Source organism: Candidatus Phytoplasma rubi (assembly GCF_026821955.1).
Lineage (GTDB): Bacteria > Bacillota_I > Bacilli_A > Acholeplasmatales > Acholeplasmataceae > Phytoplasma > Phytoplasma vitis.
In genome coordinates this window covers 576717-692059 of the sequence record NZ_CP114006.1, presented here as the reverse complement: position 1 = coordinate 692059, position 115343 = coordinate 576717, and the positions used below count along the sequence as shown (strand labels likewise).

At 23.2% G+C, this 115343-nt stretch carries 88 protein-coding genes, 17 tRNA genes, 3 rRNA genes and 2 pseudogenes (2 of these 110 cut by a window edge); 88 read left to right on the top strand and 22 right to left on the bottom strand.

What is annotated here, in order from left to right:
- The 6 genes in view from RS022_RS03800 to infC are tightly spaced (at most 55 nt apart) and all read right to left on the bottom strand, a layout consistent with a single transcriptional unit that may run on beyond the window.
- A protein-coding gene (locus tag RS022_RS03800; protein WP_268849831.1) for a zinc-binding metallopeptidase family protein crosses the window boundary here: on the bottom strand, positions 1-255 show its 5' portion. The gene continues 255 nt to the left of window position 1, outside the view; 255 of the gene's 510 nt are visible here — the first part of the coding sequence; it begins with the start codon at positions 253-255; its stop codon lies off the left edge, out of view.
- Positions 248-520, bottom strand: coding sequence for a zinc-binding metallopeptidase family protein (locus RS022_RS03795; protein ID WP_268849830.1), 273 nt, complete (start codon positions 518-520; stop codon positions 248-250). The genes RS022_RS03800 and RS022_RS03795 overlap by 8 nt, the downstream gene beginning before the upstream one ends.
- Positions 521-552: 32 nt before the next feature.
- On the bottom strand, positions 553-1170 hold the full coding sequence (locus RS022_RS03790) for a hypothetical protein (RefSeq protein ID WP_268849829.1): 618 nt from the start codon (positions 1168-1170) through the stop codon (positions 553-555).
- A gap of 27 nt (positions 1171-1197) precedes the next feature.
- Complete coding sequence (gene rplT / locus RS022_RS03780) at positions 1198-1785, bottom strand: 50S ribosomal protein L20 (protein ID WP_320412530.1); 588 nt, start codon at positions 1783-1785, stop codon at positions 1198-1200.
- Between the two features lie 34 nt (positions 1786-1819).
- Positions 1820-2008, bottom strand: coding sequence for a 50S ribosomal protein L35 (gene rpmI / locus RS022_RS03775; RefSeq protein WP_121463793.1), 189 nt, complete (start codon positions 2006-2008; stop codon positions 1820-1822).
- A 55-nt stretch (positions 2009-2063) separates the two neighbouring features.
- Positions 2064-2708, bottom strand: coding sequence for a translation initiation factor IF-3 (gene infC / locus RS022_RS03770; protein WP_268849828.1), 645 nt, complete (start codon positions 2706-2708; stop codon positions 2064-2066).
- Between the two features lie 516 nt (positions 2709-3224).
- On the opposite strand from infC, the gene RS022_RS03765 reads away from it, so the two are divergent.
- Together RS022_RS03765 and RS022_RS03760 are read left to right on the top strand one after the other, a co-directional pair.
- A complete protein-coding gene (locus tag RS022_RS03765; RefSeq protein ID WP_268849827.1) occupies positions 3225-3476 on the top strand; it encodes a hypothetical protein in 252 nt (83 codons plus the stop codon).
- A complete protein-coding gene (locus tag RS022_RS03760; RefSeq protein WP_268849826.1) occupies positions 3416-4186 on the top strand; it encodes an IS3 family transposase in 771 nt (256 codons plus the stop codon). Before RS022_RS03765 ends, RS022_RS03760 begins: the two co-directional genes overlap by 61 nt.
- A 102-nt stretch (positions 4187-4288) precedes the next feature.
- Here the strand turns inward: RS022_RS03760 and RS022_RS03755 are convergent, their stop codons facing one another.
- The 16 genes and pseudogenes from RS022_RS03755 to RS022_RS03680 form a co-directional block, all read right to left on the bottom strand.
- On the bottom strand, positions 4289-5170 hold the full coding sequence (locus RS022_RS03755; RefSeq protein ID WP_268849825.1) for a hypothetical protein: 882 nt from the start codon (positions 5168-5170) through the stop codon (positions 4289-4291).
- Between the two features lie 88 nt (positions 5171-5258).
- Positions 5259-6932: a hypothetical protein gene (locus tag RS022_RS03750; RefSeq protein WP_268849824.1), complete on the bottom strand. Its 1674-nt coding sequence runs from the start codon at positions 6930-6932 to the stop codon at positions 5259-5261.
- 109 nt (positions 6933-7041) lie between these two features.
- Positions 7042-8412, bottom strand: coding sequence for an AAA family ATPase (locus RS022_RS03745; RefSeq protein WP_268849823.1), 1371 nt, complete (start codon positions 8410-8412; stop codon positions 7042-7044).
- 99 nt (positions 8413-8511) lie between these two features.
- A complete protein-coding gene (locus RS022_RS03740) occupies positions 8512-9144 on the bottom strand; it encodes a hypothetical protein (protein WP_268849822.1) in 633 nt (210 codons plus the stop codon).
- A gap of 198 nt (positions 9145-9342) precedes the next feature.
- The gene (locus RS022_RS03735; RefSeq protein WP_268849821.1) at positions 9343-9909 is read right to left on the bottom strand and encodes a hypothetical protein; all 567 of its coding nucleotides are present in this window, start codon (positions 9907-9909) and stop codon (positions 9343-9345) included.
- A gap of 132 nt (positions 9910-10041) precedes the next feature.
- A complete protein-coding gene (locus RS022_RS03730; RefSeq protein ID WP_268849820.1) occupies positions 10042-10548 on the bottom strand; it encodes a hypothetical protein in 507 nt (168 codons plus the stop codon).
- 37 nt (positions 10549-10585) lie between these two features.
- Positions 10586-10756, bottom strand: a complete 171-nt coding sequence (locus RS022_RS03725) for a hypothetical protein (protein WP_268849819.1) — start codon at positions 10754-10756, stop codon at positions 10586-10588.
- Between the two features lie 465 nt (positions 10757-11221).
- Positions 11222-11720: pseudogene (locus tag RS022_RS03720) on the bottom strand (sigma-70 family RNA polymerase sigma factor); the annotation flags it as partial.
- A gap of 431 nt (positions 11721-12151) precedes the next feature.
- Positions 12152-12937, bottom strand: a complete 786-nt coding sequence (locus tag RS022_RS03715) for a hypothetical protein (RefSeq protein ID WP_268849818.1) — start codon at positions 12935-12937, stop codon at positions 12152-12154.
- 207 nt (positions 12938-13144) lie between these two features.
- A complete protein-coding gene (locus RS022_RS03710) occupies positions 13145-14422 on the bottom strand; it encodes a glucose-6-phosphate isomerase (protein WP_268849817.1) in 1278 nt (425 codons plus the stop codon).
- Between the two features lie 24 nt (positions 14423-14446).
- Positions 14447-15886, bottom strand: a complete 1440-nt coding sequence (locus RS022_RS03705) for an MATE family efflux transporter (protein ID WP_268849816.1) — start codon at positions 15884-15886, stop codon at positions 14447-14449.
- Positions 15887-16346: 460 nt separating this feature from the next.
- Positions 16347-18503, bottom strand: a complete 2157-nt coding sequence (priA, locus tag RS022_RS03700) for a replication restart helicase PriA (RefSeq protein WP_268849815.1) — start codon at positions 18501-18503, stop codon at positions 16347-16349.
- Positions 18504-18606: 103 nt separating this feature from the next.
- On the bottom strand, positions 18607-18954 hold the full coding sequence (gene rbfA / locus RS022_RS03695) for a 30S ribosome-binding factor RbfA (protein WP_268849814.1): 348 nt from the start codon (positions 18952-18954) through the stop codon (positions 18607-18609).
- A 2-nt stretch (positions 18955-18956) separates the two neighbouring features.
- Positions 18957-20765 (bottom strand): translation initiation factor IF-2, encoded by a 1809-nt coding sequence (gene infB, locus RS022_RS03690; protein ID WP_268849813.1) that lies wholly within the window; start codon positions 20763-20765, stop codon positions 18957-18959.
- Between the two features lie 126 nt (positions 20766-20891).
- Positions 20892-21950 carry a transcription termination factor NusA gene (gene nusA, locus RS022_RS03685; protein ID WP_268849812.1) on the bottom strand — a complete coding sequence of 353 codons (1059 nt, stop codon included), beginning with the start codon at positions 21948-21950 and terminating at the stop codon, positions 20892-20894.
- Positions 21951-22343: 393 nt separating this feature from the next.
- Entirely contained in the window at positions 22344-23042 is a 699-nt protein-coding gene (locus tag RS022_RS03680; RefSeq protein ID WP_268849811.1) for a hypothetical protein, read from the bottom strand.
- A gap of 532 nt (positions 23043-23574) precedes the next feature.
- Here RS022_RS03680 and RS022_RS03675 point away from each other — a divergent pair.
- The 86 genes and pseudogenes from RS022_RS03675 to rpsG form a co-directional block, all read left to right on the top strand.
- Positions 23575-28134: an exonuclease domain-containing protein gene (locus tag RS022_RS03675; RefSeq protein ID WP_268849810.1), complete on the top strand. Its 4560-nt coding sequence runs from the start codon at positions 23575-23577 to the stop codon at positions 28132-28134.
- A gap of 130 nt (positions 28135-28264) precedes the next feature.
- Positions 28265-29608 carry an FAD-dependent oxidoreductase gene (locus RS022_RS03670; protein ID WP_268849809.1) on the top strand — a complete coding sequence of 448 codons (1344 nt, stop codon included), beginning with the start codon at positions 28265-28267 and terminating at the stop codon, positions 29606-29608.
- A gap of 389 nt (positions 29609-29997) precedes the next feature.
- Positions 29998-32511 carry a preprotein translocase subunit SecA gene (secA, locus tag RS022_RS03665; protein WP_268850215.1) on the top strand — a complete coding sequence of 838 codons (2514 nt, stop codon included), beginning with the start codon at positions 29998-30000 and terminating at the stop codon, positions 32509-32511.
- Positions 32512-32543: 32 nt separating this feature from the next.
- The gene (gene prfB, locus RS022_RS03660) at positions 32544-33629 is read left to right on the top strand and encodes a peptide chain release factor 2 (protein WP_268849808.1); all 1086 of its coding nucleotides are present in this window, start codon (positions 32544-32546) and stop codon (positions 33627-33629) included.
- A 90-nt stretch (positions 33630-33719) separates the two neighbouring features.
- Positions 33720-34466, top strand: coding sequence for a YitT family protein (locus tag RS022_RS03655; RefSeq protein ID WP_268849807.1), 747 nt, complete (start codon positions 33720-33722; stop codon positions 34464-34466).
- 163 nt (positions 34467-34629) lie between these two features.
- Positions 34630-36393, top strand: coding sequence for a nitrilase-related carbon-nitrogen hydrolase (locus RS022_RS03650; RefSeq protein WP_268849806.1), 1764 nt, complete (start codon positions 34630-34632; stop codon positions 36391-36393).
- Positions 36394-36430: 37 nt separating this feature from the next.
- Positions 36431-37579, top strand: a complete 1149-nt coding sequence (gene mnmA, locus RS022_RS03645; RefSeq protein ID WP_268849805.1) for a tRNA 2-thiouridine(34) synthase MnmA — start codon at positions 36431-36433, stop codon at positions 37577-37579.
- A 61-nt stretch (positions 37580-37640) separates the two neighbouring features.
- On the top strand, positions 37641-39371 hold the full coding sequence (locus RS022_RS03640) for a RelA/SpoT family protein (RefSeq protein ID WP_268849804.1): 1731 nt from the start codon (positions 37641-37643) through the stop codon (positions 39369-39371).
- 109 nt (positions 39372-39480) lie between these two features.
- Complete coding sequence (gene hisS, locus RS022_RS03635) at positions 39481-40746, top strand: histidine--tRNA ligase (RefSeq protein ID WP_268849803.1); 1266 nt, start codon at positions 39481-39483, stop codon at positions 40744-40746.
- 1 nt (position 40747) lies between these two features.
- The gene (gene aspS / locus RS022_RS03630) at positions 40748-42493 is read left to right on the top strand and encodes an aspartate--tRNA ligase (RefSeq protein ID WP_268849802.1); all 1746 of its coding nucleotides are present in this window, start codon (positions 40748-40750) and stop codon (positions 42491-42493) included.
- Positions 42494-42535: 42 nt separating this feature from the next.
- Complete coding sequence (gene tilS / locus RS022_RS03625) at positions 42536-43804, top strand: tRNA lysidine(34) synthetase TilS (RefSeq protein ID WP_268849801.1); 1269 nt, start codon at positions 42536-42538, stop codon at positions 43802-43804.
- Between the two features lie 90 nt (positions 43805-43894).
- Positions 43895-44632, top strand: coding sequence for a hypothetical protein (locus RS022_RS03620; RefSeq protein ID WP_268849800.1), 738 nt, complete (start codon positions 43895-43897; stop codon positions 44630-44632).
- A gap of 33 nt (positions 44633-44665) precedes the next feature.
- Positions 44666-45517 (top strand): ribosome biogenesis GTPase YlqF, encoded by an 852-nt coding sequence (gene ylqF / locus RS022_RS03615; protein WP_268849799.1) that lies wholly within the window; start codon positions 44666-44668, stop codon positions 45515-45517.
- A 55-nt stretch (positions 45518-45572) separates the two neighbouring features.
- Positions 45573-45773, top strand: a complete 201-nt coding sequence (locus RS022_RS03610; protein ID WP_268849798.1) for a toprim domain-containing protein — start codon at positions 45573-45575, stop codon at positions 45771-45773.
- A 93-nt stretch (positions 45774-45866) separates the two neighbouring features.
- Positions 45867-46208 (top strand): DNA topoisomerase, encoded by a 342-nt coding sequence (locus RS022_RS03605; RefSeq protein WP_268849797.1) that lies wholly within the window; start codon positions 45867-45869, stop codon positions 46206-46208.
- Position 46209: 1 nt separating this feature from the next.
- Positions 46210-46554: a DNA topoisomerase gene (locus tag RS022_RS04275; RefSeq protein ID WP_420885776.1), complete on the top strand. Its 345-nt coding sequence runs from the start codon at positions 46210-46212 to the stop codon at positions 46552-46554.
- A gap of 224 nt (positions 46555-46778) precedes the next feature.
- A complete protein-coding gene (locus RS022_RS03595; RefSeq protein WP_268849796.1) occupies positions 46779-47054 on the top strand; it encodes a DNA topoisomerase in 276 nt (91 codons plus the stop codon).
- A 156-nt stretch (positions 47055-47210) separates the two neighbouring features.
- Positions 47211-47531, top strand: coding sequence for a topoisomerase DNA-binding C4 zinc finger domain-containing protein (locus RS022_RS03590; RefSeq protein ID WP_268849795.1), 321 nt, complete (start codon positions 47211-47213; stop codon positions 47529-47531).
- A 91-nt stretch (positions 47532-47622) separates the two neighbouring features.
- On the top strand, positions 47623-48579 hold the full coding sequence (ftsY, locus tag RS022_RS03585; RefSeq protein WP_268849794.1) for a signal recognition particle-docking protein FtsY: 957 nt from the start codon (positions 47623-47625) through the stop codon (positions 48577-48579).
- A gap of 44 nt (positions 48580-48623) precedes the next feature.
- The gene (gene ffh, locus RS022_RS03580) at positions 48624-49973 is read left to right on the top strand and encodes a signal recognition particle protein (RefSeq protein ID WP_268849793.1); all 1350 of its coding nucleotides are present in this window, start codon (positions 48624-48626) and stop codon (positions 49971-49973) included.
- A 47-nt stretch (positions 49974-50020) separates the two neighbouring features.
- Positions 50021-50872 (top strand): 5'-3' exonuclease, encoded by an 852-nt coding sequence (locus RS022_RS03575; protein ID WP_268849792.1) that lies wholly within the window; start codon positions 50021-50023, stop codon positions 50870-50872.
- A gap of 163 nt (positions 50873-51035) precedes the next feature.
- Positions 51036-52724 carry an AAA family ATPase gene (locus RS022_RS03570; RefSeq protein WP_268849791.1) on the top strand — a complete coding sequence of 563 codons (1689 nt, stop codon included), beginning with the start codon at positions 51036-51038 and terminating at the stop codon, positions 52722-52724.
- Positions 52725-52894: 170 nt separating this feature from the next.
- Positions 52895-53476, top strand: a complete 582-nt coding sequence (gene pduL, locus RS022_RS03565; RefSeq protein WP_268849790.1) for a phosphate propanoyltransferase — start codon at positions 52895-52897, stop codon at positions 53474-53476.
- Positions 53477-53635: 159 nt separating this feature from the next.
- On the top strand, positions 53636-54943 hold the full coding sequence (locus tag RS022_RS03560; protein ID WP_268849789.1) for an HD domain-containing protein: 1308 nt from the start codon (positions 53636-53638) through the stop codon (positions 54941-54943).
- The gene (rsmA, locus tag RS022_RS03555; RefSeq protein ID WP_268849788.1) at positions 54940-55758 is read left to right on the top strand and encodes a 16S rRNA (adenine(1518)-N(6)/adenine(1519)-N(6))-dimethyltransferase RsmA; all 819 of its coding nucleotides are present in this window, start codon (positions 54940-54942) and stop codon (positions 55756-55758) included. Before RS022_RS03560 ends, rsmA begins: the two co-directional genes overlap by 4 nt.
- A 155-nt stretch (positions 55759-55913) precedes the next feature.
- A pseudogene (gene spoVG / locus RS022_RS03550) lies at positions 55914-56174 on the top strand (septation regulator SpoVG); the annotation flags it as partial.
- A gap of 15 nt (positions 56175-56189) precedes the next feature.
- Entirely contained in the window at positions 56190-56495 is a 306-nt protein-coding gene (locus tag RS022_RS03545) for a SpoVG family protein (protein WP_420885775.1), read from the top strand.
- 132 nt (positions 56496-56627) lie between these two features.
- Entirely contained in the window at positions 56628-58607 is a 1980-nt protein-coding gene (locus RS022_RS03540; protein WP_268849787.1) for a heavy metal translocating P-type ATPase, read from the top strand.
- Between the two features lie 811 nt (positions 58608-59418).
- Entirely contained in the window at positions 59419-59766 is a 348-nt protein-coding gene (locus RS022_RS03535) for a hypothetical protein (RefSeq protein WP_268849786.1), read from the top strand.
- 424 nt (positions 59767-60190) lie between these two features.
- The gene (locus RS022_RS03530) at positions 60191-61570 is read left to right on the top strand and encodes a lipoprotein 17-related variable surface protein (protein WP_268849785.1); all 1380 of its coding nucleotides are present in this window, start codon (positions 60191-60193) and stop codon (positions 61568-61570) included.
- 611 nt (positions 61571-62181) lie between these two features.
- Positions 62182-62265 (top strand) — tRNA-Tyr (locus tag RS022_RS03525).
- A 123-nt stretch (positions 62266-62388) separates the two neighbouring features.
- Positions 62389-63924 (top strand): 16S ribosomal RNA (locus RS022_RS03520).
- A gap of 108 nt (positions 63925-64032) precedes the next feature.
- Positions 64033-64109 (top strand) — tRNA-Ile (locus RS022_RS03515).
- A 79-nt stretch (positions 64110-64188) separates the two neighbouring features.
- A 23S ribosomal RNA gene (locus RS022_RS03510) occupies positions 64189-67048 on the top strand.
- Positions 67049-67091: 43 nt separating this feature from the next.
- Positions 67092-67206: ribosomal RNA gene (gene rrf / locus RS022_RS03505) — 5S ribosomal RNA — on the top strand.
- Together the 16S, 23S and 5S rRNA genes with 13 tRNA genes alongside form the textbook arrangement of a ribosomal RNA operon.
- An 8-nt stretch (positions 67207-67214) precedes the next feature.
- Positions 67215-67290, top strand: a tRNA-Val gene (locus tag RS022_RS03500).
- Positions 67291-67305: 15 nt separating this feature from the next.
- Positions 67306-67381: transfer RNA gene (locus RS022_RS03495), tRNA-Thr, on the top strand.
- 10 nt (positions 67382-67391) lie between these two features.
- A tRNA-Lys gene (locus tag RS022_RS03490) sits at positions 67392-67467 on the top strand.
- Between the two features lie 39 nt (positions 67468-67506).
- Positions 67507-67592 (top strand) — tRNA-Leu (locus tag RS022_RS03485).
- An 8-nt stretch (positions 67593-67600) separates the two neighbouring features.
- Positions 67601-67676, top strand: a tRNA-Ala gene (locus RS022_RS03480).
- Positions 67677-67744: 68 nt separating this feature from the next.
- A tRNA-Met gene (locus RS022_RS03475) sits at positions 67745-67821 on the top strand.
- A 3-nt stretch (positions 67822-67824) separates the two neighbouring features.
- Positions 67825-67902, top strand: a tRNA-Ile gene (locus tag RS022_RS03470).
- 17 nt (positions 67903-67919) lie between these two features.
- A tRNA-Ser gene (locus RS022_RS03465) sits at positions 67920-68008 on the top strand.
- 50 nt (positions 68009-68058) lie between these two features.
- Positions 68059-68135: transfer RNA gene (locus RS022_RS03460), tRNA-Met, on the top strand.
- A gap of 16 nt (positions 68136-68151) precedes the next feature.
- A tRNA-Asp gene (locus RS022_RS03455) sits at positions 68152-68227 on the top strand.
- 7 nt (positions 68228-68234) lie between these two features.
- A tRNA-Phe gene (locus RS022_RS03450) sits at positions 68235-68310 on the top strand.
- A gap of 146 nt (positions 68311-68456) precedes the next feature.
- A complete protein-coding gene (locus RS022_RS03445) occupies positions 68457-69791 on the top strand; it encodes a hypothetical protein (protein WP_268849784.1) in 1335 nt (444 codons plus the stop codon).
- Between the two features lie 94 nt (positions 69792-69885).
- Positions 69886-70413, top strand: coding sequence for an inorganic diphosphatase (locus RS022_RS03440; RefSeq protein ID WP_268849783.1), 528 nt, complete (start codon positions 69886-69888; stop codon positions 70411-70413).
- A 109-nt stretch (positions 70414-70522) separates the two neighbouring features.
- On the top strand, positions 70523-70972 hold the full coding sequence (smpB, locus tag RS022_RS03435) for an SsrA-binding protein SmpB (protein WP_268849782.1): 450 nt from the start codon (positions 70523-70525) through the stop codon (positions 70970-70972).
- Positions 70973-71675: 703 nt separating this feature from the next.
- On the top strand, positions 71676-72968 hold the full coding sequence (gene eno, locus RS022_RS03430; protein ID WP_268849781.1) for a phosphopyruvate hydratase: 1293 nt from the start codon (positions 71676-71678) through the stop codon (positions 72966-72968).
- Positions 72969-73006: 38 nt separating this feature from the next.
- On the top strand, positions 73007-74533 hold the full coding sequence (gene gpmI, locus RS022_RS03425) for a 2,3-bisphosphoglycerate-independent phosphoglycerate mutase (protein ID WP_268849780.1): 1527 nt from the start codon (positions 73007-73009) through the stop codon (positions 74531-74533).
- Between the two features lie 260 nt (positions 74534-74793).
- Positions 74794-75765 carry an ATP-dependent 6-phosphofructokinase gene (locus RS022_RS03420; RefSeq protein ID WP_268849779.1) on the top strand — a complete coding sequence of 324 codons (972 nt, stop codon included), beginning with the start codon at positions 74794-74796 and terminating at the stop codon, positions 75763-75765.
- 69 nt (positions 75766-75834) lie between these two features.
- On the top strand, positions 75835-77043 hold the full coding sequence (locus tag RS022_RS03415) for a phosphoglycerate kinase (RefSeq protein WP_268849778.1): 1209 nt from the start codon (positions 75835-75837) through the stop codon (positions 77041-77043).
- A 22-nt stretch (positions 77044-77065) separates the two neighbouring features.
- Positions 77066-78073, top strand: coding sequence for a type I glyceraldehyde-3-phosphate dehydrogenase (gap, locus tag RS022_RS03410; protein WP_268849777.1), 1008 nt, complete (start codon positions 77066-77068; stop codon positions 78071-78073).
- Between the two features lie 87 nt (positions 78074-78160).
- Positions 78161-79027 (top strand): class II fructose-1,6-bisphosphate aldolase, encoded by an 867-nt coding sequence (gene fba / locus RS022_RS03405; protein WP_268849776.1) that lies wholly within the window; start codon positions 78161-78163, stop codon positions 79025-79027.
- A gap of 37 nt (positions 79028-79064) precedes the next feature.
- The gene (locus RS022_RS03400) at positions 79065-79859 is read left to right on the top strand and encodes an HAD-IIB family hydrolase (RefSeq protein WP_268849775.1); all 795 of its coding nucleotides are present in this window, start codon (positions 79065-79067) and stop codon (positions 79857-79859) included.
- Between the two features lie 368 nt (positions 79860-80227).
- The gene (locus tag RS022_RS03395; RefSeq protein WP_268849774.1) at positions 80228-83173 is read left to right on the top strand and encodes a BamA/TamA family outer membrane protein; all 2946 of its coding nucleotides are present in this window, start codon (positions 80228-80230) and stop codon (positions 83171-83173) included.
- Positions 83174-83994: 821 nt separating this feature from the next.
- Positions 83995-85908 (top strand): DNA topoisomerase (ATP-hydrolyzing) subunit B, encoded by a 1914-nt coding sequence (gene gyrB, locus RS022_RS03390; protein WP_268849773.1) that lies wholly within the window; start codon positions 83995-83997, stop codon positions 85906-85908.
- Between the two features lie 29 nt (positions 85909-85937).
- The gene (gene gyrA, locus RS022_RS03385) at positions 85938-88457 is read left to right on the top strand and encodes a DNA gyrase subunit A (protein WP_268849772.1); all 2520 of its coding nucleotides are present in this window, start codon (positions 85938-85940) and stop codon (positions 88455-88457) included.
- Positions 88458-88567: 110 nt separating this feature from the next.
- A complete protein-coding gene (tsaE, locus tag RS022_RS03380) occupies positions 88568-89077 on the top strand; it encodes a tRNA (adenosine(37)-N6)-threonylcarbamoyltransferase complex ATPase subunit type 1 TsaE (RefSeq protein ID WP_268849771.1) in 510 nt (169 codons plus the stop codon).
- Between the two features lie 39 nt (positions 89078-89116).
- Positions 89117-89680: a tRNA (adenosine(37)-N6)-threonylcarbamoyltransferase complex dimerization subunit type 1 TsaB gene (gene tsaB / locus RS022_RS03375; RefSeq protein WP_268849770.1), complete on the top strand. Its 564-nt coding sequence runs from the start codon at positions 89117-89119 to the stop codon at positions 89678-89680.
- A gap of 64 nt (positions 89681-89744) precedes the next feature.
- A complete protein-coding gene (gene tsaD / locus RS022_RS03370) occupies positions 89745-90740 on the top strand; it encodes a tRNA (adenosine(37)-N6)-threonylcarbamoyltransferase complex transferase subunit TsaD (protein ID WP_268849769.1) in 996 nt (331 codons plus the stop codon).
- Positions 90741-90805: 65 nt separating this feature from the next.
- Positions 90806-92419 carry a glutamine--tRNA ligase gene (glnS, locus tag RS022_RS03365; RefSeq protein WP_268849768.1) on the top strand — a complete coding sequence of 538 codons (1614 nt, stop codon included), beginning with the start codon at positions 90806-90808 and terminating at the stop codon, positions 92417-92419.
- A 21-nt stretch (positions 92420-92440) separates the two neighbouring features.
- Complete coding sequence (locus RS022_RS03360; protein ID WP_268849767.1) at positions 92441-93514, top strand: DUF2130 domain-containing protein; 1074 nt, start codon at positions 92441-92443, stop codon at positions 93512-93514.
- Positions 93515-94276: 762 nt separating this feature from the next.
- A complete protein-coding gene (locus RS022_RS03355) occupies positions 94277-94582 on the top strand; it encodes a hypothetical protein (RefSeq protein WP_268849766.1) in 306 nt (101 codons plus the stop codon).
- A gap of 600 nt (positions 94583-95182) precedes the next feature.
- Positions 95183-95258: transfer RNA gene (locus RS022_RS03350), tRNA-Glu, on the top strand.
- Positions 95259-95278: 20 nt separating this feature from the next.
- Positions 95279-95355 (top strand) — tRNA-Arg (locus RS022_RS03345).
- 33 nt (positions 95356-95388) lie between these two features.
- Positions 95389-95465, top strand: a tRNA-Pro gene (locus tag RS022_RS03340).
- A 13-nt stretch (positions 95466-95478) separates the two neighbouring features.
- A tRNA-Gly gene (locus RS022_RS03335) sits at positions 95479-95553 on the top strand.
- A gap of 317 nt (positions 95554-95870) precedes the next feature.
- Positions 95871-96341 carry a 50S ribosomal protein L13 gene (gene rplM, locus RS022_RS03330; RefSeq protein ID WP_268849765.1) on the top strand — a complete coding sequence of 157 codons (471 nt, stop codon included), beginning with the start codon at positions 95871-95873 and terminating at the stop codon, positions 96339-96341.
- 6 nt (positions 96342-96347) lie between these two features.
- Positions 96348-96740 (top strand): 30S ribosomal protein S9, encoded by a 393-nt coding sequence (gene rpsI / locus RS022_RS03325; protein ID WP_268849764.1) that lies wholly within the window; start codon positions 96348-96350, stop codon positions 96738-96740.
- A 129-nt stretch (positions 96741-96869) separates the two neighbouring features.
- A complete protein-coding gene (gltX, locus tag RS022_RS03320; protein ID WP_268849763.1) occupies positions 96870-98204 on the top strand; it encodes a glutamate--tRNA ligase in 1335 nt (444 codons plus the stop codon).
- A 28-nt stretch (positions 98205-98232) separates the two neighbouring features.
- A complete protein-coding gene (cysS, locus tag RS022_RS03315) occupies positions 98233-99549 on the top strand; it encodes a cysteine--tRNA ligase (RefSeq protein ID WP_268849762.1) in 1317 nt (438 codons plus the stop codon).
- Between the two features lie 66 nt (positions 99550-99615).
- Entirely contained in the window at positions 99616-101916 is a 2301-nt protein-coding gene (locus tag RS022_RS03310) for an HAD-IC family P-type ATPase (protein ID WP_268849761.1), read from the top strand.
- Between the two features lie 38 nt (positions 101917-101954).
- Complete coding sequence (gene rlmB / locus RS022_RS03305; protein ID WP_268849760.1) at positions 101955-102671, top strand: 23S rRNA (guanosine(2251)-2'-O)-methyltransferase RlmB; 717 nt, start codon at positions 101955-101957, stop codon at positions 102669-102671.
- 98 nt (positions 102672-102769) lie between these two features.
- Positions 102770-102910, top strand: coding sequence for a 50S ribosomal protein L33 (gene rpmG / locus RS022_RS03300; RefSeq protein WP_268849759.1), 141 nt, complete (start codon positions 102770-102772; stop codon positions 102908-102910).
- Positions 102911-102936: 26 nt separating this feature from the next.
- Positions 102937-103326 carry a hypothetical protein gene (locus RS022_RS03295; RefSeq protein ID WP_268849758.1) on the top strand — a complete coding sequence of 130 codons (390 nt, stop codon included), beginning with the start codon at positions 102937-102939 and terminating at the stop codon, positions 103324-103326.
- A 25-nt stretch (positions 103327-103351) separates the two neighbouring features.
- On the top strand, positions 103352-103966 hold the full coding sequence (gene nusG / locus RS022_RS03290; protein WP_268849757.1) for a transcription termination/antitermination protein NusG: 615 nt from the start codon (positions 103352-103354) through the stop codon (positions 103964-103966).
- 178 nt (positions 103967-104144) lie between these two features.
- The gene (rplK, locus tag RS022_RS03285; protein ID WP_268849756.1) at positions 104145-104570 is read left to right on the top strand and encodes a 50S ribosomal protein L11; all 426 of its coding nucleotides are present in this window, start codon (positions 104145-104147) and stop codon (positions 104568-104570) included.
- Positions 104571-104622: 52 nt separating this feature from the next.
- Complete coding sequence (rplA, locus tag RS022_RS03280) at positions 104623-105309, top strand: 50S ribosomal protein L1 (RefSeq protein ID WP_338140405.1); 687 nt, start codon at positions 104623-104625, stop codon at positions 105307-105309.
- An 88-nt stretch (positions 105310-105397) separates the two neighbouring features.
- Complete coding sequence (gene rplJ / locus RS022_RS03275; RefSeq protein WP_268849755.1) at positions 105398-105886, top strand: 50S ribosomal protein L10; 489 nt, start codon at positions 105398-105400, stop codon at positions 105884-105886.
- A gap of 47 nt (positions 105887-105933) precedes the next feature.
- Positions 105934-106317, top strand: a complete 384-nt coding sequence (rplL, locus tag RS022_RS03270) for a 50S ribosomal protein L7/L12 (RefSeq protein WP_268849754.1) — start codon at positions 105934-105936, stop codon at positions 106315-106317.
- Between the two features lie 149 nt (positions 106318-106466).
- Positions 106467-110198: a DNA-directed RNA polymerase subunit beta gene (gene rpoB, locus RS022_RS03265; RefSeq protein WP_268849753.1), complete on the top strand. Its 3732-nt coding sequence runs from the start codon at positions 106467-106469 to the stop codon at positions 110196-110198.
- Between the two features lie 16 nt (positions 110199-110214).
- Positions 110215-114288 (top strand): DNA-directed RNA polymerase subunit beta', encoded by a 4074-nt coding sequence (gene rpoC, locus RS022_RS03260; protein WP_268849752.1) that lies wholly within the window; start codon positions 110215-110217, stop codon positions 114286-114288.
- A gap of 151 nt (positions 114289-114439) precedes the next feature.
- Complete coding sequence (rpsL, locus tag RS022_RS03255; protein WP_268849751.1) at positions 114440-114859, top strand: 30S ribosomal protein S12; 420 nt, start codon at positions 114440-114442, stop codon at positions 114857-114859.
- A 45-nt stretch (positions 114860-114904) separates the two neighbouring features.
- Positions 114905-115343, top strand: the 5' portion of a protein-coding gene (rpsG, locus tag RS022_RS03250; protein WP_268849750.1) for a 30S ribosomal protein S7. 32 nt of this gene lie beyond the right edge of the window; the window shows 439 of its 471 coding nt (coding positions 1-439); its start codon is at positions 114905-114907; the stop codon falls past the right edge of the window.

The following is a 115343-nucleotide window of genomic DNA, read 5'->3' as shown; positions in this document are numbered from 1 at the left end:
AGCAACTATAAAATCTTCATTAGCTAAAACTTCGAAATTATCGCAAGGAGTAACCATATCTCCAATTTTAACACTTAAACGTTCTACTTCTTTTTTATTATAAACACCAAGATCTAAAAATAAATTTTTCATATCAGGATTTTTACATTTGTCTGTATAAGATAATACATGAGGAGGTCTTGCGCCAGTGATTGCTTTTACAACCCCTTTATCAGTGCTAATATCCCATTTTTGAGCTAACATAACACTAGTCAACCAAACCCCCTATAGGTTGAAATTTAACAAATCCTTCTTTAGTTATTTCAGTCACCATTAAACCGATTTCATCTACATGACCAGCTAACATAATTTTAGGTCCTTTAGTGCCTTTATAAGCAATTAAAGTTCCTAAATTATCATTTTCAATTTTGTCAACTATTACTTGAATATTTTCTTTAATATAATTGTTAACTTTTTTTTCTTGGCCAGATATACCATTTAACATAGTTAAATCTTTTAAGTTTTTTAATAAATCATACATTATAAACTGAATTTCCTTTTTAAAATTTTAAATTATTCTTCTGTTTCTATAATGTTTTTTTCTTTATTATTATTAAACATATTAATTTTTTTTGATGTTAAATATAAATAATATAAAAAAACTAATCCAAATAAAATAGCTAACATATTCATAATATAATTTGTTAAATCTACGGGTTGTCCCATAAGAAAAAAACTTGTACTTAATGTTGTTATATATACGATAAATTTTAAAGAAGCTAAGATATCTTTTTTATCACTTAATTTAAAACCAATATATAATTTAAGAATACTATGAATTATAAAAATATAATAAACTATAAAATTCAAATTTAAATATTTTGTAATAAAATTTTTATCTATAAGAAAATGAAACATAAGCCCGAAAGAAACTAAAATAAATATAAAAGTTTCAATCAAAAATAAAAACTTAACAAAACCTGTGTTTTTTTTGAAACTACGAAAAATTAATAAATAAGTTATACAACTAATTAAAATACCTAACAAAATATTATAAATATGAATGTCATGACCACTAATTGGAATTATAAATGTCTTATTTAACCAAAACGCAATAGCAATTATTAAAAAAAATACACTTTTGGCTAAATTCGAAAAAATTTCTTTTTTTTGAACTTCTTCTTTTATCATTCGTTATATTTATTCTCCTTAAAAATTTTATTTTTTATTAATTATATTTTCTAACATATGAATTAAATTTACTTTTTTTAATTTAGAAACATTTTGAATTTTGTATTTTTTTGCTAATGTTCTTAATTCAGGTAATAATTTACTATTCAAATCTAATTCTTTTTCTTGTTTTTCTTGATTTATATTTTTTTCATTTTCAGATTTAGTTTCTTTCAATTCTTCTTGTTTTTGCAATTCTATTTTTTTAATATTTTTTTTATTTTCTAAAACTTTTTTAGATAAATCAACATAATTCGAAAATATTTTAGGTTCATTATGAACCATATCAGCTAACATTTTACGATTGATTTCTATTTTAGATAATAAAAGTCCATGAATAAATTGAGAATAACGAATATCATTATTTAAACATCCTGCACTAATTCTTGTTATCCATAATTTTCTTAAATTTCTCTTTTTTTGTCTTCTGTCTCTATAAGCATATTGCAAAGAACGCATAACCTGTTCATGAGCTGTTTTATAAAGAATACTTTTGGAACCAAAATAACCTTTTGCTAATTTTAATATTTTTTTACGTCTTTTATGTCTTGCCGTAACGAAATTTACTTTAACCATCTTTATATTTGCCTTTTTAATTTAATTTAGAAAATTAAATAAGATATTTAATTCTTCTTACATCAGAAATATCTACTTTTGTAATACCTCTTAACTGTCTATTTTGTTTTGTTGTTTTTGAACCAGCTAAATGATTTTTATAAGCATATCTTCTTAAAAATTTACCAGTACCAGTAATTTTAATTCTTTTTTTTAAACCTTTGTGATTTTTTTTCTTTATCATAATCGCTTTTTGATACCCTTTTTATTCTATAATAAATATTATAATCAATAATTATTTATTTAATTTTTTTAGGTGATAAAAAAGTAAACATCTGATTAGAAACCATTTTCGGAACTATATCGCAACTGCCTACATCTTTTAAATTAGATATAATTTTATCAAAAATACTTTTACCTAAAAAATTACTTTGTGTTATCATTCTCCCTTTAAAACGCATAATAATCTTAACTTTGTCACCTTGTTTTAAAAAATTATAAGCTTTTTTGATTTTAATATTTAAATCATTATCATCAATAGTTGGACTCATACGAATCTCTTTAACAATTGTTACAGATTGTTTTTTTTTGATTTCTTTTAATTTTTTTTGATGCTTATAACGGAATTGTGAATAATTCATCAAACGAACAACTTTAGGATTAGAATTGGGATTAATCATTACTACATCTATATTTTTTTCTTCAGATATTTTAAATATTTTATCTTTTTCTAAAACACCTAATGCATCACCATTTTCATCAATTACGAAATATTCTCCTTGAGGTATTCTTTCGTTATATAAAATATTAAGTTTTATATCTTTTTTGTTAGTTTTATTGTATTTAATATTAAATAACTCCTTTTTTAAAAAAATAAATTTTATAAAAAAAATACTTATAAAAAGTGCTTTCTTATTATCAAATATAATTATAATAAATATCAAGATAAATTTTTATTCAAAAAGATATCTTTTGATTAATTATTATTATCATGTGCTTGATTACCCAAAAACAAATTAAAATTTGATATATCAGGTAGAGGAAAGTAACTCTTCTTTTCACATTTTCGAAATTTTATTTTTTCTAATACATAAATCATTATACATCGAACTGCATCCAAATAATTAAAAAAATATAAATTAAAAATAATAAAAAATAATTTTAATATATCTTATTTATTTAAGAGAAAAAATATATTTTTTTGAATTTTATAAACTAAAAATAAAATATAATAAATTATATAAAAGTAAAATATTTTTCTTCACTATATATATATATGCAAACAAAAATAATAAAATACCTAAAAAAATTTAATATATTTTAAATTATTAATAAAAAATATTAAAAATAAATTTTTAAATTAATAATTTATTTTTATTTATTATATAAAAACATTAAATTATTTTTATAATTTTTTCTTTTTTTATAAAAGTTTATTTGAAAATAGGAAAATATTCAATATGAACAAATCAAAAATTCAAAAAAAAGAAACAATTAAACAAAAAGAAATTGAATTATTACAGTTAGTAATTAATTATCAAAAACCTAATTTTAGAGAATTTATTTTTATTTTAATTCAATTCTATAAAAAATATCTTAAAATTAAAGATATTTTAAAACTATTAAATATTAATAAAAATTCTTATTATTATTGGAAAAAAACAAAAATACAAAAAGAGAAGATGATTATAATAAAATTACAAAAAGAATAGGTAAATTATGTAAAAAAAATCAATATTCTTTTGGTTATCGTAAAATTACGACTCTTTATTTTCAAACTTATAAAGAAATAGTTAATAATAAAAAAGTTTTACAAATCATGCGTATAAATAAGTGGTTAATGACATATAGAAAACCCTATTATAAAAAACATTTTTATAAAAAAAAAGAACAAAATTATAATTTAATTAATTTTAATTTTAAATCAGAAAAGCCGTTACAAAAAATATATACTGATTTAACTTGCTTTACAACTAAATACGGAAAATTTTGGTTATCAGTTATAATGGATGGTTTTAATAATCAAATTTTAGCATATGAAATGAGTCCGCATCCTAATTTAGAATTAGTCAAAAAAACTTTTCAAAAATTGCCGAAATTACAAGATCCTTGTATTATGCATTCGGATCAAGGAACTATTTATCAAAACGTTAAATTTAAAAATTATTTAAAAAAGAAAGGTTTTCTTATTAGTTTTTCGAGAAAAGCTGTTCCGAATGATAATGCAATGATAGAATCTTATTTTGGGACCTTAAAAGGATATTTAAAAACAAATACACCCTCTTTATATCAAGAAAATTTTTCGACATTAAAAAAAAAAATAAAACATTTTATTTGTTATTATAATAAACATTGGTTATTAGCTAAATTCAATTATAAATCACCTCTTCAATATTTAAAATTTAAAATTTTAAAAAAATAATTTGATAACTTTTATAAATTATATTATTAAAAAAATTATTATTAATTAAATAAATAATTTTTTTAACTTTTAAATTTTATTCAATTCTAATCAAAATTCATATCAATTATCACAGATATTCAGGTCTATAATTTTTCTTGATACTGTTGAATTCTTGATACTGAAAATATAAATATTTTTAGCTCCATTAGGCATATTCAAAAGAGTTTGTATATCTCCTTCCTCCTGCAACATAAAACGTTCTCCTTTATCAAAATAAATATTAACTACATCTGTGTAATTAAATTGTCCTTTAGGTAAAGGAATACTAATGCCCGTTTGTTTAGACATATTATAACATCCTTTTCGAATATATCTATTTTCTCTGTAAATTCCTTTTGAATCTAAATATTTATTTATATAGTCAGCGATTTTATTGTCAGCAACATCATGTTTAACAATATGAACAATGTTAACATTTTTTATTAAATTTATTTCTTTGACGTTCCAAAAACAATAAACTTTTTTGATTGTTGTGTTGTTTTCTAATAATTCTTTTAAAGTAAGCGAATATTGTTGTTCAGAATATTTCATTTTAAAAGGGTTTTCTCTAGGAAAAATATAAACTCCTAATAATCCTTTGGGAGGGTTTTTCAAACATATAAAATTTAAATTGATTTGACCAAAACAATTATAACCAGGTATATGATTATAAAATTGAGTATTTATATATTTATAATTTTGTAAAAAAATTTTTATACTCTCTAAATTTTGAACATTTACATCATATATTTTCATATTAGGTTCATTTTTCATCCATTCTTCTATTAGTTCATCAATATTCTTTAATTTAATTTGGCATTGAGACGAATTAATTTTTGATTTCGAAATATTTTCGCCAAAACGAATATGAAAATAACTCGATGCCAAAATAGATTGAATACAAATTATAATAATTAAATATAATAAAATTATAAAAAAAAATTTATTTTTATTAAGAAACATTTGTTTATACCCCTTTATATCCTTTATATATTTTTTAGAAACAAATTATTAATACTAATATTCTAAATATTATTTTTATACTTTTAAATTAATTATCTATTTTTCTTCTTTCAAATAAAGGAGATTGTATACCAAATTTTTTATTTTTTTTATCAATAATTATTTGTTGAATTTTAGCAAAATTAGGATTTTGTTGTTGTAATTCTGTATATTCTATTTCTTTATTTTCGATATTTTCTTCAATTTTATCTTTTTGTTTTTCTAAATTATTTATCTTATTAAAATGATTTTCTTTTTCTATAAGTTCATCTTGTTTCTTATGTAATTCGTTTGTTATTATCTCATATTCTTCTATCCATTTACTATAATCACCTATTATGTCATCATTTTCTTTTATTGTTTTGAATTTGAATTCACGAATTTCTTTAATAATTTTATTGTTATCATTTTGTAATTTATAATTTTTATATTCATCTTCGTATAACTTATATTCTGTATCTAATTTTATTAATTCTTTATTGATGTCTTCCATATAAATTTTTAATATTTCCGTGCTTATCATTTTAGGTTCTTCACCTTGTTTTTGGATCAAATTTTCTATCATTATATATATAGGATGGTTTTTTGGTAAATTTATTGATGATGTATTTATTTGTGAAGAAGATATTTGTGAAGAAGATATTTGTGAAGAAGAATTTTTTTTAAAATTTAATATTCCATTAGTTAATATATTAAAATTGGTTTTCAAAGTAAGTAAATCAGTTACTCGATCGTAAGCTTTAAAAAAAGTTCTTGTTATATTTCCCCATGTAAATTCATTAGATTTTTCCCAGGTATAAGCATTTTGTCTTAATGTAAATAAAATAGATTTAATAGTTTTATAAGCTTCTTGTTCTGTTTTTATTTGTTCTAATTTAGTTTTTACTTCATCAATATTCTTTTGTATTTCTTTCTTTTTATTTTCTATTGTAATAATATAAGATGCTAATTGTTTAAGTTCTATATTTAATTCATTCATAGATTTAATTAGATGTTTCTTAAAATCTTCTACTATTTTTAACTGTTTAATTAAAGATTCTTCTGTTGTTTCTAATTTTTTAATTTTTATTTTAGTATCTGTTATTTCTTCTACTATTTTTATATGTTTTTCTCTCAAAATATTAATTTCTTGATATAGTTTTTCTTTTTGTTTTTCATTGTTTTCTATTAGTAATTTTTTTTCTTTTTCTTTAATTTCTTTTTCTATTTTTTCTTTTTCTTTTTCTAGATCTCTTAATTTACCTTTTTCAATAGAAATTTCTCCATGAATATTAATTAATTGTGTTTTAATATTTGAAATATTTTCTTCATTTTGATTTATAATTGATTGAATTTTTTCTTTATCTTTTTCATTAATTTCTTGAAGTTCATAAAGTCTTTTAAGTTCTGTTTCGGCGTTTTGGATTTCTTTTTCCCAATTAGAAGCTAAACCTTTATATTTATTACAAATATTATCATATTTATCTATACCTTGATTAACTTGGCGAATTAATTTATCATAATTCTTTGTTATAGATTCTTTTTTGAAGAAAAAAAACCAAATTAAAAATAAAGTACCTATTATAATCAAAAAATAAATTAAATTTTCTTTCGTTGAAGATTTTTTTCCGCGAAATTTATTAATGAAGGAAATAATAAAACAAATAATTATGCCTACTATAAAAAATGTTAAATAAATTTTTAAATTTCCAAAAATATTTATAAAATTAAAAGGCGATAACATCAGTTAATTCTCCTTTTTATTATTTTTATAATATAAATTAATATTTATAAATTTCTTATTCTTAATGAAATATTTAAATTATACTTTTATAATTTTAATCTCTATATTTTTATTTAGATATTACTTTTTCTAAAGATTGACCAGCATTATCAATTATTATTTGATAAGCTTTTTGTAAATCTTCAACATTAATCGCTTTGCATTCACAACAATTTTCTAAAATAATAGAATCGGTTTTTTCTTTTTTTTGATTATTTTCAGAAAAAATTATATTATTCTTAAAATGTTCTTTGTGTTTCAGATTAGAACATTTTTTTTGTTCTATTGTGGAGGTAATTTCACGATCGATAGATTTTAAACTTGCTTCTTTAATAAAACTTTCTAAAACACGATAAGCTTTTTTGTAATTATTTTGAGGAGGTATTTCAACTAAAAGACCATTCATTGTTTTTTCATATTGCGGCGGCAAATAATCTAACGCTTTATTAATTACCTCTAATAAATATGTTTTAGCTTCTTGAGTAATAGGAAATTGATTACGTCTCAAAATATCATTCAATTGAATTTTACGTTCTGCTTCATTTCCTGGTTTCAATTCAATACGATGAGTAAAACGTGATAAAATAGCAGGTTCTATACCATCAAGATGGTTAGTAGCTCCAATGACAAAAATAGGTTGTTCTGAACGATTTTCTTCTCGTGGTTCTAATTGAATTTTAAATTCATTAACAACATTGGCAATTTCAGAACCAGGTTTTAAACTATCAATATTTAAAAAAATATTTTCACATTCATCTAAAAAAATAATAACTCCTTTGCCGTTTTTAGTAGCCACTTCTCTAGCTAAATCAAATAATTCAGTCACCATTTTTGGAGCTCTACCTACAAATTCTTGAGCAAAAATAGAACAAGATACTTCAATAAAAGGTAACTCTGCTTCTTTTGCTATAGAAGCCGCAAAAATAGTTTTACCACATCCTGGAGTACCATACATCATTAAACCTGTGGGAATAACTACTTTCCCTCTATCTTCGTAAGCTTTTTTATTTTGAAAAAAATTAACAAAACCTTTAGCTACAGATTTAGCTTCATTCAAACCTGATAATTGTTGCAAATTTGGAAATTTTTTATAATCTTGAACTTTAAAATTCTCGCTTTCAAATAAAATATTTTTATTATGAATATTCTTTTGTAATAATTCACTTTCGGTAATTAATTTTTCTGTATTATCTTGTTTTTCTTTTATTTTTTGTTCGATTTTTTTTAAATTACTACTCATAGAATTATTTGATTTTTCTAAATTTAAAATATTTTTATTCATTTTTTCAATTTTATTTTCATTCGTAGTAATAGCCTGATGATGAATCCAAACATAAATAATTAACAAAAAAGAAATTAAAAACAAAATAAATAAAACACACAAAAATAAAAAATATTGTTTTTGTGTTTTATTATTATTAATATCTTGTTTTTCGAACATATAATTCAAACCTTCTTTTTTAATCTTTAACAATTCTTAAAATTTTGTTGTTTTAAAAAAATAAAAATATCATTTTAATTATCAGAAAAAAATTTAAAATTATGTATTAACAATATTAGACGTTTTATTTGAAACCATATTTGAACCTCCAGTAATTTTTTTTCCTTGCTTATCTACTAATTCATAATCATAAACTAAAAAAAGTTTTGGGTTTTTTTCTAAAATAATATCTTTTTGTTGAATTTTAGTGTTAATTGTGATAGTTTGTGTTTCATTCGGATGCATCGCTGAATAATGAGGTTTATCTTCGGGAGAATAAATTTTATCTTTTTCTTTATCTTTCGTCGTAATAATTTGATAATCAAAATATTTTTGTGGATTTTGGAAGGTATTTTGAGTATCTAAAAATATTTCAATTTTTAAAAACAAAGGTTCTTTAATTTCCATGTTTTGCGAATTTAAAATAACACTATGTTCAATATTTATTAAATGTTCATATTTATCTTTATTTAAATTAGGAATTGAAATCGGTATAAGATGTTTATTTTGATTATTACCTCCTGAAAGTTCTACCTTGAAAATAGGAAAATTATTTTCTAATTGAATTTCTTCTTTTCTTTTTTGATTAAAATAAATAGAAATTGCTATTATTGAAAATGTAATTGTTAAAATTATAAATATAATAAAAATTTTTAATTTATTTTTATTTATTTGATTTTGATTTATTTTCATTAATATAAAATCTTTTCTTTTGATTTATAAAATTAATATATAAATAAATTTATTAATTATGAATTTTAATATTAAAATTAATAATAAAATTTTTAAAAATAAAATATAAAAAAATAAAGAAACTAAATTTATTAGTTTCTTTTAATATTGATTTCAAATTTTTTTAAAAATTCAAAATATTTTTTTATTTCAAAAAAATTATTCATCGGATTCATTATTATTAGAATTTTCGTTATTAGCTTTATTTTCAATCAAATCTTTGATATTAGATTCATCATTATTAGAATTTTTGTTATCTTTATTATCGTTATCTTCATTATTATTATTTAACTGATTTAAAATTGTTTGTGAAATAAACTCAGAAATAAGTTTATTAGTATCTTCTTTGAATATTTTTTGATAATCCTTTTCTAACTCATTTAATAATTTATTTTGATATTGTTCATCTGTCAATACTTTATTTTTGACTCTATTATATAATAAACTAATATCTGATGGAGAAATTATATTGTTTTTGTTAACAAAATTTAAACGATTCCAAAATTTATTTAATAAAATTATTTGGAAATGAAAAGCTATAAAGTTTTTTAGAAAAAATAAAAGAGAAATATTAAATTTTTTAATTTTTTCTGCATCCCATTCTTTATAAATATGAAATACTAAAACAACAACAATAATTTGCATTAAAATTGAATTTAATTGTTGTCCAAATATACTTATGCTTTTAAATCTGTTTTCTTTTTCTTGATTTTCTCTTTGTTCCATTTTTTTATCTCCTTTTTTAATTAATTATTTAAAAAAAATTAAAAAATAATTTTATTTCTTACAATTATTTTTTAATTGATTGAAATAAATATAAGCAGTTTTAAGACATGCTCAGGTCATAATATTTATTTTTTAATTATAAAAATTAAATTTAATTTTGGAAATGGCTTTTTCTCTATATTTATAAATTTGTTTTTTTGTTATATTTAATTTTGATGATATTTCCGTATCATCTAAAATATACTGATAATCATCACTTTCTTTTGGAATTCCATAACTATATATCAAAACTTGATATTCAAATGAATTTAATATTTTTTTCATTTTATTTAATAATATTTCGTGATTAAGTTTTTTTATATATATTTGATGAGGATCTAAAATTTTAGTAAAATAAGGATTATAATAATTTTTCGTAATAATCTCTTTTTCGATATATTGCGATGATAAAATTTCAACATTTTTATTTAATTTTCTATTTTTCTTATTATCGTTATAAATTCTTATAGGAATTGAAGGAGAATGACTTAAACGAATTAATTTATCAATTTCTTGTTTAATTTTTCCTTTAGCGAAAGTAACAAAATCACATTTATATTCTTTATGAATATAATTAATTAATACACTATCAATAACCAAAGCCCCTTCATTTAATAAATCTTTTCTTTCTAAAATTCTAAGGATAATATTTGATTTTATAAATAATATTTAAAATTACATATTTATAAAATAATAAAAATATTTTTTCACGAATGAAATTATTTTTGTAATTTTCTTTTGAATAAATTTCAAATAATTGATTAATTTCATTTTCTATTTTTAAATAATTTTTGATATATTTAGACATATATAATTTCCTTTTTTTATTTTTATTTATTCTTTATGATAAAAAAATAATAAAAAAATGTTTAATATATGGGATGCAATGAAAAGTGAAAAGTGAAAAGAATGAAAAGAATACAAAAATTTTAAATTTATAGAAATCAATTTTTCAATTTAAATCTCTATTTTTTTAAAAAATCAAAAGTAATTTTCATAAAAAAGAAAATTATTTTTTTATTTTTGTCTATAAATAATTAAGTAAAAGGTCAATTGGAATCAAAATTAAAAAAAAGTTAAACTGAATTAAAAGATTTAAATAAATACCAAGAAATAATTCAAGGAAAAAAAGTAAAAATGGAAAAATCTTTATAATAAAATAAAGATGAAATTAAAGAAAATTAAGATAAATTAAAAGATATTAAAGATGAAATAGTTTTCTTAAAAAAAATATTTAGTTAGAAAAAGAAAAAATGAAACAGTTAAAAAATCCTTGATAATCTTCGTTAATATGTCCTGTTCCAAAGCTTAAATGTATAATTTGAAATTCTTTTGGACTTAATTTAGTTTTCATTTTTTTTAAAAAAATTTCATGATTGACTTGTTTTAACCATAATTGATGAGGCTCTAAATTATTTATTTGATATGGTTTATAAAACTCTTCTTTAAAAGAAAGATTATTAACTTTATGATTTTTTTGTGGAAGAGAAGGAGAATAACTTTTTCTAATCAGTTTTGTGATTTCCGATTTGATAGTTGTAGTAGCGTAAGCAATAAAGTCATAACCTAAATCTTCATAATTATTGAGGTCTTTGATTAATCCTAAAATCCCTTCTTGATATAAATCTTCTCTAGTTAAAACTCGAGGATAATATTTAAATTGTTTTACTAACTTTTTGACTAATGGTAAATGAAATTCAATTAATTGATCTCTTATTTCTAAATTCTTTTTCTTTTTTTAAAAAATCTTTAAATAATTTTTGTCTTAAAATTTAATGCCTTTCTAAAAACATTTTTAGAAAAGAGAGGAAATTATTTTTTTAGTCTTGTAAAAGAAAAAAAGACTAACTTAAGAGTTAGTCTTAAAGAATTTTTAAAAATTAAAAAGTGTCTAAAGTTTTGGAACAGGTCATTCCAATCCGAAAAATCCAAATTATTTTTTTAATCTCCAATAAGCTTTTTTGCATTTTTCCTTGTTCAAAAATTTTAAAAAAAAGAACGTCATTATAGACAAGTTCTTTATATAAACCATTAAAGTATGTTTTTTATTTTTGGTTTGATTTATTTTGTTAATATCGTTACCTTATATCTTTGAAAAATGTTTGAGTTATATTTTTTATAAAGGACCTTTGTTACGTGGATTTTTATGCTAATTTAAAGGTTTTTTTATAAAATCACAGAAATAAAAATAAAAAAATTAAAATTATTTTTCAATAAATTTATTTTTATGTTTTATATAAAAAAATAAATACAATCCACCTAATAATATTAAAATAACTAAAGTGATAATAATCCATAAAAAAACATTTGATTTATTATTAGTAATTTTATTATTAGAAACTTGCGGATTATTTTCTGATGGATTATTTACAGATGAAGTCTCAGAAATTTCTTTTTCTAAAATTTTTATGTTTATTACACCAGTCATTTTTAATATTTCTTTTCTTTGATCAGAAATAATAATACTTATTTGATTATTTGTTATAGTTAAATCATCAATATTTAAATCTTTTAATAAAGGATTTATTTTTTGAATTTCTTCTAAAATTTTTTCTTTATTATTTTTATCAGTTGTAGTAAGTTTAATGGTTCTTTTGTTTTCGGGTATAATTACCTCTATATTTTGAATTTCTTCAATATTTAAAATTACTTGGCCATATATTTTTTTTATTGTTGACGAATTTTCAGGAATTATAATTTGAATTTCATTATTGGGTTTTAAATTTACATATTCTATTGGTAAATCTTTTAATAAAGGATTTATTTTTCGAATTTCTTCTAAAATTTTTTCTTTATTATTTTTATCTTTTTTTTGAATAAAAAGAATTCTTTTAGATATTGGTATAAATGTTTCAAGACTTTCAATTTCTTTTCCATTAGATGCATTAATTAAAAAAAATATTAAATGATTAGATAATAAAATTATAAACATAAAAAATAAAATTAAAATATTTAAATTTATTTTTTTGTAATTTTTTTTATTTATCATATTTTTTATTTAATATTATTTTTTGTAAATAATATTACCTTTCTTTATTTAACAAAATTTTTTTAATTTTAAAATATATTTAATTTTCGAAAATAATTTATAAATTAAATTATTTTCTATTAAAAATTTAAATTTTAAAAATTTTAAAGAATGTAATTTGTTTAATATAAAAAGAAATATTATTTTTTTAAATAAAAAATTATTTATTTAAAAGAGAAGACGTTTTTTGTAAATTTCTACTCCTGGCTGATCAAAAGGATTAATTTCTATTAAATAGCCAGACATAGCACAAGCTTTTTGAAAAAAGTAAATAAGGTAACCTAAGTTATATTCATCTAATTGAGGAATTGTGATTTCTATATTAGGAACACCTCCTTCTATATGGGCTTGTTTCGTAGCTTGTAATATTTTTTGATTTATTTCAGAAAAAGATTTGTTAGCTAAAAAATTTAATTTATCTAATTCTTGATTAATCATTGGTACGAAACAATCATCTTTCATATTAGTAACATTTAGAATTGTTTCAAACATTATACGAGAACCTTCTTGGATAAATTGTCCTAAAGAATGTAAATCTGTAGAGTTATTGACCGAAACTACAAAAAGTCCTTTTTCATTTTTGCCTTCTGATTCTGCAAATAATTGTTTCCACCATTCGGCAAAAGCTAATAAATGAGGTTCATAACTAACAAATAATTCTGTTTTTTTATTTAATTTAGTATACATTAAATATCTAGCTACAGCATATTGATAAGCTAAATTTGTATCTAAGTTATTAGTTAAAGTATCTTTATAAGCTTGTTTAGCACCTTGTAAAATAGCTTCTACATCTAAATTAGCAAAAATAAAAGGTAAAATACCGACAATAGTTAAAACACTAAAACGACCACCAATAGAATTTGGGATAAAAAATGTTTCATAACCTTCTTTTTTTGCGATATCTAATAAAACACATTTATCAGCATCAGTGGTGGTCACAAAAATTAATTTTTGAGCTTTTTCTTTGCCGTATTTATTTTCTATTTCTTTTTTTAAAATTCTAAAGGTTAAAGCAGGTTCTAAAGTAGTTCCTGATTTAGAAATAATATTAATTGCCCATTTTTTATCTTTTAAATAATTAATTAAATTAGTTAAATAATTACCTGAGACATGATGTCCTGCGAAAATAATTTTAGGTTTATTTTTATTAAAAGGAGCTTGAATAAACTCTATTCCTGCTTTAGCTCCTAAATAAGAACCCCCTATACCTATCACTACTAAAACATCTAAATCTTTATTTAATTTTTTTAATTTTTGAATTTTTTTGATATCAGAAACAATATTTTTTTGTAAAGGTAAATCTAACCAACCTAAATATTTTTTTTGTAATTCATAATCTTTATGTAATATATTATGTATTTTAGTTACTTTTGCTTGTGTTTTTGAACTTTCTTTCCCCCAATCTAAAAAAGTTTTGATCCCTTGGATGTTTAATTTTAAATTCATTTTTTATAACTCCTGAATTTTTTATTATTTATTTGTTTGTAATTCTATTATTTGTTGTTTTTTGATAAAAGAAATAAATAAAGCGATAGTAGTTATTAAGACGATTATATTACTCAAACTTGTGCTTAAACCAAATTGAGTATAAATATCTATTTTAGTATAATAATGAAAGATCCATAATAAACACATTCTTGTTATAATTCTTAAAATATTTAATAATAAAACAATATTAGCATTTTTTTTATAAGACATTATATAAATCATGATCATGGAAGCCCAAACAGAAGTGAACAAAGATATTTGTTCGTAAAATAAAATTTCTTTAAAATTTTTTAATTTTTCGTTATTGATTTTTTTATCTGTTAAAAATGGAAGTAATTTTTGTCCGAAAAATTGATTGAAAAAAATGCCTGCGATACCTGTTATTAAAGTGATAATGAAAACATTTTTAAAAATTTTTAAAGTTTTTTTATTTTTATTTAATGATGCGTTTTGAGAAACCATTACTGATTCGGAATCTTCAAAAGATTGAGAAATACAATAAAAAATACCATTTATAATTGTAACAAAGCCTGTTATTTTTAATATCTCACTACCATTAGATTCGCCATAAAATTTTATAATCATATCATTAATGAATTTTTTTCCAATTACATAAGTTGTTTTACCAATAACTAACATTCCTGACAATTTTAATGTACTTTTGATAATATCTTTTGAAAAAATTAATTTATGAAATTGAATTTGAAAATCATTTTTAGGATGAAACATAAAATAAAAAGCGAAAATAGAAACCATTAAATTAGAAAATAAATCTGCCAAAGCTAAATGAACAATTGTAATATCTGAATCTTTAGTATATTTAAAAACGAAGGATATTGAAATTCTAAAAATAATATTAAAAACATTTAAAAATAAAACAAAACTATTTTTATTTTTAGATCTTTCTAAACCTATAAACATAGCATTGATTGTAATAAAGACAAAAGTTAATAAAGAAATATTATAATATTCTATTCCTCCATCAGGATGGAATGCTTTGTTTAAAAAAATATTTCCTAAAGGAGAAGGTAATAAATTGCCAAAATAAAAAATAAAAAAAATAATTAAAGAACTGAAAACCGCAATTACAAAAGCTAAATTAGCATATTGTTTCGCTTTTTGATTATTTTTTTTCTTATATTCTCTTGATACTAAAACAACTCCAGCCCCACCTAAAGCTATAGCGATACTGTTAAGCACTTGTTTAATTTGTTTTAAATAAGTTATAGCGCCTTCTATATTCTTATTTGACCGTGGATTTTTAATGATATAAAAATCTATTGCAGAACTTAAATGTTGAAATAATAAATATATAGCAATAGGAAAAGCTAAAATAATTAAATTTATCCAAATAGGTTGTTCTTTTTTTAATTTTTTCGGTTCAAATATATTTTTATTGGTAGAATAATAATTTTTTGTCATAAAATAAATATTTAAACCTTTCAATTAATTTCTTTTCGTAAACTAAAAATAAATTTAATTTGTTTATATTAAAATAAATTTAAAATAATTGATAAAAAAAGAAAGTATTAATTTTAAAACAAAAAAACTATTCTATTTATATTTAAGAAACTTTTATAAAATAAAAATTATTAAACAAAATTTTGTTTAATAATTGTTTAAAATAATAAATAACATTTATGATTATTTTATTTATTGAAAAAGCATAATAAATTATTTTAATTGAATAAATAAAAAAATAAATATGATATATTTTTAAATATATATTTTTATTATATAAAATTTAATAATTATATTAACAAACAAATTTTTTTTCAAATTTAAAAATTATAATTAAATAAAAAAATAGAGATTAACTTTTTAAAATTAATCTCTATAAATTTAAAATTTTAGATACCACAAAGTAAATTAAAAATATGAATTAAATAATACTAGCAAATCGATCAAATAAAATAAAAGCATTTTCATTTAAATTTTGTTCAATAATAAAATTTAAATTCAAAGGCCAATCGTAATATTTTAAAGTTAATAAAATTCTGTAATTTTTATTTTTGTAAAAAACACAAGGATAAGTAGGTCCTAAAACTATAATTTTATAAATTAAATTATTTTCTAAAATTTTTTTGATTTTTTTCGCGATATTTAAAACTTTAAACATTTTGGGATGTGAAATTAATATTTTACTATAAAAACAAAAAGGTGGAATATTAGCTAATTTTCTATCTTTTAAAGTTTGTTCCAAAAAAGGAAAAACATCATAATATTGAGCTTTTTGAAGAACTGAATGTTTTGTATTATAACCTTGGATAATTATTTTTCCTTTTTCAGATAAATAATTAGATAGTTTTATTAATAATTGAAAAGTTTTTTCGTTTGCTTTAAAGTTTGGGATATTTAAAAGAGCATCTGACATTAAAATACCTATAGTTTCGATATTAGGTAATTTTAAGTTTTTAGCTATCATCTCTGTTCCTAATAAAAGATCGATTTGATTATTTTTTAATTTGTCCAAAATTTTTTGATATTGAGTTATTTTTTTAATATTATTAGAATCTATAATTGCGAAATTAATAGAGGGGATTTGTTTTTTTAAAAATAAGGAAATATATTCAATTCCTAAACTAATATGTTTTAATGATTTATTATTACAAGATGGACATTGAGAAGAAAATTTTTTATTATAGCGGCAATAATTACATTTTAAAATAGATTGATTATTAAAAAAAATTAAATTTTTATAACATTTTGGACATTTAGGAATATAACTGCAAAAACGACATAAAACAAAAGGAGAGAATCCTAAAACATTAATAAATAAAATAGTTTTTTTTTTTTCTTTTATATTTTTTTGTAAATTTTCTAATAAAATAGAAGATAAAGGAGATAAATTGCTTTTTTTCAATTCTTCTTTCATATCAATTAATTGCATCGTTTGTTTATTTTTTTTAGTTAAATTTAAAAAAATAATTTTTTTTTGTTTCATTCGCCAATAATTTTCTATTGAAGGCATTGTTGTAAAAAAGATTAAAGGTATTTTATGATATTGAGCGCGAATATAAGCTAATTCTTTAGAATCATAATTAGGACTTTTATCTTTTTCAATTAAAGACTCATCATTTTCTTCATCAAAAATAATAACCCCTATTTGTTGTAAGGGAACGAAAATAATTTGCCTTGTCCCTATTATGATCAAGATTTTTTGTTCTTGAATATCTTGATTTTTTTGATAATGTTCTTTATAATCAGATTCACATGTTAAAATAGTTAATAAAATTTCTGGAAAATATTTTTGAATTTGTTCTTTTAAAAAAGAAATTAAAAGTATTTCTGGAACTAAAATTAAAACTTGTTTATTTTGTTGTAAAGTTTTTTCGATTAATTTTAAATATATGGCTATTTTATTTTCATAACAATCATAATATAATAAATAATTGTTATAATTACCCCAAGAAATTTGTTTCCAAATTGAATCTTGTTTTTCATTTAAACAAAAAGTATTTTTCAAATTAATATTAATTTTATTTTGATTTTTTATAATTTCGGGTTTTATTGAAGGACGAGAATCTTTTTTAGAAATGATAATTTTAGTTTTGATAATTTTCTTTTTTTGAAGTTTGAATAATTCCTCTGTAGGCAAAGTGATATCTTTTAAAACTAATATCCCATTTTTTTTAATTAAATATTCTTTAATTTCTTTATTTAATTCTTTTTCTTGAATAATGGTAATTTGTCTTGCATAAGTACTTAAAAAACTTCTTGGCATGATAGTGTTATATACTAAAGCAGAATTGATGAAAGGAATTTTTAATATTTCTTCTGCTAATAAAAAAAGCTCTTCATTTAAAAAAGGAGTTTCATCTAAAATTTCTGTAATAGATTTAATATATTTCGGTTCGACAAAAGTTTTTTCTTTTAATTTTAAAATATATCCTAAACGTTCAGTATTCTTATTTCCAAAAGGAATGATAACTCTCATTCCTCTTTGAGCTATTTTTTCTAAATATTCAGGAATTAAATAATCAAAACATTTGCTTAAATTAGGAATTTTATTATCGACTATTACTTCTGCATACAACATATATTTTTTTTAAGCCTTTTTTATATTTTTTTATCTTTTTTAATAATTTATTTGAATAATCAAAAAAAGATAAATTTACATTTATCTTTTTTTGATTTATTTTTTATTTTATAATATTATCTAAAATTTTATCTATTTTTTTTCCATAAGTTAAAGATTCATCATATTTAAATATTAAATTAGGAATTTTTTTCATATGTTGAATTTTTCCAGCTAATCTTAAACGAATTTCTCTTTTGTTTTCTTCTAAAGTTTTAGATACTAAACTTAAAATTTCTGGAGTATCGTTTAAAATAGTGTAAAAAATGTTACAAAAAGATAAATCATTTGATAAATCTGCACCTGTTATAGTAATATAACCTATTTGGTCATTCTTAATAATATCATTAACTATATCTACTAATAATTCATAAATTAAATTAGATCTTCTCTTGTTTGTAATATTGTTCATTATTAAATTATCACTTTCTCTATTTTTAATGATTCTATTATATCATTAATTTGAAAATTATTAAAATTATCCAACAAAATACCGCATTCATGTCCTTGATTAGCATTATTAATATTTTTCTTTAAATGTTTTAAAGAAACAATTTTTCCTTTAAAAATAACTTTATTATTTCTAATTACTTTCGCTATGGAATTATTAAAAATTGTTCCTTTAATAACATAACAACCTGCGATTTTTCCTATTGAACTGATACTAAATATTTTTTTAATCTCGGCTTGGCCAGTAGTTTTTTCTTCTAAAACAGGATCTAATAGATTTTTTAATTTATTTTCTATATCTTCGATTATTTTATAAAGAATATTATAGTTTTTCATATCTACTTTTAGATTTTTAGCATTTTTTTGTAAATTATTGTTAATAGGTGTATTAAAGTTAATTAAACAAGAATTAAAGGTTTGTGCCAATACAATATCGTTTAAATTCACCATTCCGACAGTAGCTTTAATAATATTTACTTTAATTTCTTGAATATTTAATTTTTCTAAAGATTCAATAATAACTTCTAAACTACCTTGAGTATCTGCTTTTAAAATAATATTTAAACGTTTATTTTCTTTGTCTTGATTCGATATTAAAACATTATTATAAATATGATTATTAGACTGAAAATGATTTTGATTTTGTTCTTTTAAAGAACTTTTTTTGTTTTCGATAATTTGCTTCGCTGTTTTTATATCAGAAACAGCCATGAATAAATCACCTGCTTTAGGTATAGAATCTAAACCTGTTATTAACACGGGTTGCGAAGGGTAAATTTCTTTTAAACTATTTTTTAAATCATCTTCGATAGAACGAATTTTACCATAAGTATTATCACCTACTATTATGACATCACCTATTTTTAAAATCCCTTGAGAAGTGATTAAAGTAGCTGAAGCACCTTTATTTTTATTTAAACTAGCTTCTAAAACAACTCCCTTAACTATTTTAGTTAAATCAGTTTGAATATTTTTCATTTCGCTAATTAATAAAATAAGTTTTAGTAATTCATCTATTCCTTCTTTTTTTAGAGCTGAAATACCTATATATGCAGTTTTACCACCCCATTCTTCAGGAGTTAAACCTAAATTAGATAAATCACTCATAATACTTTCTTTTTTATTATTAGTTTTATCTATTTTATTAATAACAACAATAATTTCTACTTGAGCTTCTTGAGCATGTTTTACAGATTCAATTGTTTGAGGTTTTACTCCGTCATCGGCAGCAATTACTAAAAGACAAATATCAGTTACTTTTGCTCCTCGAGAACGCATTTGAGAAAAAGCTTCATGACCTGGACTATCTATGAAAGTTATTTTTTGATTATCATAAACAATTTCATAAGCTCCGATATGTTGTGTAATTCCTCCAAATTCTTTATCTACTAAACGAGTTTGTCTGATTACATCTAATAAAGTAGTTTTTCCATGATCAACGTGTCCCATAATAGTTACAATAGGAACTCTTTTAGTTAAATTAGAGTCTGTTTTTTCTTTTTTAATATCTTTATTTAAAGATTCTTTAGATGGGGATTCAAAAATAACTTTGATATCTAAAATCTTATTTAATATTTTAGCAATTTCTTTAGTTACAAATTGATTAATATTTGTTTTAATCCCTGCTTCTATAAATTTTTTAATTAAAGCAATATTAGAAATTTCTAAAATGTTAGCTAAATCTTTAATAGTATGTTTAGGATTAAATAAATAACTTTGGACTTTAATTTTTTCTTTAGAAATATTGTCGTTATTCTTTTTTTTTTCATTCATGATTTTTTAATCATCTCTCTTTATTATTTCTTTTTTTAATCTTACAATTTTATCCAATTTTTAAAAGGATTATTATTTTGTTAATAAAATTAAAATAAAAAATGTTTTTTTAAAAATATTTAAAAATTAGATAGTTTTAACAGAAATATTCCATTTAGTAACTATATTAGCTAATTGTACATTAGTTCCTGATTTTCCTATAGCTAATGAAATTTGATCCTCGTTTACTAAAGCAGTGGCTATTTTTTTTTCAAAATCAATAATACTGATTTGATTAATTTGAGCAGGTTTTAAAGCATTAACAATAAGTTCTTTTGGATCGTCGCTCCATAAAAATAAATCTATTTTTTCACCTTTTAAACTGTTAATAATATTTCTGATTCTAACGCTTTTATCTCCGATACAAGAACCTATAGCATCAATTGTATTATCATGAGATAATAAACCTATTTTAGTTCTTAATGAAGGAAAACGAGCCATTGCAACAATTTCTATAATGCCTTCTTGAATTTCAGGAATAAATTCTTTAAAAGTTTCAGAAATAAATTCTACACAAATACGACTTACTAAAATTTTCGGCATTTTAGTAGTTTTTTGAACTTCAGTAACATAAACTTTAATTATTTCATCTATTTCAAATTCATCATTATTTAGTTTATCTTTATTTAATAATACAGTTTGAACTTCTTTTTCTAATTCTAAAATACAAAAATTTTTTTTGATAGAAGTTACTTTAGCATCAATTAATTTATTTTCGTATTTCTTAAAAAAAATATAAATATTTTCTTTTTTAAATTTAATGATTTCTTCATTAAGTTTGTTTTTAAACTCTTGACTAGCGTAAAAATTAAAATTTTTAGGATTTACTTCGATCCTGATTACTTCTCCTATTTTGGGATTTTCTTTTAATTTTTTAGCTTCTTCTAAGTTAATACAAGTTATTTTTTTAATATTAACATTTTCTTCTTTAATCGTATTTATTTCTTTTTCTGTAACTAAATATTCTTTGTATAAAAAAAATTCTTCATATTTTTTATCAAAATCTAAATGACAACTTTTAATTTGATAATTTTTTTTACAACCAGAAATAAGACTTTTTTGAAAAGATTCTAGAATTTGTTGTCTAGTTAATTCATGTTCTTCGGCTAATTGATCGATATGATTTAAAAAATTTTTAGTTTTCATATAATTTAATTATTATCGTTCCTTAAATATATTTAAAATTTAAATTTGAATTTTAATATACTTTCATTTAAAACTAAAATACAAACATATAAATATTTTATCATTTTTTAATATTTTTGTTTTGATAAAAAACAATTAATATAATAAAAAATAAAAATTTTTTTATTTTTTATTATATTAATTGTTTTTAAATTAAGATTTAAAATTTATTTTTTTGATAATATTTTTTTATTTAATTTGATTTTTGTAACTAAAAGAAAAAACCAAACTGTTTATTTTTTATAAACGATTTGGTTTCAATGTTTGTTGTTTTTTTAATTATAAATTTTATCATTCATAATATTTTTTTAAAAATTAAAAATTTAAAAAATAAAAAAGACCCAAAAGCCTTTTTTATTTAGATGTTTTATTTTTTTTGTAAATAAAAAATCCATATGCAGATGCAATTGTTAAAATTGCCCAGAACCATATTCCTTTATAAAATGGGTTATCATTTTGTACTGCTGTTGGTTGTACTGCTGTTGGTTGTACTACTGTTGGTTGTACTGCTGTTGGTTGTACTGCTGTTGGTTGTACTGCTGTTGGTTGTACTACTGTTGGTTGTACTGCTGTTGGTTGTACTACTGTTGGTTGTACTGCTGTTGGTTGTACTGCTGTTGGTTGTACTACTGTTGGTTGTACTGCTGTTGGTTGTACTGCTGTTGGTTGTACTACTGTTGGTTGTACTACTGTTGGTTGTACTACTGTTGGTTGTACTGCTGTTGGTTGTACTGCTGTTGGTTGTACTGCTGTTGGTTGTACTACTGTTGGTTGTACTGCTGTTGGTTGTACTGCTGTTGGTTGTACTGCTGTTGGTTGTACTACTGTTGGTTGTACTGCTGTTGGTTGTACTGCTGTTGGTTGTACTGCTGTTGGTTGTACTGCTGTTGGTTGTACTGCTGTTGGTTGTACTGCTGTTGGTTGTACTGCTGTTGGTTGTACTGCTGTTGGTTGTGCACTTACTTTAATAAATGAAAAATTTAAAATCATTAAAATAGATAAAAATAATAAATTTTTTAAATTTATTATTTTTTTATTTAAAATTTGTAACATTTATGGTTACCCAATACCTTTTTAAATTTTTAAAATAATAAAATTTATATTTTTTTATTACTTTATACATTAAATTTTATTTAAAAAAGATAAAAAAACAATTTATATGTGTTTTGTAAATAATATAAAAAAAATAAAAAATTTAAATATAAAAATTTAAAAGATTAATTTCAAGTTTTTATTTTAATATATTATGTTGTTAAACTAGTTATAAATATTTTAGAACTTTAAAAATTTATTTTTATTTGTTATTTGAAGGTTGAATTGTATCATTATTTTTTTATGATATAATAAAAAATATAGTTATTTTTTCAAAATTTAATTTAGTAAAATGCATTAATAAAAATTATTAACTTAATGTAATTGGAATTTTTAAACTCATTACATTAATAAAAAAATTCAAATTAAGTTAAATTTTGATTTTATCAAACATAATTACAATTCAATTTTTATTTATATTTATACTTATATAAATTTTAAAAAAAATTATTTTTTTTAAATTTTAAAAATTAATTTCTAAGAGTAAAAATAAATGTCTTCAAGTCTTATATCCAATAAATTTATAAAATTTATAGATGATTTTAATAAAGAAAAACAAACAAATTATGAATTTGTTCAAACAATTGTTTCTGTAAAAAAAATAAAATGGGTTTTAGAATTTTCAGGAGAACAAAATTTATCTAATATTTCTTTTTTAAATGATTTTGAACAATCCATAGAACAATTTATTAATAAAAAAACAAATGACTTAATGAAATATTTCAAAAATTTCAAAATTGTTATTCGTTTTTTATTTACGAAATTTGATAATATTCAAGATGAATCTTTATGGAAAGAACTTTTTCAATATCTTTTGAATAAAATAATTAAGAGTCAATCTAAAAAAGGTTTATTTTCTATTTTAAATTCTCGAAATGGTTATAATTACGATATTGAAATTTTAAAAATTGATTTTAAAAAAAAAATATGTCATATAAAAATTAAATTTAATCAATATTCTTTAAAATGTAATGAAGAAGAATTAAAATTTCTAATTAAAGGATTAGATCAATTATTAAAAGAAAGATATGGTTCTAATTTGAGTTTAAATATTAAAGAAATTAAATTTATAGATGTACTTGAAGAAAAAAATAATGATAAATTTTTTTTAACATTTGATGATATTCCTAAATCATATGAACAAGTTAAAGATTTACAACCGAAAAAGTTTTGGATCAAAGGTTATATACAACAAGTTATTAAAAAAGAAACTAAAAATAAACAAATTTTATTTTCTTTTTATTTAGTCGATCCGAAAACAAAAAAAGATTCTATATTGTATAGAATATTTGCGGAACCTAATTCTAAAGAATATCAAAAAATGGAAAAAGATTTTCAAGAAGGAGTTTTAGTTGAAATTTTTTCTTCTTTAAATAAAATTTATAATGCAAAATATAAAGAAGATTTTAATTTTAAAATTGAAAATGAATATCTAATTGTCAATTCTATACCTTTCTTTTTGGAAAGAATAGATGATTATCCAGGAAAAAAAAGAATTGAATTTCATTTACATACAAAAATGTCAAATTTAGATGCTACAAATAATGCTAAAGATTATATTGATACAGCCATAAGATGGGGTCATAAATCGATTACTTTTACAGATCATCATGGTCTTTACGCTTATCCTGAAATCGATAATTGTACTCGCAAAAAACCTATCAAACCTATTTTAGGGGTTGAAACAGATTTTATCGAAGAAAAACCTATTTTTATTACTAATCAAGAAGAATATCCGCAATTTGAAAATTTTGTTTTAAAAAAACACAATTATGTTGTTTTTGATATAGAAACTACTGGTTTCTCACAATGTAGAGATAAAATTATTGAAATATCAGCTGTTAAAATAGAAAACGGCCAAATAACAGATAAGATTTTTAATGAATTAGTTAATCCAAAGGTTAAATTAAATAAAAATATTATAGACCTTACAAAAATTCAAGATGAAGATTTAGAAAATAAACCTACTATTGAAGAAATTTTGCCTAAATTTTTAGAATTTATTCAAGGTTATGTTTTAGTTGCTCATAATTTGGTTTTTGATATAGGTTTTATTAAGGAAAAAGCTAAAAATTTAAAAATTCCTTTTATCGAACAACCTTGTATAGATACTTTACGTGTAAGTCAAAAATATTTTGAAAAATATTTAAAATATTTTTCTTTAAAGAGATTGGCTAAATATTTTAAAATTAAAACAGAATTAGAAGGTAGCCATCACAGAGCTTTATATGACTCTACTATAACAGCTCTTATTTTAATAGAAATGTTTAAAAGATTAGAAGAACAAGAAATTTTTTATTTTTATGATTTAAGAGGCTGTATTGATGGAAAATTTGAAATATCTTATCATATTAATATTTTAGCTAAAAATCAAATAGGTTATAAAAATTTATTTCGTTTAGTAAGTAATTCTTTAACTAAAGATTTTTATAGAAAACCTAGATTGTTAAAATCTAATTTAGAAAAATATAGAGAAGGTTTATTAATAGGAAGTGGTTGTGCCGAAGGTAATGTTTTTCAAACAGCTTTAAATAAAAATGATAAAAAGTTAAGTGAAGTTATTTCTTTTTATGATTATATAGAAGTTCAGCCGATAAATAGTTATAAACATATTATTTATAATTTGGTCGGCGATAATACAGAAAAAGGAAAAATTGTTATTCAAGAAACAATTTTAAAAATTATTAATGAAGCTCAAAAACAAAATAAAATTGTGATTGCTACAGGAGATGTTCATTATTTAAATCCTTGTGATAAAATTTATAGAGAGATTTATATTAACGCTAAATTAGTTGGCGGTGGATTGCATAATTTATCCAAATATTCGACTAAACATTTACCCGACAATTATTTTTTAACTACTCAAGAAATGTTAGACGCTTTTGATTTTATCGAAGATCCAAAATTAAAAGAAGATTTAGTAATTAATAATACTCATCTTTTAAATGATCAAATTGAAAAAATTAGAATTTTTCCTAAAAAACTTTTTTCCTTAAAAGATGATAATTTTGCTAAAAATTTAAATATTCCAAGTATTAAAATTGAGATGCAAAATTTAATTGAGAATAAATTACAAAAATTATATGGAAAAAAATTACATCCTTTTATTCAACAAAGGATGGCAAAAGAATTAAAAAGTATTATCGGTGATGGTAAAGATAAAAATATTAATCAAAATATTGCTCCTATATATTTTTTAGCTTATTTATTAACTAAAGAATCAATAGGAAAAGGTTATCCAGTAGGTTCTCGCGGTTCAATTGGGTCTTCGTTGATAGCTACTATTTTGGGTATAACTGAAGTTAATCCTTTAAAACCACATTATTTTTGTCCTCAATGTCAATATACCGTTTTCCCTCAAATGACTCCAAAACAAAAAGAAAGTGAAGAATATAAAGAATATATTCAAAATCAAGGTTCAGATTTAAATGATTATTCGCAGATAACAGATATTTTATCTGGTTATGATTTACCTGATATAAATTGTCCTTTTTGTTCTGTTAAATTTTCAAAAGATGGCCAAGATATTCCTTTCGAAACTTTTTTAGGTTTTGAAGGTAATAAAACTCCTGATATAGATTTAAATTTTGCGGGCGATTATCAACCTAAAGCTCATGAATATATGAGAGAATTGTTAGGACATGATTGTGTTTTTAGAGCTGGAACGATTCAAACAGTAGCTAAACAAACTGCTTTTGGTTATGTTAAAGGTTTTATCAAAGTAAAAGAATTAGAAGATAAAATTAGAAATTGTGAAGTTTCTAGAATATCGAATATAATCGAAGGAGTAAAACGTTCTACAGGGCAACATCCTGGCGGTATTGTTGTTGTTCCACCTAATATTTCTGTTTATGAAGTTACTCCAATTCAATTTCCTGCTAATGATACAGAATCTAATTGGAAAACTACTCATTTTGATTACCATTCTTTCGAAAATAACTTATTTAAGATGGATATTTTAGGACATGATGATCCTATTTTGATTAAATTTTTTATGGATTATGTTGAAAAAAATCAGGATAAATTTAGTTTTACATCTTATCAAAATATTCCAGTTGATGATCCTGATGTTTATAAATTATTTTCTAATGAATATATTGATAAAGGCCGAAAAATAGCAACTATTGCTATTCCAGAATTTGGTACTACATTTGTACAAAAAATGTTAAAAGATATTTGTGAAAAAAATCAAAAAATTAATTTTGGTATTTTAGTTAAAGTGTCTGGTCTTTCTCATGGAACTGATGTTTGGTTGCAAAATTCTCAAGATATTTTAGAAAAAAGAGGCGATTTTGATTATTTAAAAAAATTAGATTTAAACATTTCCTTTAATGATATTATCGGTTGTCGTGATGATATTATGTTATATTTGATTCGTAAAAATGTTGATCCTTTAAAATCTTTTGAAATTATGGAATTAGTTCGTAAAGGAAAACAACATTCTAAACCTGGTGAATGGGAAGAAATGATCAAATCAATTAAAAAAGAAACAGATATTCATGATTGGTATTTTGAATCTTTAGGAAAAATTAAATATCTTTTCCCGAAAGCACATGCTTCCGCTTATGTTTTAATGGCTGTTAGAATTGCATGGTTTAAAGTTCATCACCCTCTTTTATTTTACAGTGGTGTTTTATCTACAAGATTAGATCAATTTGATTATGATTTAATGTTAAAAAATCAGAATGAAATTGATGAAAAAATTAACAATTTATTAGGTAAAAATATAAAACAAAAAAACACAGTTAAAGAACAAAGTTTAATTAATACTTTAAATATTGCTTCAGAAATGCTTCAAAGAGGTTTTAAATTTTTACCAATTGATTTAAATAAATCTGAAGCTTATGAATTTGTAATGTATAATAATGATTTTTTAATTATGCCTTTTATCGCGATAGATGGTTTGGGTGAAAAAGCGGCTAAACATTTAGTTGAAGAAAGAAAAGTAAAATTATTTACTCAAACAGATTTTAAAAAAAGAGCTAAATTAAACAAAACTATTTCTAAAAAAATAATAGAAGAGTTAAAATTAGTAGAAAAATTACCATTATAATGATTAAAAAACTAAAATAATATTTAATATTACTTAAATTTAGTATAATTATAGTGATTATAAATTTTTTTGATTTTTGCTTTTTTTAATAAAAAATATCATTAGGATGGTTTAAAATAAAAAATATATAATGAAAGTAATCGTAATAGGTTGTAATCATTCTGGAACAGCTGCAGTTAGAACAATGTTGAAAAAAAACGAAGATATTAAAGTAAATATTTATGAAAAAAATGATAATGTTTCTTTTTTATCTTGCGGTATAGCTTTATATATTGGCGGCGTAGTTAAAGATAGAAAAGGTTTATTTTATTCTAGTGCTGAAGAATTAAATAATTTAGGTGCTAATGTAAAATTAAAACATGAAGTTGTTAAAATTGATTTAAATAAAAAAAATATTTTAGTTCGTAATTTAGAAAATGGTAATGAATTTTTTGATGATTTCGATAAATTAGTTCTTTCAACTGGTTCTTGGCCTATTATTCCTAAGATAAAAGGAATCGAATCTAAAAATGTTTTATTATCTAAAAATTTAGAACATGCTAATCATATTATTGAGTATGCCAAAAAAGTTAATAAAATAACAGTTGTTGGAGCAGGTTATATTGGAGTAGAATTGGCTGAAGCTTTTTGTAGACAAAAAAAAGAAGTAACTTTGATAGATATCGAGAATAGAATAATGCCTAAGTATTTAGATAAAGAATTTACTTCAATAGCTGAAGAGAGCTTAAAACAACATAATGTTAAATTAGCTTTAAATCAAAAAGTAGTTGAATTCAAAACTAAAGGCGATTTAGTGACACATGTTCAAACTGATAAAGATTGTTATGAAACAGAGATGGTTATTGCATGTATTAGTTTCAGACCATATACAGATTTATTTAAAGATATTTTAGAATTAGATTCTAATAATTCTTTAAAAATTAATGAATATTTACAAACTTCACATCCTGATGTTTATGGTTGTGGTGATTGTATAAATATTATATATACTCCGTTAGCCAACAAAAAAATGTATATTCCTTTAGCTACTAATGCTGTAAGAACAGGTACTATTGTAGGATTGAATATTGGTAAAAATGTTTATAAATATTTAGGAACTCAAGGAACTAGTTGTATTCAAATTAATGATTTAAGTATTTCTTCGACAGGATTGAACGAACATTCAGCTAAATTATTAGGTATTGATTATGATTCAATTACTATAAAAGATGCTAATAGACCTGAATTTATGCCTGATTATGATTCAGTATTATTAAAAATTTTATTTGAAAAAAAAACAGGTCTTATTTTGGGAGGTCAAATTTTATCTACCACTGATTTAACTGAAAAAATGAATACTTTAAGTGTTTGTATTGAACAAAAAAATACTATTGATTCTTTAGCTTTTAAAGATTTTTCTTTTCATCCGTATTTCAGCAAACCATGGAGTTTGTTAAATTTGATAGGGATTAAATATTTAGAATCTGCGAAATAATATAAATTGATAATAATAAAAACTATGTTTACTAATAAACATAGTTTTTATTATTTATTGAAATTATTTTTTCATTACATTCTTTTTATTCATTTATATATTTTGTATAATAATATATAATTTAATATTATTTTAATAAAAAAAGTTTTTAATTTTAAATTTATAAATTAATAAATATAATTATTTTTTTAATTTATAAAAATATTTTTAATTTAATTATGTTTATAAATTTAAAATTATATTTTTTTTAAAAAATTTTAAAAAATATTAAAATTAAGAAATTCTTTTACTTCTTAATATACGAAGAATTAAAAGATAACAAATTTAATATTAATTTTTTCTGTAATAAATCTGAAATTTGTTTAGAAAGGTTTAAACATAAAATAATGATTTTTAATTTTTTCAAAAAATTTTTTAACTCTTCTAATAAATACTTAAAAAAAGCTCAATTGTTAGTTAATAAAATGGGTAATTTTAGTGAGGGGTTTGCTAAATTAAATGATGATGATTTTCCTAAAGAAACCGAACGATTAAAAAAAATGTATCAAGAAGGAACTTCTTTAAATGATTTATTACCAGAAGCTTTTGCTTTAACGAAAGAAGCTTGTACTAGAGTTACAAGGTTAACGCCTTATAATGTACAGCTTTTAGGAGCAGTTGTTTTATATCAAGGAAAAATTGCTGAGATGAAAACGGGTGAAGGTAAAACTTTAACTTCAGTTATGTCCGCTTATTTAAATGCTTTAAGTGGTAAAGGCGTTCATATTGTTACTGTTAATGAATATTTAGCACGTCGTGAATCTGAAGGAGAAATAGGAAATATTTTTCGTTTTTTAGGATTAACTGTCGGTTTAAATATTAAAGACAAAAATATCGAAGAAAAAAAATTAGCTTATAAATGTGATATTCTTTATTCTACTAACAGCGAATTAGGTTTCGATTATTTAAGAGATAATATTCAAAATGATATTGAAAATTTATTGATGACAAGAGAATATAATTATGCTATTATTGATGAGGTAGATTCGATTTTAATTGATGAAGCTAGAACTCCTTTAATTATTTCCAGTCCTTCGAAACAAGGAATTCAATTTTATAGAGATGCAAATCGTTTTGTTAAAACTTTAAAAGAAAATAGTTATATAATTGATTTAGAATCTAAAACAATTGAATTATCCGAAGAAGGAATCGCTAAAGCCGAAAATTTTTTCCAAATTAAAAATTTATATAGTGGTAATAATTATTCTTTAATACATTGTATTAAAAACGCTTTAAAAGCTGTTTTTATTATGAATAAAAATAAAGATTATTTAGTAGATAATAATAAAGTTTTAATTATTGATCAATTTACAGGAAGAGTTTTGCAAGGTCGTCAATTTAGTGATGGTTTACATCAAGCTTTAGAGGCGAAAGAAGGTTGTAGCATTGAAGGAGAAGCAGAAATTAATGCAACTATTACTTATCAAAATTTCTTTCGTATTTATAAAAAAATATCTGGTATGACAGGAACAGCTAAAACAGAAGAAAAAGAATTTATTAGTATTTATAATATGAGAGTTATTGAAATTCCAACTAATAAATTAATGATTAGAAAAGATATGCCTGATTTTGTTTTTGCTACTTTAGAGGAAAAATGGGAATCTTTAATTCAAGATATAGAAGAAAGATATAAAAAAAAACAACCTGTTTTAATCGGAACTGTTACAGTAGAAGTGTCTGAACAAATTTCAAGAAATTTAAAAAAAAGAAAAATTCCTCATGAAATTTTAAATGCTAAAAATCATTTTAAAGAAGCGGAGATTATTGCTAAAGCTGGTCAAAAAGGATCAATTACTATTGCTACTAATATGGCAGGTCGTGGTACTGATATTCGTTTAGGAGAAGGAGTAGTAGAATTAGGTGGTTTAGCTGTTTTAGGAACTGAAAGACATGAATCAAGAAGGATTGATAACCAATTAAGAGGTCGTGCTGGTCGTCAAGGAGACCCTGGTTATTCAAGATTTTTTGTTTCAGTAGAAGATGAATTAGTTCAACGTTTTGGTGGCGTACGAATTCAAAAAATGATCACGCTTTTAAAAAGAACTCAAGGGAATCAAGGACAAAATAAACCTATTTCTTATAAATTTTTCACTAAATTTTTTACTAATATACAAAAGAAAATTGAATCTTCTAATTTTGATTATCGTAAATTTATTTTACAATTCGATTCCGTTTTAGATGTACAAAGAAAAATCATTTATACACAAAGAAGAGCAATTTTAACGTTAGATAATATAGAAGATTTAGTTATTAATATAATACATAAAACAGTAAATAAAAAAATTAAATATTTTATATCAAATAAAATAGGCAAAATAGAAGATCAAAATTTAATTGATTTTATTGATTATCTGGAAAAATTATTTTTACCTAAAGGTATTCTGAAATTAGAAGAATTACAAAAAATAGGAGAAAATAAAAATAATTTTGAAAAAGAAATAATTGAATTAGTATATGAAAAAATTAAAAATATTTTAGAACAACATAAACAAAACTTGATTATTGATGGTCAGGATTATTATTTTCAAACTTTAAGATTTATTATGCTTCAAAATATTGATAATCATTTTAGACGTCATATGTCAGATATGAATATGTTAAGCAAAAGTATTAATTTTTTAAGTTACGGACAACAAAATGTTTTAACAGTTTATCAAGATACAGGATGTACTTTTTTTAATGAAATGATGGACAATATTTGTTTTGAAACAACACGTATTATTTTAAAATTCTTTTTTTCAAAAGAAGATTTTTTAGAAAGAAAACAACAAGATCAAATTTTAAGTAAAAATAATTTAAAAAAAGATATTATTAATAGAAGAAAAAGAAGACAATATAAATCTATTAAAAAACCATGGAATTAGAATATTTTTTTAAAAGGATTATTTAATATATAATGGACAAGTATGAAATCAATAAAACTTTAGAAAATTTAAAAAAGATTTTATCAGATTTAGAATATAAAATTAATTTAAAAGAAAAAAAAGAAAAAATTGAAGAAATTAATAAATTGATGGCAGAGGTTTCTTTTTGGGGGCAAAGTGATAATGCGGCCAAAATAACTAAACAATTTTCTAAATTACAAGAACAAGTTAATTCTTTTTTGGAATTAAAAAAAAATTTAAATGATTTAATTGTTTTGTTAGATTTAACAGAAGAAAATGATAATGATTTTTTAATTTTGATTGAAGATTTGAAAAAAATAAAAAAAGATATTAAAAAATTTGAAATTAATATTTTATTAAATAAACCTTATGACGAAAATAATGCTATTTTGATTTTACACCCTGGAGCAGGAGGTACAGAATCTCAAGATTGGTGCGAAATGTTATTTCGAATGTATCAAAGATATGCTCAAAGAAAAAACTTTCAAACTCAAATTTTATATTTACAACAAGGTTCAGAATCTGGTTTAAAAGCAGTTAGTTTATTGATTAAAGGTAATTATGCTTACGGGTATTTGAAATCTGAAAGAGGAGTTCATAGATTAGTGAGAGTATCTCCTTTTGATTCTAATTTACGTAGACATACTTCTTTTGTATCTTGTGAAGTTTTGCCTGAAATAAAAGAAGAAATCCAAATTAATATTAAAGATGAAGATTTAAGAATTGATGTTTTTCGTAGTAGCGGAGCCGGTGGACAACATGTTAATACAACTGATTCGGCTGTGAGAATAACTCATTTACCTACTAATATAGTAGTAAACTGTCAAAATGAAAGAAGTCAAATTAAAAATAGAGAAAAAGCCTTACAAATCTTAAAAACTAAATTATTAAATTTAGCTTTTATGAAAAAAAAAGAAAATGAAAATAATTTAAAAGAAGATCAAAAAGATATTAGTTGGGGTAATCAAATTCGAAGTTATGTTTTTCATCCTTATCAAATGGTAAAAGATCATCGTACTAATCATGAATTTTTTCAAATTGAATTAGTTATGAATGGTTATTTAGATGAATTCATCAATGCTTTTTTAAAACAATAAAAATATTATAATTTTATAAAATTTTTATTTAAAAAAAATTATAATTTAAAATTTAATTTTATATAAATTACAAATATTAAGGCAATTTAGTTGAATATACAAAATATGATAAATTATAAAAAGATTTCTGATAATGTTTTTTATAAATGGTTTTTTATTATATTAAATGATTTTTTATTAGCTTTTGTTATTTATTTTTTTATTTTAGGTCCTAAATTGAATAATGGTGGTTTAGATGGGTTATCTTTATTAACAGTACAAATTATTAAATTTGTTTCATGTAATAAATTATTATCAGAACCACAAATTTTTGATTTATGGATATTTATTTTTGTTCTTTTTTATAATTTTGTAACTATTTTATTAAGTTATAAATTTTTTGGCAAAGATTTTTGTCAAAAAACGATTTTTTTATCCTTTTTTTTAACTGGTTGTTTTTTTCTTTTAAATTATTTTATAGGAATAGATTTAAGAAAATCGTTTTTATCAATAATTTTTATTGACCTAAACAAAAATGATTTTAAAACATTTATGATATCTACTCTTTTAGGCGGTTTTTTTATCGGTTATACCTTAAGTAATATTCGTAATTTAGGATATAATACAGGCGGAATGGATGTTTTCCAAAAAATTTTAAAAGATATTTGTGGTATAAATTTTATTTTAGTTTTATTGTTTACTGATGGAATGATTGTTTTGTTTTCTTCTTTAATCGAAGACAAAGACGAATTAAAAATTTTTTTTGGTAGAATCTTTTGTTCTTTTTTATCTTTAGTTATTGTTGGTTTTGTAATTGAAAAAAGAGATGTTCTTGAAAAAAATGAAAAACTATTATAATATTTTAATAAATATTTTATATATTTTTTTCTTTAACATATCAAAAAGATATTTTAGATATTTTTACTAAATACTATAAAAATTTATTGAAAAATGATTTATCCAATGTACATTTATAACAATTAAAAATGAAAAAAACATAATTAGAAAGGTTTTGAAATAAATGTATAAAAATAACTCTATCAAAATAGAAATGTCAAGCCCTGATTTATATGTTGGTAATTCATTTAAAAATGCTAAAAGTATTATTGAAGTTTTAAATAAAAGCAAATCAAGTTTGGTTTTATTTCCAGAATTATGTTTAAGTGGTTATTCAGCAGGAGATTTATTTTTCGAAACTACTTTTTTAGAAGAAAATATAAATTCTCTTAATTTTCTTATTAATAATAATTCTTTTAAAGGTGTTTATTTAATTGGGATGCCTTTTTTATTCCAAGAAGTTATTTTTAATGTAGCTGTGGTTATTCAAAATAAAAAAATTTTAGGTATTGTTCCTAAACAAATGATACCTAATTATAAAGAATTTAGTGAAAAAAGATGGTTCCAATCAGGGAAATATATAGATACTAAAATAATTAATTTTTTAGGACAACAAGTTCCTATCGGAAATATTTTATTTGTTAATAAAAAATTTGATATTATTTTTGGTGTTGAAATTTGTCAAGATTTATGGACTATTGAATCACCTAGCGATTTAATGGTTTTGAATGGAGCACATTTGATTTTTAATTTATCTTCTTCTACAGAACATTTTGGTAAAGATCGACTTCGTAAATTAGCGGTTTTAAATCATTCACGTAAACAAATAGGTGGATATTTTTATACTAGTAGCGGTATAACAGAATCTTCGGAGGATAATCTTTTTTCTAATCATAAAATTGCAGCTGTTTTAGGAAAAATTATTGGTGAAAAACATTTAACAAGTTCAGATATTAGTTTGGTAGTAGATGTTTTTATAGATGCTATTAAATATCAAAGAAGAATTGATACAACTTATGCAGATCAAAAAATCGGAAAAGAATTTGTTTTTATTAAATCTTATTTCGAAGTTGAAGAAGTAGATCTTTATGAATTTGAAAAAAATTTTAATTCTAGGCCTTTTTTGGATGATAACAAGGAAGAATTAGAAAAACAATTGAAGTTATCCAATCTTATTCAAGTATTATCTTTGAAAACGAAAATGTCTTCTATATTTAATTCTAAAATTATATTAGAAATGAAAAATAGATTAAATGAAATTTTGATTCTTTTAGTAGTTTTTCAATACTTTCGCGATAATAAAAAGAGTTTACAATATTTAGAAATTATTATTAAAGAATTAAATTATTCTGATGATCTACATATTTTATTTTTAACGAAAAAATTATTAAAAAATTTAGGTATAACTAATGTTAAAATTATTAAAGAAAACGAATTTCCATGTTTAGAAAAACTTTTTAACGATGGATTTAATAAATTGGTTTTAGAAAGCGATAATTTATCAGATTTGGCTGTTGGAAGAATAAATTCTGGTTTCCGTTCAGATAATGTTTTTTTATATAATTTAAATTTAGGTATACCTAATACTTTAATGTCTGAATTAATTCTTTTTCATTTTAAAGAAAACAAAATATTTATTGAAGAAGATATTAAAAATTTCTATTTATCTAAAATAGAAAAATTTTTAAATTTTCAAGTTATTGTAGAAGATTTTATTTTATATCATCATTTAAATAATAGTTTTTCAAAAGAAAAGATAGCTTTTTTAATAGAAAAAACTTTTTTGTTAACTTATCAAGAAAGTTTGTTATTGGTTGTAAGATATATTAAAAATTTTTATCAAAGTCAATATAAAAGAAATAAAATATCTTCTGGACCTAAAATTTTATCTTATAGTCTTTCTTATCGTACAGAATTAAAACTTCCTATTTACATAGAAAGAGAATAGTGTAAATAAAAAATATTTAAAAATTTAAAGGACAAATATGAAAAAAAAAGTAATAATTGGTTTATCTGGCGGAGTTGATAGTAGTGTAGCTGCTTTTCTTTTAAAAAAAGCAGGTTATGAAGTCGAAGGTGTTTTTATGCGTAATTGGGATAGTAGCTTGAATTATGATGTAGAAGGTAATCCTTTTGTTAATAATAATATTTGTCCTCAAGAACAAGATTTCAATGATGCTTTGAAAGTCGCTGAACAATTGAATATTAAATGTCATAAGGTTGATTTTTCAGAGGATTATTGGAATCAAGTTTTTACTTCTTTTTTAAACGGTTTAAAAGCGAATTTAACTCCCAATCCTGATGTTTTATGTAATAATAAAATTAAATTTGATATTTTTGTTAAATATGTTGAGCAATTTAATCCAGATTATATTGCTATGGGGCATTATGCTAGGATTATTTATAAAAACAAAGAAATTATTTTAGCTAAAGCTTTGGATCATGATAAAGATCAAACTTATTTTTTGTCTCAATTAAAAACAGAACAATTAAAAAAAGTTCTTTTTCCTTTAGGAGAGTTGACTAAGGCACAAGTGAGAGAAATTGCTGCTAAGGCAAATCTAATTACTGCTAAAAAAAAAGATTCTACAGGTATTTGTTTTATTGGCGAAAGAAATTTTTTTGTTTTTTTAAATAATTACTTAAAGACTAATAAAGGTCCTATTAAAGATATGAATGGTGTCTTTTTGAAAGAACATGAAGGTGTTATTAAGTATACTATTGGTCAAAGAAAAAGATTAAATTTAAAGGTTACAAAAGAAAACCAATCTCCTTGGTTTGTTGTCGGAAAAGATTTAAAAAATAATATTCTTTATGTAGATCAAAATGCGGAAAGTCCTTATTTATATAGTGATTCTGCTTTAATTATTGATGTTGTTTGGAGAAATTGTGAGGGTAATATTTATAAAAAAAACGCTAGAATGAAAATAGAAGCTAAATTTCGTTATCGTCAATTTAATCAAGAAGTTGAAATTATATTTTTAAATGAAAGTACAATTAAGATTTATTATCCGCAAAAAATTAAATTAGTTACTCCTGGTCAAGTTTGTTCTTTTTATAAAGGAGATTTTTGTTTAGGTGCTGGTATAATAAAAGAAGTTTATTCTCAAAACAAAAAAATGTTATATGTTTAAACTTTATTTTTCTAAATAATTTATAATAATAAAAAAATAGAGAAAGCATAGGTTTATTTGTATGGAAGGTCAATTAATTCAAAAATTAGAAAACGAGGAAGATATTTATAAAAAATTAATGGTTCAAATTAATTCGTATATTACTGATAAATATATTTTAAAGAAAATACATAAAGCTTATTTATTAGCTCAACTTAAACATAAAAAACAAAAAAGAGAAACAGGAGAAGATTTTATTATTCATCCTATTCGTGTTGCTCAAATTTTAGCAGATTTAAAAAGCGAACCTAATACTTTGATGGCAGGATTATTACATGATGTTTTAGAAGATACTGATTTAACTTTGGATGAATTGAAATCTTCTATAGGCGAAGACATTGCTTATATAGTTGAAAGAACAACTAAATTAACTAAAATTGTTTTTAATCAACGTCAAAGACAAATTGAGAATCAACAAAAAATGTTTTTAGCTATGGCTAATGATATTCGCGTTGTCCTTGTTAAACTTTCTGATAGACTTCATAATATGCAAACTTTAAAAATAATGAGACCTGTCAAAAGATTAAGAATTTCGGAAGAAACTTTAACTATTTATGTTCCTTTAGCTCATCGCTTAGGTTTATTTAAAATTAAATCAGAATTGGAAGATTTATCTTTTCGTTATATTAATCCTGAGCAGTATTATCGTATGTCTCGTTTGATTAATATGAAGAAAAACGAAAGAGAAAAATCTATTCAACAAATTATTTATAATATTCGAATTTTATTTGTTCAATCTAATATTAAAAATTTTTCTATTAGCGGTAGAAGTAAAAATATTTATAGCATTTATAAAAAAATGAAACAAAGAAAAGTAAGTTTTGAAGAGATTTTTGATTTATTAGCGATTCGTATTATTGTAGACGAAGTTGATGAATGTTATCGTTGTTTAGGCATTATCCATTCTAATTATTTTCCTTTACCTTTAAGATTTAAAGATTATATTGCTATTCCGAAACCTAATTTATATCAATCTTTGCATAATACTGTTTTATCTAAAGATGGAACTTTATTTGAGGTTCAAATTAGAACTAAAAAGATGGATGAAATTGCTGAAAAAGGAATTGCAGCTCATTGGGGTTATAAAGAAAATAAAATTTATTCTAAACAAGATAAACAATTAGAAATTGCTCAAAAATTAAGATGGTATCAAGAATTAATAAAAATAACAAAAGATTCAGATAATGATTTACATAAAAATTCTCAAAATTTGGTAGATTCTATTAAGAATGATATTTTAACAGAAAATGTTTATGTTTTCACTCCAAAACAAGAAGTTTATGAATTGCCAAAAGGTTCTACTACGATTGATTTCGCTTTTTTTATTCATTCTTCTATTGGTTATAGAATGACAGGAGCTATTGTTAATGGTAAAATTGTTCCTTTGGAATATATATTAAAAAATGGTGATATTATTTCTGTTAGAACTAATAAAAATATTTTTCGCGTTAATAAAAAGTGGTTAAATATAGTTAAAACTTCTTATGTTAAAAAATTAATTAAAAAATTCTTGAATAAAGAAAACATAGAATTAGTGAAAAACGGAAAAGAAATTTTAGACAAAGAATTATATAGTCATAAAATAGATTTTGTCATTGATAAATCTTTTTTAGCCAAAAACTTTAGGAAACAATATATCCAAAAAATTAATGAATTATATATCGCTATCGCTAATAAAAAAATTAATTGTCATTTAGTTATTACTAAAATTAATTCTTTTTTAGAAATGAAAAAAAGATTTCAAAAAAAATAAGAATTTTAAATTAATTAATATTCGATCAAATAGAAAAATTTATTTTAAGTTTATTTTAATTATTTGATATTTAATAAATTTATAGAGGTTTTCATTAAAGAAATTAATTATGAAAAAAATTAAAGGGACCCATGATTTAACATTTGATGAAGTTAAAAAATGGACTATTGTGGAAAATAAAATTAAAAAATATTTAAATAAATGTAATTTTAATGAAATAAGAACACCTATTTTGGAATATAGTGAAGTTTTTCAACGTTCCGCTCAATATTCTGATATGGTTTTAAAGGAAATGTTTCAATTTATAGATAAAAAAGGAAGAAAAATCGCTTTAAGACCAGAAGGGACAGCTTCTATTGTTAGGAGTTATGTCGAAAATAAACTTTATCATTTTAATGAATTAAATAAATTTTATTATTATGGTCCTTTTTTTCGTTATGAACGCCCTCAAAAAGGACGTTATCGTCAATTTCATCAAATAGGCGTTGAAATTATTGGTATTAAAAATTTTTTATCAGAAGTAGAACTATTTTTTTTGATAAATGATCTTTTGGATATGTTAAATTTAAAACAGGCTAAAATTATTATTAATAGTTTGGGAGATTTAGAATCTCGAAAACGTTTTTTAAATGATTTTGTTCCTTATATTGAAAAAAATAAAGATCAATTATGTGATTTATGTTTAAAAAGAATAAAACAAAATGTTATAAGAATTTTTGATTGTAAAGAATGTTCTTCAAAAATTTTTTTACAAGAAGCTCCCGTTATTTTTAATTATTTAACTGATGAAGCTAAAGTTAAATTTAAAATAATTTTAGATATTTTAAAAGAAGCTCAAATTAATTTTGAAACTGATTTTCGATTAGTTAGAGGTTTAGATTATTATACTGATATTGTTTTCGAAATTTCTTTTTTTTCTGATGTTAATCAACAAAATTATATTTTAGGTGGCGGCGGAAATTACAATGAACTTTTAAAAGAATTTAGCGGTCATCGAATTAATAGTATCGGTTTTGCCATCGGCATGGAACGTTTGATGAATGTTTTAGAAGAGAATTTATTTTTTAAAAATTATCAAAAAGAATGTTTAGATGTTTATTTATTTTCTTTAGATGAAGAAATTATTTTAGATACTTTATTTTTGTCTAGAACCATAAAAAAAAATAATATAAAAGCTGAAATGAATTATCAAGTGTTTAATTTTAAAAAACAATTACGCAAAATATTAGATTTAAAACCTAAATTTATTATTTTTATAGGAAAAAAAGAAATCGAAAATAATAAATTTAATATTAAAAATGTTTTTAATCAAAAAAAAGTAATTATAGATAAAAAAGAAATTATTAATTTTTTAAAAGAAGGATTATGTTCATAATATGAAAACAAAATATATTTTTTCTAATAACGAAATAACATTAAAACAGAATGGTCAAAAAGTTTTAATTAAAGGATGGATCGCTAGAAAAAGAAATATAGGTAAGAAAATATTTTTAATTTTAAGAGATTTTTCAGGAATTGTACAATTGGTGGTAGATCATGATCATCATCAATATGATCAAATAGCTTCTTTTAAAGTAGAAACTGTAGTCGAAGTTATAGGATTAGTTCGTGAAAGAATAAATAAAAATTTTAAAATAAAAACTGGTGAAATTGAAATTTTAATTGAAAAATGTAATCTTTTATCTGAGGCTCAAAATTTACCTTTAAATGTTTTTGAACAAACAAATGCTTTAGAAGAACAACGTTTAAAATATCGTTATTTAGATTTGAGAAGAGAAGAACAAAAAAAATATTTAGTCAAACGTCATCAAATTACTCAAAATATAAGAAAAACGATTTTAGATAATGATTTTTTAGAATTAGAAACTCCTATTTTATCCAAATCTATTCCTGAAGGAGCTAGAGATTATTTAGTACCTTCTCGAATTCATCCTTATAATTTTTATGCTTTGCCTCAATCTCCTCAAATTTTTAAACAATTGTATATGTTGTCTGGTTTTGAAAGATATTTTCAAATAGCGCGTTGTTTTCGAGATGAAGATTTAAGATCTGATAGACAACCTGAATTTACACAAGTAGATATTGAAACGGCTTTTTTTGACCAAAAAGAAATTATGACTTTAGTAGAAGAAATTATGAAAAATCTTTTTCAAGATATTCTTAAAAAAGAATTAAAAACTCCTTTACAAAAGATAACTTATGATAAAGCTTTGAATTTATATGGAACAGATAAACCTGATTTAAGATTCGATTTATTAATCGAAGATTTAACATCTTATTTTGATTTAACACAATTAAATCAAAATAATATTAAATCTATAATCAAAGGTATTAAATTGAATATTTCTGATTTCAAAAAATTTTTTTCAAGAAAAAAATTGGATGAATATAAAAACTTAATTAAACAAAATTTCTCTTTGGATTTACATTTTATTCAAAAACAAGATAATTTATTAAAAGGTTATTTAAATAATTATATTAAAGAGGTTTCGTTTTTAGAAGAACAAGAAATTTGTTTTTTTATTTTATTTAATAAAGAACATCGAATTAATGAAGATAATTTGTTAAAAGCTTTAGGTTTTTTAAGAAATGAATTAGCTAAAAATTTGGATTTATATGATTCGAATAAAGAATCTTTATTATGGGTTGTTGATTTTCCTTTATTAGAATTTAATGAATCAGAAAAGAGATATTATGCTATGCATCATCCCTTTACTTTACCTATTGATGTTCAACAATTATATGAGGTCCCTGATAAAGTAAAAGGACAAACTTATGATTTGGTTTTTAATGGTTATGAAATTGGTAGTGGTTCTTTAAGAAATTATCAATCTCAAGTTCAAGAATTTATTTTTAATAAATTAGGTTTAAAAAAAGAAGAAATTGAACAAAATTTTGGTTTTTTCAATGAGGCTTTGAAATACGGAGCTCCTCCTCATGGTGGTATAGCTTTAGGTTTAGATCGTTTAGTGATGTTATTTACTAAAACAAACAATATTAAAGACGTAATCGCTTTCCCTAAAACTCAAAGTGGTCAAGATTTAATGATGCAAAGTCCTAGTTTAGTTGACGAACAACAATTAAATGTGTTAAAATTAAAAAAATTAGAAACAAAAATATAAAATAATAAAAATAGTTTAAAATATTTAAAAGGAATTTAAATTATGATTTGTTTTTCTGCATTTTTCAAATTAGATAAAAAAAATATTTATATTATTTCTGTAAGTGGTGGCGTTGATTCTATGGTTTTACTGGATTATTTATATCATTTACAGTATAATTTAGTTGTGGTTCATTTTAATCATTTGAAACGAAAAGAATCGTTAGAAGATAAAATTTTAGTCGAAAAATATTGTTTTTCGAAAAAAATTCCTTTTTATTATTTTGAATTACAAATAGTAGGACAAAATTTTCAAAATGAGGCTAGAATACTTAGAAAAGAAAAATTAAAACAAATTGCTGAAAAATATAAGACTTTTTATTTAATAACGGCTCATCATTTGGATGATTTAGCAGAAAATATTTTATTCAAAATTTCCCGAGGTAGTTCTTTTTTAGGATATAGTGGCATGCAAACGTCTTATTTTAATGATGGTTTTTATTTTTTAAAACCTTTTTTGTATACTCCAAAACAAAAAATTTTGGATTATGCTTCTGAAAAAAAAATATCTTTTTTAGAAGATCATACTAATTCTTTGAATATATATACTAGAAATAAAATAAGAAATCAAATTATACCTTTTTTCAAAGAGTTAAATAATTTTTTGAAAAATATTCAAAAGTTTCATTTTCAAATGTCGGAAATTAATAATTTTATAAGAAAACAAACTCATTCTTTTTTAGATAAAATAATAGATAAAACTTTTTTCAATTTACAATCTTTTTTAAAACTAGATATTGTTATTCAAAAAGATATTATTTTATTTTTATTGGAAGAAAAAAAAATTGATAAAAATTTTTCTTTGATTAATAATATTGTAAAAGGTTTACAAAATAATAATAAACCTAGTATTCAATGGGATTTGTTATCTAAAGAATGGATATTAGTTAAACAATATTATAAATTTTTTTTGAAACATAGAAATTCTGAAGTGATTTCTAAAAATTTTAAACCTTCCATACATTACGCTTCTGATAAAAATTTTTTATCTTTTTGTTTTGTGAAACAAAAGATATTTTATGATCTAAATCGTCTTCAACCTCCTTTTTTTGTAAGAACTAAAAAAAAAGGCGATATTTTAAAATTTTCTTTCGGAACTCAAAAATTAAAAAAATTTTTTATTAATTCTAAAATCCCTTTAAATGAAAGGCAAAAGATTTGGTTAGTAATGGATCAACAAAATATTATTATTTGGATTCCTAATTTATATTTAAATTCTACCCTTGGTAGAGATAAATGTCTTTATTTGGGTTTAAAGAAAGAAAGTAATTGATTTACTATTATATGTTTATTTTTTTAAAATTTCTTTTTTTATTTTAAAATTAATAAAAGAATTTTTATTTTTATAATTAAGGAGTTTTTAATGGATTTTAGTTGGTTGTTTAGTTGGGATAATTGTAAAATTTTTATTTCTTATTTTGCGGGTTTAATCTCAGGATTTATATTTTTTTCTTTATTATATTTATTTTCTATTTTAAGAAATTTTAATAAAAACATTTATAAAACAGAAAATACAAATGATAAATTATCAAATGAAGATATGAATAAATTAATTAAAGATAAACAAGAAATTTTTCAAAAAGATATCAAAAAGAAACCAGATGATTATATTTCTTTTTTATTAATTAATTGTAAAAATTTAATTTTAGAAGTGTCTTCTACTTTTTATCCTGAGTCTGATTTTCCCTATTTAGAACTGAATATTAAAGAAAGTTTAGCTTTGATTCATTATGTTCATGATAGACTAGATAGTTTATTTAATAAAAAAATTATATTTTATTTTAAAAAAATGACTTTGAGACAAATTTTTGTTTTAAAACAAAAATTAGTAGATCAAAAGTATGTGCATAAATATCGTAAAACTCGTAAAATTTACAATGTTTTTTCAAATACTTTAAATTTATTAAATCCCTTTCATTGGGTTAAAATAACTTTTATGAAAATTTTTTATAATAAAATTATTGTTAAAATAGGATGTTCTATTATTACAATTATGGGAGAAGAAATTTATAAAGTTTATAGTAAAAAAATATTTGAAACTCAAAATATAGATGATATTTTAAAGGAATTAGAACAAGAAATTAAAAATACTAACAAGTAATTATTATAATAAAATAGGTAACGGTGTTTTTTTATGATTGATATTCAATGGTTTCCAGGACATATGTCCAAAACTTTAAAAAATATTAGAAATAATTTAAAATTTGTTGATTGCATTTTGATTCTTTTAGATGCAAGAATTCCTTTTTCTAGTATGAATTTTGAACTTTTAAAACTTTTAAATAATAAACCTTTTTTAATTTTGTTAAATAAAAGTTCACTTGCTGATTTAGATAAAAATAGTTTTTTTCTTGATTTCTTTCATCAAAAAAAATTTTTATATACTTTGAATATTGATGCTAAACAAAAAATTAATATTAATAAGATATATCCAAAAATTAGAGAAATTTTTCAATATAAAGGAATAAAAATCAAAAAATTTTTAAAATTTATGATTGTAGGCGTTCCTAATGTAGGAAAATCTACTTTAGTTAATTGTTTAGCAGGTAAAAAGTTAATGAAAACAGCTAATTTACCAGGAGTTACTAAACAAATTCAATGGATTAATTTAGAAAATAATATGAAATTATTAGATACACCAGGAGTTTTATGGCCTAAATTTAATTATAAGGAAATAGGATATTCTTTAGCTATTTGTGGTTGTATTAAAGAAAATCTTTTCATAAAAAAAGAAATTATCGATTATTTTTTAAAATACTTACAAATAAATTATTCTCTTTGTCTAAAAAAACTTTTTAAATTAACTGATTTAGATTTAGAAACAGAAATTTCATTTCAATTTTTGATGACCAAAACATATAATAATTTTTCTGATGTTGATTATTCGAAACAAGAAAATAATTTATTATTGATGATTTTTAAAAAAATTCAAAGTAATAAAATGCCAAAAGTTAATTATGATCTTAATTTAAAAATTTTTTTATAGATATATAAAGTAAAATAAAAAAAGATATGTAAAAACAAGAAAGTTGATTTTTGTTATGAAAAAACAAGTCGTTATTTTAGAATCTCCTTCTAAAGTTAAAACTATTAGTAGTTATTTAGGTGATGATTTTTTAGTTTTATCTTCAAAAGGACATATTAGAGATTTAGCTGTTTCAGGTCCAGAACGTTTAGGAATTGATATTAAAAATAATTTTCGTCCTGATTATATTATTATTGATAAAAAAACAAACGCTTAAAGAATTGATTCAAAAAAACAAAAAATCAAAAAGTTTTTTTAGCTATGGATCCCGATAAGAGAAGGCGAAGCGATAGCTTGGCATTTATCACAAGTGTTAAATTTAGATAAAAAAGATAAAAATAGAATTTTATTTAACGAAATTACAAAAATTGTTATTCAAAAAGCATTCAAAGTTCCTTCTGTTATTAATAAAAAATTAGTAGATTCTCAAGAAATTATAAGAATTTTAGATAGAATTATCGGTTTCAAATTATTAAGTTTAGTAAAGAAAATTAATGCTCCATCAGCAGGAAGAGTTCAATCAGTTGTTTTAAAATTAATTGTTGAATTAGAAGAAGAACGTAAAAAATTTATTACAGAAGAATATAATTTAATTAGAGTTTATTTTGAGAATTTTCAAGCTAATTTAGTTATTACACCTAAAGAACCATAAAATTAAAGAAGAAGAAGCGCTTCAAATTTTTAATAAAATTAAAGATAAAAAATTTTTATTAGAAAGTATTCAAAATAAAAAAGTTATTAAAAAACCTCCTAAACCTTTTATTACATCTACATCGCAACAAGATGCTTTTCAAAATCTTTCTATGGGAGCTCAAAATACTATGATGACAGCTCAAAAACTTTATGAAGGTGTTGAAATAGATAATTTAAGAATTGGTTTAATAACTTATATGAGGACAGATTTTTTTAGGATTTCTGATGAATTTGGTACCAAAATAAAATCTTTTATTAAAACACAATATGGTAAAGAATTTTTAGGAAACGCTCAAAAATCATAATATAATAAAAATAAAAATATTAGTGACACCCATGGAGCTATTAGAGTAACTGATATTAAAAGAACTCCTGAGAGTTTAACTAAATATTTAAATAAATATGAATTTTCTTTATATAATATGATTTATGAACGTACTTTAGCTAGTTTTATGTCAGATGCTGTTATTAATAAAAATCAATTTTTGTTTAAAGTAGATAAATATATTTTTTAGCCAAAGCCAATGAAATGGTTTTTGAAGGTTATTATAAAGCTTTAAAAGCTTCATTTAAAAATGTTTTTTTACCTTTTTTAAAAATCAATAAAGAATATAGTTATAAAGAGATCGAAATAATTAAAAAAATGACCACTCCACCTCCTCTTTTTACAGAAGCTTCTTTAATTAAAGAATTAGAAAACTTAAAAATAGGAAAATCTTCTACTTACGCTTCAATTATCGAGATATTAAAAAAAAGATCTTATGTTATAATTGAAAAGAGAAAAAAATGGTTTGTACTGGATTAGGAGTTTTAACTAAAGAAACTTTAGATAAATTTTTTTCTTCGATAATTAATGTAGAATATACAGCTCAAATGTAAAACAAATTAGATAAAATTTCTTCTGGTAAATTTGATAAATTAAATTTATTAAAAGAATTTTATAATTATTTTATAGAACTTTATGATATATATAGTTAATCAAAAAATACAAAAGCCTCGTTCTATTGTTACTGAAGCAAAATGTGATTTATGTGGTGCTTTTTTATTAAAAAGAAAAGTTAGATACGGAGATTTTTTAGGTTGTAGTTCTTATCCAAAATGTAAAAAAATTATAAGTTTGAAAATTAAAAAAGAAGAGTTTGTCGAACAAGAAAAATGTGATTTATGTGGTTTTTTTAGTAAAAAGAAAAGGAAGATGCGGAGATTTTTTAGGTTGTGTAGTTCTTATCCAAAATGTAAAAAAATTGTTAGTTTAAACTCAAATTTGAAAAAAGATAAATAAAATAATTAAATAATGAAATTGTTTAAATATTTTTTTATTATAATTTGGCGATTTTTTTCTTTTAAAAAAATATATAAAAAAAGGTGTTTGTATGTTTAATTTTTTAAAAAAATTATTTAAAAAAAATCCTAAAAAAGAATTTTTTTTAGGAATTAAAAAATTAGAATATGATTTTATTCAATGGGTTGATACCGTTTTAAAAACAGAAAATATTAATTTAACTTTATTAGATGATTTAGAAATTTTATTTATTAAATCAGATATCGGAGTTAAAACTTCTTCTTTTTTAATTACACAAATTAAACAAATAATTAAAGAAAATAAAATTTCAAAATCTTCTGAATTATTACCTTTAATTAAAAATGAGATATTGTCTTTTTATCAAAAAGGCGATGACGTTCTAAAACAAAAAGATCTTTTATTGGAAAAAGATGAAACACAAGTTTTTTTGTTTGTTGGTGTTAATGGAGTAGGTAAAACAACAACTATTGGCAAGCTAGCTTATAAATATAAAAAACAAAATAAAAAAGTTTTATTAGTAGCTGGTGATACTTTTAGAGCAGGTGCTATAGAACAATTGAAGATATGGGGAGAAAAAACTAATAACGAAGTTTTTTATAAAGAAAATAATAATTTTGCTTCAAGTTTATTTTTTGAAGCTTTAACTTATGCCAAAAATAAAGATTTTGATATAATTTTATGTGATACCTCTGGAAGATTAGAAAATAAAGTTAATTTAATGAAAGAATTAGAAAAAATTAAAAAAGTTATTCAAAAAATATATCCTAAAGCTCCGCATAAAACTTTTTTAATTTTAGATGCTATGATTGGACAAAACGGATTAAAACAAGTTGAATTATTCAATAAAATAGTTTCTTTAAGCGATATTATTTTAACTAAATTTGATGGAATCGCTAAAGGCGGATTAATTTTAACTATTAAACATATTTATAATTTACCAACTAAATATATAGGTATCGGAGAAAAATTAGATGATTTAATATTTTTCGATATTAATCAGTATATTTATGCTTTATTTGGTAATTAGTTTTTTAAGATTAAAATTAATAAGAAGAGGATTATAAAAATAAAATGAGTTTTTTAAGCGATGGTTTTTCTAAAATTATAAATAAAATAAGAGGAAAAAAATTTATTAGTTCTAAAAATATTGAAACGATAATGAAAGAAATTCGTTTATCTTTACTTGAAGCCGATGTAAGTTACGAAGTTATTACTGAATTTAATGAATTAATAAAGCAAAAAACTTTAGGACAAGAAGTTATTAAAGGAATTAAACCTCAAGAACAAGTTATTAAAATTATAAAAGATATTTTGACAATTATTTTAGGTCATAAAAATACCGTTTTAAGTTTAGATAAAAAATTAAATATTATTCTTTTGATGGGATTACAAGGAAGCGGAAAAACTACAACTGCTGGTAAATTATCTTTTTGGATTAAAAAGAAAATGCAAAAAAAAGTTTTATTAATTGCCGCTGATATCTATAGATTTGGAGCTGTAGAACAGTTAAAATATATTGGAGAAAAGATAGGTATCGAAGTTTTTAATCAAAAAGATAAAAAAGTTTTGGATATTGTTGAAAATGGTATAAAATATGCTGAACAAAATAATTTTGATGTAGTTATTGTTGATACAGCGGGACGTTTGACTATTGATACCGAAATGATAGAAGAAATAAAAAATATTAAACAAAAAGTTAATACGTCTGATGTATTAATTGTAGCTGATGCTCTTTTAGGTCAACAGTCTGTGAATATAGCTAAGAGTTTTCATGAACAAATAGGAGCTACAGGGATTATTTTAACCAAAATGGATTCTGATACTAAAGGTGGAGCTGCTTTATCGATGAAGTATATCACTAAGTTACCTATTAAATTCACTTCTTCTTCAGAAAAACATAACGATGATAATTTTGAAATTTTTTATCCAGAACGTATGGCTTCTAGAATATTAGATATGGGTGATATTTTAACTTTAATTGATAATGTAGAAGATAAAATAAATACAAAACAAGATAAAAAAGTTTTAGATAGAATTTTACAAGAAGATTATAATTATAATGATTTAATAAAACAACTTAAGTTGTTAAAAAAATTAGGTTCTATGAGTAAAATGTTAAGTTTTATTCCAGGGATCAATTCTAAAATCAAAAAAATGCCTTTTTTAGAAAATGATGTTATTCAAAAATTTCAAGCTATTATTCAAAGTATGACCAAAGAAGAAAGATTGAAACCTAAATTAATTGAAAATAATAATAGAAGAAGAACTAGAATTGTTAAAGGTTCAGGAAGTGAGCCAACTGACATTAGTCATTTAATAGAATTTATTAAAAAACAAAAACAAATATCTAAACAAATGAAGAATTTAGATTTAAATGATTTAAATAATCCTGAAGATTTATTGAATAAATTTTTAAATTAAAAATGATTTTTTCGTTTATAAATATTTGTTTTGGAGAGAAATAAAAAATGCGTAAATTAGTTTTAGTAGATGGTAATTCTTTGGTTTTTCGAGCTTATTACGCTACTTATTATAAAAACAAAAAAATAATGCAAAATAAAGAAGGACAAGATGTAAATGCATTAATAGTTTTTATAAACATGTTTAGAAAAATTTTGGAAAAAACTGAAGATTATATTTGTGTCGCTTTTGATTCTAAATATAAAACATATAGACATAAATTTTACGAAGGATATAAACAAAGTCGTGTTAAAACTCCTGAATCTTTGATTAATCAAATTCTTTTAATTAAAGAATATTTAACTTTGTCAGGCATACATCATTGTTCACAAGATGGTTACGAAGCTGACGATATTATCGGAACTATTGCAAAACAAGCAGGAAGAAATAATATTTCTGTTCTTATTTTTTCTAGTGATAAAGATTTTCTTCAATTAATAGATTCTAATATTACAGTTTGTTTAATTAAACAAGGTTTAAAAAATGTTATTTATTATGATTCTCAAACATTAGAGAAAGAATTTTGTTTGAGGCCTAATCAAATGATTGATTTTAAAAGTATAACAGGAGATAATTCGGATAATATTAAAGGAGTTCCTTCAATAGGACCTAAAACAGCTTTGAAATTATTGAATCAATTTGATAATTTAGAAAATATTTTTGATAATTTAAATAATTTAAATTTAAAAATAAAATCTAAATTAATTCAATTCAAAAAAGAAGTTTTGTTAAATCGTCATTTAGTTATTATTAATAAATCAGTTCCTTTATCTTTTGATTATACTCAAACTAAAATTCAAAAAAAACCATTTTCTGTATTATATAATTTTTTGCAAAAATATAAATTAAAACAAAATTAAATCTTTTAAAAATATAAAAAAATTTTAATTTCTATTCAAAATTTTTAAATTTTAATTTTCATTCAAAATTTTTTTATATTTTTTGTTTAAATGATTTTAAATATAAGTTGTTTTAAAAATATATTTTTATTTCTAAAATAAAATATAAAAGGAGAGATATAAAATGAATTGGCAACCACAAATCTTTGAAAACCCTCAAGGAAATAAACCGATACCACCGCCATTATCACCTAAAAAAAAAAATTTAAAATATTATTTATCAATAGTTCAAATAATTGTTAATATTGTTTTTTATATTTTAATGATTTTCTTTTTTTCTGTTGGCATTAGTTCGATATCAAATATTAAAAATGTTGATGTTTTAAACGATTCAGATAAAAAATGGGCCGAAGATAAAATAATTAAAGAAAATAATCTTACAATTAAAGATGATTTTCAAAGTTCTAAGTTTGTTAAAAAAGACATGAATGAATTAATAGATAATATTAAAAATAAAAATCAAGATATTCCCAGAGGATTTTTGTTACATGGGCCTCCTGGTACAGGTAAGACTTATTTAGCTAAGTGTTTAGCTGGTTCTTTGAGAAAAAATGCATCTTTTTATGTTGTTAATGGTTCTGAATTTGTAGAAAAATATGTAGGTGTAGGAGCCGCTCGTATCAGAAAACTTTTTAAAACAGCTAGAGAAACAGCTTTTAATAAGGGTCAAAGGTATTTTTTTATTTTTATTGATGAAATAGATTCTATAGGTAGAAAAAGAAGTTCAGAAGGAAATACAAATATTGAAATAGAAAATAGTTTGAACGCTTTATTATCAGAAATTGATGGTTTTAATTCTGGAGAGGGTAAAAGCAGACCTCCTTATGGAATTGTTTTTGGTTCTACCAACAGAAAAGACTTGTTAGATGAAGCTTTGATTAGAGAAGGACGTTTAGGAAAACATATTTATTTAGGCCATCCTAATCAGGATGATATTCGAAATCTTCTTGAATATTTTATTAAAAAATATAAATTTTCATTTAAAGAAGAAGAAAAAAAAAATTTATCTCATTTTTTATCAAAAAATAATTTTACTGCTTCAGGAATGAATTCTTTGATAAAAGAAGTAAACAAATTAGTTAATAAATCAAATAATAATGAAGTAACAATAGATAATTTTTATGATGCTTGGGATGAAGTAGTTTTAGGACCTAAAAATACAGTTCCCAGAAATGATTTAGATCAAGATAGAATTATTATACATGAATTAGGACATGCTGTTGTATCTAAAGCTTTTGGTTTTAAAGTACATCGTATTAATGTCGAGTCGAGAGGTGACAAAGGCGGTTATACATTATTTTTACCTAATGATAATAAAGATATAAATTTATTAACTCGTGATGATTTGCTTAAAAGAATTATTATATTTTTAGGTGGAAGAGCAGCCGAATCAATTTTTTACGAGTCTGTTAGTATAGGTTCTTGTGATGATTTAAAAAAAGTTCAAATGATTGCTTCAGAAATGATAGAAAAATTGGGAATGTTCGATTCTGAAGGTAACAAAAATATTTTTGAAAACAAGTTTTTAGAACAAGATACAAAAAATAATGAAAAATCAGAATTACTTAAATTGGTAGCTAATGAACAAGAAAAAGAACAAAAAATTTGTAATATTATTAGTAATTCTTACAATATAGCTCGTGATATTATCAAAAATTATTTTTTAGACCCAAAACATATTAAAAAATGGAAATATTTAGAAAAATTATTACACACTTATTCAAATAATAAAATAAATAATGAACAATTCGAATCTGATATTGATCAATTCGACCCTAATGATAATACAGGTTCCTTTTTTGAATTTTTGTAATTTAAATTATTGATTTTATTTACATTATTATATAATTTAAATATGATAATGATTTTTTTGATTATTTGTATATAATTTAATAATTTTTTTATTAAAAAAATAATATTAATTAAATCATTCTAGTTAAAAAAATAAAAATAAATTAAATAGAAATTAGGATATGTGAATTTATGAATTTAATACCAATAGGAGTTTCAGGAAGGCATGCACATTTATCTCAAGAAACTCTTGATATTTTATTTGGTTCTAAAAATTATAAATTAACTTTTTGTAAAAATTTAAAACAAAAAGGGCAATTTGCTGCCGAAGAAAAAATTGATGTTATGAGTTTATCAGGACAAATTTTAAAAAATGTTCGTATTTTAGGTCCTGTAAGAAAATTAGATCAAGTAGAAATAAGTCAAAGTGATAGCTTAAGAATTAAAATGCAAGTTCCTGTTAGATCTTCAGGAGATATTAAAGGTTCTGCTCCAGCTATTTTAATAGGACCTAAGGGACAAGTCGAAATTAAAGAAGGTGTAATTATAGCTGATAGACATATTCATTTTTCACCACAAGAAGCTAAGGAATTTAATGTTGTAGATAAACAAGTAATCAATATTAAAATTGATGGTATTAAATCTGGTATTTTAGGAAATGTTTTATGTCGTGTAGATGAAAGTTTTTCATTAGAATGTCATTTAGATACTGATGACGCAAGTGCTTTTTTGTTAAAAACAGGTGATTCAGGACAATTGATTTCCGAAATTTAAATTATTTAAATATTCTTATTTAATAAATAAAATTTTTATTATAATAATGCGTAATAAATAATTAATTTATATATTCGATTTTGTTCAATTTTTAGAAAAGTTTTAGATTTTAATGAGATAATAATTAGGATGATTTATCAGAAAGAAGTTTATTAAATATTGACTAATAATAAAAATAACACAACATTTATAGAATATCAAAGACCTAAAAAATTAAAAAAACCTGAAGTTTTTAATGATGCTATTTATGGTTATATATATATTGATTATGATTTTTTAGAACAATTAATTAATACTTTTCCTATGCAAAGATTGAGGAGAATTAAACAATTGAGTTTTGTCAATATTGTTTTCAGTTGTGGTGAAAATTCTCGTTTTATTCATAGTTTAGGAGTTTATGAATTAGCTAGAAGATTTTTAGACAAAAATAATAGTATTTTAAAAGGCATATTTACTCATAGAGATCAAATGCTTTTATTAACTACAGCTTTATTACATGATGTAGGCCATGGTTCTTATTCTCATGTTTTTGAGGAAATTTTCGAAACTAATCATGAAAAAAAAAGTGCAGAAATAATTGAAAAACATTCTCAGATTATTGATATTTTAGATAAACTAGATCTGAATTTTAAATATGATGTTGCTTCTATAATTAAAAAAGAAAATAAATTTAAGTTGATTGAACAACTTTTAACAAGTCAATTAGATTTCGATCGTTTAGATTATTTAAAAAGAGATGCTTTTTTTGTGGGTGTAAGTTATGGTTATATTGATTCCGAACGTTTAATTAGGAGTATGGAAATAGATAAAAAAAATAATAATATTGTGTTCAAAAAAAGCAATATTTCTGTTATAGAAAATTATTTAATTAGTCGTTATCATATGCATTCTATAGTATATAATCATTCGAAAGTATTAGGATTTTCAGTTATTTTTAGAAACATTTTTAAAAGACTTCTTTGTTTATTAAAAGGAAATTATGAATTTCAAATAAATAGGGAAAATAATTCTAATAGTATTCTTTCTATTTTAAAAAAATTTCAGAAAAATCCTGATGATATTCAAGCTTATTTGGATATTGATGATTTTTATATAAATACTTTAATCTTTTATTTAAAAGATGAAAAAGATCAAATTTTATCTGATTTATGTTTTGATTTTTTAAATCGTAAGATTTGGAGTTGTTTAGAAAATAATTCTAAAAAAAATAAAGAACAAATTGAAAAAATTAATAATTATTATGGCGATAATAAAGAATATTATACTTATGACAAAGATATTTCGTTTATTATTTATAATAATAAGGATGAGAATATTGGTGAAAGTATTTTGGTTTATAAAAAAAATAAATCGCAATTCAAAGTTTTTAGTAAAGAATCACCTATCATTAATAATGTTGTTTTAAATAAGAAATCAGGAAAAAAACAAAATAAATCAAAATTTTTTTATAGAGAATATCAAGAATGAAACAAAAACATATATTTAAAAAAAAATATGGACAAAATTTTTTAAGTGATGTTAATTTATTAAAAAATATTATCCAAAAAGCTGATTTAGAGAATAAAAATGTTGTTGAAATTGGTCCAGGTAAAGGCTCTTTAACTCGTTTAATATTGCCTCAAGCTAAAAAGGTTTTAGTTTATGAAATTGATTCTGATTTAAAGAATTTTTTAGATTTTGATGAAGAATCTAAAATTAATATTATTTATGATGATGTTTTATCACGTGATTTATTAGAAGATTTTAAAAAATATTTTCAAAAAGAAGAAATAGTTTTGATTGGCAATTTGCCTTATTCTATTTCTACTTCTCTTTTATTTAAGATTTTATTTATACCTCAAATCAAAACTTTTACTATTATGATTCAAAAAGAATTAGGGTTGAGGATTATATCTAAGGAAAAAGAAAAAAATTATAATGCTTTAAGTGTTTTAGTACAATCTTTAACTCGTATTATTAAAATAAAAGTAATAAAAAAAAATATGTTTTTTCCACAACCTAAAGTTGATGGTATTGTTTTGAGATTTGATAAATTTGATTTGAATAATGAAGAAAAAGAATTTATTGAAAAAGATTTTTATCGATTTGTTAAAGCTGCTTTTCAGCAAAAAAGAAAAAATTTACTTAATAACTTAAGTAAAAATTTTGATATTGATAAAAATGAAATTTTAAATTTTTTTCAAAAATATAATATTTCTAAAAATATTAGAGCTGAAGAAATTAGTATTTCAAGATTTAAAGAAATAACAATGCTTTTTTTAAATTTTTTTAATTTTAAATAGAAATTAAAAAATTAAAAAATATAAAGTTATATAAAATATTAAAATAAAGATGTTATTTTTTAATAAATATGTTAACATACTTTATAGTATTAAAATTATATTTAAATAAATATAAAATAAGATAAATTATTAATAAGGGATAAATATATATTAAAATGCAAGTTACTTACGTAAGAATAAATTTATATACTAATAAAAATAGATTAAAAGCTGTCGCTTCTATTACATTAAATAATTGTTTTGTAGTTCATAATATTAAAGTTATAGAAGGCGAAAAAGGTCTTTTTATCGCAATGCCAAGTACAAAAAATTCCAAAGGAATTTATGTAGATATTGCTCATCCTATCAATAGAGAAACAAGACAAATGATTGAAGAGAAAGTTAATAAAGCTTTCCAAGAAATGGTTGATAAAGAAGAAAGCAAAATGGAAATGGGAACATTTGAAAATACAGATAGTCAAATCAATTTTCAAGTTACAAATGTTAAAGTGAATTTATATCCTAACAGTAAAACTAGATTAAGAGGTAAAGCTTCTATTACATTAAATGATTGTTTTGTAGTTCATGGTATTAAAATTATCGAAGGTGAAAGAAGTTTGTTTATCGCAATGCCAAGTACAAAAAATTCTAAAGGTGTTTATATAGATATCGCTCATCCAATTACTCAAGAAACAAGACAGATGATTGAGGAAAAATGTAAAAAAGTTTTTCAAGAAGTAACAGAAAATAATTTTTAATTAGAAGGAAATACAAATAGAGGATGATTTTTAATCAGTTTCATAAAATTAAAAATAAATTTTTAAAAAAACAAAATTGTTTTTAAAATAGTGATTTTATAAATTCTTTAGAAAGATAATATTATAGTTATAATGAATAGTACTTTGAAAGAAAAAGAATTTGAAAGTCATAAAAAATTTATTTATTTATTTTTTATAGGTATTTTATTTTATTTTTTATTTTTTATTCCTTTAGAATTTGGAATTACTTTTGGAATGGATGATTCAAAATCAAATTTTTCCAAAATATTTTTAGCAATTTTTATTTTATTTTTAACTGGATACCCAGTTATTAAAGAAGGCTTGATTAAAACTTACGAACAAACAAAGAAAAATCGAAAATTAACTTTTAATGTTCATATTTTAATGATTTTGGTTTCTTTTTTGTCTTTTTTTATGAAACATTATAATGAATCTATTTTATTGATTATTATTTTCGGAGGAGCTCATTTTTTAGAAGAATATGTCGAAAATAAAAATCAAAAGGATATAAAAAAACTTTTAGATATAAAACCAAAAAAAGCTAGATTATTAAAAAAAAATAATGATTACGAATTGATAGATGTTTCTGATTTAAAAATAGGCGATCGAGTTATGGTTTTGAATGGTGAACAAATACCTTCTGATGGTGTTATTGTATTAGGTCATTCTTCTATAGACGAATCGGCTATTACAGGCGAAAGTATTCCTTTAGAAAAAAAAAAAGGTGATAAAGTTTTAGGTAGTAATTTGAATTTAAGTAATACTTTGATAGTTGAAATTACTCAAACGGAAGATAAAAATATTTTTTCTGAAATAATTAGATTAACTGAAAAAATTCAAAACAATGTTTCTAAAAAAGCTTCTTTCATTAATAAAATAGCTCCTGTATATATTAAATTAATTATATTTGCTATTTTAGGGTTTATTGTTGTATCTGGAATATATAATTATTGTGTTTATACTGAAATAAAGTTTAAAGAAATTTTATTGAAAAGTATGATTTTTTTAACTGTTGCTGCTCCATGCGCTTTAGCTGTTGCTGATATACCAGCTACTTTTTCGGCTATTTCTAATTTAGCTAAAAAAGGAGTTTTATTAAAAAATGGAAAATCTTTAGGTATTTTATCTGAGGTTCAAACTATTGTTTTTGATAAAACAGGCACTTTAACGCAAGGAAAAATTGAAGTTAAAGAAGTTTTTTTTAATTCAGAAATATTAGAAAATGAAAGAAAACAATATTTAGATATTTTATGGACGATGGAAAAAGATTCAAATCATCCGATAGCTTTTTCAATACAAAAATATTTAAAAGAAAATTTTGATTTAAATTTTTCTTTAAAATTAAAAACTACTAATTTAATCGGAGTCGGTATTGAAGCTTTCGATAAAAAAGATAATCATTATAAAATAGCTAAATATGATATTTTTGAAAAAGTTCCTACTAAAATAGAAGAAAAAACTCAAGAATTTTTGAATCAAGGTCAAACAGTTATATATTTTAGCCATAATGATAAAATTATTATGATTATTACTATAATTGATATAGTTCGTAATGAATCTAAAGAAATTATTGAGTATTTTAATAAAAATAATGTTAATACTATTATGCTGACAGGAGATAACAAGCAAGTAGCAGAAGCTATTTCTTCTGATTTGAATCTGAATTATGTTTTGTCTAATTGTTTGCCAGAAGATAAAGTTAAATATATTAATGAAATGAAAGAACAAAAACATATTGTTGCTATGGTTGGTGATGGAGTTAATGATTCTCCTGCTTTAGCTACTTCTGATATTTCAATAACTTTACAAGAAGGTAGCGATGTTGTTATTGATATTGCGGATATTGTTTTAGTTAAAAATGATTTAAGAAAAATAATATATGCACATAAGTTGTCTAAAAAACTAAATAAAGTAGTATGGCAAAATATTATATTCGCTTTTTTTATTATAATAGTATTTTTTTTAATTAATATTTTCTTTCAATTACCTTTACCTATAGCAGTTATTGCTCATGAAGGAAGTACTTTATTAGTTATTTTGAATTGTTTAAGATTAAGAAATGATATCGAAAAAAAAACATTAAATATTTAATTATAAATATAGCTTAGTTATTTATTAACTAAGTTTTTTTTATAATTAATTTGCTAATTTTAATTATAAAGGTAATAAATTTAATATAAGAGTATTTAATTTGTATTTTAAGTTTAATAAATTATAAATTTTGATTATACAATAATAAAATCAAAATTTTATATATTTACTTATAAATAATTAATGTGTCGATTATGATAATAAAAAAAATAAAAAAATAGATAGCAAATTTTAATAAAATAAATAGGTTCAATTTTAAAAATATAATACCCAAATATATAAAAAGAATATTGTTTAAAGGTTAATAAAATGATGTTTAGAACTATTTGTTTATGAGAATATGTTTGAGAAATTTGCTTGTACGTTTTAGATGAGGAGACCAGTTTGTAATAAAATCGATAAATACAAATACTTGACATAAACGCATCTTTATTTTAAAAATAATTAATAACCAAAATATAAAAAATACTTACATATAAAAATTAGTTATCTTTTAATAATAAATAAGTTATTATTAAAAGATATGATTAAAAAAATATATTTTAAAATAATTATTTAATTTTATTAAGTTTAATATTAAAAATTATTTAATATTTTTTAAAAAAAATAAAAAGAAATGATTTTCACAAATGAGAATATTACCTTATGAACTTTATCCATATAGTTCTGATTTATCCTTATGTGCTCTCAGAAAAGAGTTTGGGATGTATGATTATTGTTTAAATAATAAAAAAAATAATAAATCTATGGAATTTTTTTAAAAAAAGGCCGAAGTTATTTTAATTTATCTATTTATCAATGGATTCAAGAAATGAAAAAAAGAAAACATTATATCAATAGTTTTCATTTGTTTTATGCATTGAATAATAAATATCAAATTATTAAAACAGATTTATTTTTAATTTTAGAATGTTGTATCCAATGGGAAATAAAATCTTTTGTCCCTTATAATACTAATTTGACTTGGTATCAAATTTTTATTAAGATTGCCAAATTAAGAACAGTTAATATTGAACAATTAGATTTAGCGCTTTATAATCAACTTTTTCAATGGTATAAAGTTAATTTTATATTTTTAAACAAACAAAACTCTTTAAAACCTTATCAACTGGATATGGTTCAAGTTATAAAATATTTTAGCAAATTATTAAATTTTTAATTTTAATTTATAGAGTTTAACTAATATAAGTTAAACTTTATTTTTTTAGAAAATAAATTTTTTGAATAAAAATTTTATTTTTAAAATAAATATTTAAAACTTCAAATTAATTTGATTATTTAATACTTTTTTAAACTAAGAAAATATTTTATGAATTGAAAAGTACCTAAATTTTAAAAAAATATCAAAAAAGTATTTTTTTATTGTTTTTATTAATTATAAAATGATAAAAACGATAAAAAATGATTTCATCATTTTAATATAAAAAATTTTTTATTATAATATTTTTTTCAGAATTTATAAATTATTCAATTTTTTTGTTTTTTTTTATTGTAAAATTAATATGTAGAAGTAATTTTATAGAAATTATTCTCACAATTTTGAAAATATATTTCAAACATATTGAATTAGATAGGAAAACAAAATGATAGAAAAACAAATGAATAGAAAAATTAATATTCAAAGTTTTATATCTTTAATTTTTGTTTTTATGTTTTTATTTTTAAATGTTTTTTATTTAACACAAATCAAAGCTATTGATAATTTGAGTGATGTTTTATCGACAAAAGAATTAGGTTTAATCCTAATTGAAGGCACAACGATCACCAAAGAAGAAATTATAAGTCAAATTAAAGAAAAAAATAACAATTTAAAAAATCAAAATTTACAAATAGTAGGTGAACCAACTAAAACTAATGCTAAAGTTAAATCTAATGATTTTCAAGGCGAAGTAGAAGTTGCTTTTACTGTTAAGAAAAAAGAAGTTTCAAAAGTTGAATTATCTACTTTTTTAAAAAATAAAGATTTAGGTGAAATTAAATCTAAAGATTTAAAAGTTATTAAAGAAGAAATTATAAGTCAAATTAAAGAAAAAAATAGCGATTTAAAAAATCAAAATTTACAAATAGTAGGCGAACCAACTGAAACTAAAGCTACAGTTAAATCTGATGATTTTCAAGGCGAAGCAGAAGTTACTTTTACTGTTAAGAAAAAAGAAGTTTCAAAAGTTGAATTATCTACTTTTTTAAAAACTAAAGATTTAGGTGAAATTACATCTAAAGATTTAAAAGCTACTAAAGAAGAAATTATAAGTAAAATTAAAGAAAAAAATAACAATTTAAAAAATCAAAATTTACAAATATTAGGCGAACCAACTGAAAATAAAGCTACAGTTAAATCTGATGATTTTCAAGGCGAAGCAAAAGTTACTTTTACTGTTAAACAAAAAGAAGTTTCAAAAGTTGAATTATCTACTTTTTTAAAAAATAAAGATTTAGGTGAAATTAAATCTAAAGATTTAAAAGTTACTAAAGAAGAAATTATAAGTCAAATTAAAGAAAAAAATAGCGATTTAAAAAATCAAAATTTACAAATAGTAGGCGAACCAACTGAAACTAAAGCTACAGTTAAATCTGATGATTTTCAAGGCGAAGCAGAAGTTACTTTTACTGTTAAGAAAAAAGAAGTTTCAAAAGTTGAATTATCTACTTTTTTAAAAACTAAAGATTTAGGTGAAATTACATCTAAAGATTTAAAAGCTACTAAAGAAGAAATTATAAGTAAAATTAAAGAAAAAAATAACAATTTAAAAAATAAAAATTTACAAATAGTAGGCGAACCAACTGAAACTAAAGCTACAGTTAAATCTGATGATTTTCAAGGAGAATTAGAAGTTGAGTTTACTGTTAAGAAAAAAAGTTTTTTTAGTTTATTTACGATAGCTATTATTTTAAGTATAGGTGTAGCATCTTTAGCTTTATTAGGTTATTATTTTTATGAAAAAAACAATAAAAAAATAGATTAAAATTTATTTTGAGTATATTTTATATCGAATAATTAATTTTTTAATTATTCGATTTTTTTATATAAATAATTATAAATAATTGTGAGTTTTTTTATTGATTTATTTTGAAACCAAAATATAATATTAATTGTATTTTCAAGAATTAAATAAAATTATTGAAATTTAATTTTTTATATTTAAATTAAAGTTTTTAGTTAAGAATTTACAAACTTATTAATAATTTTTTGTATATATAAAGTTTGAAAATAATTTATTTTGATTATAATAAAAAAAATTAATTAAAAATATTTTTTTACAATAAAATAAAATATTTTTTGTATAATAATAAAGTTAAATTAATTTTATAAAAGAATAAATTTTATAATTTATTCTTTATAAATATTTAATTTTTATGAAATTTATAAATAAAAATATATAAGAAAGTTGTGTATTTGTAATTATAAATTTTGGATTTTTTTTAAAGAAAATAAAATATTTTTAATTATAATTTAGTATAATTATAAATGTTATGAAAAATTTATTTTGATTTATTTATTTGTTATAAATTATGTTAAAATTATTTTTAGTTTTTTGGATAAAAAAATTATTTTTTTAATTTATTTTATGTATTCGGAGGGGTAGCGAAGTGGCTAAACGCATCAGTCTGTAAAACTGCTCCGTAAGGTACGATGGTTCGAATCCATCCCCCTTCACCATTTAATATTTTTTTATCTTATTTATTTAAAAATTTGTGTTTTTGAAAACTGAAGATGATATTTTAATATTAATTTTTAATTGATAAAAACAAAATTTTTGTTATTAAAATATCAAAAATTTTATAAACCAAGAGTTTGATCCTGGCTCAGGATGAACGCTGGCGGCGCGCCTAATACATGCAAGTCGAACGGAGATCCTTCAAAAAGGTCTTAGTGGCGAACGGGTGAGTAACACGTAAGTAACCTACCTTTAAGACGAGGATAACAATCGGAAACGGTTGCTAAGACTGGATAGGAAACAAAAAGGCATCTTTTTGTTTTTAAAAGACCTTCTTCGGAGGGTATGCTTAAAGAGGGGCTTGCGCCACATTAGTTAGTTGGTAAGGTAAAGGCTTACCAAGATTATGATGTGTAGCTGGACTGAGAGGTTGAACAGCCACATTGGGACTGAGACACGGCCCAAACTCCTACGGGAGGCAGCAGTAGGGAATTTTCGGCAATGGAGGAAACTCTGACCGAGCGACGCCGCGTGAACGATGAAGTATTTCGGTATGTAAAGTTCTTTTATTGAAGAAGAAAAAATAGTGGAAAAACTATCTTGACGTTATTCAATGAATAAGCCCCGGCTAACTATGTGCCAGCAGCCGCGGTAAGACATAGGGGGCGAGCGTTATCCGGAATTATTGGGCGTAAAGGGTGCGTAGGCGGTTAGATAAGTCTATAATTTAATTTCAGTGCTTAACGCTGTCTTGTTATAGAAACTGTCTTGACTAGAGTGAGATAGAGGCAAGCGGAATTCCATGTGTAGCGGTAAAATGTGTAAATATATGGAGGAACACCAGAAGCGTAGGCGGCTTGCTGGGTCTTTACTGACGCTGAGGCACGAAAGCGTGGGGAGCAAACAGGATTAGATACCCTGGTAGTCCACGCTGTAAACGATGAGTACTAAGTGTCGGGGGTAACCTCGGTACTGAAGTTAACACATTAAGTACTCCGCCTGAGTAGTACGTACGCAAGTATGAAACTTAAAGGAATTGACGGGACTCCGCACAAGCGGTGGATCATGTTGTTTAATTCGAAGATACACGAAAAACCTTACCAGGTCTTGACATACTCTGCAAAGCTATAGAAATATAGTGGAGGTTATCAGGGATACAGGTGGTGCATGGTTGTCGTCAGTTCGTGTCGTGAGATGTTAGGTTAAGTCCTAAAACGAACGCAACCCCTGTCGCTAGTTGCCAGCACGTAATGGTGGGGACTTTAGCGAGACTGCCAATTAAAAATTGGAGGAAGGTGGGGATAACGTCAAATCATCATGCCCCTTATGATCTGGGCTACAAACGTGATACAATGGCTATTACAAAGAGTAGCTGAAACGCGAGTTTTTAGCCAATCTCAAAAAGGTAGTCTCAGTACGGATTGAAGTCTGCAACTCGACTTCATGAAGCTGGAATCGCTAGTAATCGCGAATCAGCATGTCGCGGTGAATACGTTCTCGGGGTTTGTACACACCGCCCGTCAAACCACGAAAGTTAGCAATACCCGAAAGCAGTGGCTTAACTTTGCAAGAAGAGGGAGCTGTCTAAGGTAGGGTTGATGATTGGGGTTAAGTCGTAACAAGGTATCCTTACCGGAAGGTGAGGATGGATCACCTCCTTTCTAAGGATATACATATAAAAATCATCATCTTCAGTTTTGAAAGACTTAGGTTAAAATATAAGTTTTTCTTTTTATAAAAAAAGTGTTTCTCTTATATAAAAGACCAAAGGGCCTATAGCTCAGTTGGTTAGAGCACACGCCTGATAAGCGTGAGGTCGGTGGTTCAAGTCCACTTAGGCCCACCAATTTTATATCAGGAAAATATTTACTTCGAAGAAAGTTCTTTGAAAAGTAGATAAACATGATTTGCTTAATTCAATTAAATTTGAAGAAAGTAAGGGCGTACAGTGAATGCCTTGGCACTAAGAGCCGATGAAGGACGCAATTAACGGCGATACACCATGGGGAGTTGTAAATAAATGAAGATCCATGGATTTCCGAATGGGGCAACCTACTACAGTAAAATTGTAGTTTTTTGATTGTAAAATCAAAAAGGGAACGCAGTGAACTGAAATATCTAAGTAACTGCAGGAAAAGAAAGTAATAACGATTCCGCTAGTAGTGACGAACGAACACGGAATAGCCTTGGATACTATTAACTAGTTACAAAATAAAAAGCAACTTGAAGTTTCTGGAAAGAAACACCAAAGAAGGTGAAAGTCCTGTAAGGGAAAACTTTTTATCTAGAGTATCCTACAAAGTACGGCGAGACACGAGAAATCTTGTTGGAAGACAGGAGGACCATCTCCTAAGGCTAAATACTTCTTAGTGACCGATAGTGAACTAGTACCGTGAGGAAAGGTGAAAAGAACCCCGAGAGGGGAGTGAAATAGATCCTGAAACTGTATGCCTACAATTAGTCAGAGCTCGTTAATGAGTGATGGCTTGCCTTTTGCAGAATGAACCGGCGAGTTATGATATAGAGCAAGGTTAAGTTTTAAGGAACGGAGCCGTAGCGAAAGCGAGTTTTAAAAGAGCGTTTAGTTGTATGTCATAGACCCGAAACTGAAGTGAGCTAGCCATGAGCAGGTTGAAGTTTAGTTAATCCTAAATGGAGGACCGAACCAGGACACGTTGAAAAGTGTTTGGATGACTTGTGGCTAGGGGTGAAATTCCAATCGAACTCAGAGATAGCTGGTTCTCCCCGAAATAGCTTTAGGGCTAGCGTTGATTAATAGTTTTTATGAAGGTAGAGCACTAAATAAGTGATGGCTTCACCTCGAAGTACTGATTTTAATTAAACTCCGAATGTCATAAAAAACAATCAGCAGTCAGACTGTGGGTGATAAGGTCCATAGTCAAAAGGGAAAGAGCCCAGACCGTCAGCTAAGGTCCCTAAATTAATGTTAAGTGGAAAAGGAAGTGAAGATGTTAAAACAGCTAGGAAGTTGGCTTAGAAGCAGCCATCTTTTAAAGAGTGCGTAATAGCTCACTAGTCTAATGACTTCGCACCGAAAATTTATCGGGGCTCAAACATTATACCGAAGCTACGGATATTAACGAATGTTAAATATGGTAGGGGAAGCGTTCTGATATCAGTGAAGCCATAGCGGAAGCAGTGGTGGAGAGATCAGAAGTGAGAATGCCGGTGTAAGTAACGAAAAGATAGGTGAGAATCCTATCCGTCAAAAACCCAAGGTTTCCAGGGGAAGGTTCGTCCGCCCTGGGTTAGTCAGGTCCTAAGGTGAGGTAGAAATACGTAGTCGATGGTAAGCAGGCGAATATTCCTGCACTAAAAAAACAACTGATGGAGGGACAAAGAAGGCTAGGCATGCCCTTTATATGGATTAGGGTTGAAGGATCGAGTTTGAGAAAACAGGTAAATCCGTTTTCTTATTCTAAAAAATTAGATTCGAAGGTAAGATGACCGATGTCATACTTTCAAGAAAAGCTTCTAGGGTTAATTGTTTTTTTACCTGTACCGCAAACCGACACAGGTGGGTAGGTAGAGTATACTAAGACGCGCGAGAAAACTCTTGTTAAGGAACTCGGCAAAATTACTCCGTAACTTAGGGATAAGGAGAACTTTTGTGTAAAAAGCAAAAGTCACAGAAAAGAAGCCCAAGCGACTGTTTATCAAAAACATAGGTCTCTGCTAAACCGTGAGGTGATGTATAGGGGCTGATGCCTGCCCGGTGCTGGAAGATCAAAAGGAGATGTTAGGGTTAAACCGAAGCATTGAATTGAAGTCCCAGTGAACGGCGGCCGTAACTATAACGGTCCTAAGGTAGCGAAATTCCTTGTCGGGTAAATTCCGACCCGCACGAAAGGCATAACGATTTGGGCGCTGTCTCAACAAGAGTCTCGGTGAAATCAAATTATCGGTGAAAATGCCGATTACCCGCGACAGGACGAAAAGACCCCATGGAGCTTTACTGTAGCTTAATATTGAATTTGAGAAATTGATGTACAGAATAGGTGGGAGACGGAGAACTTTATGCGCTAGTTTAAAGGGAGTCACCTTTGGGATACCACCCTTTAATTTTTTATGTTCTAACCTACGTAAGTGGATTACGAGGGACAGTGTTTGGTGGGCAGTTTGACTGGGGCGGTCGCCTCCTAAAGAGTAACGGAGGCGTTCATAAGGTTCCTTCAAAATGGTCGGAAATCATTTAGAGAGCGTAAAGGCATAAGGGAGCTTGACTGCGAGACCTACAAGTCGAGCAGAGACGAAAGTCGGACTTAGTGATCTTACGATACCGTATGGAAGGGTCGTAACTCAACGGATAAAAGCTACCCTGGGGATAACAGGCTTATCGCTTCCGAGCGTTCACAGCGACGAAGCGGTTTGGCACCTCGATGTCGGCTCATCGCATCCTGGAGCTGGAGAAGGTTCCAAGGGTTGGGCTGTTCGCCCATTAAAGCGGAACGCGAGCTGGGTTCAGAACGTCGTGAGACAGTTCGGTCTCTATCCGTCGTGGGCGTTGGAAATTTGAAAAGAGCTGTCCCTAGTATGAGAAGACCGGGATGGATATACCGCTGGTGTTTCAGTTGGTTCGCCAGAGCCATAGCTGAGTAGCTATGTATAGAAAGGATAAACACTGAAAGCATCTAAGTGTGAAGCCTCCTTTAAGATGAGATTTCCCTATGAGATCCCTGAAAGACTATCAGGTAGATAGGCTAGAGGTGTAAGAAGAGTGATCTTTTCAGCTGACTAGTACTAATGATCCATTGACTTTGATTTTAAGAAGAATTAAAAAGGTTGTGTTTATCTAGTTTTGAAAGAACCTTGGTAATTAATAAAAGGGGAAACACCTGTTCCCATTCCGAATACAGCAGTTAAGTCCTTTTAACCTGAAGATAGTTTTTGATTTCAAAAGCAAAAATAAGATTTGCCAAGGTTTACTTTAAGAGGATTAGCTCAGTTGGGAGAGCGTTTGCCTTACAAGCAGAAAGTCGGGGGTTCAAGTCCCTCATCCTCTACCATTTTATTTATAAAAGGCCAAAATAGCTCAATAGGTAGAGCAACTGACTTGTAATCAGTAGGTTACGGGTTCGATTCCTGTTTTTGGCACCATTAATAAAGTGTCCCGTTAGCTCAGTTGGTAGAGCACTTGACTTTTAATCAAGGTGTCAAAGGTTCGAGTCCTTTACGGGACACCATTTTGTTATTATTTTAATAATAAAAAAATATGTTTAAAAGCCTGGATGGTGGAATTGGTAGACACGTGGGACTTAAAATCCCATGGTTAAAAGCCGTGCCGGTTCAATTCCGGCTCTAGGTACCATTTATATAGGGGTTTTAGCTCAGTTGGTAGAGCACCTGTCTTGCACACAGGATGTCAGCGGTTCGAATCCGCTAAACTCCACCATGTAAAATAGTAATAAAATGTTATAATATAAGAGAAAATAATAAATATAAAAAAAAATATTAAATACAGGCGGTGTAGCTCAGCCGGTTAGAGCGTTCGGTTCATACCCGTGAGGTCGAGGGTTCGAATCCCTCTGTCGCCACCAAATGGACCTGTAGCTCAGCTGGTCTAGAGCTACCGGCTCATAACCGGTTGGTCGTAGGTTCGAATCCTACCAGGTCCACCATTATTTTAGAAAAAGTTGGAGAAATACCCAAGCGGTTTAAGGGGCCAGTCTTGAAAACTGGAAGATCTGAAAGGATGCGGGGGTTCGAATCCCTCTTTCTCCGCCAAAGTTTGTTAAAATTATTTTTATGTTTTTTTTGTATTAAGTTATTATGATCGCGGGATAGAGCAGTTTGGTAGCTCGTCGGGCTCATAATCCGAAGGTCGAAGGTTCAAATCCTTCTCCCGCAACCAATTAAAATTAAAAAAAGGTTTGATGGTGTAGTGGTTAACATGCTTGCCTGTCACGCAGGAGATCGCGGGTTCGAATCCCGTTCAGACCGCCATTTAGAGGGCTCTGTAGCTCAGTCGGTAGAGCAGTGGCTTGAAGAGCCTCGTGTCGGCAGTTCGATTCTGCCCGGAGCCGCCATTTAAATATAAATTTTTAATTATGTAAATTTAATTTTTTTTAAAAAAATTTTTAATATTTTATTATTTTAATTTTTTAATTTTTTAATTTATTTATTATTATTTTATTTTTAAAAAAATAATATTTATTTAGAAAGAAATAATTAATTGAAAAAAAATAAATTTTTTTTAAAAAAAATTAATTTTATTTTTTTATTTACATTTTTGTTTTTATTAAGAGTTAGTTTAATCAATCTTAAAGCTATTAATAATGATGATGAATTGAAAAAATATTATAATGAATCCGAAGAATCTACCAAAATCAATGATGCTGACGAAATTAAAGAAAAAAAATACAATTCATCTTCTCAACCAAAAATTAAAGTGGATAGTTTATTTTTTAAAGCAATAGAAAAAAACAAAAAAATATCTTTTGATTCTTTAAAACAATCAAATATATCTTTTGATGTTGAAAATGAAAAAATAGAAATTAATGATTTATTAAAAAATAAATATAAAAAAGATTCAAAGAAAAAACATGTTTTTTTAGGATGGAAATATGATTTAGGGTCTTTTTTGTCTAAAAAAATAAGATTATTTTATGGCATTGATAATATTCGTACTGTTTCATGTTCTTCATTTCAAGAATGTTTAAATTTTAAACAGTTTATTTTTGGTTTATTATATCATAATATTCCTAAAATAGATTTTTTATTTGATTTTTTAGATATTTCAGGTTTTAAAGAAGAATTTATCGATAATAAATATGATAAAATAGGTTTAGAAACTGTTTGTTTTTATTCTTTATTAAGGAAAGATCCTTCTTTGGGGTATTTTTATTTTAAAGATGAAGATATAAAAGATATTCATTCTGTTGATATTTCTTTTTGTAATTGTAAAATTTCTGGTTATTCTTTGATAGATTTGATTTTTGAAATAATTAATCTAAAAAACGAAGATTTGATTATTTTTAAACAACATTTTAATTCTTATCTTAAACATTTAAGTAAAATGGATGAAGAAAAAATATCAAAACAAGATATTGATGTTTTGCATGAAGAATTTTTAGCAAATATCATTGATATTGATGATATGGATATTTTAGATAAAAAATTTTTTTTACATTTGATAAAAAAAGTAATCTCTATTTTTGTTCCTAAAATTTTTTCTCTTCATTGTTCTGTAGATCATAAAAACATAAAACCTTTGAAAGAAATGAATTTTGAATTATCTTTGACAAAAGAACATCAAACTATAGGTTTTTTGTTAAAGATAGAAAAAAACGAAAATAATATATTTTATCTTCTTTTTTATGAAATTTTTAAAGACGAAAAACAAAATGAAGAAAATTTAAGATTGATAGATAAAATTTTAATTTTAGATTTAAATACTAAAGAACATTTATTTTTTAATCATTTAACTATTAATATTAAACAAAATAAAAAAATATTTTTTAAAAAAATTAATCTGTTCAGATTTGATTCTATGAATTTATTTTCCTAAAAATATATAATGTGTTATTTGGTATAAAATATATATAATATAATTAGATTTATTTTTATTTTAAAAAATAAAAAATAAAGGTAAAATTTAATATATGAATTTTTTACAAAATGTTAGTCCTGATAGAGTTATTGAAAATGATTTTCTTGTTTTTATTGAAATTTCTAAAGGTAGCAAAAAAAAATATGAGATAGATAAAGAAACAGGTTTTTTAAAATTAGATCGTATTTTAAATACTTCTTTTGTTTATCCTTCTAATTATGGTTTCATTCCTTTAACTCATTGCGAAGATAATGATTCGTTAGATGTTTTTGTTTTATCACAAGAAATATTAGAACCTATGGTTATTGTTCAATGTAGACCTATCGGAGTTATTAAAATGATTGATAATGGGAAGTTAGATGAGAAAATAATCTCTGTTCCTATCCATGATCATTCTATGGAAAAATATCAAAATATTGAAGATGTTCCAGTTTCTATTTTGGAAGAAATAAAACATTTTTTATCTCATTATAAAGATTTAGAAAAAAAAACAGTTGTTATAGAAGATATATTTGATAAATTTAAAGCATTTACTGTCATCAAAAATGCTATAAATAAATATATAAAATTAAAAAAATAATTTAAATTTTTTTGTTAATTTGTTTACAAATATTAAAAAAATCCAAAATCATTTATTTAATTTTTAATAAATGATTTTGGAAAATAAAAAAACAAAGTGATTGAAAATAATGATAAAAATAATTTTGAATAATAAAAAAGCTTTTTATGATTATTTTTTAGACAAAAAATATATTGCCGGAATTCAATTGTTAGGTAACGAAGTAAAATCTATAAGATTAAAGAAAGTTAATTTACAAAACTCTTATATAAAAATTGAAAGTAATGAAATTTTTGTTTTCAATATGTTTGTTGAAAAATATGAATTTTGTAATAAATTTGATTACGATGATAAAAGAAAAAAAAAACTTTTATTGAATAAAAGAGAAATTTTACAAATCAAAAAAACAATACAAGTTAAAGGATTAAGTGTTATTCCTACTAAAATTATTTCTGATAGAAATTTATTAAAATTAGAGATTTATTTAGCTCGTGGAAAGAAAAAATATGATAAGAGATTAATTTTGAAAAAGAAAGATGATGATTTAAAAATTAAAAAAACTTTATCTTATATATATTAATTTTTAATTTTTTTTACATGTATTTTATTAAATGTTATATTTTAACTTTAATAAGAAAAAATTATTTTTTATTTATATTTGTTATCCATTCATTTATTTTTCGAGTTATTATTTGTATATAATGAATCCATTTATAAAAAATTTGATATTTTACGGTCTCTTTTTGGGGTATTTTTGGTAAAATTTTTAATTCCCACGTTTTTGGTTTAACTATTTCTGATAATGCTAATTCGTATATAATAGCTCCTAAAAAAAATCCTAAAATAAGACCTATTAAAAAAATTAATAATTTATTTATAAACATATTTTTTTATTATAAAAACCTCTTAGTTATTTTTATTTTATTTATTTCAAAAAAATTATTGATATAAAGATATCTAAAAAAATTTTTTATCAATAATTTTTTATATTCATAAATCATAATAATTTTAACATATTTATTGTTTTTAAAAAAATATTTTAGTTCAATTTAAACAAAAAACTAATTTTTGGATTAATTAATAATTCAAATAATTAATATAATTAATTATCTTTTATATATTATATTTTTTTAAATAAATATGAATAAGTTTATAAAATATACTTTTATATAAAAAAATATTATAATAATTATGTATTTTATTTTATTAATGATGACATTTATTTGCTTTGGTGATTAATATTTTATTAATATTCTATATTAAATAAAAAAAGGAGTTGTGAGATGCCATATATTGATAAAATTTTAGCTCGTGAAATTTTAGATTCGAGAGGGAATCCTACATTAGAAGTTGAAGTTTATACTTTATCAGGTTTTTTTGGAAGAGCTATTGTCCCTTCTGGAGCTTCTACTGGAGAATATGAAGCAGTAGAATTAAGAGATAATGATCCTAAAAGATTTTTAGGTAAAGGTGTTTTGAAAGCAGTTGGCAATGTTTTAAAGATTGTTGAACCAAAATTAAAAAATGTTTCTGTTTTGGAACAAAATTTGATTGATAAAATGTTAATTGAACTTGATGGAACGCCTAATAAATCTAAATTAGGAGCTAATTCTATTTTAGGAGTTTCTTTAGCTTGTGCTAAAGCAGGAGCTAATTATTTAAATTTAGAATTTTATGAATACTTAGGTGGTGTTCAACTTAAACAATTACCTGTTCCTATGATGAACGTTATTAATGGTGGCGCACATGCATCTAATAATGTGGATTTTCAAGAATTTATGATTTTACCGACTAATTTTCCATCTTTTAAAGAGGCTTTACGTTGTGGTGCCGAAATTTTTCATCATTTACAAAAAATTTTGAAACAAAAAAAATTACCGACTACTGTAGGTGATGAAGGCGGATATGCTCCTGATTTGAATTCGAACGAAGAGGCTTTTCAACTTATTATTGAAGCCATTAAAAATGCTGGTTATAAACCGGGAGAAGATGTTTTTTTAGGAATGGATGTTGCCGCTTCGGAATTTTATGATAAAGAACAAAAAAAATATGTTTTAGCTTCTGAGAATAACAAAACTTTCAGTAGCGAAGAATTAATTTCTTATTATGAAAAAATGGTAAATAAGTATCCTATAATTTCTATCGAAGACGGATTAGATGAAAACGATTGGGACGGATGGAAAATTTTAACAAAAAGATTAGGCGACAAAGTTCAATTGTTAGGAGACGATTTATTTGCTACTAATGTTGAAAGATTATCTAAAGGTATCAAAAATAAAGTAGGAAATTCTATTTTAATTAAATTAAATCAAATAGGAACTTTAACAGAAACTTTAGAAGCAATTGAGATGGCTAAAAAAGCTTCTTATACAGCTGTCATTTCGCATCGTAGTGGAGAAACTGAAGATACTACTATATCTGATTTAGCTGTTGCTACTAACGCAGGACAGATTAAAACAGGTTCTATTTCTAGAACTGATCGAATTGCTAAATATAATCAATTATTAAGAATCGAAGAAAAATTAAAAAATAGTCCTTATTTAGGATTAAAAAGTTTTTATAATTTAAAAAAATAATACTAAAAAAGTAAATAAAAATTAATAAGGAGATTTTTTTGAATAAATTTGTAAGTTTAATTATTTTAGATGGTTTAGGATTATCTTCTAAAAAAGAAAATAATGCTTTTTATTTAGCTAAAACTCCTTATTTAGATCATCTTTTGGCTAATTTTCCGAATACTACTTTACAAGCTTCTGGACAAGAAGTAGGATTACCTGAAGGTCAAATGGGTAATAGTGAAGTAGGTCATTTAAATTTAGGAGCGGGAAGAGTTATTGATCAATATTTGAATAAAATAAATAAATCTATTAGTACAAAATCTTTTTTTGCTAATGAAGCGTTTTTAAAAACGATAAAGCATGCTAAAAAAAACAATAGCAAAATACATTTATTAGGATTAGTTTCTGATGGCGGAGTTCATTCACATTTAAGTCATTTTGAATCTTTATTAGATTTAATGAGAGAACATAAAATAGAAGATAGAACCTATTTACATGCTTTTACAGATGGTAGAGATACTGATCCTTATTCAGGTTTAAAATATATTGAAAAAATTTTAAATTATGGTTTTAAATTAGCTTCTGTAAGCGGTAGATATTTTGCTTTAGATCGTGATAATAATTGGGAACGTATTAATTTAGTTTATAATATGTTAGTCTCTGGTAAAGATCCATTAATAAATTCTCCTTTAGAAACAATTAAAAATTTTTATAAAAAAGAAATTACTGATGAGTTTATCCCTCCTTTTATTGTTGATAAAAATGGTTTAATTGATGATAATGATAGTATTATTTTTGTAAATTTCCGTTCTGATCGTATTATGCGTTTAGCAGTTGCTTTATCAAATCCTTCAATGACTTTGCATTTTAAGTCCGAAGGGAAAAGATGTTTCGAAGGATACAAAATACTTCAAAATCTTTGTGTAGTTTTTATGACTCCTTATTCTCAATATGTCTCAGGAACAATTGCTTTTAAATCAGAAAGTTTAAAAAATATTTATGGAGAAGTGATTTCTAATAATAAACTTCGTCAATTAAGAATTGCCGAAACTGAAAAATATCCTCATGTTACTTTCTTTTTTGATGGTGGCAAAGAACAAAAGTTTGAAAATGTTGATAATATTTTAATTCCTTCTCCTAAAGTTGCAACTTATGATTTGAAACCAGAGATGAGTGCTTTCGAAGTTGCTAAACAAGCTAAAAAAGCTATTTTATCTCGAAAATACCAAACTATGATTTTAAATTTTGCTAATCCAGACATGGTGGGACATACTGGTTCACTCGAATCAACCATTAAAGCAGTAGAAGCTGTTGATACATGTTTAGAAGAGGTAGTTAAAGCTATTTTAAAAATTGGTGGAATTGCTTGTATTGTTGCCGATCATGGAAATGCAGAACAAATGAAAGACGAAAGAAATAAACCTCATACTGCTCATACAACTAATTTAGTTCCTTTTATTTTAGTTAATAGTAAATTTAATTTGAGACCAGGTTCTTTGTGTGATGTATCCCCTACTTTATTAGAATTACTCGGAATCTCTCAACCAATAGAAATGACGGGTAAAAGTTTAATTTTACATTAAAATGATTTTAAATTATTCCAAAATAAAATTTTTTATTTATTATTTTTAAAATATATGTAAATTAAATTATATTTTTAAGAATAATATATTAATATATTAAAATGTTGCTTGAATATATTTTATTTAAAAAAAATATATAAAAAAATACAGAAAAAATTATTATTAAAATATTAATGATAACAAAAATTAACAAAATTTAATAAAAAAATAATTATTATCAAGGAATTATTATAAGGAATTATTATAAGGAATTATTATAAATGACACATAAAGAAGAAATAAATAAAATAGCAGTTTTAACTTCTGGTGGAGATTCTCCAGGAATGAATAGTGCTATTAGAGCTATTGTTTTAGCAGGAGCTAAAAAAAATTGTACTATTTATGGTATTAAAGATGGTTATTTAGGTTTATATAATCATGAGATTGAAATTTTAACCCCTGATAATTTACCACGTATTATTAATATTTCAGGAACTTTTTTAGGTACTTCACGCTTTCTTTCATTTAGAGATGATTTAAGTGTACGTCAAAAATGTGTGCAAAATTTAAAAAAAATAGGCATTGATAAATTAATTATTATTGGTGGAGATGGTTCTTATAATGGGGCTACAAAATTAGAAGAATTAGGGATCAAATGTATAGGTATTCCGGCTACTATCGATAATGATATTAATGATACAGATTTTACAATTGGTTTTAGTACAGCTGTTAATAATGTTATGGATGCTATTGAAAAATTACGAGATACTTCTTTATCACATAATAGATGTACTATTATTGAGGTTATGGGAAGAAATAAAGGTGATTTAGCTTTATATGGCGGGATTGCTGCTGGTGTAGATTTAATTGTCACAAAAGAAAATTTGATACCTAAACAAATGATTTTAGATAAAATTAAAATTTTAAAAGAACAAAAAAGAAGACACGCTATTATTGTTATTACTGAAAATATTTTAAATGTTTTTGATTTAGCTAAAGAAATCGAAAGTTATAGTGGTTTTGAGACGAGAGCTCAAGTTTTAGGTCATATACAAAGAGGAGGGATTCCTACTGTAGAAGATTGTGTTTTAGCTACAAGAATGGGTGTTTCCGCTGTTGAATTTTTGAATAAAAATATTCATAATTGTGCAATAGGTATAAAAAAACAAGAAATAATTCATACTAGTTTTGAAAATGTTTTGAATAATAAAAGTGCACTTGATAAACTTTTTAATATTATTGAATGTTTATAATTAGTTTATAATGTTTTTAATTTTATAATAAAGAAAATAAAAAAATTAAATTATTAAGGAAAATATATAATGCAAAAAACACTTAATAAATTAGATATTTCGAATATCATAAATAAGAAAATTTTATTAAGAGCAGATTTAAATGTTCCTTTAGAAAAAGGAGTTATTAGTGACGATAGTAGAATTAAAGCCATTTTACCTACTGTAGAATATCTTAAAAAACATCAAGGTAAAATAGTTATTCTTTCTCATTTAGGAAGAGTTAAAACAAAAGAAGATTTACAAAAATTAAGTTTAAGAGTAGTAGCTGACAGATTATCTTTTTATTTAAATCAAAAAGTGGTTTTTGTTCCCGAAACAAAAGGAGATTTATTAGAAAGAGAAATTAATAATTTAGAATGTGGTTCTGTTTTATTAATGGAAAATACTCGTTTTGAAGATTTGGATAGTAAAAACGAAAGCAAAAATGATGCTCAATTAGGAAAATATTGGGCTTCATTAGGTGATGTTTTTGTTAATGATGCTTTTGGAACTTGTCATCGTTCTCATGCTTCTAATGTTGGTATTTCTACTTATATTTCAGAGAAATGTTTTGGTTTTTTAGTCGAAAAAGAAATTAATTTTTTACATAAAATTGTTAATACATCTCAAAGACCTTTAGTCGCTGTTTTAGGTGGTTCTAAAGTTTCTGATAAAATCAAAATTATTGAAAAACTTTTGAAAAAAATAGATTTTCTTTTGATTGGCGGCGGAATGTCTTTCACTTTTTTGAAATCTCAAAATTTGGAAATCGGAAAAAGTTTATTAGAAGAAAATGAAATTCCTTTAGTTAAAAGATTATTAGCTTCAAAAGAAGGTAAAAAAATTATTTTACCGCAAGATTTTGTTTGTGGCGATAAATTTGCTCCAGACGCTAAAACTATTATTTCTGATTTTAATAAAATCCCTTTTAATATGATGGGGTTAGATATTGGACCTAAAACTATTTCTTTGTTCCAACATTATATTATGTCTGCGAAAACAGTTGTATGGAATGGTCCCGTAGGAGTTTTTGAATTTGAAAAATTTTCTCAAGGAACAAGATCGATAGCTCAGATGATTAGCAAAATTAAAGATCAAGCTATTACAATTATTGGCGGCGGAGATAGCGCAGCCGCAATATCCAAATTTAAATTAGATAATAATTTTAGCCATATTTCTACTGGCGGAGGAGCTTTTTTGGAATATTTAGAAGAAAAAGAAATGCCAGGTTTAAAATGTATTGAGAAATTTTGTTAATAATAAGAAGGTAAAAAAAATTATGAAAAAAAAAATAGCGATTAATGGGTTAGGACGTATCGGTAAATTATCTTTCCGTTCTTTATTCGGAAAACATAATATTGATATTGTAGCAATTAATGATTTGTCAACACCAGAAACTTTAGCTTATTTATTAAAATATGATAGCGCACAAGGTTCTTATAAAAAAGATGATATTACTTTTGATGAAAATTCATTAATAGTGGAAGGTAAAAAAATTTATATTTTCCAAGAAAGAAATCCACAAGATTTACCTTGGGGAAAATTAGGAATAGATATTGTTTTAGAATGTACTGGTTTTTTCACAAGTGAAGAAAAGGCTCAATTACATTTAAAAGCAGGAGCTAAAAAAGTGTTAATTAGTGCGCCGGCTACTGGAAATGTTAAAACGATTGTTTTTAATGTTAATGATGATATTTTAACAAAAGAAGATACTATTATTAGCGGAGCTTCTTGTACGACTAATTGTTTAGCTCCGGTTATAAAAGTTTTAAATGATAATTTTGGTATTGATCAATCTTTTATGACTACTATTCATAGTTATACTAATGATCAATCTCTTATAGATCAAACACATCCAAAAGGTATTTGGACTAGAAGAGGAAGAGCTGCTGCTGTTAATATAGTTCCAAGTTCTACCGGAGCTGCAAAGGCGATTTCATTAGTTATTCCTGAATTAAAAGGAAAAATAGATGGAACAGCGATTAGAGTACCGAGTTTAACAGGCTCTTTAGTTGATTTAACAGTTGAATTAAAAAAAGAAGTGACTGTAGAAATGATTAAAGAAGTTTTCAAAAAAAGCGCTAATGAAACTTTAGCTTTTATTGAAGATCCGATTGTTTCATCTGATATTATTGGAACAAGTTTCGGTTCTTTATTTGATTCTAATACAATTCAAATTTTAAAAGAAAGACCACGTTTTGTAAAATTAATTTCTTGGTATGATAACGAAATGAGTTATGTAAGCCAATTAACTCGTTTACTTTTAAAAATGGTTACACTTGTTTAAAATAAATTATATTGAAAATTTTGAAATTTTTTATTTTTTAAAAATAAATTTATAATTTTGTTAATGTTTTCCAAGAAAGGAAAAAACATGTTAACTTCAGATAGAAAAATTATTCAAAAGGCACATAAAAATAAATATGCAATAATACAGGTTAATATTAATAATTTAGAATGGATTAAAGCTGTTTTAGAAACTGTTGAAGAATTAAAATCACCTGTTATTTTAGGAGTTTCAGAAGGAGCTTCTCAATATATGGGTGGTTTTAAAACAGTGTCTTCTTTAGTAAAAAATTTAGATCTTTTTTATAATATTTCTACTCCTGTTATTTTACATTTAGATCACGGATCTTATGAAGGTGCAAAAAAAGCTTTAGAATCAGGTTTCACTTCGGTTATGTTTGATGGAAGTAGTTATCCCTTTGAAGAGAATTTAAAGAAAACTAGAGAAATTGTTTCTCTTTGCCATAAAAAAGGTATTTTAGTCGAAGCTGAAGTAGGCGGAATTGGCGGAGAAGAAGACGGTTTTATAGGTCAAGGCGAAAACGCTGATCCTTATGAATGTCAAAAAATCGCTGAATTAGGAGTTGATATGTTGGCTGTTGGTATCGGTAATATTCACGGAAAATATCCTGATAATTGGAAAGGATTAGATTTTGGAGTTTTTGAAAAAATTAAAAAATTAACTAATAATAAAACTCCTTTAGTACTTCATGGAGGTACTGGTATTCCTGAAGAAATGATTAGAAAAGCAATTTCTTTAGGAGTAGTTAAAATAAACGTTAATACTGAATTTCAATTGTCTTTTTCAGAAGCCACTAGAAAATATATCGAAGAAAAAAAAGATTTAATAAATAAAGGTTTTGACCCTAGAAAATTATTAAAGCCAGGTTATTTAGCTATAAAAGCAGAACTTAGAAAGAAATTAGAACTTTTCGGAAGTATTAATAAAGCTTAATTTTAACTCAAATATAAAGGAGTTTTCAAGGATTTTAATGAATTTTAATAAAAGAATGTTTTTTTTTGATATTGACAATACTATTTTAAGTTCTCGATCACAAACTATTTTTCCGCAAACTTTAAAAACAATTAAAACTTTAGCCGAGCAACCTAATACTTTGTTAGGAATTGCTACAGGACGTAATATTAAAAGGTTAAATGTTTTAGGTGAAATACAACACTATTTCAAACATTTAGTTTTATTTAATGGCGGTTTGACACAAATTAATGATAAAGTAATTGATGATCGACCTTTTGATAAAAAAGAAGTTCAAAATTTAATTGCTAAAGCTCATGCAGCATGTATTAAAATTGGAATGACAGGACTTCATAAAGAAATTGTTCCTAGTGAACAAGATCTAATTTCATTTACTTTAGGTCATAAATATTGTACTAATAAAAATTCTGTTGTAGAACCTACATTTTATTTAAACAATAATGTTTATCAAATTTGGCTTTTCGAACCTAATAACAAAAAACTTGAAAAATTTATTAAAGATTTGGGCAAATTTGAAATTTATTATTGGAGAACTAATTGCGGTGTAGATTTAGTCCCTAAAGATGTTAATAAAATTCATGGAATTAGAAAAATTCAAGCTTTATATCCGGAATATCAATTGATTTGTATGGGAGATGGAGTGAATGATATCGATATGATTAAATCTGCTGATATCGGTATTGGATTAGCGAATTTTCATCATGAAGGAGTTAAGAAAAATTCTAAATTAATAGCTCCTGATATTGAAGAAGATAAACTTTATGATTTTTTTATAAAAAATAATTTGTTTTAATTTAAATTAAAACAAATTATTTTTTATAAATCAAATTTTTTATTGAAAAAATAAATAATTTGATTTATTTTTTTGCTTAAATTAAAAGAATTTTTTTATTATACTTATATATAATACAAACATATTAGATATTTTGTATTATATATAAATATAATAAAAAAATTTTTTTAGTAATGTTTTACATTTATTAAAAAAGATTATTTTATGTTTAATTATGATATTTAAATAAATATATTTTTTATACAAAAAAATAATTTTTATAAAATATTTTTATTAAAAATTTAGTTAGAATTGGATTTTTATATTTTAATTTATTGATTTATATTTAACTTTAATTAAAAAATAAAGTAAAGGTAGCATCATAAATTATGATAAAAAATAAAAATTATAAACTAATTAATTTAAAATATTTTTTTTATTTTATTATTTTTATGTTTTATATTTGTATTAAAAATATAGTTTACGCTGAAAAGAATTATAATTTTGATTTATTATCAAGAAATGATTTGTTAAGTCCTAAAATAAATGATTTAAAACAATGTTTGATAAATCAAATAAATCAAAAAAGAATTGTAGTAGATGATAAAGAAAAAGCATTTATTTTAAAAAATATTTCATTAGCTAAGATTATTGATAAAAGCAGTAATTTCCCTTCTGATACTTCTTTTTTTATTCCAGGTAATAAATATTATTTTGTATTAGAATTTCCGACATTAGTTAAATTAAATGATAATTTATTACAAAAATATAAATTTTCTTTTATTTATGAAAATAGATTTTCGAAAATATTAAAAACAACAGAACTAGGGTCTTTGGATGAACTTAATATTCAAACAATTATAGAGCAAATTAAAAAAATAAATCCCAATTTAAATAAAAATAATATTCAAGTTGAAAAAATAATAAGTAATAAAGAATCCATTATCTTTTCTAAAGATTTTGAAGGTAAGGTTTCAGTCACTTATAATATTAAAAAAAATATACCACAAACTCCTAAGTTAAAAGATTTTTTAAAAAAAACAGAATTAGGAACTTTGGATGTTTTTAATATTCAAACAATTATAGAGCAAATTAAAAAAATAAATCCCAATTTAAATAAAAATAATATTCAAGTTGAAAAAATAATAAGTAATAAAGAAGCCATTATCTTTTCTAAAGATTTTGAAGGTAAGGTTTCAGTCACTTATAATATTAAAAAAAATATACCACAAACTCCTAAGTTAAAAGATGTTTTAAAAAAAACAGAATTAGGAACTTTGGATGTTTTTAATATTCAAACAATTATAAATAAAATTAAAAATCTAAATCCTATTTTAGATAAAAACGAACTTCGATTTGATGAAACACCGAATTTACAAGAAGCTATAATCACTTCTAAAGATTTTGAAGGTAAAGTTTTAGTCACTTACAATATTAAAAAAAATATAACACAAACTCCTAAGTTAAAAGATGTTTTAAAAATAACAGAATTAGGAACTTTGGATGATTTTAATATTCAAACAATTATAGAGCAAATTAAAAAAATAAATCCCAATTTAAATAAAAATAATATTCAAGTTGAAAAAATAATAAGTAATAAAGAAGCCATTATCTTTTCTAAAGATTTTGAAGGTAAGGTTTCAGTTACTTATAATATTAAAAAAAATATACCACAAACTCCTAAGTTAAAAGATGTTTTAAAAAAAACAGAATTAGGAACTTTGGATGTTTTTAATATTCAAACAATTATAGAGCAAATTAAAAAAATAAATCCCAATTTAAATAAAAATAATATTCAAGTTGAAAAAATAATAAGTAATAAAGAAGCCATTATCTTTTCTAAAGATTTTGAAGGTAAGGTTTCAGTCACTTATAATATTAAACAAAATATACCACAAACCCCTAAGTTAAAAGATTTTTTGAAAACAACAGAATTAGGAACTTTGGATGATTTTAATATTCAAACAATTATAAATAAAATTAAAAATCTAAATCCTATTTTAGATAAAAACGAACTTCGATTTGATGAAACACCGAATTTACAAGAAGCTATAATCACTTCTAAAGATTTTGAAGGTAAAGTTTTAGTCACTTACAATATTAAAAAAAATATAACACAAACTCCTAAGTTAAAAGATGTTTTAAAAATAACAGAATTAGGAACTTTGGATGATTTTAATATTCAAACAATTATAGAGCAAATTAAAAAAATAAATCCCAATTTAAATAAAAATAATATTCAAGTTGAAAAAATAATAAGTAATAAAGAAGCCATTATCTTTTCTAAAGATTTTGAAGGTAAGGTTTTAGTCACTTATAATATTAAAAAAAATATAACACAAACTCCTAAGTTAAAAGATGTTTTAAAAAAAACAGAATTAGGAACTTTGGATGTTTTTAATATTCAAACAATTATAGAGCAAATTAAAAAAATAAATCCCAATTTAAATAAAAATAATATTCAAGTTGAAAAAATAATAAGTAATAAAGAAGCCATTATCTTTTCTAAAGATTTTGAAGGTAAGGTTTCGGTCACTTATAATATTAAACAAAATATACCACAAACCTCTAAGTTAAAAGATTTTTTGAAAACAACAGAATTAGGAACTTTGGATGTTTTTAATATTCAAACAATTATAAATAAAATTAAAAATCTAAATCCTATTTTAGATAAAAACGAACTTCGATTTGATGAAACACCGAATTTACAAGAAGCTATAATCACTTCTAAAGATTTTGAAGGTAAAGTTTTAGTCACTTACAATATTAAAAAAAATATAACACAAACTCCTAAGTTAAAAGATGTTTTAAAAAAAACAGAATTAGGAACTTTGGATGATTTTAATATTCAAACAATTATAAATAAAATTAAAAATCTAAATCCTATTTTAGATAAAAACGAACTTCGATTTGATGAAATGCCGAATTTACAAGAAGCTATAATCACTTCTAAAGATTTTGAAGGTAAGGTTTTAGTTACTTATAATATTAAAAAAATTCCTTCACAAATTACTTCACAAATTTCACAACAAACTTTTCGATTAAAAGATGTTTTGAAAACAACAAAACTAGGAATTTTTGATGAAATTAATAATCAAATAATTATAGCGAAAATTAAAAATTTAAATCCTATTTTGGATAAAAACGATCTGCAAGTTGATGGGATATTAAATCCTGAAGGCACCATTATAGTTTCTAAAGATTTTGAAGGAAAAGTTTCAGTTACTTTTGATATATTTGAACGACAAAATGTAAATAATTCGAAAAATTATATAATATTTATTATTGTTTTTTTATTTTTATTTATTTTATTATTGTTAATTTATATTTTATAAAAATTTGAAATTTTATTCTTAATTTTATTGAGATGATTTTTTTTGATAAATTATAGTTATAATATTCTCAATCTTTGATTTATCGAATAATAATAATTTTAAAATCTAATTTATAAAATATTGTATATAGATGTTTTCGAATTAAAATAAGAAAAAATCATATTTAAATTATATTAATTTTTTTATATTTTGATTCAATGATTTTTAATTATTTAGGTTTCTCTTTCATTAAATAAAAAGATTAATTCAAATTAAGAGTTAATTATAAATTTTTTTAAATATAAGCCTAAAAAATTAATAAAATCGGCATCATAAAGTAAAAATATATCTGAAGGTATTAAAATTTAAATATATTTATCATTTTATTTTTTAAAACCATAAATATATTTACAATCTTATTTTTTTTAAAGAGTTTTTTTAATAAAAGCCTTATTATTTTAAAATTCTAAATAAAAAAATAATTAATAATAAAAATTTGCATTTTTTTAATAAAATATTAATAATATTTTATTATTGGCTAAAATGTGATTAGATGTTTTTATAACTTATTACTCAAAATTATTATAATATAATCATATATTTAAAAATAGTTTTTATTATTATTAAGTAGTTGTTATTATTTATTAAAAAAATATTTAGAATAAAAATAAATAACGTAAAAACGCTAATTTTTATAAAGTTAGCGTTTTTTATGTTATAATTTTTATAAATGTTTTATATTGTTTTAAATTATATTTTTTGATAAAAAAATTTTTTATGATATAAAAAAATATTTAAATTTGTTTTAATTTAAAATATAACAGGAGATTTTGAATTTATAAATGACTAAAATCAAGAAATATGATGCTGAAAGTATTCAAGTTTTAGAAGGATTAGAAGCTGTTAGGATAAGACCTGGTATGTATATCGGTTCTACTTCAGAAAAAGGTTTATACCATTTAGTTTGGGAAATTATAGATAATTCTATAGATGAATCATTAGCAGGTTTCGCTGACGAAATTAATTTAGAAATTTTAGATAATAATATTGTTTGTATTTCTGATAATGGAAGGGGTATACCAGTTGACATTCATCCAAAAACTAATAAACCAGCTGTAGAAACTATTTTAACAACTTTGCATGCGGGCGGAAAATTTGACAATTCTTCTTATCAAATCTCTGGAGGATTACATGGAGTTGGAGCTTCTGTTGTAAACGCTCTTTCTTCTTGGTTTACTGTCGAAATTCATTTGAATAACGAAATATATTATCAAAAATATGAACAAGGAAAACCAATCATTCCTTTAACTAAAAAAGGTTTCACAGATAAAAAAGGAACAATAATTACATTTACTCCTGATCCGGAAATTTTTGAAATTATGACCAATTTTAATTATAAATTAGATGTTTTAAAAGATAGAATGCAACAGTTAGCTTTTTTGAACAGAAATATTAAATTAAACATTACTGATAGCAGATTCCAACCGGCTCAAAAATTTAATTTTTATTATAAAGAAGGAGTTAAGGAATATATTTTATACTTAAATCAGAATAAAAGCACGTTAACTCAAATTTTTTATAAAGAATATTTTTTTGATAATATATTTTATGAAATTACTTTCCAATATACAAATAAATATAGCCAAAATATTTATTCTTTTGTTAATAATATTCCTACAAAAGAAGGTGGAACACACGAAGAAGGTTTTAAAATAGCTTTGAATAGGATATTAAATAAATATGCTAAAGATAAAAAAATATTAAAAAAAGAAACAAGCTTAATTAGTGAAGATACTTTAGAAGGTCTTACGGCTATTATTTCTTTAAAACATCCTAATCCATTATTCGAAGGGCAAACTAAAAATAAATTAGGTAGTCATGAAGTTAGACAATTTATTTCTAAATCTTTTGGTGAATTTTTGGAAAGTCATTTATTAGAAAATCCTCAAGAAGCTAAGCAAATAATAGATAAATGCTTATTATCTATGAAAGCTAGAATAGCTGCTAAAAAAGTACGTGAAATTACTAGAAAAAAAATGTCTTTAGAATTATTAAATTTTAATTCCAAATTAACTGATTGTTATACAAAAGATCCTATTTTATCTGAATTATATATTGTAGAGGGAGATTCAGCAGGAGGTTCTGCTAAACAAGGAAGAGATTCTCAATTTCAAGCTATTTTACCATTAAGAGGTAAAATTATTAATGTAGAAAAATCTCATTCAGAAAAAGTTTTAAGTAATAATGAAATTGTGTCTTTAATACAAGCGATAGGAACTGGTATTGATAAAGAATTTAATTTAAGTAAAGCGCGTTATCATCGTATTATTATAATGACAGATGCTGATGTCGACGGAGCACATATTAGAACTTTAATTCTTACTTTCTTTTTTAGAAATTTAAAACCTTTAATTGAAAATGGTTATGTTTATTTTGCGCAACCGCCTCTATATAAAGTAGAAAAAAATAAAAAAATTAAATATTTTTATAATGAAAAAGATTATAAAGAATATAAAAATAGCATTGAAATTCAAAATAAAAAAATTTCTTCACAAAGATACAAAGGTTTAGGTGAAATGAATCCGGAGCAACTTTGGGACACTACTATGGATCCGAAACATAGAACTTTATTAAAAGTATGTTTGAAAGATGCTGTAGAAGCTGATAAAATTTTTGATAAATTAATGGGTAAACTTGTTTCTCAAAGAAAAAAATTTATTGAAGAAAACGCTTACAAAGCGAATATAGATATTTAATTTATTAATATTAAAAAGGCGATTAAATTATGTCAAATAAAATTAAAAAAAACAATTCTTTAAATAATTCGAATTCTGATATTTCAGAAATAAATAATATAGGATCTGTTAAAGAAGTAAATATTAGTCAAGAAATGGAAAAATCTTTTTTAGATTACGCCATGAGTGTTATTGTTTCAAGAGCTTTACCAGAAATTCAAGATGGTTTAAAACCTGTTCAAAGAAGAATTATATATAGTATGAAAGAATTAGGTGTCACTTCGCAAACTAGTTACAAAAAAGCTGCTAGAATTGTCGGTGATGTTATGGGTAAATATCATCCTCATGGTGATAGTAGTATTTATGAAGCAATGGTAAGAATGGCGCAAAATTTTAATTATCGCTATCCTTTAATTGATGGGCACGGTAACTTTGGTTCTATTGATGGAGATTCTGCTGCGGCAATGCGTTATACAGAAGTACGTATGTCAAAAATAGCAATGGAATTAATTAAAGAAATAGATCAGAACACTATTGATTTTGTAGATAATTATGATGGAAGCGAAAAAGAACCAGTAATTCTTCCGACAAGTTTTCCTAATCTTTTAGTAAATGGAGCAACGGGTATAGCTGTAGGAATGGCTACTAATATTCCTTCTCATAATTTAGGTGAAGTTATTGATGCTTTGAATGCTTATATAAATAATAAAGAGATTTCTATTTCTGAATTAGTTACATATATTAAAGGTCCTGATTTTCCTACTGGTGGAGAAATTTTAGAAGTTGATAAATTCCAAGAAATTTATGAAAAAGGAAGAGGAAAAATTATTATTCGTTCTAAAATTAATATTGTGACTTCTGAAAAAAATAAAAGTTCGATAATTATTACAGAAATTCCTTATCAAATGAAAAAAAGTAATTTAATTAAAAATATTGTTTCTTTGCAGAAAAACAAAATTTTAGAGGGAATTACAGATTTAAGAGACGAGTCTTCTAATCGCCAAGGTATTAAAATTGTTATTGATTTAAGAAAAGACATTAATCCTAAAATATTTTTAAATAATTTGTATAAACGTTCTCAAGTACAAGTATCTTTTCATTTTAATATGATTGTTTTAATTAATAAAAAACCTCAACTTGTTAATTTGAAACAAATCTTAGAAGCTTTTTTCACTTTTAGAATAAATATAATTAATCGTCAAAAACAATTTGAATTAAAAAACGCTTTATCAAAAAAACATTTAATTCAATCAGCGGTAATTGTTTTAAATGATATTGATGACGCAATTGAATTAATAAAAAGTTCTAGTAATGTTAAAGAAGCACGTGAAAAATTAATGTTAAAATATAATTTTGATGAAATTCAAAGTAAATATATTTTAGAGATGAGTTTACAAAAAATAACAAATTTAGAAGTAGAAAAAATAAAAACAGAAGAACAAAATTTAATTAAACAAATTTTAGAATGTGAAATTATTATTAATTCTCAAACTAAAAAAGAACAAATTCTTAAAAAAGAATTGCTGCAATTAAAAAAGGTTTTTCAAGACGAAAGACAAACTTTAATAAGAAAAGATGTAGAAATTAATATATCTGAAGAAACTTTAATTCAAGAAAATTCTATTCTTATTACTATTACTAATAAAGGTTACATCAAACGTTTAGATTTAGATACTTATAAAAAACAAAATAAAGGCGGAACTGGTGTTAGCGGAATCACTATGAATGAAAATGATTTCGTAAAACATATAGTTATTACTTCTACTCATGATTATCAATTATTTTTTACAAACAAAGGGAAAGTTTACCGCATGAAGGGTTACGAAATACCTGATTATTCTCGACAAGCAAAAGGTATACCACTTATCAATTTAATTCCTTTAAGTGAAGGAGAATTTTTAACTTCTGTTACAAGTATTAACCCTCATTTAAAGCAAGAACATAATTATTTAGTTCTAATAACTAAAAAAGGTTTAATAAAAAGAAATAATATTTCAGATTATCAAAATATTCAAAGTAAAGGCAAAATAGCTTTCACTTTAAAAAATGATGATGAAGTTTTGACAGTTTTAAAAAGTTCAGGCGAACAAGATATTATTATGGCGAGTTCTGATGGTAAAGCTATTCGTTTTAACGAAAAAACTATTAAACAAACTAGTAGAATGGGTAGTGGAGTTATTGGAATGAAATTAAATTCTGATGAAACTTTGATAGGAGCTACAATTGTTGAATCAAATAAACAAGATATTTTAGTTGTTACTGAATTAGGATATGGTAAGAAAAATAAAATTAACGAATATAAAAATCAAAAAAGAGGCGGAAAAGGCATAAAAACTTTAAAAATTACTTCTAAAAATGGTAAAATTATTGCATTAAAAGCTGTTTTTAATGACGAAGAATTAGTTTTAATTTCTGATCGTGGCAAAATAATTAGATTAGTTAACAATAACAAAATTCCAACTCCTAAATCCAAAGTAACTCAAGGAAATAAATTAGTTAAATTAAAAGATTCCGATAAATTATTTAATTTTGTTATTATCAATGATAAAGAAAAAATAGATATTTTGTAAATTAGTATTTTTGAATTTTTAAATAAAAAACATCTAAATAAATTTTTTATAAAAATTAGCTGTTTTTTTATTTTTTTATATTAAAATAATTTATTAAGGTTTGACTCGATATGTTTTTTTCGAAAACAAAAAATTATTACAATATCACAACTTTTTCAGAAGCTCAAACTAAGAAGTTAGGGTTTGATTTATGCCAAACAATTATTTCAAATTATTTAAATAAAGAAAAAAAAAGATGCATTATTATTATTGAAGGAAGAATAGGAGCAGGGAAAACAATTTTTACTAAAGGAATAGCTAAAAAATTATGTATTAAAACCGAAATTAAGAGTCCTACTTTTATTTTATTAAAAACTCATCAAAATAAAGAACAAAAATTACATCATTTGGATTTGTACCGTCTTTTAGATGATAAATATTATTATAAAAAACAAATGAAATACTTTTCAATAGAAATAGAAGAATTATTGGAAAATACAGATGAAGGCGATATTTTAGTAATTGAGACAAATCAAAATATAATTTCTTTTTTTAATTATTGGGATTTTAGAATTCAAATTAAAGTTTTGAATAGCCAAAAAAGAGATATTTTTATAGAAAAAAATATTGATACATTTTAATATTTAATATCAAATATAAGAAAGTGATATTTTTCATATATGGTTTCGGATAAAATTAAAAAATATATTATTTTAGATGTTTCTACTAATATTCAAATAGTTATTTTGAGTACTTCGACTGACATTATTAGTATAGAAACAAATTTATTAAAAAAAAATTTTGTTTCTGAAATAATTCCTTTAATTTCTCGAATATTAGAAAAAAATAATTTAAATTTAAAAGATTTATACGGTATTATTGTTGGTGTTGGTCCAGGTTCTTATATAGGAAGTAGATTAGCAGTTTTGACATCAAAAATTTTATCTTTAGAACTGGATATATCTTTATATGAAATAAGTAGTTTGTTACTGCTATCTAGCGGATATACACAAAAAATCAAAACTCCTAAGATTTATGCGAAACGAAATTTTTTTTATAGTTTAAGTTTAAAAAATGAAGAAATTATTTTATCCGAAAATATTTATGAAAAAGATTTTTTAGATAGTTTCGAAAATCATTTATTATTAGATAAAGATAATTTTAAAATATCTCCTTTAAAAATTTTTTTTTATATGAAAAAAGTAGAGCAAATTTCTTATTTAGTTCCTAATTATTATATTTAATCTTGAAATATAATTTCAAATTTCGTTTTTAAAAAAAGAAAGAAGTTAGGTAATTTTATATAATATGATTATTTTATCAATTGAAACTAGTTGTGATGAAACAAGCATTGCAGTTGTAAAAGATGGGAAAAATATTTTATCTAATGTGATTTTTTCGCAAATAAAATATCATCAAAAATTTGGTGGTGTAGTTCCAGAATTAGCTTCTCGTAAACATGTAGAAATTATTACTTTGGTTTTATCAGAAGCTTTAAAAAAAGCTCAAATAAAGCCTCGAGAAATTGATTTGGTAGCTGTAACTCAAGGCCCTGGTTTAATAGGTTCTTTATTTACTGGTGTTAATGTTGCAAACACTTTTGCTTACATTTATGATAAACCTTTAATAGGTGTTAATCATTTGATAGGCCATATTTATGCTTCCCAAATAGAGAATGAAATAAAATTTCCTTCCTTAGTTCTTTTGATTTCAGGAGGACATACAGAATTGTTTTATTTTAATAATCACTTTCAAATTAAAGAAATTGGCACTACTTTAGATGACGCAGTAGGTGAAATTTATGATAAAATTGCTAGAACTTTAAATTTAGGTTATCCTGGAGGTCCTATAATTGAACAATTAGCATTAAAAGGAGAAGATTTATTTTCATTTCCACGCCCTTATTTAAAAAATAAAAATTTAAATTTTAGCTTTTCAGGTTTAAAAAGTAAAATTATAAATTTTATTAATAAAAGAAAAAATATTGATTCAGATATTAATAATATTTGTGCTTCTTTTCAATCTAGTGTCGCAGATGTTTTAATAACAAAAACTAAAAGAGCTTTAAATTTATATCCTTCTAAAGAGTTAATAATTGTAGGCGGAGTAGCTTCTAATCAATTTTTGAAAAATCAATTTAAAAATGCTTTTCCAGAATTAAGATTGATCATCCCTTCTCCTATATATTGCACTGATCAAGCAGCTATGATCGGAATTGCTGCTTATTATCAAAATATATTTGGTCCCTTTAAAGGAAAGAAAAAATATAATTTAACAGCGAATCCTGATTTATCTATAGGATAATCAAAAAATATAAAATATATTTTATATACAAATTTAATGATAAAATAAGTGAGGTTTTTTAATAAATGTTTCAAGGATCGAATTTTATCAAGAGTATTATTGCAGAAGATTTAAAAAATAAAAAATATACAAAAATAATTACTCGTTTTCCACCTGAACCAAATGGTTTTCTTCATTTAGGACACGCACGTTCTATTATTATTAATTTCGAATTAGCCAAATTTTTTAACGGAAAAACTTATTTAAGATACGACGATACAAATCCTATTGTCGAAAAACAAGAATATGTAGATTTTATTCTCAAAGATGTTAAATGGTTAGGTTATACACCAGATAAAATTTTATTCGCTTCGGATTATTTCGAAGAAATGTACAAAAGAGCAGTTATATTAATTAAAAAAAATTTAGCATTTGTAGATGATTTGAGCGCGGAAGAATTAAAAAAATATAGAGGAGATTTATTTACACCAGGAATAAATTCTCCTTATCGTAATCGTAGTATAGAAAAAAATTTAGAATTATTTGAAAAAATGAAAAATGGTTTTTTTAAAGAAGAAAATAAAGTTTTAAGAGCTAAAATTGATATGGCAAGTCCTAATATGAATTTAAGAGACCCTGTTTTATATAAAATTCTTGACGCTTATACTTTAAAAAATAAACATTATTTTATTTTTCCTTCATATAATTTCGCGCATCCTTTAGAAGATGCAATTGAAGGTATTTCGCATTCTTTATGTTCTTTGGAATTTAAAGATCATCGACCTTTATATGATTGGGTCATAAAAGAAACTGAAATGGAACATGTGTCGACTCAAATAGAATTTGGTCGTATGAATATTACGCAAACCATTTTAAGCAAAAGAAGTTTAAAATTTTTAGTTAGTTCTGGTTTAGTTCAAGGATGGGATGATCCTAGAATGCCAACTTTAAGAGGTATGAGGAATAAAGGATATACTCCCGAATCTATTAAAAAATTTATTCTTGAAATTGGTCTTTCCAAAAATAATACTTATGTTAATCAAGATATGTTATATTCTTTTTTGAGAGAAGATTTACAAAAAAAAGCTAAAAAAATAATGGTTGTAGATGAACCTTTAAAAGTAACTATTATTAATTATCCTGAAGATAAAATAGAATCTTCTGATGTACCTTATCATAAAGATCTTGATTTAGGGATGCGAAAAGTTTTTTTTTCTAAACATATTTATATTGAAAAATCAGATTTTCAAATTGAAAAATTAGATCCTAAATCTAAAAAATTATTTTTAAATGGAGAAGTAAGATTATTTTATTTTTATTTTATTAAAGCGGTGGATGTTGTAAAAAATAAAAAAGGCGAAATTATTGAGATTTTAGCTACTTACGATCCAAAAACAAAAAGTGGAATTTCTTTCAATGAAAGAAAACCTAATGGAACTATTCATTTTGTAGAAATGAATACAGCTAAAAAAGCTTTTTTAAATTTTTATCAACCTCTTTTTGAAAATAATAATCCTAAAGATTTAAAAGCAGAATTTAATCATTTTTCTTGGATACGAAAAATAGCTTTTGTTGAAGGCGGGTTAGATATAAATGTAAATTATAACAAATTCCAATTTATTAGGAAAGGTTATTTTTATTTAACTAATACCGAAAAAAAAGTAATTAATTTTAACGAAATTATTTCTTTAAAAAAATAAATAAAAATAAAAAAATAAAATATGAAAAAAATAAAAGTTTTAATTAAAAATTCATATGAATTAGAATTACAAGAAAATGCTCAAAAAGGCGATATAATTAATTTAAAAGAATGTTTAGAATTAAATTTAAATTCATTACAAAAACATATACATAATAAAGAAATGCAAGAAAAAATAATAAAAATTCAACAAGAATATGAACAAAAAATAAAAAAATATGAGAATGAAAAAGAGATTTTATTGATTAAAAAAACAATGGAATTAGAAAATATAAAAAACAACGAAATTAATCATTTAAAAAATGAAATTACTCAATTAACATTAACAAGAGCTAATTTTAACATTAAGTTAATAGGTGAAAATTTAGAAAAATGGTGTGATAATGAAATGCAAAATCAAATATTAATTACTGATGATATTTCTTGGTATAAAGATAACGAAATTATTAACGGAACTAAAGGGGATTTTATTTATAAATTGTATTTTGACCAAAATAAAAAAGAAAATGAAATTTTAACTTCAGCTATTTTAGAAATGAAATCAGAAACGAAATTATTAGAAAAAACTAAAAAACAAAAAAATGAACAATTTTTTAAAAAATTAGATAAAGATCGTAATAATAAAAATTTAGAATTCGCCTTATTAGTAAGTGAATTAGAATATGATACAGAAAATGATAATCCCGTTAAAAAAGTAAATGAATATAAAAATATGTTTATCATTAGACCTTCTTATTTAATAATTTTTTTGAATATCATTACCGCTTTAGGAAGAAAAAATAAAGAATTAATTTTGGCTCTTTCAGACAAAAAACAAAAATTTTGTGATGAAGAAGAAATAAATAAAAGTTTTCAACAAATGAAAGAACACATTTTAAATAATTCTTTAAATAAAATAGAAAACAATTTATTAAAAATTTCAGAAGAAAATGAAAAAATTAAAAAAATGTTAGATTCTTTAAATAGTTCTCATTTTAAAATTAAAAAACAAATACAAACTATTTCTAAAGAACATTTAACAACCATCTTTAATCAAATTAAAAATTTTAAAATAAGCAAAATTATCAAACAAATTAATCGTTTAAAAAATAAATAATTGGCAACTGCGCACTGTTATAAATTTTTTTAAATAAATTCATTTTTAATACTGAAAAGACTAGTTAAACAAACTAGTTTTTTTGTTTTTAGTAAAAAGAAAAAATACTAGACTATACATGTTGTTAAAATGTTAAATTAATAACAATTTTATTGTTCTTTTTTTATTTTAATAAAAAAAGAAAGGAGAAAATTTTGGAAAAAAAATAAAAAAAGTTCAACTTATTAAAGTTGAACTTAGTTTATAATTTAAATTAAATTGTTGTTGATGTAATAGGTGGCTGTGTGGCAGTTCCGCACTGAGCCCTAAAAAATATACAAACTTTAAATTTAAATTAATTAAACTAAGTTATTCTTTTATTCTTTAAATTTAACTTTTGTGTTTGAATTTTTTATTTTTTTAAAATAGTAAAATTTGTTTATTTTTGAATAAAAAAATAAATTTATTTTTTTATTCAAATTTGATTCTATATATATATGATATTTGATTAATTTAGTTTAAAAAATATTTATTTTAAATTAGAAAAATAATATTATTTAAAAAAAGTGTTTAAATTATATAAAAAACATTTATAATATTTTTGGTGGTTTTTAATAAAATCACTTTTATAGTTAAAATAAAAAAATAAAAAAATAAAAAAATAAAAAAATAAAAAAATAAAAAAATAAATTAGTAAATGAGGTTTATATAATAATTAATAAAGATTATAATTTTATAAAATTTGGTTCTAAATTATTTATTGTTTCATTTGTATTTACATTTTTGATTTTTTATGCTTCTGTTTTTGCTTTTACTAAAACATATTCAAATTCTCCAATTACAAATTCGAATGATATTATCCCAACTAGTAATGTTATTTCTGAAAATGACAAATTAAATGAAGAAAATAATTCATATGAAAATGAAAATTTATCCGAAAGTTCATCTGAAGAAGAAATAGAAAAAGATAAACCGTTATTAAATGAAATGGAAAAAAATAAACCGTTATTAAATAACAAAAATACAAAAAATAATAAAATCGGATTAAAACAAATATTTAAATTCAAAACAAAAAAAGATCCAAAATAAATATAAATTATAAAAGAATATTAAATTAAAATATAGAATTTATTTTAATTGTCATTGTTTTATCTTTTCAAGAAAATAAATAATAAAATAAAATTTAATTTTTTTTAAAAAAAAGAATTTCTAAAAGAGGTTCTTTTTTTTAAAAAAAATTAATAATTTTAATAAATTTTTAATTTGAAATGTTATAAAAAAATATTTTAATTGATTATTTTATTAAAAATATTTTTTAGTTGTGGTTATAATAATTTTTTAATTTAAAAAATGATTTTAAATATTTAATTAATAATCTTAAATAAATTATAATATGAGTGGAATAAAGTATTGATTTTAAATAAGTATTTGAATTTGTAAATTTATTTTTTAAAATTATTTTTTATTTTCAGTGTTTATTAAAATTTTTAAAAAAATTTTAATTTTTGTAATTATTTTATTTTAATATTATAATAAAGAAATATTATTTTAATTATATTTTATGTTAAATTATGTTAAAATTATTTATGTAATAATTACAAAGTTATATTTTTATTATTTATTTATTTTGGTAGCATTTCAAAAAGAACAAAAATTTTTTTTATATTTTTGTATTTATAAATAAGATTAGGCCCGTTGGAGAAACGGTTAACTCACATGCCTTTCACGCATGCATTCACGGGTTCGAATCCCGTACGGGTCACCAAATAATAATATCCTAAAAAAACACCCATAGCTTAATTGGATAGAGCATCTGACTACGGATCAGAAGATTAGGGGTTCGAATCCTCTTGGGTGTGCCATTTGTTTACTTAATTTTTTATATAATTATTAAGCGGGAAGTAGCTTAGCTTGGTATAGCGCCTGGTTTGGGACCAGGAGGTCGCGGGTTCAAATCCTGTCTTCCCGACCATTATATAAAATAAGCGAATGTCGTATAATGGCCATTACCTTAGCCTTCCAAGCTAAAGATGTGGGTTCGATTCCCATCATTCGCTCCATAAAAATTTAAATATATTAAATTTTTTAAAAATAAATATAATTATATTCAAATTTTGATTTTAATAAAAAAAAATATAATTAAAATAAATAAAATATTATATTTTTATTTTAATTATATTTTTTTTTATGAATTAGATTATAAATTATATTGACATTTTAATGTTATTTTTATATAATTATATTATAAATTTTAAGATGATTTTTTAAAATGATGTTAATATTATTTTATTTTTTTGTATAAGAAAATAGGTTTAATTGAAAGTTATTAAATTAATTATAGATAAAAAATTATCTAGATAGGGAAGAGTTATTATTTATGGCTGATACTATAAATCAAAATGAAGAGTTAAAATTCAACAATAAAACTTTTTCTATTAATAAAAAACAAGTAGTTCAAAAATGGTATTTAGTTGATGTCAAAGGAAAAGTTTTAGGTAGATGTGCTACTAAAATTGCTAGTATTTTAAAAGGCAAAGCTAAAACTCATTACACTCCGAATGTTGATAATGGTGATTATGTTGCTGTTATTAATGCATCTAAAATTCATTTAACAGGAAAAAAATGGCAAAAAAAAGTCTATTATAGACATTCAGGTTATCCAGGCGGTTTGTCTAAAATAACTGCTGGTGAAATGATGAAAAAATTTCCTACTCGTGTTGTTGAAAAAGCTATTTTCGGAATGTTGCCACATACTAAATTAGGAAATCAAATGCGTAAGAAATTGTTTGTTTATCCTAATGAATCGCATAGACATGAATCGCAAAAACCAAAAATTTTAGAGGTATAATTTATAATGAATAAAAATCAATATTTTGGCTTAGGAAGACGTAAAAGTTCCGTCGCAAGAGTAATTTTAGTTTCAGGTTCTGGGAATATTAAGATAAATAAAAGAGATTTTGTTGATTATATTCCTTCTAAGGACATTCGTCTTGAAACTATTAAGCCTTTAAAATTAACTAAAACTTTAGAAAAATATAACATTGTTGCTAATGTTTATGGCGGAGGAATAACATCTCAATCGGGAGCGATTCTTTTAGGGATAGCTAGATCTTTAGTTGAAGCAGAACCTAGTTTAAGAATTATTTTGAAAAAATCTGGATTATTAACAAGAGATTCTCGTTGTGTAGAACGTAAAAAATACGGTTTAAAAAAAGCTCGTCGTGCTCCTCAATTTTCAAAACGTTAATTTTTTATTTATATTTTTCAACAAATTTGAAAGAGTTTTTTACTATAAAAAAAGACTCTTTTTTTTATTTAAATATATGCTTGTTATTTTTAAAATATTCAATTTTTTCAGGTTAAGGATTCTATAAATATGAAAGAAATAAGATTACGTTACGCCCCTAGTCCTACTGGTTTTTTACATATTGGAAATGCTAGAACAGCTTTGTTTAATTATTTATTTGCTTGTCGTTATAAAGGTAAATTTATTATTAGGATCGAAGATACCGATTTAAAACGTAATATAAAAGAAAGTGAATCAGCTCAATTGGAACAATTAAAATGGTTAGGTTTAGTTTGGGATGAAGGACCAGATTTAAAAGGACCATTGGGGCCTTATAGACAATCAGAAAGAATATCTATTTATCAAAAATATACTCAGATTTTATTAGATAAAAAGTTAGCTTACAAAGAATATCAAGGAAATAATGATAAATTTGTAGTCCGTTTTAAAGTTCCTTCGAATACTTTATATGAATTTAATGATATGATAAGAGGCAAATTATCTTTTGAAAGTGATCAAATAGAAGATTGGATTATAATTAAAGAAAACGGATTCCCTACTTATAATTATGCTGTTGTTATAGATGATTATTTAATGAAAATATCTCATGTTTTAAGAGGAGAAGAACATATTACCAATACTTCTAAGCAAATAATGATTTATGAAGCTTTTGGATGGGATATTCCTATTTTCGGTCATATATCTTTGATTTTAAATAAAAATAAAAAAAAATTAAGCAAAAGAGATGTTGATATAGTTCAATTTATCAAAAAGTATATTGATTTAGGTTTTTTACCTAAAGCTTTATTTAATTTTTTATTTTTTTTAGGTTTTGCTCCGAAAACTAATAAAACTGTTCTTTCGACTGAAGAAATGATTTCTCTTTTTGATAAAACAAGATTCGTTAAAGCACCAGCCGTTTTCGATGATCAAAAATTATTTTTTATTAATAATCAATATTTAAAAAAAATGTCTTTAAAGTATATAGTTGAAAAAAGTAAATTTTTTTTTGAAGAGAAAAAAATTTTTTTAGAAGATGAATATTTAGAGAAAATAATTATTTTATTTAGAGATAGAATGAATTATATTCAAGAAATTGTAAATTTATATTTAGAATTTTTTGAAGAAAATAAACAAATAGATAATGAAATTATACCTATTATAAAAGAAATAAAAGATTTTTCTGTAATTAAAATTTTAAAAGATTTATTTGTAAAATTAGAAATTTTTCAATCATTTTTTATAGAACAGCTTATTAATAAATTCAGGGACTTAACTAATTTAAAAGGAAAAAAACTTTTTTTAACTTTGAGAATAGCTTGTACTGGAAAGCTACACGGTCCTCATTTGTTAACGTATTTAGAATTGTTAGGTAAACAAAATATTTTAAATAATATTCAAAAATTATTAAATTTTAATTATTAAATATAAATAGAATAAAAAGGATTTTATCTTGAAAATTTATAATTCTTTAACTAATCAAAAAGAAAAATTTTATTCATTAGAAAAAAAAAAAATAAATATTTATGTTTGCGGCCCTACAGTATATGAACATTTGCATATAGGAAATATAAGGCCTTTGATTTTTTTTGATCTTGTTAAAAAATATTTTTCTATTTTAGGTTATGAAGTTCGTCTAATAGTAAATGTTACGGATATCGATGATAAAATTATTCAAAAAGCAATAGATAATGAAGTTTCTGAAACGCAGATATCTCAAAAATATACAAAACATTTTTTAAATTTATTATCGAAATTAGAAATCACAACAATAGATCAACATCCTTTAGTAACTGATTATATTCCAGAAATAATATCATATATAGAGAAATTAACTCAAAAAGGATATACATATATTATAAATGAAGGAGTTTGTTTTAAATCGAATTTAATTCCTCATTATAGTTTATTAAGTGATCAAAATTTAACAAAATTAAAAAAAAATTCTAGAAATATAATATTAGATTTTCAAAAACAAAATAAAGAAGATTTTATTTTATGGAAAAAAACTAAAGTCGGAATTAAATATGATAGCCCTTGGTTTCCTGGAAGACCAGGATGGCACACAGAATGTGTTGTAATGATTAATAGTATCTTTAAAAATACTATAGATATTCATGGCGGCGGAATTGATTTAAAATTTCCACATCATACTAATGAACAAGCTCAATTTTGGGCTATAGAACAAAAAAAATTAGCTAATTTTTTTATTCATATAGGATATGTAGAATATAATAAAAATAAAATGAGTAAATCTTTAGGAAATGTTATTTTAGCGAAAGATTTATTAAATAAATTCAGTTCAAATGTTATTAAAATGTTTTTTTTATCTTATCATTATTTACAACCTATTCATTATAATAATAATTTAATAAAAGAAATTAAAGTAAAATATGATAAAATATTTTATACTTTAAATAAGAATAATTTTCAATTAATTTTAAATAAAATTTTTATTAAAGGCGTCGATTCATTTTATATTGATAAATTTTATTCTTTAATGTCAAATGATTTTGATACTCCTAACATTTTAACTTTAATTGAGGAATTATTAAAAAAAATAAATAAAATCACTGAATTAGAATATTTAGCTAGATTGCAAAATACATTAATTTATTTATTTAAAAGTTTAAATATTAATATTGTTTTAAAAAATGTTACCAAAGAACAAATTAAAATTTATTATTTATGGCTTGAAAAACATAAAAAAAAGGATTTTTCTGAATCGGATGTTTTAAGAAATATTTTAAAAAAAGATATGCTAATTTAAAAAAATATATTTTTTAATTTTTTTTATTATTATGATAAATATATAGTTAAAGATGGTATATATAATATGATTAATCAAAATAAAGATAATCAAATGAAAAGAAATGATTTTTTATTTGACATCAAAGGTCTCAGTTCAGAAGAAGTAGAACAAAAAATAAAAGATAAACAAAATAATGTATTAATAAAAAATATTAATAAAAGTATTTTAGGAATTATTTTAAGTAATGTTTTTACTTTTTTTAATTTTTTATTGTTTATAATTATTTGTCTTATTATTCATATAGGACATTATGAGCAATTATTTTTTTTGTTTATCAACATATTAAATGTTTCTATTAATATTTTTCAAGAAATTAAGGCTAAAAAAACTTTAGATAAAATTTCTATATTAAAATTTAACCATACCAAAGTTATTAGAAATGGTTTTTTAACTGAAACATTAATTGAAAATGTTGTTATTGATGATGTTCTTTTTTTAGAATTAGGTTCTCAAATTGTTGCCGATTCTAAAATAATAAAAGGGTTTTTAGAAGTTGATGAATCTCTTTTAACAGGAGAGTCTGGTTCTATTTTTAAAAAAGAAGGAGATGTTTTATATTCTGGAAGTTATGTTTTAAGCGGAAATGCTTGTGCTAAAGTTTTTTGTGTAGGTCCAAAAATGTATATTTCTAAATTGACACAAGAAGCGAAGAAATATAAAAAAATTAAAACACCTTTAATTCAGAATTTATCTTTATTAATTTGGTTTATTTTTTGTTTATTGATTCCAACATCTTTGATTTTATATTTTTTTCCTAAAAAAATTGATATTAACGAAGAGCCATTTGTTTTAGGTTTATGTGGTTTTGTTTTAGGTACACTTCCTTCTGGATTGTTTCTTTTAACTAGTACTACTTTATTTGTTAGTTTTATTAAATTAGCCAAAAAAAAAGCTTATATGAAAGAACTTTTTGGGATAGAAATGTTAGCTAGAATAGATGTCATTTGTTTAGATAAAACAGGAACTATTACAGATGGCACTATGAAAGTAAAAAATGTTTTAAAATACAAAGATTCTAATTTATTGCCTGAAGATTTGTTTTTTAATATTATTAATGTTTTTCCTCAAAATAATTCGACTCAAAAAGCTTTATATCAAGAATTTTGTTCTTTACCAATAAAAAATCAAAAAAAAGATATTTATAAAATTCTAAAAATTAAACCTTTTTCTAGTATTAACAAATATAGCGCGGTAGAGATAGATAAAATGGGTACTTTTGTTTTAGGCGCTCCTGAATTTATTTTAAAAAAACAATTTAGTGAAATTAAAAACGATTTTCAAAAAGAAATTAAATTAGGATATCGAGTTTTGCTTTTGGCTCAAACTGATACTTCATTAGATAATATTAATGATAATACTAATTATAAGATTATGTTTTTGATTTCTTTAGAAGAAAAAATTAAAGAAGATGCTTTTGATATTATTAATTATTTTATTCGAAACGGTATTAGTGTAAAAATTATTTCAGGAGATAATTTAGAGACAATATCTTATATTGCTAAGAAATTGAATATTATTAAAACCTCAAAACAATCAATTAATTTAATTAATTTAGAATCAAATGAATTAGATGATGCTTCTTTGAAATATAATGTATTCGGAAGATCTACTCCACAACAAAAAAAAATAATTATTCAAAATTTAAAAAAACAAAATCATAGAGTAGCGATGATAGGTGATGGTGTTAATGATATTTTAGCCTTTAAAGAAGCAGATGTATCGATTGCTATGGCTTCAGGAAATGAAGCTTGTAAAAATACTGCTAATTTAATTTTGCTTGATTCTCAATTTCATTCTTTAATTCAAGTAGTTACTGAAGGAAGAAGAGTTATTAATAATTTACAAAAAATTTCTATTTTGTTTTTGACTAAAACAATTGTATCTTTTTTATTAGCGTTTGTCGTTATATTTTGGAACTTTTATTATTGGTGCGCTAATATATCTTATAACATAATTTCTTTTCCTTTAAAACCATTACAATTTAACTTAGTTGATACTTTTTTTATTGGTATTCCGTCTTTTTTTTTAGCTTTAGAAATGAATAATAAAAAATTAAATAAATCTTTTTTTAGAATTATTTTCCAAAAATCTTTTCCTTATTCTTTATTAATGGCTTTGTTTTATTTTTCTTTAATATGTGTATCTCCCTCCGAAACAGATAAAATTTCTCTTTTATTAAATATATTTATCGCTTGTGTTTTTTTTAATTTGTTAATATATAGTTGTATTCCTTTTAATAAATGGAAAAAAATATTAATTTTTATAGTTTTTTCTGGTTTTATTTTGAGTTTTTTATTTATTAAATTTTATTTAAATTGTATATAATTAATTTTAATTTTTATCTAAAGAAAGATTTATAAAAAATGATAGTTTATGGAAAAAATGTAATTAAAGAAGTTATCAAAAACAAAAGGTTCATTCATGAATTATATGTAAATTCTAAAATGAAAGATAAATTTTTTTTAGATTTTTTAAATCAAAATAATATTGAGTATGAATTTGTAGATAAACATCAATTAAATGAAAAAGCAAATAGTTTCGAACATCAAGGTGTGGTAGCAAAAGTTGAAGATTATAAATATCATAATTTATTTTCTTTTTTAGATTCTGATTCTTTTTATTCTAATAAATTTAAAAGATTTTTAATTTTAGATGAAATTCATGATCCACATAATTTTGGTGCTATTTTAAGAACTATGGAAGCATTACAATTTGATGGCATTATTATATCTCAAAAAAATCAGGTTCTTTTGAACGGAGCTGTAGCTAAAGCATCTAGCGGAGCATTAGAATACGTTAATATTTTTTTAGTAGATAATTTATTTAAAACTATTATTTATTTACAAAGTAAAGATATTGTTGTTATCGGTACTGATTCAAAAGCTGATTTAAATTTAAATAAATTAAACACAAATTGTTCTCTTGTTATTGTTTTAGGAAACGAAGGGAAAGGAATACGACCTTTATTAAAACAAAAATGTAATTTTTTAATGAAGATACCTATGAAAGGCCGTATTAATTCTCTTAATGTAAGTGTAGCTGCCGCTTTGATAATGTATACATTACAAAATAAAAATTAATTTGTTAATTTTATAAATAATTTATATGTTAGAATACTTAAAGTTAATAATTTATTTTATTATCATTTTTTTAAGGAAGATTGATTAATTTAGAGATAATGAAAAAAAATATTTTAATTTGTAATTTTTGTTTAAGTCGTAATTATCATGTTACTGTAGTTAACCGTAGTAATCGTTTGATTTTAAAAAAATATTGTCCCCATTGCAAAAAACATGTTTTGCATGAAGAATCAAAATAATTGATTAAGAAAAGGAAATTTTAATAATGGTATTAAAAAAAAATAAAACAGAAGAATTAATTGTTAATCCTTTATACGATATTATTAAAAACGAATATGGTTTTAAGAATATTTTTTTTCTCATTTGTTCTATTATTTCTATGGGTTTGTTAAAAACTTTATTTAAAGAAAAACATTTTGGAGAAAAAATGTTTTATTCTTTTTTCATTTTATCTTTTTTTGTTTTTTTAATCAGTATTTATCCTTTTATTAAAAAAAATATAAAAGATATTAATTTGATCGTTTGGCCTTTGTTTCATGAAATTATATTTAAAATAATAAATGTTATTTGTTTTAGTTTGGTTTTGATAAGTATGTTTCAGTTTTTTAATTTTTTATATTCATATATTGATCCATTAGTTTCGAAAATATCTTAAAATAACAAGAATAGATGTTTAGAAAATGAAAAAAAAACAGCAAAGAAATGATAATGATAAAGAATATATTTTAGAAACTAAAAAAAAATTAAAAAATGAAGAAGCGAAATGGTATATTATCCAAACTTATTCAGGTTATGAGAATTCTGTAAGAGAAGATTTATTAAAACTGGTTAATAGCGGATTGCCAATTGCTAAATTTATTTTTGAGGCTATTTGCCCTAAAGAAAAATATTTTAAAATAAAATCTGATGGCACTAAACAAGAAAAAGAAAGAAAGATGTTTTCTGGTTATGTTTTTGTTAAAATGATTATAACTGAACATACATGGTTTGTAGTTCGTAATCTACCACAAGTAACTAATTTTTTAGGTTCTATAAAAGGTAGTAATGCTAAACCAGTTCCTTTGAGTGACTCTGAAATAAAACCTATTTTAATTAAAATAGGGCTTATAAAAAAACCGAGTTACGAACATTTAATTAATAAAAAAGTAGAAATTACTAGTGGTTCTTTTGTAGGAAAAATAGGTACAGTATCTTTTATAGATAATAGTAAAAATATAATGATAGTAGAGGTTGATTTATTCGGTAGAAACACTCCTATTGAGATTTCTCTTTCTTCTTTTAAAGAAATTATATAATAATATAATTATTTGAAACTATACTATTGTTTTTTATTATAAATTATGTTATAATTTTAAGAATTTGTTTTTCTTTATAAAATTTTTATATCATAGTTTTATTTTTATAAAATTTATAAATTTTATAAATTAACAATTTTAATAAACTAATATTAATAAATGAGGTTTTATTACTATAATGGCGAAAACAGTTATTAAAACTATTAAATTACAAATTAATGCAGGAAAAGCTAATCCTGCTCCACCGGTAGGACCAGTTTTAGGTCAAGCACAAGTTAATATACCTTTATTTTGTTCTAGATTTAACGAAGTTACTAAGGACAAAATGGGTTTTACAATTCCTGTTGTTATTTATGTTTATGATGATAGAACTTTTGATTTTATTACTAAAACACCTCCTGCTAGTGACCTTTTAAAAAAAGCTGCTAATATTGAAAAAGGATCATCTAATTCTAAAAAAAATAAAGTAGCCGCTTTAACGAATAAACAAATAGAAGAAATTGCCCAAAACAAATCTTCTAATTTGAATTCTTATGATTTAAAACAAGCTTGCAAAATAATAAAAGGTACTGCTGCTAGTATGGGTATTGATATAGTTGAATGATTTTTAATATTTTTTAGAAAGAATTTATGTTTGGTAATAAAGTGTTTTGATTATGAAAAGAAGTAAAAAATATTTAAATATTAGTAAGTTGATAGATTTTAGTAAGTTATATTCGATCGATGAGGCTATAAAATTAGTAAAACAAACTAAAGTTACTAAATTTGATTCTACTGTAGAATGTAATTTATCTTTGCAGTTGGATCCTAAAAAAGTAGATCAAAATTTGCGTGGGGCTTTGGTTTTACCTCATGGAAGCGGTAAAAAACTAAAAATTGCTGTATTAGCAAAAAGTTCTAAAGTTAAAGAAGCTGAAGATGCAGGGGCTGATTATGTCGGTGATCAAGATTTAGTCGAACGTATTTCTAAAAATTGGTTAGGTTTCGATGTTTTGATAGCTACACCAGATATGATGCCTTCGATTTCTAAATTGGGGATTATTTTAGGTCCTCGTCGTTTGATGCCTAATTTAAAATTAGGAACTGTAACAGATAATGTTTTTAAAATAGTTCAAGAAATTAAAAAAGGTAGAATAGAATATAGATTGGATAAAAATGGTAATTTACATACTATTTTAGGAAAAATTTCTTTTAAAGAAGAAGATTTATTAGATAATTTTAAATTTTTATATGAACATTTAATGTCTATTAAACCTAAGACAGCAAAAAGTAATTTTATTAAATCAATAACTATTTCTACAACTATGGCACCAGGTATTAAAATTGATTTCGCTTCTGTTTAAAAATATAAATTTAAAAATGTAAAAATTTATTTTTAAATTTAGTATTTTTAAAAATTAAGAATAAAAAATAATAAGGATTATTATTGTTATGACAAATCTGGCTATTATTGAGCAAAAAAAAGCTGATGTAGATTTATTAATTCAAAATATTAAAAAATCTGAAATAATTATTTTGTTTGAGTATCAAGGAATAAAAGTAAGCGATTTAACTGAATTACGTGTTGAATTACAAAAACAAAATAGTATGATTAAAGTATATTCTAATAATATATTGAAAAGAGCTTTTAAATCAACTGATTATAATGAATTAGTGGATTTATCTAAATATTCTAAAGTTTTATTATTGAGTTCTGGAGATTCTATTGAACCTATCAAAATTTTATTCAATTTTGTTCAAAAAAATAAATTTTTAAAAATTGTTAAAGGTATTATTGATAATAAAGTATATTCTTGTAATGTTATTAATGAGATAGCAGTTTTACCTTCTAAAGAATATGTATTAGCTATGTTATCATCAGGAATGATGTTTGCTTTAAGAGAATTAATAATTAGTTTGAATATATTATCAAATAAATAATTTGTTTAATTTTTTAAAATTTAAATATGATAAAGGAGTTTGGCATAATGGCTAAATTAACTAAAGAAGTTTTTATAGAAGCTTTAAAAAGCATGACTTTATTAGAAATTAAAGAATTAGTAGACGGTATAAAAGAAGAGTTCGGAGTTGATCCTTCTAATTTGGTATCTTCTGCTTCAAATACTTCTGATTCACAAGGAGAAAAAGTAGAGAAAACTAAAGCTACAGTTATTCTAAAAACTTTTGGAGATGCTAGTAAAAAAATCGCGATTATTAAAGAAATTCGTGAAATAACTGATTTAGGAATACTTGATGCTAAAAAATTAGCAGAAACACCTAATGCTATTATTAAAAAAGATATTGAAAAAGCAGAAGCTGAAGAAATAAAGAATAAATTAGAAAAATTAGGCGCTACAGTTGAATTGGAATAATTTTTTAAAATGAGCTATTTTTTTAATTTAAAACCTAAGATATAGTTTTTCTTAGGTTTTTGTTTTCTTATATTTTATTTATATTTTATTTTTGTTAGATTTTTGTTTTTTAAAAGAATAGTTTATTATATTGGTTGGAGCTTAAATAAATGAAGAAATATTGTAATATAAAATACGGTACTAAAGCAGCACGTCGTAATTATTCTAAAATTAATTATGATTTTGAATTGCCTAATTTAATAAAAACACAAATGGATTCTTTTGATTTATTTTTAAAAAAAGGAATTCAAGAGTCTTTAAATGATATTTCTCCTATACAAAGTTATAACGGTAATTTAAAATTATATTTTGATGATTTTTATTTAAATGAACCTAAATTAGATATTAAAGAAGCTAAAAAAAGAGATTTTAGTTATTTTTCTGAATTATTTGTTAATGTAAGATTAGAAAATGTTTTGACTGGAGAAATTAAAAAAAGTCGAGTTTTAATGACAGAACTACCTTTAATGACTCCTTCTGGAACTTTTATAATTAACGGAACAGAAAGAGTAATTATATCTCAAATTATACGTTCTTCAGGTACCTATTTTACTGAAAAATTTGATTCTAAATTAAATAAAGTTCGTTATGAAGCTCAAATTATTCCTATAAGAGGAGCTTGGATTGAATATGAACAAAGCAATAAAGATATTCTTTATGCTAAATTAGATCATTCCAAAAAAATTCCTTTAACTAAATTTATTAATGTTTTAGGTTTTAATAGTAAAGAAGAAATAAAATCTGTTTTTGGGGGAAATCCTCTTTTAGAATTAAGTTTTAATAAAAATGATGAGTTAAACACAAATGATTCTATTATAGAATTATATTCTAAATTAAATCAAGGTGAAAAAGTTTCTGTTAAATCTGCTCGTGAATTTATTAGTAAAAGATTATTTGATCGTAAAAAATATGATTTATCTTTTGTAGGGAGATATAAACTTAATAAAAAATTAGATGTTTTAAATAGAATTGAAAAAACTTTTTTAGCATATGATTTAAAAGATATTGATAATGGAGAAGTTTTATTTCCTAAAGATACTTTATTAACAAAAGATATTATTGAAGAATTAAAAAATAAAAGACATCATTTTAGAAAAGAATTAATTAATTCTAAGATTAATTTAGAAAATGAAGTCGATGAAGAAGAAAATATTTTTACTTATAAAAAAGATGATTCTAAGGAAAACATTTATATAAAAGAAAATATTTTTCATATTTTAACAGGAGAGATTTTAGTCGAAGCAGACACTTTATTAAACGATGAAGTAAAAGAAATTTTGCAGCAAAATAGAGATAATTTAGAAGAATCTGTTATAGATTTTTTTCTAGATAATAATAATTTTTATGAAAATGAAAAAGAAACTCAAATTAAAAATATTTTAAATGAAGTTTTAGTTATTTATGTTTTAGATGATAATGATAATAAACGTTATATTAAAGTAATAGGTAATAATCAAGATGAAAAAGGAAAAAATATTTTTTTATCTGATATTATCGCTAGTATTAGTTATTATTTGAATTTATATGAAAATATAGGTAAAAAAGACGATATTGACTACTTAGGCAACAGAAGATTAAGATTAGTAGGAGAATTATTACAAAATCAATTTCGTATTGGTTTGTCTAGATCTGAAAAAAATATTAAGGATAGAATGTCAACTAGTAAATTTGAAACAACAACAACTAGTGGATTAGTTAATTTTTCTTCTTTAGCGATAGTTATTAAAAGGTTTTTTGGAAGTTCACGTTTATCTCATTTCATGGATCAAATTAATCCTCTAGCTGAATTAACTCAAAAAAGAAAAATTTCTTCTTTAGAAACTGGTGGTATCGATCGTGATCGTGCAGGTCTCGAATTAAGAGTTATACATAATTCTTATTATGGAAGATTATGTCCTATAGAAACACCAGAAGGACCTTCTATTGGCTTGATTTCTTCTTTATCTACTTATGCTCAAGTAGATCAATATGGTTTTATTAAAACTCCTTTTTTTAAAGTGATTCATACTGATGGTTTACATAGGGTATCTAAAAATTTCAAATATTTAACTTCTATTCAGGAAGAAGGACAAATTATTGCTTCAGCAGATACTATTTTAAACGAAGATAATACTTTTAAACAAAATAAAATTATCGCTAGAAAAAATGGAGAAATAGGTCTTTATGATGTTTCAAAAGTTAATTATATTGATGTTTCTCCTAAACAAATAGTTTCTGTAGCAACTTCTACTATTCCTTTTTTAGAACATAATGATGCTTCTAGAGCTTTGATGGGAACAAATATGCAACGCCAAGCTTTGCCTTTATTGATTACAGATTCTCCTATTGTAGGTACAGGAACCGAGTATAGAGTAGTAAAAGATTCTGGTTGTTTGGTTTTAGCTGAAGAAGATGGTTTTGTTTCTTATGTTGATTCTCAAAAAATTATTATTAAGTCTGATGACGAAACAGAAAAAGTTTATAAATTAACTTCTTTTGCTAAATCAAATCAAAATACTTTGATTTTACATAAACCTATTGTTAAGAAAAATGAATTCGTGAATAAAAACGATATTATAGCTGATGGCCCAGCCACTGATAAAGGTGAATTAGCTTTAGGAAAAAATATAACTGTGGCTTTTATGACTTGGGATGGTTATAATTACGAAGATTCTATTATTATGTCAGAAGATTTAGTTCATAATGATGTTTATACTTCTGTTCATATCACTAAATATGAAATTTATACAAGAGAATTAAAAAAAGGTTCTGGTAAAGAAGAGATTACTCGTGAAGTTCCTAATGTAAGTGCTGAAGCTATTAAAAATCTAGATCACAGAGGAATTATTATTCCAGGTTCAGAAGTTAAAGAAGGTGATATTTTAGTAGGTAAAATAATTCCTCAAGGAACTTTTGAGCCTTTACCTCATGAAAAATTAATTTACACTATTATAGGAGAAAAAGCACGCGATTATAAAGATGCTTCTTTAAGAGTTCCTTTCGGAAAGTCAGGAGTCGTTCAAAGCGTCGAATATTTATCTGTTTCTAATGGTGATTTTTTGTCTACACCAGGTGTAAATCAAAGTGTTAAAGTTTATATTGCTCAAAAAAGAAAAATTAAAGAAGGCGATAAAATAGCAGGGAGACACGGTAATAAAGGTGTAGTTTCTCGTATTTTACCTAAAGAAGATTTACCTTATATGGCTGATGGTACAACTATTGATATTATGTTGAATCCTTTAGGTGTTCCGAGTAGAATGAATATTGGACAAATTTTAGAAATGCATTTAGGTTTAGCTGCTAAAAAATTAGGTATTAAAGTAGCTACTCCAGTTTTTGATGGCGTTGATAATGAAGATTTGAAAGATATTATGAAAGAAGCTAATTTATCTTTAGATGGTAAAACGATTTTATACGATGGCAGAACTGGTGAACCCTTTGATAATCCTATTTCTGTAGGTATATTATATATGATTAAATTATCACATATGGTAGATGATAAGTTACATGCTAGAAATGTAGGCCCTTATACTTTAATAACAAATCAAGCTACTCGTGGTCAAGGAAGTAGTGGTCCAGGCGGACAAAGAATTGGGGAAATGGAAGTATGGAGTTTATATGGTTACGGTGCAGCTTATACCTTAAGAGAGTTTTTAACTGTAAAAAGTGATGATATAATAGGACGTAATAAAACTTATAATGCTATAGTTAAGGGATTTCCTTTACCTAAACCTTCTATTCCTGAAAGTTTTAGAGTATTTTCTAAAGAATTACAATCTTTAGGTTTACATGTAGAGCTTATCGAAGCTAATACTAAGGAGAATAAAGTTCATCATTCTTTAGTTAATAAAAACAAGGAGTAAAACCTATCAACTAATTATGGAAATAAATGATAAAATCGAAAATTGTAATGTTTCTGAATCAACTGTAGAATCATTAAAATCAATCGGAATTAATTTTTTGGAAGATTTTAATTCTTATACTTTATTAGATTTGCAATCTTTATTAAATGAAGATTGTTTTTTTGACATTATTCCTATTTTAAAAAAAAATTTTTTACCTGAAAATTTAGAAAATTTAAATTTAATAAATGATATTATTGTAATTTTATATAATAATAAAATTAAGACATGTCGCGATCTTTTGACAGCTAATACTAATTTTATATATCGTTTATTTGAAAAAGAAAATTCTTCTTATTTCGAAGATATTAAAAAATTTTTTTCTTTATATAAACATAATTTTGAAACAAAAATAAATGTCGAAAACGAAAAATCTGATGAACCAGTTTCTTTTGAAAAAAAATATGGAAGTCGTGAATACGATTATTTTAAAATTCGTTTAGCGTCTCCTGATGAAATTAGAAAATGGTCTTATGGCGAAATTGTTAATTATGAAACTATTAATTATCGTACTTCTAAACCAAAAATGGGAGGACTTTTTTGTCCAAAAATTTTCGGTCCTTATAAAGATTTTCAATGTGCTTGTTTAAAAAAAAAAATATCAAAAACTTTTAAAATTTGTCCTAAATGTGGTGTTGAAATAACAGAACAAAAAGTACGTCGTGAAAGAATGGGGCATATAGAATTAGCTTCTTCTGTTGTACACATTTGGTATTTAAATAGTTCTCCTAGTAGATTAGCTATTATTTTAGGAATGAAAGCTAAAGAATTATTAGAAATAGTTTACTATGTTTCTTATATTGTTATGTCTCCTGGAAATACAAATTTAGAAAAAGGACAGTTGATATCAGAAATTCAATACGGTCATTATTTAGAAAACAGCAACAACTTTGTGGCTTTAACAGGTGCAACAGCTGTCAAAGAACTGTTAAAGGAACTAGATTTAAATGCTAAAATAGAAGAATTAAAAACTCTTTTAAAACATATTTCGAAACAAAAAAGAGATAATATTATTAAGAGATTAGAAATTCTTATATCTTTACAACAATCTGATAATAAACCTGAATGGATGGTTTTAGATGTTTTGCCAATTCTTCCTGCCGATTTAAGACCAATTGTTCCTTTAGATGCAGGACGTTTTGCGACTACTGATATAAATGATTTATACAGAAGAATTTTAAATCGTAATAATCGTTTAAAAAAACAAATTAAACAAAAAGCTCCTAGATTAATTATTAAAAATGAAAAAAGAATGTTACAAGAAGCTGTAGATGTTTTATTTGATAATGTTAAAGTTAATAAAAAAAATAACTCTAATATGGAAAAAAATAAAACATTAAAATCTTTATCAGAAATGTTAAGAGGGAAACAAGGACGTTTTCGTCAAAATCTTTTAGGAAAAAGGGTTGATTATTCAGGAAGATCAGTTATTATTGTTGGCCCAGAATTAAAAATTCATCAATGTGGACTTCCGAGAAAAATGGCTGTTATTTTATTTAAACCTTTTATTCTAAATAAATTAAAAGAAGTTAAAGGAATTGATAGAAGAAGCGCAACAGCTTTATATGAAAAAATGAATGAATATGTTTTCGAAGTTTTAGAAGAAGTTGTTAAAGAACATCCTGTTTTATTAAATAGAGCACCTACTTTGCATCGTTTAGGGATTCAAGCTTTTGAACCTAAATTAATTGATGGCAAAGCTATTAAATTACATCCTTTAGTAACACCAGCTTTTAATGCTGATTTCGATGGTGATCAAATGGCTGTTTATTTACCTCTTTCTTTAGAAGCACAAGCAGAAGCTCGTTTGTTGATGTTAGTTTCTAATAATATTTTAGATCCTAAAAATGGTAATCCGGTTTTATCTCCTTCGCAAGATATGGTTTTAGGTAATTATTATTTAACCATTGAGGAAAAAAAAGATCGTGTTATAAATGGTTTTGAATCAGAAAAAAGAACAAAAGAACACAAGTATAAACATCGTAATGAAGGAAAAATTTTCTTTGATTTAAAAGAAGCAGAATTAGCATTTTATAATAAAGAAATTCATTTGCATACAAAAATTTTAGTTAAAACAAAAAATATTAATTCTTATTTTACTCCTGAGCAAAAAGAAAAATATTTAATAACTACTTTAGGAAAATTAATTTTTAATAGTATCTTGCCTTCTAATTTTAATTATATTCAAGAACCAACTCTTTTTAATTTAGAAGTTAAAACTCCAGAATGTTATTTTATTTCAAAAGGTATAAATCCTAAAAAGGTTTTATTCGAATCATTATATATCGAACCTTTCAAAAAAAGATTTGTATCTCTGATTATAGATTCTGTTTTCAAAAAAAGCAATATTACTGAAACATCTAAAATGTTAGATAATATTAAAGATTTAGGATTTAAATATTCTACTATTTCCGGAATTACTATTTCTCATAATGATATTAATGTTTATTCTCAAAAAGAAAAATTATTAGATTTAACTGAAAATAAAATAATAGAAATAGAAAAATTTTATGATAATGGTTTTTTAACAATTTCAGAGAAGAAAAATTTAGTTATTCAAGAATGGAAAGTTGTTCGTGATAAAATACAAGAAGGATTAATGAAAGAATTTGATAAAGATAATAATTTATTCATGATAAGTGATAGTGGTGCTCGTGGAAATACTTCAAATTTTTCTCAATTATCAGGAATGAGAGGATTAATGAATAGTCCTAAAGGAGAAATTTTAGAAATTCCTGTAAAAACTTCTTTTAAAGAAGGATTGACAGTTTCTGAATTTTTCATTTCTACAAATGGCGCTCGCAAAGTTTCTACTGATACTGCTTTAAAAACAGCAGAATCAGGATATTTAACACGTAGATTAGTTGATGTAGCTCAAGATAATATTATTACTATAGAAGATTGCGGTAGTGATAAAGGTTTATTTATTGAATCAATTAAAAATGATAAAGAGATTATTTCTTTAAGACAACGTATTTTTAGTCGTTTTGCTGCTGAAGATATTTTAGATGTTAAAACAGGACAAATTATAATTAAAAAGAATGAGATGATTGATAAAGAAATTGTCGCTAAAATTAACTCGTTAGGTATAGAAAAAGTTAAAATTAGAAGTGTTTTAACTTGTAATGCAGAATATGGTATTTGCTCTAAATGTTATGGTTTAAACTTAGCTAGTAATAAAAATGTTGAAATAGGAGAAGCTGTCGGAGTAATAGCAGCTCAGTCTATTGGCGAACCGGGTACACAATTAACAATGAGAACTTTCCATACAGGAGGAGTTTTAGCGGTTTCTGATATTACTCAAGGTTTACCAAGGATTCAAGAATTATTTGAAGTTAGAATACCTAAAGGAAAAGCTGTTATCAGTGAATATGATGGGTTTGTAAAAGAAATTAAAAATATAAATTCTTATTCATCACAAATTATTATTATTCCTGATTATGATAAAGACATAACATATGTTTATGATATTTTTTCTAATTCAGAAATTTTAATCCAAAAGAACATGCGTGTTTATGCTGGTCAAAAGTTAACAACAGGTTCTATTGATTTAAAAGAATTATTAAGAGTTACTAGTGTAGAAGAAACGCAAAAATATATTTTAGAAGAAGTTCAAAAAGTATATCAATCTCAAAGTGTTACCATTAGTGATAAACATATAGAAATTATTATATATCAAATGTTTAAACAAATTTTAGTTATTTATGAAGGAGACACTGATTTTTTACCAGGAACTGAAGTTTCTATTAAAAAATTTAAAAAAGTTAACTTAGAAATGTTACGTCAAAATAAATCGTTAGCCGTAGGTCGACCTGTTTTATTAGGAATTACAAGATCTTCTTTAAAAAGTGGTTCTTTTCTTTCTGCCGCTTCTTTCCAAGAAACAACTAAGATTTTAATTAATGCCGCTATTAAAGGTCAATCAGATTATTTATATGGTTTAAAAGAAAATGTTATTGTAGGAGGATTAATTCCTGCAGGCACAGGTATTTTAGAGCATCATAATTTTAAATATCCTTATGAAAAGATAAAAAATGATACGGAGTCATAATTATATTGTTTTTTGTTTTAAAAAAAGTTATAATTATAAGTATAAAAAAATTCGTTTATAATTATTAAAAACTTAATATTAATAAAAAAAATGTAAAAATGTATTATTAATTTTAAAAAAATATTATTTTAAAAAGGAGATGTTATATTAGATGCCTACTATTGCTCAGTTAATTAAAAAAGGAAGGATTGATAAAACTTATAAAAGTAAATCACCATCTTTAAGATATAGTTTTAATAATTTAAAGAAAAAAATTAAAAAATATAATTCTCCTCAAAAATCAGGAGTTTGTATTAAAGTGTCTACTATGACACCAAAAAAACCTAATTCTGCTTCAAGAAAATTTGCTAGAGTTAGATTAAGTAATGGTAATGAGGTTAATGCTTATATTCCAGGAATAGATCATTCTTTGCAAGAACATAGTGTTGTTTTAGTTCGTGGTGGAAGAGTCAAAGATTTACCTGGAGTACGTTATCATATAGTTAGAGGAGCTTTAGATGCTACTGGCGTTGCTAATAGAAAACAAGGTCGTTCTAAATATGGTTCTAAAAGAGTTGTTAATAAAAAGTAAAAAAATATAATTAATAAAAATTTTAAAAAGGTAAGGTTCTTTTAAATGTCACGTAAAAAACGTATTTATAGAAAAAATTTAACACCGGATCCTGTTTATAATTCTAAGTTGGTAACTAAAATTATAAATACTATTATGAAAGATGGTAAAAAAGAAGTTGCCAAATCTATTTTATATGGTGCTTTTGATAGAGTAAAAGAAATAACTAAAAGAGATCCAATAGATGTTTTTAATGAAGCTTTGAGTAATATTATGCCTATTTTAGAAGTACGTACGCGTACTATAGGAAGTCAAAATTATCAAGTTCCTTCAGAAGTTCGTCCTGAAAGACGTCAATCTTTAGGATTAAGATGGTTGATTCAATATTCTCAAAAAAGAAATGAAAAAACTATGAAAGAGAAAATAGCAAAAGAAATTATTGATGCTTCTTCTAAAACAGGAATAACAGTTAAAAAACGAGAAGATACTCATCGTATGGCCGAAG

Bases quoted from the DNA above. Each gene is read 5' to 3' on its own strand.
- RS022_RS03795 (WP_268849830.1), bottom strand. From the start codon at position 520: ATGTATGATTTATTAAAAAACTTAAAAGATTTAACTATGTTAAATGGT.
- RS022_RS03790 (WP_268849829.1), bottom strand. From the start codon at position 1,170: ATGATAAAAGAAGAAGTTCAAAAAAAAGAAATTTTTTCGAATTTAGCC.
- rplT (WP_320412530.1), bottom strand. From the start codon at position 1,785: ATGGTTAAAGTAAATTTCGTTACGGCAAGACATAAAAGACGTAAAAAA.
- rpmI (WP_121463793.1), bottom strand. From the start codon at position 2,008: ATGATAAAGAAAAAAAATCACAAAGGTTTAAAAAAAAGAATTAAAATT.
- RS022_RS03765 (WP_268849827.1), top strand. From the start codon at position 3,225: ATGAACAAATCAAAAATTCAAAAAAAAGAAACAATTAAACAAAAAGAA.
- RS022_RS03755 (WP_268849825.1), bottom strand. From the start codon at position 5,170: ATGTTTCTTAATAAAAATAAATTTTTTTTTATAATTTTATTATATTTA.
- RS022_RS03750 (WP_268849824.1), bottom strand. From the start codon at position 6,932: ATGTTATCGCCTTTTAATTTTATAAATATTTTTGGAAATTTAAAAATT.
- RS022_RS03745 (WP_268849823.1), bottom strand. From the start codon at position 8,412: ATGTTCGAAAAACAAGATATTAATAATAATAAAACACAAAAACAATAT.
- RS022_RS03740 (WP_268849822.1), bottom strand. From the start codon at position 9,144: ATGAAAATAAATCAAAATCAAATAAATAAAAATAAATTAAAAATTTTT.
- RS022_RS03735 (WP_268849821.1), bottom strand. From the start codon at position 9,909: ATGGAACAAAGAGAAAATCAAGAAAAAGAAAACAGATTTAAAAGCATA.
- RS022_RS03725 (WP_268849819.1), bottom strand. From the start codon at position 10,756: ATGTCTAAATATATCAAAAATTATTTAAAAATAGAAAATGAAATTAAT.
- RS022_RS03715 (WP_268849818.1), bottom strand. From the start codon at position 12,937: ATGATAAATAAAAAAAATTACAAAAAAATAAATTTAAATATTTTAATT.
- RS022_RS03710 (WP_268849817.1), bottom strand. From the start codon at position 14,422: ATGAATTTAAAATTAAACATCCAAGGGATCAAAACTTTTTTAGATTGG.
- RS022_RS03705 (WP_268849816.1), bottom strand. From the start codon at position 15,886: ATGACAAAAAATTATTATTCTACCAATAAAAATATATTTGAACCGAAA.
- priA (WP_268849815.1), bottom strand. From the start codon at position 18,503: ATGTTGTATGCAGAAGTAATAGTCGATAATAAAATTCCTAATTTAAGC.
- rbfA (WP_268849814.1), bottom strand. From the start codon at position 18,954: ATGAACAATATTACAAACAAGAGAAGATCTAATTTAATTTATGAATTA.
- infB (WP_268849813.1), bottom strand. From the start codon at position 20,765: ATGAATGAAAAAAAAAAGAATAACGACAATATTTCTAAAGAAAAAATT.
- nusA (WP_268849812.1), bottom strand. From the start codon at position 21,950: ATGAAAACTAAAAATTTTTTAAATCATATCGATCAATTAGCCGAAGAA.
- RS022_RS03680 (WP_268849811.1), bottom strand. From the start codon at position 23,042: ATGTTACAAATTTTAAATAAAAAAATAATAAATTTAAAAAATTTATTA.
- RS022_RS03675 (WP_268849810.1), top strand. From the start codon at position 23,575: ATGTCTTCAAGTCTTATATCCAATAAATTTATAAAATTTATAGATGAT.
- RS022_RS03670 (WP_268849809.1), top strand. From the start codon at position 28,265: ATGAAAGTAATCGTAATAGGTTGTAATCATTCTGGAACAGCTGCAGTT.
- prfB (WP_268849808.1), top strand. From the start codon at position 32,544: ATGGACAAGTATGAAATCAATAAAACTTTAGAAAATTTAAAAAAGATT.
- RS022_RS03650 (WP_268849806.1), top strand. From the start codon at position 34,630: ATGTATAAAAATAACTCTATCAAAATAGAAATGTCAAGCCCTGATTTA.
- mnmA (WP_268849805.1), top strand. From the start codon at position 36,431: ATGAAAAAAAAAGTAATAATTGGTTTATCTGGCGGAGTTGATAGTAGT.
- RS022_RS03640 (WP_268849804.1), top strand. From the start codon at position 37,641: ATGGAAGGTCAATTAATTCAAAAATTAGAAAACGAGGAAGATATTTAT.
- hisS (WP_268849803.1), top strand. From the start codon at position 39,481: ATGAAAAAAATTAAAGGGACCCATGATTTAACATTTGATGAAGTTAAA.
- aspS (WP_268849802.1), top strand. From the start codon at position 40,748: ATGAAAACAAAATATATTTTTTCTAATAACGAAATAACATTAAAACAG.
- tilS (WP_268849801.1), top strand. From the start codon at position 42,536: ATGATTTGTTTTTCTGCATTTTTCAAATTAGATAAAAAAAATATTTAT.
- RS022_RS03620 (WP_268849800.1), top strand. From the start codon at position 43,895: ATGGATTTTAGTTGGTTGTTTAGTTGGGATAATTGTAAAATTTTTATT.
- ylqF (WP_268849799.1), top strand. From the start codon at position 44,666: ATGATTGATATTCAATGGTTTCCAGGACATATGTCCAAAACTTTAAAA.
- RS022_RS03610 (WP_268849798.1), top strand. From the start codon at position 45,573: ATGAAAAAACAAGTCGTTATTTTAGAATCTCCTTCTAAAGTTAAAACT.
- RS022_RS03595 (WP_268849796.1), top strand. From the start codon at position 46,779: ATGGTTTTTGAAGGTTATTATAAAGCTTTAAAAGCTTCATTTAAAAAT.
- RS022_RS03590 (WP_268849795.1), top strand. From the start codon at position 47,211: ATGATATATATAGTTAATCAAAAAATACAAAAGCCTCGTTCTATTGTT.
- ftsY (WP_268849794.1), top strand. From the start codon at position 47,623: ATGTTTAATTTTTTAAAAAAATTATTTAAAAAAAATCCTAAAAAAGAA.
- ffh (WP_268849793.1), top strand. From the start codon at position 48,624: ATGAGTTTTTTAAGCGATGGTTTTTCTAAAATTATAAATAAAATAAGA.
- RS022_RS03575 (WP_268849792.1), top strand. From the start codon at position 50,021: ATGCGTAAATTAGTTTTAGTAGATGGTAATTCTTTGGTTTTTCGAGCT.
- RS022_RS03570 (WP_268849791.1), top strand. From the start codon at position 51,036: ATGAATTGGCAACCACAAATCTTTGAAAACCCTCAAGGAAATAAACCG.
- pduL (WP_268849790.1), top strand. From the start codon at position 52,895: ATGAATTTAATACCAATAGGAGTTTCAGGAAGGCATGCACATTTATCT.
- rsmA (WP_268849788.1), top strand. From the start codon at position 54,940: ATGAAACAAAAACATATATTTAAAAAAAAATATGGACAAAATTTTTTA.
- RS022_RS03545 (WP_420885775.1), top strand. From the start codon at position 56,190: ATGGGAACATTTGAAAATACAGATAGTCAAATCAATTTTCAAGTTACA.
- RS022_RS03540 (WP_268849787.1), top strand. From the start codon at position 56,628: ATGAATAGTACTTTGAAAGAAAAAGAATTTGAAAGTCATAAAAAATTT.
- RS022_RS03535 (WP_268849786.1), top strand. From the start codon at position 59,419: ATGAAAAAAAGAAAACATTATATCAATAGTTTTCATTTGTTTTATGCA.
- RS022_RS03530 (WP_268849785.1), top strand. From the start codon at position 60,191: ATGATAGAAAAACAAATGAATAGAAAAATTAATATTCAAAGTTTTATA.
- RS022_RS03440 (WP_268849783.1), top strand. From the start codon at position 69,886: ATGAATTTTTTACAAAATGTTAGTCCTGATAGAGTTATTGAAAATGAT.
- smpB (WP_268849782.1), top strand. From the start codon at position 70,523: ATGATAAAAATAATTTTGAATAATAAAAAAGCTTTTTATGATTATTTT.
- eno (WP_268849781.1), top strand. From the start codon at position 71,676: ATGCCATATATTGATAAAATTTTAGCTCGTGAAATTTTAGATTCGAGA.
- RS022_RS03420 (WP_268849779.1), top strand. From the start codon at position 74,794: ATGACACATAAAGAAGAAATAAATAAAATAGCAGTTTTAACTTCTGGT.
- RS022_RS03415 (WP_268849778.1), top strand. From the start codon at position 75,835: ATGCAAAAAACACTTAATAAATTAGATATTTCGAATATCATAAATAAG.
- gap (WP_268849777.1), top strand. From the start codon at position 77,066: ATGAAAAAAAAAATAGCGATTAATGGGTTAGGACGTATCGGTAAATTA.
- fba (WP_268849776.1), top strand. From the start codon at position 78,161: ATGTTAACTTCAGATAGAAAAATTATTCAAAAGGCACATAAAAATAAA.
- RS022_RS03400 (WP_268849775.1), top strand. From the start codon at position 79,065: ATGAATTTTAATAAAAGAATGTTTTTTTTTGATATTGACAATACTATT.
- RS022_RS03395 (WP_268849774.1), top strand. From the start codon at position 80,228: ATGATAAAAAATAAAAATTATAAACTAATTAATTTAAAATATTTTTTT.
- gyrB (WP_268849773.1), top strand. From the start codon at position 83,995: ATGACTAAAATCAAGAAATATGATGCTGAAAGTATTCAAGTTTTAGAA.
- gyrA (WP_268849772.1), top strand. From the start codon at position 85,938: ATGTCAAATAAAATTAAAAAAAACAATTCTTTAAATAATTCGAATTCT.
- tsaE (WP_268849771.1), top strand. From the start codon at position 88,568: ATGTTTTTTTCGAAAACAAAAAATTATTACAATATCACAACTTTTTCA.
- tsaB (WP_268849770.1), top strand. From the start codon at position 89,117: ATGGTTTCGGATAAAATTAAAAAATATATTATTTTAGATGTTTCTACT.
- tsaD (WP_268849769.1), top strand. From the start codon at position 89,745: ATGATTATTTTATCAATTGAAACTAGTTGTGATGAAACAAGCATTGCA.
- glnS (WP_268849768.1), top strand. From the start codon at position 90,806: ATGTTTCAAGGATCGAATTTTATCAAGAGTATTATTGCAGAAGATTTA.
- RS022_RS03360 (WP_268849767.1), top strand. From the start codon at position 92,441: ATGAAAAAAATAAAAGTTTTAATTAAAAATTCATATGAATTAGAATTA.
- rplM (WP_268849765.1), top strand. From the start codon at position 95,871: ATGGCTGATACTATAAATCAAAATGAAGAGTTAAAATTCAACAATAAA.
- rpsI (WP_268849764.1), top strand. From the start codon at position 96,348: ATGAATAAAAATCAATATTTTGGCTTAGGAAGACGTAAAAGTTCCGTC.
- gltX (WP_268849763.1), top strand. From the start codon at position 96,870: ATGAAAGAAATAAGATTACGTTACGCCCCTAGTCCTACTGGTTTTTTA.
- RS022_RS03310 (WP_268849761.1), top strand. From the start codon at position 99,616: ATGATTAATCAAAATAAAGATAATCAAATGAAAAGAAATGATTTTTTA.
- rlmB (WP_268849760.1), top strand. From the start codon at position 101,955: ATGATAGTTTATGGAAAAAATGTAATTAAAGAAGTTATCAAAAACAAA.
- rpmG (WP_268849759.1), top strand. From the start codon at position 102,770: ATGAAAAAAAATATTTTAATTTGTAATTTTTGTTTAAGTCGTAATTAT.
- RS022_RS03295 (WP_268849758.1), top strand. From the start codon at position 102,937: ATGGTATTAAAAAAAAATAAAACAGAAGAATTAATTGTTAATCCTTTA.
- nusG (WP_268849757.1), top strand. From the start codon at position 103,352: ATGAAAAAAAAACAGCAAAGAAATGATAATGATAAAGAATATATTTTA.
- rplK (WP_268849756.1), top strand. From the start codon at position 104,145: ATGGCGAAAACAGTTATTAAAACTATTAAATTACAAATTAATGCAGGA.
- rplA (WP_338140405.1), top strand. From the start codon at position 104,623: ATGAAAAGAAGTAAAAAATATTTAAATATTAGTAAGTTGATAGATTTT.
- rplJ (WP_268849755.1), top strand. From the start codon at position 105,398: ATGACAAATCTGGCTATTATTGAGCAAAAAAAAGCTGATGTAGATTTA.
- rplL (WP_268849754.1), top strand. From the start codon at position 105,934: ATGGCTAAATTAACTAAAGAAGTTTTTATAGAAGCTTTAAAAAGCATG.
- rpoB (WP_268849753.1), top strand. From the start codon at position 106,467: ATGAAGAAATATTGTAATATAAAATACGGTACTAAAGCAGCACGTCGT.
- rpoC (WP_268849752.1), top strand. From the start codon at position 110,215: ATGGAAATAAATGATAAAATCGAAAATTGTAATGTTTCTGAATCAACT.
- rpsL (WP_268849751.1), top strand. From the start codon at position 114,440: ATGCCTACTATTGCTCAGTTAATTAAAAAAGGAAGGATTGATAAAACT.